The 115,343-nt window shown below is 64.9% G+C and carries 92 protein-coding genes and 2 pseudogenes (2 of these 94 cut by a window edge); 37 read left to right on the forward strand and 57 right to left on the reverse strand.

The genetic code is table 11. From position 1 onward, the window contains the following. The 24 genes from tssE to tssB form a co-directional block, all read right to left on the reverse strand. Positions 1-70, reverse strand: the start of a protein-coding gene (gene tssE / locus CTR55_RS03495) for a type VI secretion system baseplate subunit TssE (RefSeq protein WP_296284160.1). It extends 368 nt beyond the left edge of the window; the window shows 70 of its 438 coding nt (coding positions 1-70); the start codon lies at positions 68-70; its stop codon lies off the left edge, out of view. Continuing rightward, positions 67-618, reverse strand: a complete 552-nt coding sequence (gene tssJ / locus CTR55_RS03500; RefSeq protein WP_296284161.1) for a type VI secretion system lipoprotein TssJ — start codon at positions 616-618, stop codon at positions 67-69. Before tssJ ends, tssE begins: the two co-directional genes overlap by 4 nt. Then, a complete protein-coding gene (tssG, locus tag CTR55_RS03505; RefSeq protein ID WP_296284162.1) occupies positions 599-1,696 on the reverse strand; it encodes a type VI secretion system baseplate subunit TssG in 1,098 nt (365 codons plus the stop codon). Before tssG ends, tssJ begins: the two co-directional genes overlap by 20 nt. Then, the gene (gene tssF / locus CTR55_RS03510) at positions 1,660-3,423 is read right to left on the reverse strand and encodes a type VI secretion system baseplate subunit TssF (RefSeq protein WP_296284163.1); all 1,764 of its coding nucleotides are present in this window, start codon (positions 3,421-3,423) and stop codon (positions 1,660-1,662) included. The genes tssG and tssF overlap by 37 nt, the downstream gene beginning before the upstream one ends. A gap of 22 nt (positions 3,424-3,445) precedes the next feature. Continuing rightward, positions 3,446-5,026, reverse strand: coding sequence for a type VI secretion system protein TssA (gene tssA / locus CTR55_RS03515; RefSeq protein WP_296284164.1), 1,581 nt, complete (start codon positions 5,024-5,026; stop codon positions 3,446-3,448). A 25-nt stretch (positions 5,027-5,051) separates the two neighbouring features. Then, a complete protein-coding gene (locus CTR55_RS03520) occupies positions 5,052-8,429 on the reverse strand; it encodes an ImcF-related family protein (RefSeq protein ID WP_296284165.1) in 3,378 nt (1,125 codons plus the stop codon). Beyond that, positions 8,426-9,589, reverse strand: a complete 1,164-nt coding sequence (locus CTR55_RS03525; RefSeq protein ID WP_296284166.1) for a hypothetical protein — start codon at positions 9,587-9,589, stop codon at positions 8,426-8,428. The genes CTR55_RS03520 and CTR55_RS03525 overlap by 4 nt, the downstream gene beginning before the upstream one ends. Positions 9,590-9,592: 3 nt before the next feature. After that, positions 9,593-9,853, reverse strand: a complete 261-nt coding sequence (locus CTR55_RS03530; protein WP_296284167.1) for a PAAR domain-containing protein — start codon at positions 9,851-9,853, stop codon at positions 9,593-9,595. A 90-nt stretch (positions 9,854-9,943) separates the two neighbouring features. Next, positions 9,944-10,642, reverse strand: a complete 699-nt coding sequence (locus tag CTR55_RS03535; protein WP_296284168.1) for a hypothetical protein — start codon at positions 10,640-10,642, stop codon at positions 9,944-9,946. Between the two features lie 47 nt (positions 10,643-10,689). Further along, positions 10,690-11,058 carry a hypothetical protein gene (locus CTR55_RS03540; protein WP_296284169.1) on the reverse strand — a complete coding sequence of 123 codons (369 nt, stop codon included), beginning with the start codon at positions 11,056-11,058 and terminating at the stop codon, positions 10,690-10,692. Then, on the reverse strand, positions 11,045-11,473 hold the full coding sequence (locus tag CTR55_RS03545) for a hypothetical protein (protein WP_296284170.1): 429 nt from the start codon (positions 11,471-11,473) through the stop codon (positions 11,045-11,047). The genes CTR55_RS03540 and CTR55_RS03545 overlap by 14 nt, the downstream gene beginning before the upstream one ends. Before the next feature lie 105 nt (positions 11,474-11,578). Continuing rightward, on the reverse strand, positions 11,579-13,735 hold the full coding sequence (locus tag CTR55_RS03550; protein WP_296284171.1) for a lipase family protein: 2,157 nt from the start codon (positions 13,733-13,735) through the stop codon (positions 11,579-11,581). Between the two features lie 49 nt (positions 13,736-13,784). After that, entirely contained in the window at positions 13,785-14,237 is a 453-nt protein-coding gene (locus CTR55_RS03555; RefSeq protein WP_296284172.1) for a hypothetical protein, read from the reverse strand. 133 nt (positions 14,238-14,370) lie between these two features. Further along, on the reverse strand, positions 14,371-14,796 hold the full coding sequence (locus tag CTR55_RS03560) for a hypothetical protein (RefSeq protein ID WP_296284173.1): 426 nt from the start codon (positions 14,794-14,796) through the stop codon (positions 14,371-14,373). A gap of 76 nt (positions 14,797-14,872) precedes the next feature. After that, complete coding sequence (locus tag CTR55_RS03565) at positions 14,873-15,178, reverse strand: hypothetical protein (RefSeq protein WP_296284174.1); 306 nt, start codon at positions 15,176-15,178, stop codon at positions 14,873-14,875. 2 nt (positions 15,179-15,180) lie between these two features. Further along, positions 15,181-15,678 carry a hypothetical protein gene (locus CTR55_RS03570; protein WP_296284175.1) on the reverse strand — a complete coding sequence of 166 codons (498 nt, stop codon included), beginning with the start codon at positions 15,676-15,678 and terminating at the stop codon, positions 15,181-15,183. Positions 15,679-15,829: 151 nt separating this feature from the next. Then, positions 15,830-18,562: a type VI secretion system tip protein VgrG gene (gene vgrG / locus CTR55_RS03575; protein WP_296284176.1), complete on the reverse strand. Its 2,733-nt coding sequence runs from the start codon at positions 18,560-18,562 to the stop codon at positions 15,830-15,832. Between the two features lie 3 nt (positions 18,563-18,565). Next, positions 18,566-21,211, reverse strand: coding sequence for a type VI secretion system ATPase TssH (tssH, locus tag CTR55_RS03580; RefSeq protein WP_296284177.1), 2,646 nt, complete (start codon positions 21,209-21,211; stop codon positions 18,566-18,568). A 149-nt stretch (positions 21,212-21,360) separates the two neighbouring features. Further along, entirely contained in the window at positions 21,361-21,852 is a 492-nt protein-coding gene (locus CTR55_RS03585; RefSeq protein WP_296284178.1) for an Hcp family type VI secretion system effector, read from the reverse strand. Positions 21,853-21,865: 13 nt separating this feature from the next. Beyond that, positions 21,866-23,614 carry an OmpA family protein gene (locus tag CTR55_RS03590; RefSeq protein WP_296284179.1) on the reverse strand — a complete coding sequence of 583 codons (1,749 nt, stop codon included), beginning with the start codon at positions 23,612-23,614 and terminating at the stop codon, positions 21,866-21,868. Between the two features lie 8 nt (positions 23,615-23,622). Next, entirely contained in the window at positions 23,623-24,291 is a 669-nt protein-coding gene (tssL, locus tag CTR55_RS03595; RefSeq protein ID WP_296284180.1) for a type VI secretion system protein TssL, short form, read from the reverse strand. Next, positions 24,288-25,643 carry a type VI secretion system baseplate subunit TssK gene (gene tssK, locus CTR55_RS03600; RefSeq protein WP_296284181.1) on the reverse strand — a complete coding sequence of 452 codons (1,356 nt, stop codon included), beginning with the start codon at positions 25,641-25,643 and terminating at the stop codon, positions 24,288-24,290. Before tssK ends, tssL begins: the two co-directional genes overlap by 4 nt. Before the next feature lie 21 nt (positions 25,644-25,664). Then, a complete protein-coding gene (gene tssC, locus CTR55_RS03605; protein WP_296284182.1) occupies positions 25,665-27,197 on the reverse strand; it encodes a type VI secretion system contractile sheath large subunit in 1,533 nt (510 codons plus the stop codon). 11 nt (positions 27,198-27,208) lie between these two features. Then, positions 27,209-27,718, reverse strand: a complete 510-nt coding sequence (tssB, locus tag CTR55_RS03610; RefSeq protein ID WP_296284183.1) for a type VI secretion system contractile sheath small subunit — start codon at positions 27,716-27,718, stop codon at positions 27,209-27,211. A 453-nt stretch (positions 27,719-28,171) separates the two neighbouring features. On the opposite strand from tssB, the pseudogene CTR55_RS03615 reads away from it, so the two are divergent. The 3 genes and pseudogenes from CTR55_RS03615 to CTR55_RS03625 all read left to right on the forward strand — a co-directional run. Further along, positions 28,172-28,495 (forward strand): annotated as a pseudogene (locus CTR55_RS03615) (PepSY domain-containing protein); the annotation flags it as partial. Beyond that, on the forward strand, positions 28,474-28,665 hold the full coding sequence (locus tag CTR55_RS03620; protein WP_296284184.1) for a hypothetical protein: 192 nt from the start codon (positions 28,474-28,476) through the stop codon (positions 28,663-28,665). The pseudogene CTR55_RS03615 and the gene CTR55_RS03620, both read left to right, overlap by 22 nt. Position 28,666: 1 nt before the next feature. Then, complete coding sequence (locus CTR55_RS03625; RefSeq protein ID WP_296284185.1) at positions 28,667-29,863, forward strand: MFS transporter; 1,197 nt, start codon at positions 28,667-28,669, stop codon at positions 29,861-29,863. A 363-nt stretch (positions 29,864-30,226) separates the two neighbouring features. Here the strand turns inward: CTR55_RS03625 and CTR55_RS03630 are convergent, their stop codons facing one another. Beyond that, the gene (locus CTR55_RS03630) at positions 30,227-31,000 is read right to left on the reverse strand and encodes an ATP-binding cassette domain-containing protein (RefSeq protein ID WP_296284186.1); all 774 of its coding nucleotides are present in this window, start codon (positions 30,998-31,000) and stop codon (positions 30,227-30,229) included. Positions 31,001-31,141: 141 nt separating this feature from the next. Here CTR55_RS03630 and CTR55_RS03635 point away from each other — a divergent pair, with 141 nt between their 5' ends. Further along, positions 31,142-31,483, forward strand: a complete 342-nt coding sequence (locus tag CTR55_RS03635; protein ID WP_296284187.1) for a hypothetical protein — start codon at positions 31,142-31,144, stop codon at positions 31,481-31,483. 16 nt (positions 31,484-31,499) lie between these two features. Here the strand turns inward: CTR55_RS03635 and CTR55_RS03640 are convergent, their stop codons facing one another. The 3 genes from CTR55_RS03640 to CTR55_RS03650 form a co-directional block, all read right to left on the reverse strand. After that, a complete protein-coding gene (locus CTR55_RS03640; protein WP_296284188.1) occupies positions 31,500-31,931 on the reverse strand; it encodes a thioesterase family protein in 432 nt (143 codons plus the stop codon). Positions 31,932-32,013: 82 nt separating this feature from the next. Further along, on the reverse strand, positions 32,014-33,300 hold the full coding sequence (gene hisD / locus CTR55_RS03645; protein WP_296284189.1) for a histidinol dehydrogenase: 1,287 nt from the start codon (positions 33,298-33,300) through the stop codon (positions 32,014-32,016). Between the two features lie 103 nt (positions 33,301-33,403). Further along, the gene (locus CTR55_RS03650; RefSeq protein ID WP_296284190.1) at positions 33,404-34,963 is read right to left on the reverse strand and encodes an arylsulfatase; all 1,560 of its coding nucleotides are present in this window, start codon (positions 34,961-34,963) and stop codon (positions 33,404-33,406) included. A gap of 237 nt (positions 34,964-35,200) precedes the next feature. Here CTR55_RS03650 and CTR55_RS03655 point away from each other — a divergent pair, with 237 nt between their 5' ends. The 3 genes from CTR55_RS03655 to CTR55_RS03665 are packed head-to-tail and all read left to right on the forward strand — an operon-like array spanning position 35,201 to position 40,361. Further along, positions 35,201-36,985, forward strand: coding sequence for an acyl-CoA dehydrogenase (locus tag CTR55_RS03655; protein WP_296284191.1), 1,785 nt, complete (start codon positions 35,201-35,203; stop codon positions 36,983-36,985). A 34-nt stretch (positions 36,986-37,019) separates the two neighbouring features. Further along, the gene (locus CTR55_RS03660; protein WP_296284192.1) at positions 37,020-39,131 is read left to right on the forward strand and encodes a 3-hydroxyacyl-CoA dehydrogenase NAD-binding domain-containing protein; all 2,112 of its coding nucleotides are present in this window, start codon (positions 37,020-37,022) and stop codon (positions 39,129-39,131) included. Positions 39,132-39,176: 45 nt separating this feature from the next. Further along, a complete protein-coding gene (locus CTR55_RS03665; RefSeq protein WP_296284193.1) occupies positions 39,177-40,361 on the forward strand; it encodes an acetyl-CoA C-acyltransferase in 1,185 nt (394 codons plus the stop codon). Between the two features lie 39 nt (positions 40,362-40,400). Here CTR55_RS03665 and CTR55_RS03670 read toward each other — a convergent pair whose 3' ends face one another. Beyond that, complete coding sequence (locus tag CTR55_RS03670) at positions 40,401-43,043, reverse strand: LuxR C-terminal-related transcriptional regulator (RefSeq protein WP_296284194.1); 2,643 nt, start codon at positions 43,041-43,043, stop codon at positions 40,401-40,403. A 339-nt stretch (positions 43,044-43,382) separates the two neighbouring features. Between CTR55_RS03670 and CTR55_RS03675 the strand changes: the two genes are divergently transcribed. The 4 genes from CTR55_RS03675 to CTR55_RS03690 are packed head-to-tail and all read left to right on the forward strand — an operon-like array spanning position 43,383 to position 46,736. Next, a complete protein-coding gene (locus tag CTR55_RS03675) occupies positions 43,383-44,645 on the forward strand; it encodes an alpha/beta hydrolase (protein WP_296284195.1) in 1,263 nt (420 codons plus the stop codon). A gap of 15 nt (positions 44,646-44,660) precedes the next feature. Continuing rightward, complete coding sequence (locus CTR55_RS03680) at positions 44,661-45,074, forward strand: hypothetical protein (protein ID WP_296284196.1); 414 nt, start codon at positions 44,661-44,663, stop codon at positions 45,072-45,074. Position 45,075: 1 nt separating this feature from the next. Further along, the gene (locus CTR55_RS03685) at positions 45,076-46,143 is read left to right on the forward strand and encodes an alpha/beta fold hydrolase (RefSeq protein WP_296284197.1); all 1,068 of its coding nucleotides are present in this window, start codon (positions 45,076-45,078) and stop codon (positions 46,141-46,143) included. After that, entirely contained in the window at positions 46,140-46,736 is a 597-nt protein-coding gene (locus CTR55_RS03690; RefSeq protein ID WP_296284198.1) for a GNAT family N-acetyltransferase, read from the forward strand. The genes CTR55_RS03685 and CTR55_RS03690 overlap by 4 nt, the downstream gene beginning before the upstream one ends. Before the next feature lie 54 nt (positions 46,737-46,790). Here the strand turns inward: CTR55_RS03690 and CTR55_RS03695 are convergent, their stop codons facing one another. The 7 genes from CTR55_RS03695 to CTR55_RS03725 form a co-directional block, all read right to left on the reverse strand. Continuing rightward, entirely contained in the window at positions 46,791-48,401 is a 1,611-nt protein-coding gene (locus CTR55_RS03695; RefSeq protein WP_296284395.1) for a long-chain fatty acid--CoA ligase, read from the reverse strand. Positions 48,402-48,570: 169 nt separating this feature from the next. Next, a complete protein-coding gene (locus CTR55_RS03700) occupies positions 48,571-49,722 on the reverse strand; it encodes an acyl-CoA dehydrogenase family protein (protein WP_296284199.1) in 1,152 nt (383 codons plus the stop codon). 14 nt (positions 49,723-49,736) lie between these two features. Further along, positions 49,737-50,567: an SDR family NAD(P)-dependent oxidoreductase gene (locus CTR55_RS03705; protein WP_296284200.1), complete on the reverse strand. Its 831-nt coding sequence runs from the start codon at positions 50,565-50,567 to the stop codon at positions 49,737-49,739. A gap of 39 nt (positions 50,568-50,606) precedes the next feature. Continuing rightward, positions 50,607-51,026 (reverse strand): MaoC family dehydratase, encoded by a 420-nt coding sequence (locus CTR55_RS03710; protein ID WP_296284201.1) that lies wholly within the window; start codon positions 51,024-51,026, stop codon positions 50,607-50,609. A gap of 12 nt (positions 51,027-51,038) precedes the next feature. After that, positions 51,039-51,479 carry a MaoC family dehydratase N-terminal domain-containing protein gene (locus CTR55_RS03715; RefSeq protein WP_296284202.1) on the reverse strand — a complete coding sequence of 147 codons (441 nt, stop codon included), beginning with the start codon at positions 51,477-51,479 and terminating at the stop codon, positions 51,039-51,041. A 10-nt stretch (positions 51,480-51,489) separates the two neighbouring features. Continuing rightward, the gene (locus CTR55_RS03720) at positions 51,490-52,677 is read right to left on the reverse strand and encodes a lipid-transfer protein (protein WP_296284203.1); all 1,188 of its coding nucleotides are present in this window, start codon (positions 52,675-52,677) and stop codon (positions 51,490-51,492) included. 121 nt (positions 52,678-52,798) lie between these two features. Continuing rightward, a complete protein-coding gene (locus CTR55_RS03725) occupies positions 52,799-53,926 on the reverse strand; it encodes a CaiB/BaiF CoA-transferase family protein (RefSeq protein ID WP_296284204.1) in 1,128 nt (375 codons plus the stop codon). A 198-nt stretch (positions 53,927-54,124) separates the two neighbouring features. Here CTR55_RS03725 and CTR55_RS03730 point away from each other — a divergent pair, with 198 nt between their 5' ends. After that, entirely contained in the window at positions 54,125-56,833 is a 2,709-nt protein-coding gene (locus CTR55_RS03730; protein ID WP_296284205.1) for a LuxR C-terminal-related transcriptional regulator, read from the forward strand. On the opposite strand, the gene CTR55_RS03735 is transcribed toward CTR55_RS03730, so the two are convergent. Beyond that, a complete protein-coding gene (locus CTR55_RS03735; protein WP_296284206.1) occupies positions 56,830-59,244 on the reverse strand; it encodes a LuxR C-terminal-related transcriptional regulator in 2,415 nt (804 codons plus the stop codon). The two genes, CTR55_RS03730 and CTR55_RS03735, sit on opposite strands and share 4 nt — an antisense overlap. A gap of 270 nt (positions 59,245-59,514) precedes the next feature. Here CTR55_RS03735 and CTR55_RS03740 point away from each other — a divergent pair, with 270 nt between their 5' ends. From CTR55_RS03740 to CTR55_RS03760, 5 genes are all read left to right on the forward strand, one after another. After that, positions 59,515-61,365: a DUF1302 domain-containing protein gene (locus CTR55_RS03740; RefSeq protein ID WP_296284207.1), complete on the forward strand. Its 1,851-nt coding sequence runs from the start codon at positions 59,515-59,517 to the stop codon at positions 61,363-61,365. A gap of 25 nt (positions 61,366-61,390) precedes the next feature. Further along, positions 61,391-62,758 carry a DUF1329 domain-containing protein gene (locus tag CTR55_RS03745; RefSeq protein ID WP_296284208.1) on the forward strand — a complete coding sequence of 456 codons (1,368 nt, stop codon included), beginning with the start codon at positions 61,391-61,393 and terminating at the stop codon, positions 62,756-62,758. A gap of 241 nt (positions 62,759-62,999) precedes the next feature. Continuing rightward, positions 63,000-64,793, forward strand: coding sequence for an acyl-CoA dehydrogenase (locus CTR55_RS03750; RefSeq protein WP_296284209.1), 1,794 nt, complete (start codon positions 63,000-63,002; stop codon positions 64,791-64,793). 328 nt (positions 64,794-65,121) lie between these two features. Further along, on the forward strand, positions 65,122-65,568 hold the full coding sequence (locus CTR55_RS03755; RefSeq protein ID WP_296284210.1) for a hypothetical protein: 447 nt from the start codon (positions 65,122-65,124) through the stop codon (positions 65,566-65,568). Positions 65,569-65,733: 165 nt separating this feature from the next. After that, positions 65,734-65,913, forward strand: coding sequence for a hypothetical protein (locus CTR55_RS03760; RefSeq protein WP_296284211.1), 180 nt, complete (start codon positions 65,734-65,736; stop codon positions 65,911-65,913). 34 nt (positions 65,914-65,947) lie between these two features. Here the strand turns inward: CTR55_RS03760 and CTR55_RS03765 are convergent, their stop codons facing one another. The 6 genes from CTR55_RS03765 to CTR55_RS03790 all read right to left on the reverse strand — a co-directional run bounded on the left by CTR55_RS03765 (position 65,948) and on the right by CTR55_RS03790 (position 74,181). Continuing rightward, complete coding sequence (locus CTR55_RS03765; RefSeq protein WP_296284212.1) at positions 65,948-67,057, reverse strand: M14 family metallopeptidase; 1,110 nt, start codon at positions 67,055-67,057, stop codon at positions 65,948-65,950. A gap of 67 nt (positions 67,058-67,124) precedes the next feature. Beyond that, a complete protein-coding gene (locus CTR55_RS03770; protein WP_296284213.1) occupies positions 67,125-68,399 on the reverse strand; it encodes an MFS transporter in 1,275 nt (424 codons plus the stop codon). After that, positions 68,396-69,589, reverse strand: coding sequence for a M20 aminoacylase family protein (locus CTR55_RS03775; protein ID WP_296284214.1), 1,194 nt, complete (start codon positions 69,587-69,589; stop codon positions 68,396-68,398). Before CTR55_RS03775 ends, CTR55_RS03770 begins: the two co-directional genes overlap by 4 nt. A gap of 118 nt (positions 69,590-69,707) precedes the next feature. After that, entirely contained in the window at positions 69,708-70,613 is a 906-nt protein-coding gene (locus tag CTR55_RS03780) for a LysR substrate-binding domain-containing protein (protein ID WP_296284215.1), read from the reverse strand. A gap of 317 nt (positions 70,614-70,930) precedes the next feature. Beyond that, a complete protein-coding gene (locus CTR55_RS03785; protein WP_296284216.1) occupies positions 70,931-72,289 on the reverse strand; it encodes a DUF1329 domain-containing protein in 1,359 nt (452 codons plus the stop codon). Between the two features lie 38 nt (positions 72,290-72,327). Continuing rightward, positions 72,328-74,181: a DUF1302 domain-containing protein gene (locus CTR55_RS03790; protein ID WP_296284217.1), complete on the reverse strand. Its 1,854-nt coding sequence runs from the start codon at positions 74,179-74,181 to the stop codon at positions 72,328-72,330. A 297-nt stretch (positions 74,182-74,478) separates the two neighbouring features. Between CTR55_RS03790 and CTR55_RS03795 the strand changes: the two genes are divergently transcribed. Beyond that, complete coding sequence (locus tag CTR55_RS03795) at positions 74,479-75,801, forward strand: CapA family protein (RefSeq protein ID WP_296284218.1); 1,323 nt, start codon at positions 74,479-74,481, stop codon at positions 75,799-75,801. 328 nt (positions 75,802-76,129) lie between these two features. Continuing rightward, positions 76,130-76,462 carry a hypothetical protein gene (locus tag CTR55_RS03800; protein ID WP_192432696.1) on the forward strand — a complete coding sequence of 111 codons (333 nt, stop codon included), beginning with the start codon at positions 76,130-76,132 and terminating at the stop codon, positions 76,460-76,462. A 247-nt stretch (positions 76,463-76,709) separates the two neighbouring features. On the opposite strand, the gene CTR55_RS03805 is transcribed toward CTR55_RS03800, so the two are convergent. The 5 genes and pseudogenes from CTR55_RS03805 to CTR55_RS03825 all read right to left on the reverse strand — a co-directional run. Continuing rightward, entirely contained in the window at positions 76,710-77,543 is an 834-nt protein-coding gene (locus tag CTR55_RS03805) for a CoA ester lyase (protein WP_296284219.1), read from the reverse strand. Positions 77,544-77,557: 14 nt separating this feature from the next. Continuing rightward, a complete protein-coding gene (locus CTR55_RS03810) occupies positions 77,558-78,748 on the reverse strand; it encodes a CaiB/BaiF CoA-transferase family protein (RefSeq protein WP_296284220.1) in 1,191 nt (396 codons plus the stop codon). A gap of 107 nt (positions 78,749-78,855) precedes the next feature. Beyond that, positions 78,856-80,205, reverse strand: coding sequence for an MmgE/PrpD family protein (locus tag CTR55_RS03815; RefSeq protein WP_296284221.1), 1,350 nt, complete (start codon positions 80,203-80,205; stop codon positions 78,856-78,858). Between the two features lie 18 nt (positions 80,206-80,223). Next, positions 80,224-81,384: an acyl-CoA dehydrogenase family protein gene (locus tag CTR55_RS03820; protein ID WP_296284222.1), complete on the reverse strand. Its 1,161-nt coding sequence runs from the start codon at positions 81,382-81,384 to the stop codon at positions 80,224-80,226. A gap of 67 nt (positions 81,385-81,451) precedes the next feature. After that, positions 81,452-82,276, reverse strand: a pseudogene (locus tag CTR55_RS03825) (MaoC family dehydratase N-terminal domain-containing protein); the annotation flags it as partial. A gap of 166 nt (positions 82,277-82,442) precedes the next feature. On the opposite strand from CTR55_RS03825, the gene CTR55_RS03830 reads away from it, so the two are divergent. Continuing rightward, positions 82,443-83,357, forward strand: coding sequence for a LysR substrate-binding domain-containing protein (locus CTR55_RS03830; protein WP_296284223.1), 915 nt, complete (start codon positions 82,443-82,445; stop codon positions 83,355-83,357). Here CTR55_RS03830 and CTR55_RS03835 read toward each other — a convergent pair. From CTR55_RS03835 to CTR55_RS03845, 3 genes are all read right to left on the reverse strand, one after another. After that, the gene (locus CTR55_RS03835; RefSeq protein ID WP_296284224.1) at positions 83,337-85,754 is read right to left on the reverse strand and encodes a LuxR C-terminal-related transcriptional regulator; all 2,418 of its coding nucleotides are present in this window, start codon (positions 85,752-85,754) and stop codon (positions 83,337-83,339) included. The genes CTR55_RS03830 and CTR55_RS03835 overlap by 21 nt on opposite strands. Positions 85,755-85,909: 155 nt before the next feature. Beyond that, the gene (locus tag CTR55_RS03840; RefSeq protein WP_296284225.1) at positions 85,910-87,274 is read right to left on the reverse strand and encodes a DUF1329 domain-containing protein; all 1,365 of its coding nucleotides are present in this window, start codon (positions 87,272-87,274) and stop codon (positions 85,910-85,912) included. Positions 87,275-87,303: 29 nt separating this feature from the next. Continuing rightward, positions 87,304-89,160: a DUF1302 domain-containing protein gene (locus CTR55_RS03845; RefSeq protein WP_296284226.1), complete on the reverse strand. Its 1,857-nt coding sequence runs from the start codon at positions 89,158-89,160 to the stop codon at positions 87,304-87,306. Between the two features lie 322 nt (positions 89,161-89,482). Here CTR55_RS03845 and CTR55_RS03850 point away from each other — a divergent pair, with 322 nt between their 5' ends. The 7 genes from CTR55_RS03850 to CTR55_RS03880 all read left to right on the forward strand — a co-directional run bounded on the left by CTR55_RS03850 (position 89,483) and on the right by CTR55_RS03880 (position 97,255). Then, positions 89,483-91,072, forward strand: a complete 1,590-nt coding sequence (locus CTR55_RS03850) for an arylsulfatase (RefSeq protein ID WP_296284227.1) — start codon at positions 89,483-89,485, stop codon at positions 91,070-91,072. 87 nt (positions 91,073-91,159) lie between these two features. Next, positions 91,160-92,134: a MoxR family ATPase gene (locus CTR55_RS03855; RefSeq protein WP_296284228.1), complete on the forward strand. Its 975-nt coding sequence runs from the start codon at positions 91,160-91,162 to the stop codon at positions 92,132-92,134. Beyond that, positions 92,115-93,065: a DUF58 domain-containing protein gene (locus CTR55_RS03860; RefSeq protein WP_296284229.1), complete on the forward strand. Its 951-nt coding sequence runs from the start codon at positions 92,115-92,117 to the stop codon at positions 93,063-93,065. The genes CTR55_RS03855 and CTR55_RS03860 overlap by 20 nt, the downstream gene beginning before the upstream one ends. Further along, on the forward strand, positions 93,062-93,556 hold the full coding sequence (locus tag CTR55_RS03865; RefSeq protein WP_296284230.1) for a DUF4381 domain-containing protein: 495 nt from the start codon (positions 93,062-93,064) through the stop codon (positions 93,554-93,556). The genes CTR55_RS03860 and CTR55_RS03865 overlap by 4 nt, the downstream gene beginning before the upstream one ends. Beyond that, positions 93,543-94,517 carry a VWA domain-containing protein gene (locus CTR55_RS03870; protein WP_296284231.1) on the forward strand — a complete coding sequence of 325 codons (975 nt, stop codon included), beginning with the start codon at positions 93,543-93,545 and terminating at the stop codon, positions 94,515-94,517. Before CTR55_RS03865 ends, CTR55_RS03870 begins: the two co-directional genes overlap by 14 nt. Then, positions 94,518-96,017 carry a VWA domain-containing protein gene (locus tag CTR55_RS03875; protein WP_296284232.1) on the forward strand — a complete coding sequence of 500 codons (1,500 nt, stop codon included), beginning with the start codon at positions 94,518-94,520 and terminating at the stop codon, positions 96,015-96,017. Further along, positions 96,014-97,255 carry a hypothetical protein gene (locus tag CTR55_RS03880; RefSeq protein ID WP_296284233.1) on the forward strand — a complete coding sequence of 414 codons (1,242 nt, stop codon included), beginning with the start codon at positions 96,014-96,016 and terminating at the stop codon, positions 97,253-97,255. The genes CTR55_RS03875 and CTR55_RS03880 overlap by 4 nt, the downstream gene beginning before the upstream one ends. Here the strand turns inward: CTR55_RS03880 and CTR55_RS03885 are convergent. Further along, positions 97,252-98,151 carry a LysR substrate-binding domain-containing protein gene (locus CTR55_RS03885; protein WP_296284234.1) on the reverse strand — a complete coding sequence of 300 codons (900 nt, stop codon included), beginning with the start codon at positions 98,149-98,151 and terminating at the stop codon, positions 97,252-97,254. The genes CTR55_RS03880 and CTR55_RS03885 overlap by 4 nt on opposite strands. A gap of 110 nt (positions 98,152-98,261) precedes the next feature. Here CTR55_RS03885 and CTR55_RS03890 point away from each other — a divergent pair, with 110 nt between their 5' ends. The 8 genes from CTR55_RS03890 to CTR55_RS03925 all read left to right on the forward strand — a co-directional run bounded on the left by CTR55_RS03890 (position 98,262) and on the right by CTR55_RS03925 (position 105,784). Further along, positions 98,262-98,735 (forward strand): MaoC/PaaZ C-terminal domain-containing protein, encoded by a 474-nt coding sequence (locus CTR55_RS03890; RefSeq protein WP_296284235.1) that lies wholly within the window; start codon positions 98,262-98,264, stop codon positions 98,733-98,735. Then, on the forward strand, positions 98,735-99,880 hold the full coding sequence (locus CTR55_RS03895) for an acyl-CoA dehydrogenase family protein (RefSeq protein WP_296284236.1): 1,146 nt from the start codon (positions 98,735-98,737) through the stop codon (positions 99,878-99,880). Before CTR55_RS03890 ends, CTR55_RS03895 begins: the two co-directional genes overlap by 1 nt. Positions 99,881-99,888: 8 nt before the next feature. Next, complete coding sequence (locus tag CTR55_RS03900) at positions 99,889-100,887, forward strand: acyl-CoA dehydrogenase (RefSeq protein ID WP_296284237.1); 999 nt, start codon at positions 99,889-99,891, stop codon at positions 100,885-100,887. An 81-nt stretch (positions 100,888-100,968) separates the two neighbouring features. Beyond that, complete coding sequence (locus tag CTR55_RS03905) at positions 100,969-102,291, forward strand: MFS transporter (RefSeq protein ID WP_296284238.1); 1,323 nt, start codon at positions 100,969-100,971, stop codon at positions 102,289-102,291. A gap of 26 nt (positions 102,292-102,317) precedes the next feature. Further along, the gene (locus tag CTR55_RS03910) at positions 102,318-103,598 is read left to right on the forward strand and encodes a CaiB/BaiF CoA-transferase family protein (protein ID WP_296284239.1); all 1,281 of its coding nucleotides are present in this window, start codon (positions 102,318-102,320) and stop codon (positions 103,596-103,598) included. Between the two features lie 96 nt (positions 103,599-103,694). Then, on the forward strand, positions 103,695-103,904 hold the full coding sequence (locus CTR55_RS03915; protein WP_296284240.1) for a ParD-like family protein: 210 nt from the start codon (positions 103,695-103,697) through the stop codon (positions 103,902-103,904). Next, complete coding sequence (gene map, locus CTR55_RS03920) at positions 103,901-104,668, forward strand: type I methionyl aminopeptidase (RefSeq protein ID WP_296284241.1); 768 nt, start codon at positions 103,901-103,903, stop codon at positions 104,666-104,668. The genes CTR55_RS03915 and map overlap by 4 nt, the downstream gene beginning before the upstream one ends. 357 nt (positions 104,669-105,025) lie before the next feature. Next, on the forward strand, positions 105,026-105,784 hold the full coding sequence (locus tag CTR55_RS03925; RefSeq protein WP_296284242.1) for a helix-turn-helix transcriptional regulator: 759 nt from the start codon (positions 105,026-105,028) through the stop codon (positions 105,782-105,784). A 42-nt stretch (positions 105,785-105,826) separates the two neighbouring features. Here CTR55_RS03925 and CTR55_RS03930 read toward each other — a convergent pair whose 3' ends face one another. The 3 genes from CTR55_RS03930 to CTR55_RS03940 are packed head-to-tail and all read right to left on the reverse strand — an operon-like array spanning position 105,827 to position 110,945. Then, positions 105,827-106,231, reverse strand: coding sequence for a hypothetical protein (locus CTR55_RS03930; protein ID WP_296284243.1), 405 nt, complete (start codon positions 106,229-106,231; stop codon positions 105,827-105,829). Positions 106,232-106,262: 31 nt separating this feature from the next. Beyond that, entirely contained in the window at positions 106,263-107,819 is a 1,557-nt protein-coding gene (locus CTR55_RS03935) for an EAL domain-containing protein (RefSeq protein ID WP_296284244.1), read from the reverse strand. 48 nt (positions 107,820-107,867) lie between these two features. After that, positions 107,868-110,945: an autotransporter outer membrane beta-barrel domain-containing protein gene (locus tag CTR55_RS03940; RefSeq protein WP_296284245.1), complete on the reverse strand. Its 3,078-nt coding sequence runs from the start codon at positions 110,943-110,945 to the stop codon at positions 107,868-107,870. A 149-nt stretch (positions 110,946-111,094) separates the two neighbouring features. Here CTR55_RS03940 and CTR55_RS03945 point away from each other — a divergent pair, with 149 nt between their 5' ends. After that, positions 111,095-112,834 carry a response regulator gene (locus tag CTR55_RS03945; protein ID WP_296284246.1) on the forward strand — a complete coding sequence of 580 codons (1,740 nt, stop codon included), beginning with the start codon at positions 111,095-111,097 and terminating at the stop codon, positions 112,832-112,834. Between the two features lie 97 nt (positions 112,835-112,931). Here the strand turns inward: CTR55_RS03945 and CTR55_RS03950 are convergent, their stop codons facing one another. Continuing rightward, positions 112,932-113,825, reverse strand: a complete 894-nt coding sequence (locus CTR55_RS03950; RefSeq protein WP_296284247.1) for a LysR family transcriptional regulator — start codon at positions 113,823-113,825, stop codon at positions 112,932-112,934. A gap of 89 nt (positions 113,826-113,914) precedes the next feature. On the opposite strand from CTR55_RS03950, the gene CTR55_RS03955 reads away from it, so the two are divergent. After that, positions 113,915-114,691: an NAD(P)H-dependent oxidoreductase gene (locus tag CTR55_RS03955; protein ID WP_296284248.1), complete on the forward strand. Its 777-nt coding sequence runs from the start codon at positions 113,915-113,917 to the stop codon at positions 114,689-114,691. A gap of 234 nt (positions 114,692-114,925) precedes the next feature. On the opposite strand, the gene CTR55_RS03960 is transcribed toward CTR55_RS03955, so the two are convergent. Next, positions 114,926-115,343: the 3' portion of an aminotransferase class IV family protein gene (locus CTR55_RS03960; RefSeq protein WP_296284249.1), read on the reverse strand. Its footprint extends 398 nt past the window's final position; 418 of the gene's 816 nt are visible here — the last part of the coding sequence; the start codon falls outside the window, past its right edge; the stop codon is at positions 114,926-114,928.

The raw sequence follows: 115,343 nt of genomic DNA on the forward strand, positions 1-115,343 counted from the left end.
TGTGCAGGTCAAGCTCGCCGCTGAAGTTCTGCAACAGCAGTTCATAGAGCGACGGGTTCTGTTCGCTCACCACCAGGAGTCCTTCTTCGGCAGTGGCTCCAGGCTGAGCGCGTTATCACCCAACTCGATCACTCGCGCCTTGTCCGGGTCCAGCTCGTCACGGCCCAGCACCAGGCGCCAGCTCCCGCTCTGCAGGTCGGGGGAGCGGAACAGCGCCACCACGGCAACGAACTGTGCGTCGGCGAGCATCGGCACGCTCAGCTGCGCACCCTCTTCCGGCTTCACCACCAGCCGGCGTTCATCCAGCAGATCAGCCGACAGCAGCTGGTCGCCTTCCCCCAGTAGCTGTTGGTAGCTGGCCTTGTCCAGCGCCTTGCGATCACGCAGCTGATAGACACGCACCAGAGTCGACACCGACAGCCCGTTCATGTCCCGTTTGTCCGTGTTCAGTGCGGGGCGTCCGGTGAAGTCCAGGTGCAGCACCTTGACCTGCTTGTAGAAGATCGCGTGGCCGACCGACTTGCCAGCATCCATGGTCCGCTGCGTCAGCCCGCAGCCACCCAGCAAGCTGGCCGCCAACAGCACCGCCAGCAGCGATCTAGAAACGGTAAGCGACATCTTGTGTCTCCCTGCTCATCGAGTTTTCGCTCAGTCCTTGATAGCGCCCCAGATTGACCGTGACGCAGGTTCGCCCCGCCGCTTGCCGCATCCGCTCGTCCAGGCCGGGTACCGCCGTCATGCCCAGCAGGACGGTGGGATTGCCGAGGCTGGGCACTGGTAGGCAGGCCAGCGGCAGCGACAGTTGCAGGCGGGCGGTACAGCGCCAGCCCAGATAAACCCGCAGTAGCACCAGCAGGTCGCTATGCAATTGACCACCCGGCAGCCAGCCGCGCGCCTCGTCCAGGTCCTCGGTAGACAGCACCAGCAGCAACTGGCTGTTGGCGTCCGCGCCACTGGCGCCCAGCGGCGTACCCTGGCCCAGGCACACCGGCTCGCTGCGCGACAGGCTGGCTGGACGGGCCAGCGGCACCTTGCGTGGCCAGTGCGGCGTCACCTGCGCCTGCGTAGCGGGAGCGAGCAGCTTCACCAGCGCGACGACGCCTTCGGCATTGCGCGTCGGCAGGCGCATCACGCCCAGCAAGGCGAGGAAGCGCGAGACCGGCGTGGCGATATGCTCGGCGGTGCCGGGAATCCCCAGGCCGATCAGCCCCAGCAGGCACTGTGAAGTGGCGTCCGCCCCGCCCGCCTCGAACGAAGCGGGATAGGAGTACTTGCGCCAGATACGGTAGAACTGGGTGAAGACGCGGTGGTTGAAGATATCGAGGAAGGCCTCCAGCGCCTCATGCCCCTCGCGGCGCTGGGCGATGTCGTCCAGGTAGGCGGTCGGCATCGGCGAGTCGACGCCGTAGAGCCCGAGCAGGCGCGTACGCACCGTGGCCGGCCGCTGCGGATGTTCTTCATCCACCTCGAAGGCTTTCAGCTCGCTGGCAGGGAAGCCCATGCCCGGATGCGGGCGGAAGCGTACGGGGTCGTCCGCCGGGTTCGTCGTGCTGCCCAGCGGCGGGTTGCCCGGCAGCGCCGCCTCGAGCAACTGGCAGAAGCGATACAGGCTGGCCTGGGGCAGCCGGTCGCCCAGCGCCTCCAGCAGCCCGCTGGCCTTCAGCCGGGAATACGCTGACTGTGGTTCTCTTTCCATCGCAGACTTTTGCCCGAAGGTTGCAGGACCAGCGTGAGCTGGTTGAACAGGTGAATATCGGCGTACAGCGCGAAGAAGCGGTTGAGCATTTCACCGAACAGGTGGATGTCGCCTTCGCCTGAGAAGCCGTTGGCATCCAGCGTGACCTCGATATCCACGCCACGCAGCAAGAAGCCCTTCTCGAAGCGCTGGATCAGGTGGTGGCGTACTTCGACGATGGCTTCCAGGCGGCGGCGGTTCAGCTCGCTGTGGGTCCAGTCGTACAGCGCCAGGGTGCCGCGCAGGACCTCGGCGTTATCGAGCATCGGCAGGAAGTTCGAACCCAGGTGGCTGAGTACCCGCCAGTGGAAGCGGTCGCGGTTGGGCGGGTAGCACGGCAGGGTTGGTGCGCAGAGGTTGCGGACTTTCAGGCCGACCAGTGGCGACTTCACCAATGAGTCCAGCAGCGTGCTTTGCAGCGCTTTGCGCGGCAGTTGACCGTTCGTGCCGGTGAGCCGCAGGGACAGGCTCTCGCCCTGGCTGAGGCGATCGGCATCGAAGCCTTCACCGCCCAAAATCAGCCAGGTATCGTGCATGCCGTTCACACCACGCTTCATTCGCGTGTGGAAATAACGCTCGGGCGCCTCGTCGCGCAGCATCCCGCCCTTGTGGCGGAAGCTGGTGAAGGGTACGTAGTCGCGCCTCGTGGAGTGTTTGGAGGACGAGACGTTGTCCACCGAGTAGATCTCGGTGTGGCCATCCTGCAAACGCATCGGTCGCAACAGATAATCGGTTTGCAGCGGCAACAGCGTCAGTGGGTCGGCTTCCAGTGGAAACAGGTTGATCACCGGCACGGCGTGTAGACGTACATGCTCAGCCGATACCGCGAACTCATGCTGCCACTGCTCGCTCAACACCACGTCCAGCTCGAATCCCGAAAGCTCCAGCGGGATCGGCATTTGCTCCAGACCACAGAGTGTGACGAACATGAATTTTTCGCGGAAGGTGAAGTATTCCAGCAGTAACTGGTAGCCGCTGAAGGCACCATCGCCCTTGGGCCACAGCCGATCGTCATCGCCAAAGCCTTTTGCCGAGAAATGGCCATCCAGCTTCAGCCGGTCGGTCTGCCCCGGCACCCGCACATAAAGCGACTGTGCATTGAGCGTCAATGCGCGGTGCAGCGCACTAGTCAGTGGACCATCGCCATTGAGATACAGCGGCACACGGCTGAGGTCGATCAACTTCCAGTCCGCCAGGGGGCTGCAGGCGAAGCGCAGGCGCAAGACGGAGCGTCCATCCGGATCGCTGGTCACGCGTGCCGACTCGATGGTCATCGGGTTAAGCGTCACGTCCTGAGTGGTGGTATAGCAGCAACGTGTGCGCTTAGGGCCTACGGGCTGCGACAGGATCTCGAAGCCCTTGGGGATGGTTTCGCAACGCTTCATTTCGCGAATGTCCGGTGCCAGTTCGACCACCGACAGCGACGGGATGGTGCGCAAGTAATGCGGCCAGAGCAGGCTCACCAGCCCTTCGGTCAGTTCCGGCAGGTCATCGTCGAGTTTTTCGCGCAGGCGCCCCATGAGGAAGGCAAAGCCCTCGAATAGGCGCTCCACGTATGGGTCGCGCGCGCCGGCCTTATCCAGGTTGAGTTGTGCCGCGCGGTCGGGGAAAGCTTCGGCAAACTCCTTGCCCGCCTCGCGCAGGTAGCGCATTTCGGCGTCGAAATAGCGCAGGGTCAGATTGTCCATGTTCCAGTCCTGGGAAGAAGGTTCAGCCGCAGAGCACGGCGGCGCGAACGGGGTCGATGGCGACCAGGGCGGCCAGCAGGATTTCCATGCGGCGGGCCAGGGCAGGCTTGTCGGCATCGCTGCGCTGGGCTTTCTGCCGCAGCAGCTTGAGCAGGCGCGCCTTGACCTCGAAGCACAACTCGGGCTCCCAGTCGCTCAGTGCCTGCGCCTGGCTATCCAGCTCGGTCAACAAGTGCACCGCCAGCTCGGCCTTGCCATGCTGCTCGGCCACACGGGCCATCAGCAGGCGCAGCAGCCAGCGCTGACGGCCGCTGCGCAAGTCCGGGCGGGACGCCAGCCAGGCCAGCGCCGCCTCCACGCCATCGCTGTCGGCCTGGGCCAGGGCTTCGCTTTCCAGCGCTAGTACATCGTCACTGGTCGAACCGGCAGCCACGGCGGTGCTCATCCACTGCGCGGCCTGCCCGGTGCTGACGTGCTGAGCGATCCAGTTGCGCGTGGTCTCGTCGGCGAACGGCGTGCCGTCGCTCCAGTGCAACTGCTCCAGCCCCGGCAGGCGCTCCAGCAACAAGCGCAGGTCGCCCCTGACCAGCTCGGCCCAGCCGTCGAAGGGCGTACCCAGCCGGCTCAGCGCCTGACACAGGTGCCACTGCAGATCCAGCCAGAAGTGATTCACCCCCTCGGCGAACATGCGCTCGGCCTGATCGAGCAGCTCGGTCCAGCCCTGCTGCAGGTTGAGGCGCTTGAGCTGCGCCCGGTACTCCGTGCGCGGCGGCGCCAGGCGGGTATTGCCACTGGCGTCCTGGGGCGGCAGCTGGTGCACGGTGTCCCAGCGCAGGCTGGTCAGCAGGCGATGCGCCGCCAGCCAGCCCTGGGGCTGATCGCGCAGATAACTCGCCAGCGCCTTGCCGCTGTCGAGCAGATCGCGGCCGGACTGGACCTTCCCCGGCATTGGCGCAGCGGACGCCATCAGCGGCTCGTGCTGCGCCGCACTGTTCTGCGGCACCAGCGCATTCACCCCGCCGGACAGTGCCAGGCGGCTGCTCAGGGCGGCATACAGCCCGCCCAGCCCCGGTCGCTCGGCCTCCGGCCAGGACGCGAAGATTTCTTCCAGCCAGGCCAGCGCCGCGACCGTGCGCTGGGTTTCCACCTTCACCACCTCGGGGTATAGTGACAGGCTGTCCAGCACCTTGGCGCTGGCTAGCCATTCCAAGGCCATGCGCCGACTGTTCGGGCGTGCCGGCAAAACCTGGCCGCCGAAACGGTCAAGCATCGCCGCCAGTAGCTCCAGGCCGTCGGCGAACCCCGCCTCGCCGTCGCCCTGGGTGCGCGCCCAGAGGTAGTAGCTGACGATTCGCACGTCCTTGCAGCGCTGCTTCAGCAACTGCTCCGCCAGGCGCGCCACCCGCTCCACGTCCGCCCCGGAAAGCTTGTTGACTTCCTCGCGCATGCGCTGGAAGTCGTCGTCATAGCCGGGGTCCTCGCCCACTGCCTCATCACCCTCGATGGGCAGCAGCCACGGCCCCCACTGCGCCGCCTGCGCCTTCGCCAGCGCCACGGCGTCCTGCCCTTCCAGGCAGGTCGATATCAATCCTTGCAAGCTCATCGATGCGTCCTGAATTCCCTTGCTGTCATTCGCCGTCGTACCCGAGCGGGTCGACCGCAGCGTACGGCTGGGCCTGCCCTGCCCCGACATTGAAAATGTTCTCCGGCAGCATGAAGCCGCGCAGTTGCAGCACCGCGAGCGGGCCTCGACCCAGCTCCGTCTGCAATTGCCAGGTCAGTGGCAGGTCATCCGGCGCCTTGAGGACCAGCTCGAACCGGGTATTGCTGTCGTCCAGTGAACTCACCTGCGCCTGTTCCAGCAGGCGGATCAGCCCCCACACGCCGGAGTAGTCGCCAAACAACCGCGCCCCACCCTTGAGGCTGGTCCAGCTCAGCGAGGCACCCGGATGGTCGGTGCCTCCCGGCCAGGTGAACTGCTGCCAGCTCTCCATCTGGTTGAAGTACTCCAGCGTCACGCCATCCAGGATGAACGTGGTCTCCACCAGATTGCGCACCGGCTTGGCCTGCAGCTGGAAGGTCATGCCCAGGCCACCGTCGGTGTAGAGCATGTCCGCCAGGTCGCTGAGCTGGTTGACCGCCTTGAGGAACTGCGGGTTGAAGTGCAAACCCTGGCTGTGCGCGCTGTCCGGCACCCAGCGGTTGCCTTCCTTGCGCAGCACGCCGCCCAGTTGCGACTTGAGGAACTGGTCGATGCGACCACTGCCGGAGCGAATCATCTGCCCCAGCATCGGCAGCGAAGCATCGCTACCACTGACCTCGAACGGATACCGCCCACTGAACGCCCGGTTCCAGTTCTCCACCACCGCGCGCTGCCACTGGCGATTCAGCCCCGCTGCCGATGGCTGCAACACCCCTTCCCAGGCCTGGTTGAGCGGCTGCACGAAGAGGTTCTGGCCGAAGCCGCTCCACTCCCCACCCAGGCTCGCGGCGATCAGGCCGCCGTAGTCGAGAGTATCGGTGAGGTCCACGCTGGTGCCCTGGAACACCGTCTGCGCCAGGGCCTGGGTCATCGCCTGGGGATCGCTGGCATTGGTCACATGCTGCAACTTCAGGCGCACACGGGTGACCCGCGTGAGGAACGCCTGCAGGCTCAGACCGTCATCGGCGTTACCGGCAGCGCCCTTGTCCTTGCCCAGCAGCGCAAGCAGCGGGCCGAAGGTGCTGTCCAGCGGACCTTGGGGGTCGTTGGTCTTCTGGTCGATTACCGGCTTTTTGTCCTTCTCCAGCAATTGCTGCGCTGAGCGCATCAGCGAATCGGCCAGCGCCTCGCCCTTGACCTCGGTCTTGCCCTGATAGGCCAGGGTGTTCATCAGCGCGATCAGCGGAGACTGGCGCACGTCGCTGAGCAAGGTCAGCTGGCTGATGGAGTCAGAGAGGCTGCTTGCCTGGCGCCAGCGAATGCTGTTGAGAAAACCCAGCCAGGCGCCGCTGAACTCCTGGAAGTAGCGCTCGGTCAACTGCGCCTTGAGCACCTCGGGTTTCAAGTCGCTGTCGAGGGTGCTCTGCTGATCGCTCAACACCCAGTCGATTGCTTCACGGCGAGCCTCGGCAACTTCGTCGATGGCCTTGCCCACCTGGCCCTCCCAGGCCTGGCGGGTGTAGACACCCGGCACGCTGTTGGGCGTGTCGAACAGCGTCGATGCATCGGTTTCGCCGACCATGTCCAGCAAGGTCATCGCCGCGAAGTTATTGCTCGCCCGGTCGATCACCTGCTGGTACAGGTTCGACATGCCGTTACGCTGGCCCAATTGCCCCAGTAGCACTTGCCGAGCCTGGGCCACGAGGCTGGGCTGAGCCTGGGTGCGCCACTCGGGATGCGCCGCCAGGTGCTGCGCGTAGAAAGACCACAGGTTGGGCGCCAGGTCTTGCCAGAGTCCCGGTGTGACACCAGGGCGATCACCCTCCTCACGGCTCAGCACCTTGGTCAGGAACTCCGGGTCGGCCTTCTCCGGACGCGCCATCATCAGATAGGCCTTGAGCTGGGCATGGGCCTCTTCGGCACGCGACGCCCGCTCGGGGCTGTCTGCCGGCAAGGCGGCGAGGTCAATCAGTTGCTGCTCCAACTGTTTGGTAGCCACATCACGCATCAGCCGATTGTTCGCCTGCGCATAGCGCGGCCACAGCACGGCCAACAGAGCATCGTTCTGGCTCAAACCAAAGCGCAGGTACCACGGCTCGCCATGCTCGCGGCGGTAATCCAGCCGCGACATTTCACGGGTCAGCTCATGCAATGCCTTGAGCTGCGCATCCGCATCGCCGGGTGTGTTGATGGTCTCCAAGGCCGACTCCACGGTAGCGATCTGGCTGCGGTTGCTGGTGAAGGACAGCAGGAATGCCAGGGCGCAGAGACCGGCAAGAGCCAGCACACCGATATAGGCCCCGCGCGCCCAGGACCAGGCCAGGCGCCGGCCACGGGTTTGTCTGTCCGCCAGTACGGCACTCCAGCTTGCCTCCGGCCACCACGCATTCGGTGTGCCCGCGGCAATGCCGGTAAGTTTGGGGCTGAACAACAAGCCACGCAGCGGCAAGGATCGATTGAGCTGCGCCAGGAATGGACTCAGTGCCTGACGCCATTGGGTGATGCCGTTGTGTTCCAGGTCACGGGAAAGGCGCAGCAGGAAGTCGTAATGGGGCTTTTCGTCGAGTTGGCCTATCCCCCTTTCGCGCAGCGGCACCACCAATTGACGTAGCGACGCCTCGATCTGTTCGGCAGTGGCCTTGGCCGGCAACAGGCAACCCACCGATTGTCCCTCACGACCGGTTTGATTCCATTGGCTGGAACAGACCTGCCACAGGTACAACGGCGCCTGCCAACGCAACGCCTGGCCCAGGTCGCGCAACTGGCGCACACCGGTACTCAGGGTGGCCGCGTCATGGCCTTGCTCCGCGCTCAGTGCCCAGACGATGCCGTCTAGCGGGCGTGATCGGCGCAGTGTCTTCAGCAAGACCGCCACATCGGTTTGCCACTGACCACTCAACGAGCCACCGCGTAGCAACACGGTGTCCTGTCCCTCCAGCCACTGCTGCTTGGACAGCCCCGGCGCCACCGCCTCGATCTGCTCAGGCTCACCAACGACCAGCAGTAGGCGGACTTTGCGTTTCCAGAAGAACCCGTACTGAGCCTGCAACTGCTGGGGGATCTCGTCCCTCGGTGAGGCACGCTTGCTGGAAGGCGGCAACGTTCCGTCAGACACGGGCAAAACCCCCGTTGCCACCCCCTGTTGCTGATGCTGCTGACGCTTGATATGGGCCAACAGCTTGGGGGCGAAACGGACGATCAGCACGATGACGCTCAGCAGCAGGAAGGCCAACACCTTGTCGCGATTCTCGACCAGCCCCACTCGATCACCATAACGCCAGATCGCCCAGCCCACTGCTGCCAGGGCCACCCCAATCAACATTCCGCCACCGGCGCGGCGCCACAGGTTGCTGTAAGTCCTCATGCCAACTCTCCCGTGGCGACAGTACTGATCCAACGCTGCGAGGGCTCCTGACTGAGCAATACCAAGGGCTGCTGGAAGTGGCGACTCATCTCAAGCCCCAGCGCAGCGAGCAGCCAGGCACTGAACGGCCCAGGTACACCACAGAGCGATTCTTGTACCCACTGCTGCCCCGCTTGGAACTTCGCCTGCTGAGCCTCTCCCATGGAGAGAATGCTCCCGAGGCACGGCTGCCATTGCGCGCTGTCGGCCAGGATGCCGGTGGCGTTTCGTGCCGTCAGTTGCGTTTGCAAAAACAACGGAAATTCGGTCTTCAGTTGCTCAACATTCAGGTGCATAGGCCGCAGTAAACGTCCCTGTATGGGCAGCGCCCATTCCTGCGCCAGCGCATCGGGGCACAGCAGCAAAGCAGCCAAGCCATCGGAATAGGAGCTTGCACCGTTGACCTGCAACACCAGGATCAGGTCAATCGCAGCACCGGGTGTCTTCAGGCCATCCTCCAGCCATTGCAGCGACAGCTCACTGATGAAGCTCGCTGCCACTTGCGAGCGTGATGGCATAGCCTTGAGCCAGGCTTTGCGCCACGATGCCTGGAAATTTTCAAGCTCTTCAGCCTCCACGTCATGCAGCACGGTCACCCGCAAATCACGATCGGCGGGCAGCGCCATCAGAGCAGGCCCTACCCCCGCGAACAGCTTCTGCAACGCTACCTGCACACGCTCATTGCCTTTCGCGGGCAGGTCGGCAATTCGGCAGGCCTCGCCGGGACGACGCGGCTCACCGGCGGCCCCTTGAGCGATAACGGCTGCCGACACCTGCTCCGGCAGCACCACGCAACTCGCCTGCACCGCAAAGTGCCGCTTTGCCCAATGGCTCCAGGCGACTTCTGCTTCCTGTGCCTGCTCCTCCAGGAACTGGAAATGGCTGAGTGCTCCACCATAGGTGTAACTACGAACCGCGAATGCCAGCAGCCACAACAGTAACGGCGCAGCAGCCAGCAGCCAGACATTAACGCCAGCGATTTCAGGTAGACGCCCCGATACCGCCAGCACGAACAACCCGATGCCAATGACCACCGCCAGCAGAGCAGCCCCCAACCAGCGGATCATCGAGAGTGGTTCGGGAGCCACGGCGACTTCAGGCGCACGACGATTCCAAGCCATCGCTTAGAACACCGAACAGTCGGGAGCGCTGGAAATCACCTGGCAGCCACAGGCACTGCGGCAGCCATCCACCACCAACGCGCGGCCGTTCTCGGACCAGTCTGTGCAACCTTCGACGATGGCGTTGACGCCATGGGCAGGGCAACTGACCTGATCACCCACCAGCGCCACGAGCTTGCCATGTACCTGATGGGTGGAAGTGGCACTAATGACCTGGCCACCATGGCTAGTTTTGTCACCCAGCAAAACGAATCCTCGGGACATGGACATCCAATCCTTATTTATTGCCAATCAGTGGAGAACGCCAGCGCGCTTCTCGCGCCCAGCTCAGCAAGGAACGCTCTGGCCGCCGACTCATGGAGCGGAGGTCCCGCCCAAGCGAATGGCCTCCAGCTTCTTCACATTGGGGTGCCAGGTTTCCGCCGGCGTATGGCTGCCATCGGGGTAGAGAATGCTGGACTGCCCCTGGGCATCCTGGCTCATGCGCGCAACGAACTTGCGCTCCACCTGAGGCTCGAACACCAGGTGCTCGGCCGCCGGTCCTCGGGCATAGTCCGAACCGCTGGCGACGAACCGGATCACCGCACTCCCCGATCCCGCCCCGCTCACATAGGGGTAGTAATGGGCGTTCAGCAGCAGCTCCTTGCGGGTACGTACGGCCTCGGGCAACTCGTCGATGCGTTCGCCCTGGCGATCGACGTTGAACAGTGCCGTCACGTCCTCGCGCACACTGCCGGCCAGGTCGAGCTTGCCCGCCCGCCAGTACCTGACGCCGACCTCCACATAGGCCAACCGCCAATGGCAGACGCTACCGCCGTCCAAATCCAGCCGGGCCTGGTAGAGGTCGCTGTCGCCCTGGCGCTGCGGTTTCACCTTGAGAACCTGGGAGCCGTAGGTATTGAACGGACCCTGCTGCGGGGGGAAACAGCGATCGGATAGATACTTGGCTTCGATGGCCTTGACCGAGCCGCCTTCGGGCACTTTGATCGCCACCGACACCTGAGCGCCGCCCGGCGGCGGTGCCAGGTCGTAGCGCGAGCTGCAAGCCGTCAAGGCTAACGCCAAGCCCAAGCCAGCGATGAACGGAAAGAACCGCGCGCTCATGGCTGACGACCCTGCCGGATGGCTTGCAGCTTCTTGAAACTAGGCCTGCTCTTGCCGTCAGCCACTACACTGCCATCGGGGTAGGTAAACTGAATATAACTACCTGGCTTTTGCTCCTGTGGCCAAACTGACCGTACAAGGTATTTGGTGTGCAAGTCAGGTTCAAACACCACCTTCTGCGCGCTCTTAGCTTTATACGATAGGAAAATATCCCCCTCACCTGCGAGCCTCACCTGTGTTTCATAGGTGCCTCTGAACTGTCTATCCACCCACGGGTAGTAGTCTTTGCTTATCGTCAAGTCGCCCTCGACCTTTTTCGGCGGATACATCGTCCGCTGTTGGGGCAGGTTGTCATCGAAGATCACGATTACCCCGCCCCCCCCCTGACTTAACGTCTGGCCCAAAACGCGACGGGTTGGCGTAATGCACGCCAAAGGTCACGTTACTCAGTTGCCACTCGCAGGCGCCACCGCCCTCCACCGCCAGGTCGGCGGTATACAGGTCGCTGGCGCCCTGGCGTTGCGGCAGTACCTCGATGGTGTGGCGGCCATCTTCCTGGTAAGTCGTCCAGTCCGCCCCGGAGCGGGTTGCCGGGCATTTCTCCGAGCGGTACATCACCCGCATCGGGTTCGCCGCCAGGTCTTGTGGCACCTTGATGCTGAAATGCACCTGGGCGCCGCCCGGCGGTGGCGCCAACTCATGCGCGCGGTTCTGTGCGCAGCCGCCGAGGCTCAGCAGCATCAGCAGGCAGGCCAGGGAAAGAGGTAATGCTCGGGCCATCTTCGGCCTCCTTGTCGGTGATCGATGAAGCATTAGGGCGTGCGGACATCCACTGGGTGGGTAGTTCCGCCAGGGGACAGCGACAGACTGCCCAGACTCATGGAATCAGCTGGTCTCTTGCGGTTCGGCGTCCTTGTGGGATGCGCCACTTACTGACCCGTACTGCCGCTGGGGGATGATCTCCACCAACTCGGCGAACTCACGTTCGCGGCCAAAGCGCTGCAACGCCTCGGCGCCGCCTTCCAATTGCTGCGTAACCGGCAGCGCCACCATCGGCAGCAACTTTTCCAGGTTGAGAAACGCTTGAGTGCGCACCCGCTCCGCCCCAGGGATGCGCTTGTCGGTCAGGGTTTCGTTGAACCTGGCCCGCAAAGCGATGCGCTCGGGTGTGTGTTGCGGCGAACACAGCTCCAGCAAACTGTTGTGCAGGAAGGGCAGGTATTTCCCGATCATCGAGTGATCCATCGGGTTGGTCCCTTTGGTGCTGCGGTCGGGATTGGTGTGCTTGGGGAAATATTCCGCCAGGCTGTCCACGGTCAGCGACTTCATCAGTTCCTTCTGCGCCGCCTCAGCCTTGCTGCTGTCGCCCTCCGCCAGGCTGGGCACCACGAAGATGAAGTTGCTCGGCGACAACGGCTTGAGCACCTGGGTGTGGCGGGGTGCGCCCAGGCCATCCTTGCTGCCACGGGCTGCGGAACCGCTGTAACGTTCCGCGGCATGCAGGTCAGCCCGGTAGTTCATGGCCAGCTTGCCGTGGTGCCAATAGGGGTCGCCAAACCGAAAAATCTTGCTGGCCAGCAGCTCGGGAACGGACCAGATGTAACCCAGGTCATCGCCCAGAGGGCCGAGCGCGTCGTAGAGGATATTGTCCAGCTCCGCCTCGGGCGGCACGCTGGTGATGGTGTCGGCGTTATTGACATGGCGGAAATGAATAACCTGTTGCAGATCCTCCACTGCCTTCTTGGTAAAGGTACGTGGCATACCGTAGGTGGAGAGCACGGGGTTGCGCTGCCGTAGTTCCGCCGAATGAATGAGCGCCAAGGCGCCACCCAGGCTATGGCCGCAGATGAACAGACGCTTACCTACAATGAGGCCGTCAAGATCGATGAAGCGTTCAGGGAACAGCTTCTTCGCTACCTCAAATGCCTTGAGGAATCCCTTGTGCACATTGCCCTCCGCCGCCAACCGGATGCCCTGGTTCTCGGCCTCGGATTTCGTTTCGCTGCCGTCCGCGGGCTGCGGCCGGTACTGGAAGTCGGTCAGCCAATCCGAAGGCTCCTGCGTGCCGCGCCAGGCCACTACCACTTCCTTGGTATTGCTGAAATAGAACAACTGGGTGTTCTCGATGACCATTCGCGGAATATCCGCGCTCGCCCGATCCAAATCATCGGCAGTGGTATCGAGCATCACGGCGGTGGTATAGCGCTCGTCGAAGGGCACATCCACGACCACCGCGGGTAGCCGGTAACCCTTGGCATCGATCATCACCGGCGTGCGCGACAGGTCCAGGCATTGGCGGAAAAAGAACTCCTCCACCGAGCCGCGCAGAGTGGTGGCGTCGATCACAGCATTCGGGAATTTCTTTTTAGTTTCCTGGACGATATTGCTGTAGGACAGATTGGCCATCAGCCCAAGGTTGTAGGCGGTGACCAGGCTGTAATCCGCTTGGTGGTGTAACACCAGTTTCCAGGCGCGGAATGGGCAGATTTCCAGCACATGGCGCCGGTTCAGCGACTGGTCGTCCACCGTGAAGCCGCTGAACTTCGGATCGGGAAAATGGAAGGCGGGCAGTTCTTCCCCCTCCCACTCCAGTTCTCCAGGGAAACGGTCGCACAACTGGCCTATACGCAGATAGTGATAGGCATGACCGTCAGCCCTGGCCTGCTTCTCGATATCTGAAAAGCCCACCGGTGGTGGCTCATACAGATAGGGCGGCAAGGGTGGCACGAGCTGTTCAGCACGTAGCGCGCGCAAGCGGCGGGTTTGTAGTTCCTTGGCCAAGGGGTCGGCCCCCAGCCGCAAGGTCAGTGCTATCGGGTGCAAACCCTCAATTCGAATTCGACCATTGGCATCGCTATTTCCTGTAATCGCAGGCGCACACTTTTCACGAGTGGCGGCATTTTCTGCAAAGTAAGGGATATTCGGTAGCGGGTTGCCCTGCTCGTCGAGCAGAACAAATTCTATCCAACGCTCCTGCTGCGGCCCCACGCACACATCCTTGCCAGGCCCTAATGTGTCTGTGCGATGCAATCTGTCATTCATGTTAGCCTCCATTCCACATAAAATCGCGAATTATAAATAACGAGCCAGCTCACTTAATGAATTTTCCGTAAATAAGCAGCCCGCCAATCAAGGAGAAACTAATAATGGTCAGGCCAGCTGCACAACGCATACGCATTAAGATTGTCCGCGGAAGCAATTCAAGCTCTGCAGGCAATAAATCCCCTCTGGCGATATGTATGCGCGGCCAAAGGACAGTTCCTGTGGCAATCATAAGTACCGTACAGCGCCCTGCAATCGAACCGCCGCCCCAAATTTCATAATAAGAGGAAATAACCCGGCTCTCCCTAAATACCTCACCTATCTTTCGCGCGTCACAAACTGCCATATAGAGAAGCAGCAGGACGAGAGTCACCACTAGAAAAATAAAAGAAAGAATTACCATAACTGCGCCCATCCCACCCCTCACGCCCCAAAACCTTAGCTTTAAATCCTCACCCTCTGAACCAAGAGGTAACTCTGAACACCCTTTCAGTTTTTTCATTAAAATAATATAAGGCCGACTAAAAATATCAGCTTTTTAAAACAAGCCTTCGCAACCACGAAAATTGCAGATCACTTCGCAGATTCAGGCTTCTTCAAAGCTTCTTCGGGGTAGGTTGGCTCAATTTCATAATTCAAATAAAAATACAGGCGACCTTCCAATTCATCATCTTTTTCCTATAGAGATTAACCCCTTCCGACCCAAGGCACTGCTCCAAGGAGTACTCTCCGCTCGCCGAGAGCGCTTTCAAATAATTACCCTCAACTGCGAAGACCTTGCGTACATTAATCAGCACAACACCCAAAAAACCTTCAAGCTTCTTGGAATCAATTTTCTCAGGATTCACCTTATACAAAAGACCGTGAGGCCCATCATCCTTAAATATCTTTTCGCTTTCCCCTAACAGCTTCAAGCTAGATCCTTTCAGCCGACCACAACACCTCGCCACCTCTGAGTTTTCGTACTGGTAATAAATCATATCTTCGCGGGAAATCATCTTATCCGTATGGACATATACGCGATTTACCGCACCAACGACCTCCCTCTCGACAAACCCCATCCCACATCATCGGCACGACACACAATAGAAACAAAAAACAAAGACATAAACAAAGTCAATCGCACTGCCAACTTCCTCACGGCTTGCGAGCTTCAATCTCTTCCTCATACCCCTTCAACTCACTTATTATTCTTGATTCCTTTGAATACCTATCTCGCAGCCTCGAGAGCTCTTTATCAGTACCGGAGCAGTATTTATTTATAGAATCCACCGCATTTTTATTATTCCCATCTCCGATCTCCCCTCGAAGATGGTCGCAGATATCCCGCCTCTCTACAAACTGCTTAACATCCTCTGGAAGTTCAGAGTCATTCTCGCATACCCAGACAGCCCCAACCCCAAAAGCCAATGCGACAAGAAAACCACAAATTAATACATTCATCTTCAGTGCCCATTATCCGACCAATGCGGTTTGTCAGCTGCCCCTCCTACATACTTCATTACCCCATAGGTTGCTCCAACAACCGCCAACCTCTGGCTCATGCCATCTCTGGGAAGAGTTTCAATCGTTTCCTGCTGCCCGTTGGCACGAGAAACAACTAGAACCCCAGACCATCTAAGAGACATATCGATGGCCGTCCCCACTATATGTTTAGAATTTAATGCTGGCGCTATATTTAAATCTTGAATCCCATAGCCGTACACCATCGCACGCGCTGCATTTACTGATGCCGAAGCATTATATTGACCATTACCCGAAGGGTGATCCCATCTAATCTCCACTGTGCCTCCCGGATACTCTGGAACAGTCCTCGGATCATATCCATTCTTGAATATCCTCCATGACCAGTGCATCAAAAAAGCTCGCTCTTTTGGCCTTCGAGTTGCCGCAATATCCACATCCACCCCAGCAACCGCTAAAGCATCAATAAATCCAGCCACATTTTCTCTAAATGGCGAAGCAAGGTCGCTAACTTGGGTCCCAGTTGGGAATCGTTCGACCCATTGAGCGCCGCTTAACTATTTTTCAATGTTAACAACAATTGGGGCAGTATCTGTTACTGGAGTCAACTGATAATACTGCACGTCCGAGCTAGCATTGGCAGGTATCTGTGCAGTTTCCAGGGAAGTCTGTTGATTCATGATACGGAGCCTCGATGGTTGCAAATACGGGGGATGCAGATGAGAGCTTTTCTGTTAAGCCTTGGCCATCAGACACGCCCGTAAATACTTCACCAGTTTCAAGAGTTACCTTATAAGGCACATTTGCCTTGATTTGCCCAGTCTTATAATCTTTCAGCAAGAATTGAATATCGTACAAAGCTTCATCGGGAAATTCGACACTCAGATTGTCCGGCGTTAACGTATGGATGGGCATGGTCTTGCCCTCTCTATTAGTAACGCCACTGAATATCTCCCCCGCCGCTGTCGTTACTCGATAACGCCTGAAGGCCATGGGCGATTGAGAATTATCTTTCAGCACATAATGCGCACTGTATCCGCCAGGCAGAGGTGTAACGGGAATATCCAGACTGGTACTACCTAGTTTTTGAACATTCGCTGCCTTCAGATAAATATTACCTGGGGCGCCAAGCTCGATATTTCCGCCCTTGATGCGGATATATGCCCCACCGCAGTGCAACACCAACTCCTGCGGGGCGGTGATCTCCACGCGCCCATCGGTGCTTTCGATCCTGACGTCGCGTTGCGCTAGCGCATGCAGGTTATCGCTCTGGGCATGCAGTTCGACCTTGCCGGCACCTGCCTTTAGTTGCATGCCGGCGCTGTGCGCAAACAGGCTGATAGTCTTTTGAGCACTGGCGGTGATATCGCGGCCTGCGCTGATATCGACGTTGTGTCCCGCCATGAGGCCGATGCTCTCGGCACTTGAAGCCAAGCGCACGGCTTGGGGGCTGACCGCGGCAATCCCCGCCGGGGCGTGCAGCAAAACACCAGGCTTGGCGAGGTCGATCAATGCCTGGTTGAGTTGCTTTTGGCTGGCGGTATCTCCGGGCTTGGCTTGAGCGCTGGTCGCGGCATTGGCCAGGCTCTCTGCCAGTGAAAGCGCCGTTTTCAGTTGCTCTATAGCGGCTGACATATCGAGTACATCACGGCCCGCCAAGTGTTGCTTATCAGCGCTGATGAATACGCCTTTGCCAGCGCGCAGTGCTCCCCAGTCGTCAGTACGCAGCTCGAAGCCTTCGCCGCGCTTCTGCCGTTGAGCATCCACCAGATGGCCAAGGTTGAGCTGGCTCTTGCCTGAATACTCCGTGCTGACCTTGATGTGCTCTAGCCCGCGGGTATCGTCCAGGCGAATTTTGTTGTTGGAGGGCGTCCTCAGTACGTTCCTCTTGTGGTTATGGATGGTGACGTGGTCGGGTTCGAGGTTTGTATGCAGTGAATGCGCGATGAAGGGGCGGTCAGGGTCCCCCTGCTCAAAAATTACGGCGACCTCGGTGCCAGCCAGCAGAGGCATATGAAGCCCATACGTGTCTCCGGCATAGGGGCGCGCTAGGCGCAGCCACATACTCTCGCGCCCGGCGGGCCAGGTATCCCTATCGAACAGGAAGTTAACGCGGTAGCGCCCTTCGCCATCGATATGGCTGTAGGGGTCGTTCTGCTGCGGGCTGGTAATGCGCGCGGGCACGGTGCCAGCGATGCGCGGCTTGGCCGGTACTGGCGGGCGGAAGGCAATGTTGCCGTCGGGGATGGCTTCGAAGCGGACCTCGAAGCTGCGGTCGCGGGCAGCGGTGCAATGGGTGCGAACGATCAGCGCGCCTTCGGTGAAGGCTGCCGGAGCACCGCCTGTAACCTTGAGCACCAGGCCGGGAGCCAAGGCGGCGTCGCTGCTGGCGCCGCTGAGGCGGAGCTGGTCATTCAGGTAACGCTCGTGGGCCAGCTGCGCATAGAAGACGCCGCTTTCGGCATGGCCTTCTTCATCGCCGCGCGCCAGGGGATCACCGAGGGTCTGGTAGTGCTCGTCGGAGTAGTGGTAGGCCTCGCCGTAGGTGGTGGTGGCGCCACGGGTGAGGTCGGCCTGAGCGTCGAGGTTGGCGCCGGCATCGCGCGAGTAGTAGGCGCGGGTGCTGACCAACTGCTGAACGACCTGGTGGCTGGCTTGCAGGTCCCAGACGGCATCCTGGCCGGTGGCTTCCAATCCACTCAAGGGCCGCAGGGGCAGTGTGAGGTCACGCTGGTAGTGCATGGGCGAGTCATGGAACTCGACCACATCAATTTTTAAGCGCGAGTCCATGCTGAAGGAAAACCAGATACCCCGTTCCGCACAGAGCCTTTTGATGTAGGCAAGGTCCGATTCGCCGCACTGAAGCAGCTGTTCATGCTGCTTGTAGGTTCTGCCGAGGTCTATCAGGAAATCCTGCCCACGCCATCCATGTCGCCTCAGGATGATTTCCACCACCTCGGGCACGCTCTGGTTCTGGTAGATGCGGTACTGGCAGGTTTTATCCAGTAGGGCCAGGCGTGGCTCCAGCGTCAGCTCGTAGCGTGCTTCGTCCCTGGAAGCCGAGAGACGTCGGAATTTTGTGACCACCCCATGCAAGGTACGCAGGGGTGCGACCGGTGGCGGCGTGTAGCCACGAATGGTCACCGAGGGCGGCGCGGCGCACAGGCTGAAGCTGGCATCCTTGCCGAGCATGGTGTCGGCGGCGATGTCGAGATTCGGGCTGGTCACCTCGATGGCGTAGCAAAATGTCTCGCTGAGTGCCTCGGTGCCGGAGAAAACGAGCACGTCCAGCAGGGCGTTCTGGCCATCCACCGTGATGGTGTGCCGGCTGTGGTCGAAGAAGGTGCGTATCTCGTTGAGCATGGGTCAGACCTCCGTGCTTTCGAGAGCCGAAGGCTCTTCGCTGAATTCCAGGGCAATGCCGTCGTCAGCGCTGTAGCCCAGGGTGACGGCCGTGGCTTTGCGCTGGCTGGCTTGGCGTTGCAGCAGTTGCTGGCTGAGGACGGGCAGGATCTGTTGATTGAGCAGACTGTCGATGTTGCGGGCGCCACTGTCGGGCAGCAGGCAGGCAGCGACCAGGGCCTCTTCCAGGGCTTCGTCGACACGGCATTCCAGGCCGTAGTGACGCTGCAGACGACGGGCAACCTGAGCGAGCTTGATGGCGACGATGCGCTTGAGGGCTTGAGCATCCAGCGGGCGGTAGATGAGCGTCTGGAAGCGAGCCAGCAAGGCGGGCTGGAAGTGGTCGCGCAGCGCCGGGCGCAGCAGTTCCTGAAGGGCGCTGTCCGGTGCGTCGGGCTGCTCGTCGATCAGCGACTGTAGCCAGTCGCTGCCGAGGTTGGAGGTCATCAGGATGACGGTGTTGCGGAAGTCGATCTCGCGCCCTTCGCCGTCACGCATGAAGCCACGGTCGAAGACCTGGTAGAACAGGTTGAGGACGTCGCGGTGGGCCTTCTCCACTTCGTCGAGCAGCACCACGCTGTAAGGGCGCTGGCGCACCGCTTCGGTGAGTACGCCGCCCTGGCCATAGCCGACGTAGCCCGGCGGCGAGCCTTTGAGCTGGCTGACGGTGTGGGCTTCCTGGTATTCGGAGAGGTTGAGGGTGATCAGCGATTTTTCGCCAGCGAATAGGCAGTCCGCTAGAGCCAGCGCAGTTTCGGTTTTGCCCACGCCGCTGGTGCCGACCAGCAGGAAGACGCCCAGCGGTGCGTTCTCGCTGGTGAGGCCGGTCTTGGCGGCGCGCAGGCGCTGGGCCAGGGCAGCCAGCGGGGTATCTTGGCCGATGACCCGCTCGCCAAGGCGGCGTTCGAGGTCTAGCAGCCCGGCCTGTTCGTCCTTGAGCAGACTGCCCAGGGGGACGCCGGTCCAGTCGGCGATGACTTCGGCGACACTGCGAGCTTCGACATCCAGAGTGAGTAGCGGCTCGCCCTGCTGGGCGTCGACCAGTTGAGCCTTGAGCGAGTCGATGGCGGTCTGATCCGGCACTTCAGCCTGGCGCGCCTGCAGCAATTGTCGGGTCAATTCGCTTTCGCGGTGGTATTGCCGCTCGAGGCGCTCCCTGCGCTGTTGCAGTTCGGCTTCGCTTGCCGCAATGGCCTCCAGGCGTTCACCTGCCGAGGTGCCAGCAAGCTGTGCATCCTGCTGCAACGCTTGCCGCTCCAGCTCCAGGGCGGCGAGTTCGGCTTTCACCAGCACCAGCACCTGCGGCTCGCAATCCAGCCCCATGCGCACTCGCGCACTGGCGGTGTCGAGCAGGTCGACGGCCTTGTCCGGCAGCTGCCGCCCGGTAAGGTAGCGGCGCGATAGGGTGACGGCAGCCTGCACCGCTGCATCCTGGATGTGTACACCGTGATAACTGGCGTAGCGGGACTGAAGGCCGCGCAGCATCAAGCAGGCGCCGGCGTCATCGGGCTCGTCGACCTTGACCATCTGGAAGCGTCGTTCCAGGGCGGCGTCGCGCTCGAAATACTGTTTGTATTCGGACCAGGTGGTGGCCGCAATGGTGCGTAGCTCGCCGCGCGCCAAAGCAGGCTTGAGCAGGTTGGCGGCGTCGGCACCGCCGGCCTGGTTACCGGCACCGATCAGGGTATGGGCTTCATCGATGAACAGCAGGATCGGCGTAGGCGATTGCTGCACGGCGTCGATGACGTTCTTCAGGCGCTGTTCGAACTCGCCCTTCACTCCGGCACCAGCCTGCAACAGGCCGAGGTCGAGGGTGCGCACGCTAACCGGTTTGAGACTGTCCGGGACGTTACCTTCGGCGATGCGCAGCGCAAGGCCTTCGACCAGCGCGGTCTTGCCCACACCGGGCTCGCCGACCAGGATCGGGTTGTTCTTGCGCCGACGACCGAGGATATCGATTACCTGGCGAATTTCATCGTCACGCCCATACACCGGGTCGATGCGCCTGTCGCGGGCCTTGGCGGTGATGTCCTGGGTGAATTTTTCGAGGACGGCGAGCAGTGCATCCTGCGGGGTTGCGCTTGCGACCGGGCCGGTTTGCGGCACTTCGGCCAACGCAGCTTGCTGCTGTAGTTGCGGTTGCTCCTGGGACTGCTCGTCAAGCCAGGGTTGCAGGCGCTCGAGTTGTACCTGGCTGAGGCTCAGCAGCGGCCAGGCTGCCTCGCAGTCGAGCAGCGCGGGGTTCTCCAGCAGTGCAGCGAGCAGGTGCAGGGAGCGCAGATTCGTGGTGTCGTCACGCAGGGAGGCACGCAACCAGGCGCCCTTGATCAATTGCTGCAAGTTGTCGGCCAGCTGGGGCTTGCTCTGCACCTGGCGCGGCAAGCTATCGAGATGGTCCAGCAAGCCCTGCCAGATGCTGTCCAGGTCCCATTCGTAGCGCCGTGCGATCAGGGTCAGGTCGCCCTCGCCCTGTTCGAGCAATTTGAGCAGCCAGTGTTCGATGGTGATGCGTGGATGGGCGCGCGTCTGGCAGAGCGATGCAGCGGCACTGAGGGCCTGGGCGCAATAGGGATTGAGGCGGCGAAGCAGGTGGGCAGATTGCTGTCCCATGGGGCGTTCCTTGCTCGTGTGCGTCGCCTGGCCTGGAAAGCGGCGGCGATTCGTTACCGGTGAGGACCGGGAAAAACCCGATCGCCAGAAGGTCTGGCGATCGGATCGATCACGGCAAGCGAGTTATCCCGCCTGCCAACCGCAGGACATCAAGCGGTCTGGCGTTCGTTCCAGGCATCGGCATGGATGATGTTGCCGTCCTTGTAGGTCCAGGTGATCTTTTCGTAACGCAGTTCGATCTCTTCCAGGTGGTTGTGCTTCTCTTTGCCCGGGTCTTTGACGTCGTGCATCTTGGGCGCCACTTTCACGACCTTGACGTTCTCCAGCAGGGTGTTGAAGTACTCGACTTCCTGCCCGGCGTCGTCGATGCGGTACCACTTGAACTCGGCGCTCTTGAAGGTCTGACCGGAGCTCACCGCCTTGTAGAGGTAAGGGCTGGCGGCATCGATTTCCTTGGTGAACTTGAACGGCGTATGGATGCGGGTGCCGGTCAGCTTGCCGGTGTTGTTGTCGGTAGGGATGTACAGGCTGTGGTCCTGGGCTACGACCTCGACACTGCCTTCACGGCTCTGAACGTTGACGGACCCTTTGATGTCCGCACCGCCGTCGTCTTTCAGCCACAGGTAAACGGGAATTGCCATGGGGAAGTTCCTTCTATTGGGAGGAGAGCGTCGCCTGATAGTGAGGCGACTGGGGTTGTCCTTCCGGAGCCTGTGCGGGCGGCGCACAGGCTCCCGCTTCAGGCACCAGACGGATATCGACCCGGCGATTGGCCGCACGGCCTTCCGGGGTGTCGTTGCTGGCAACGGGCTGCGCGGCGCCGCGGCCCTGAACGGCAAAACAGCTATCGGGCAAGTCGCCCATTTTCTGCATCCAGTCGCGTACGGCGCCGGCCCGGTCACGCGAAAGGACCAGGTTGCGGGCGCTGTCACCGGTTGAGTCGGTATGCCCGGCGATGACGATCAGCCAGCCGGGCTGGGCCTTGATGCCGACCAGTGCGTTGACCAGGACCTTGGTCGAGCCTGGCCGAAGTTCGGCACTGCCACTGGTGAACAGGGAGAGGCTGTCGAGCCGGACCGGATTGGGAATCTTCGTTGGCAGCGACGCCGGAGCAGGTACCCGGTGGCCGGCAAGCGCGGCGAGGATTGGCCGTCGGAGTCGTTCGGCGGTGTACAGGCCTAGCCCCAGAGACGTCGGTTCGCCTTGGCGGTAGTAGCGATCCAGCTTTGTTGCGTCATTGCGCAGGATCGTTACTGCCTGTTCTTTCAGGTAATGCTCCGGTTTTTCGAGCGACGTCGGAGCCGGTATCGCCTGATAGCGCACCAGGTCATCGCTCAACTGGCGAAGCAGCAGGACGTTCTGCCAGGCTGCGCTGCACAGAGCGAGTACGGCGGCGAGGACGAACAGCCAGAGTGCGCGCAACGCCGTTCGCCGAGCCGGTGTAAACCCTGGTTGACGAGGCAACAGCCCGAGGAGCGGGTCCGGGAACGGCAGACACATCGTGGTATGCGCCCCCGAGAATGAGCGCGCGTGCAGTGCAGTGCGTTCATGCAGCCAGCTTGACCAGAGATTGCCAAGGCCTGCCGTCAGCGCATCCGGCACCAATGCCATGGCGCAGGCAATTGGGCGGCATGGCGGGTCTCTGGGTTCGCGCGACGATAGGTGCGGCAGCACCGTGCTAGCCAGCCAGTTCGCCAGGCTCTCGACCTGGATACAGTTGTGTAGTCGTGCTGCCCGCGAAGCAGTATCGGCGGGGCGCATTTGCCACTGGGCAACAGACACGCTGCCCAAGTTGTCGTGCACCGCCAGACCGTCGCTGTCCCCCTCCCAGGAGAACCAGAAAGCTTCGCTTGGCGCGCCTTGCAGATAGGCTCCCAGCAGCACCGGAAGCGCTACGCCCTTGCGGCGCACGAGCGAAACCTGGTGGCGGAAGGTCTGGGTGTGTCCGCCCAGCAGCGCCTGGTCCGCCTGCTCGGCAGGGTTGATGATGTAGAGCGCACTGAGCTGCCCTCCCCAGTGCGGGCGTTTCTCCAGTACATAGTCGATGATCGGCTGCAACTGCTCGAGGCTGGGAACTCGCAGGTAGCAACCCCGCTCCGTCACGCGCAGAACCAGTTGGTCGTTAGCCACATTGCCGAACAGCGCGTACAGCCCATCACCGCAGACCGCTATGATCGGAAGCTGAAACCCGGAAGCCGGCAACGCACTGCCCGCTGCCAGTCCGATACCTTGATAGCGTCCCGCCGCCGAACGCCCCGCCAACAGCCAGGCCACGGCAATCACCAGTACTACGGCTATCGCCGATAGCCCGCGCTGGGTCGCGGATAGCGGCAACATCAGGATCAATACCAGGCCCAGGGTTCCCGCCCAAAGCCACAGGCTGCGCGTCCAATTGAGCTGCATGGACATTCCTATACCTGACCGGGCAAAAGCGTGGCGAGGGTATCGCTGAGCATCCGCTGCAGCACCAGCCACAGTCCCACCAACAGGACGGCAGCTACCGCAACATGCAGCCAGGTAGCACCCAGCCAGTGGCGCAATCTGCCGCCGCTCGCGCGGACCAGCAGCGGTGCTTTTCCAGTGGCAGCGAACGGTTCTACCTGCGCGTTCAGGGCGCTCAGGAGGTTTTCACGCTCAGGGGTATCCAACTGATAGCGACCGAGGAAGCCCAGCATCAGCACACGCTGATAACAGGTCAGCACCCGCAAGTCGGGTGCCGGTTCAGCCAGAGCCTCGCGCATGTCTTCGTACAACTGGTCGCCCGCCTGGAGGCGGCTGAAGAAATGCGCCTGCAACGGCTTCGCCGACCACAGATCACGGGACGTCGGTGTGGCATGGCGCATAACCGTCTCGTCCAGCAGGGCGCATTGCGCATAGCAGATCTGATTGATAGTGCGCTGGCTCGCGCCGGCATCGATCAGGCTGTTGCGGCAGTGCTCGACCTGCGCGGCGCAGTGTTTCCACAATGCGTCACCGTCCTGCGTCACGGCACCTTGCTGCAACTCCACGACCAGCAGGTAGCTGTCCTGCAGCAGGGCATCGATATCCACGGAGAGGGATTTCCCAGGCATCTTTGTCATGAGCGCAGCACCGCGAACAGGTCAAGCTGGACCTCCCCGAGCGTGCCGGGGACGTAAAGGGCACAGAAGCCGGACGAGAGCATCACGCGCGCCTTTGGATGGGCCAGGTCGAAGGCAAAGTACTGGTTGCCGAGGCGCATCGGAATGGCTGCCGGCACATGGCTCAGAGGCACCAGCGGAATGCCATCGAGCGCCACGTTGACCAGGTGATCGACATCATCCGGAGCTCCCACCTTGCACAGCCGGGGGAACTGGCTCTGGACTTGCGCGGCAGGCAGGCTGGAGCGCACCGACAGATAGAAATTGACGCCATCGGCATCGCGCAGGCGACCATCGTTCAATGCCACTTGCCAACGGTGCGCACTGGGCTTCTCGAGATCCAGCACGATCACACGGGATGGCAGGCTGGCTTCCAGTAGCGACGAGATCAGCCCGAACAGCGGAGGGAACACCAACTCCAGTTGCTCATGCCGATAGCCGGGAATGGCCGCGATGTCATGCTCCAGCGAAAACGTCAGGAGGCTGCCCGCCAACTTGGCCAGCTCCCGATAGACCAGCTCCGGATGCCGCCCGGGATGCGCCAGGAGGTCAGCCAGTATGGCGTGGTAGCTGTTCAGAGCATTGAGCAGCCAGAACAGCGAGACGTCGGCCACGGCGAAGTCGGCCATGCGCTGGTTGCTCTCGCGGCGCATACCCATGAGGCGGCTGCGCTTCGCGGCCAATTGGGTCATCAGGTTGTCCAGTTGCTCGATCAATTGAGGCTGTGCGGCGAAACTGAGCAGCGGCGGGACGAAGCGGCTATCGAGTGCCCACACGCCCTGCCCATCGCGCATGACCCGCGCCACCGGACAGGTCAGGTACTCGGCGTTTTCATCGCTGTCCAGGCGCAAGGACAGGGCGTGCTCCAGCACCGCCATGGACTGGGCTTCGTCGCCGTAGAGATCCTGAATCTCCTTCCATTCCTGGCGATAGCGAACCGGCTGTGACGCCTTGCCTTCGCTCATCAGGCAGTTGCCGCCGTTGGCCTGCTCCAGCGGTAACGCCAGCAGCACGGTAGCGACGGAAACCTCGTCTTCGGCGAGCCGACCAAGGTCCATTGCGGGCGGCAATCTGTCGGTCCTGTCGCTGTCGATCAGCGTTCCGTCCGCCAGCCGCACCTGCAGCCGGACAGCCTTGAGCTTGCCCAGCCGCAGTGCGTCATGGTCGAACAGTGCAGCCTGTACCCCCCAGGGGTGGATCCACGACATGTGCGCCACACACTCGTTGGTCCAGGCCTCCCAGCGTGCCTGTTGCTGGAATTGCTGCGGGGACAGCAATGCCCCCGCAGCCCATAAGGGGCGGTCGATCTTCATGAATGACTTCCGTGGCGATGCTTAGGCTTTCGCCTTGGGCATCTGCGAGACCAGAGACAGGTTGACGTCCATGCCTTCCACCTGGAAATGCGGGATGGCATACAGCTTCACGCGGAAGAAGCCCGGGTTGTCCTCGATGTCCTCCACTGTCACCCTGGCGTCACGCAGCGGGTGCGAAGCCTGCAGGTCGTCGCTGGGGTCGGTCATCTCGGTCACCAGGCCACGGATCCAGTTGTTCAGCTCCAGTTCGAGCAGACGACGGTCCTTGGTGGTGCCGATGTTTTCGCGCTGGATCAGTTTCAGGTAGTGGGCGATGCGCGACAGCAGGAAGATGTACGGCAGGCGCGCGTTGATCCGGCTGTTGGCGGTGGCGTCTGCGGTCTCGTAGAGCGCCGGCTTCTGCGCCGAGTTGGCGGAGAAGAAGCAGGCGTAGTCGCGGTTCTTGTAGTACGAGAGCGGGATGAAACCGAGGTTGGCGAACTCGAACTCACGGGTTTCCGGAATCATCACTTCCGACGGGATCTTCACCTGGTTCCCGGTGCCCAGGTCATACAGGTGAATTGGCAGGTCGGTGACCGCCCCGCCCGCCTGCGGACCACGGATCTGCACGCACCAGCCGTTGTTGATGAAGCTCTTCACCATGTTGCTGGCGAACGCGAAGGACGCGTTGGTCCAGAGGTACTTGTCGTGGTCTGGCCCCTTGACGCTCTCGACGTAGTTGAAGCTGCGCACCGGCACGGTATCCGGGCCATACGGCAGGCGCCCGAGTACGCGCGGCATGGTCAGGCCGATGTAGCGGGCATCATCGGAGTCACGGAAGGACTTCCACTTCAGGTATTCGGCGCGATCGAAGTAGTTGCCGATGTCCTTGATTGCCGCCACTTCTTCCATCGTTTCCTTGCCAAAGAAGGCTGGCCCGACGGCACCAATGAATGGCATGTGGGCGGCAGCAGCCACCTTGGAGATGTTGCGCAGCAGGGCGATATCCCGCGGACCACGGTCGAACTCGTAGTTGGAGATAGCAGCCGCGATGGGCTCGCCACCGGGTGTGTCGTATTCCTGGGTATAGGCATGGACGTACAGGCCGCTCTGGGCGATCTCGGGGGCGTCCTCGAAATCCTGTACCAAATGATCCTTGCTGATATCCAGCAACTCGATGCGCACGTTGCGGCGGAAGTCGGTCTGGTCGATCAGTGACTTGACGCCACGCCAGGTGGACTCGACGCGCTGGAAATCCGGGTGGTGCATGATCGCATCCAACTGGCGGCTGATCTGTCCATCCAGTTGTGCAATGTGCTCGTCCAGCAGGGCCTTGTCGAGGCGTTCGACCCTCTGCGACGAGCGCTTGAGCAGGTCGAGGAAGACACTGACAGCGGCAGTGACGCGCTCATCGGCGGAAACATCGGAGAGCGCATCGGTATTCTGGTAGATATCGATGTCGGTCAGCGACGTCACCGGGCTGAGGTTGATCTTGTCGAACAGCGTGGCATAGACACCCTGACCATCACGGGTCAGTACGGTGTTGCCGGCGGCGGTACTGGTTTCTACGGACATGTCATCTCTCCTCAATGTTTTGCGTCGTCGTGCGGAGCCAGTGCGGCCAGTTCGGCGCGCAGCTCGCTGCTCAGGGCGTCATCCTTGAGGATGCGCTCCAGCTCACGGCGGAAAGTGACGTTGTCCAGGAGGTTCGACTTGAGGTCGCGCAGCAAGTTGCGCATTGCCAGCAGTGCGCGCAGCTCAGGCAACTGGCGGGCAACCTGTTCGGGCTCGAAGTCCTTTATGTGGCGGAAAGTGAGTTCGACGCTGGCATCGGATCCATCGTTGGCCAATGTATTGGGAACCGCCAGTTTCAGGCTGGGATGAAACTCCTCCAACACACTATTGAAGTTATTCTTGTTGATATTGACCTTGCTGCGCTCCGACAGTGGCCGGTGCTCCCGGCCGTCACTGTAATCACCCAGCATCAGCAATTTCAGCGGCAATTCAACTTTCTTTTGTGCGCCACCAGTATGCAGGTCAAGCTTTATGTTGACGCGAGCCTTTGGAACTTCATTCTGGAAACTATCGGACGCCATAATCACCCTGCCTTACAATCCCTTTGTTAATGCAAGCACGCACCGCGATCAGCATTAGAAATGCTGACCGATATACGCGACGAATCGGAAACTGGAGTCACCTCAAACGTCTGAACTATTAATCAGATGCCCTGGCAATCCCATAAGACCTGCCTGAAATATTCAGACTTTCAAAAACCCATAACCACACTCTTTCCGTCGAAAACCGTTCAAGACTGCCATGAACTTTTCTTAATTCAATCCTACCTACGAGGGTTAAATACATTTAGGAAATCGCCTACACCTCGGGATATGGAATCGCTTCGAACAAGTAGAGTTTCAAACTCCTGGGAGACAATTTGCCGCAAGAAAAATCAGCACTGCTCAGTTTTCAACCGAAGAGACTGAGCCAATATCTCGCCCGGATCAGTTCGAGCAGAATCCACCACCCAGTCACTACCTTGCCGACGACAACGGCTCAGCAACAAGCACCACTCTGCCGTGTTCATGCACGGCAACACGCCGCTGACCGAACGCCTCCTCAAGCCTGCACTGGTGGACACCGAAACCGACATGCGCGAGATGCCGCTGTACGTGACGACCCTGCCGCAGCGCTTCAGCGACTACGGCGGCACGCTGCTGAAGATCATCCGGGCGCTGCTGAACATCGTCATCCTCGCCAGCGGCCTGTACCTGTGGCTCGGCCAACGTCGCACGTCCATCGAGAAGCGCCTGGCGGAACGGGATTCCGGCGGTCTGGCGACAGAGGTCAAGGCATGGGACGCGGACTCTGGATGATCTTCCGCTGGCCCGTCGCCCTGGCCTTGCTGAGCACCTTCGGGCTGCTCTCGGTCCTATTGGGCAATGGAGTTTTCGACATGCTGTCGTGGATTTCCCTTGGTGTTCCGCTGCTGCTGATCGTCTTTGTAGGGATGAGAATGCCCCGTCGTCCCAAGGAGCCCCGCTGAAATGACCGCCATGCCGCCCCAGGCGCCTACCCTCAACCTTCGCCCGCTGATGTTCGAGACCTTTGTCTGCACGGTGGCGGTGATGTCCTTCGTCGCGCTGATCGGCCCGGTCGCGCGCACCCTGGGCCTGGCTCCCTGGCAGGCGGGAATGACGGTGACTGTCGGCGGCATCGCCTGGATGCTCATGGCGCGTGTCTGGGGTATCGCCAGTGACCGCCTTGGCCGCCGCCGCGTGCTGCTCAGCGGCCTGGCCGGCTTCGCGGTGACCTATGCGCTACTCTGCGCCTTCATGGCAGTGGCACTGAATACCTCGATGCCGCCGTTGCCGGCCTTCATCGGCATCGTCGCGCTGCGCGGGCTGGCGGGAGGTTTCTATGCCGCCGTTCCGGCCTGCTCGGCGGCACTGGTAGCCGACCAGGTGAGCGCGGACAAGCGCGCCTCGGCCATGGCCGGGTTGGGGGCGGCCAGCGCCGTAGGCATGGTGATTGGCCCAAGCTTCGCTGGCCTGCTGGCCATGCTCGGCCTAGCGCTGCCGCTGCTGCTCACTTGCCTGCTGCCGCTACTGGCCTTCGCCGTCTTGTGGAGATGGCTGCCTAATAGCCAACGCGTCAGCGAGCGCAAGGGCTCGGTCCTGGCGATCACCGACAAGCGCCTGCGCCGCTCGCTGACCCTGGGCTTCATCGCCATGGTTTGCGTGACCGTGGCGCAAATGACCGTCGGTTTTTTCGCCCTCGATCGCCTGCAACTACCGCCCGCCGATGCCGCCCGCGTCGCCGGCATCGCGCTCACGTCGGTAGGCGTGGCGCTGATCTGCGCGCAGATGCTGGTGCGCAAGCTGGAGTGGGCGCCGCTGCGCCTGATTGGCGTGGGCGGCAGCGTCTCCGCGCTGGGCTTCGCTACGGTGTGCTTCGCCGTGGCGCCTTGGATGCTCTACGCCTCCTGCTTCGTCGCTGCCGCCGGCATGGGCTGGGTCTTCCCGGCCGTCTCGGCGCTCAACGCCAACGCCGTGGAAGCCGATGAGCAAGGCGCTGCCGCTGGCAGCCTGGTGGCCGTGCACGGCCTGGGCATGATCAGCGGCCCGCTGCTGGGCACCCTGCTGCACCAGGTGGACAGCCGCGCGCCCTATGTACTGGTCGCCGCGCTGCTGCTGTTCGGCGTCGCCTGGACCGTGCTACCGCGCAAGGGCGCCGCTGCATGACTCTTGCCGACATCCTGCTGCTGGCCCTGCTCTCCATCGCATTGCTTGGTTGGTGGCTGCGGCGTCGGCCCTTGACGTTCGTCGCCAATCCTGCGCGGTCTGCCACCCTCTGTTTGGCGAGCAGACAGCCATCGCGGACAGAGTCAGCTCCTACATGGGAGGCACCGGCGCAAATCCAGCCCTCTCCCTGAAGGGAGAGAGCGCTGCCCGTGCCAGATGACGCCTGGGTCTCAACCTGCACCAAACGGTCCCCTCTCCCGCTTGCGGGAGAGGGCTAGGGAGAGGGGCTTCTGATCTTGCAGGAACAGACTCCTTCCGCGATTTTCCCACCCCAGGCCCCACTCCTGGCGATGGTTGCTGGGCTCAGGCATGCCAGCAGCGATACCAGCCGTCCTGCTCGGTGACCTTCAGCGGCGCCTGGTACAACGCCGACAGGTGCTCGCTGGTGAGAATCTCGGCCTTAGGCCCATCGGCCACCACCCTGCCGTCAGCGATCAACACCACGCGTTCGATCTCCGGGATGATCTCGTCGAGGTGGTGGGTAGTGATAATCATCGCGTGCTCCGGGCCGCAGAAGCGCCGCAGCAAGGTGAGCATCTGCAGGCTGGCGCCCATGTCCAGGCCGTTGGCCGGCTCGTCGAGGATCAGCGCGCGCGGTTCGTGGATCAGCGCCCGGGCCAGCAGCAGGCGACGCTTCTGGCCGGTGGACAGGCGCTGAAACATGCGTTCGGCATAGCCGTCCATCTCCACTGTGGCGAGCAGCTCGTGGGCTTTCTCGACCTGCTCCGACGTCGGCTGCAGGTGGCCGTGGCTGCCAATAGCGCCGAAGAAGCCGGAGATCACCACGTCCAGCGCCTGGGTGAAGGGTGTGTAGTCTTCCTGCAGGTCCTGGGAGACGAAGCCGATGCGGCTGCGCAAATCCCACAGGGTGACGTTCTGCAGGCCGAACAGGTCCAGCGAACTATCGGGGCGGTCGACCGGATAGAGTTCACGGCTGATCAGTTTGAGCAGCGTGCTCTTGCCGGCGCCATTGGGGCCGAGGATGGCGACCTTCTCGCCTTCGCCGATGTACAGGGAGAAGCCATCCAGTACGCGGGTCTGCTGCTGGTAGGCTGTGACATTGTTGAAATCGATCATGGAAGGGTCAGCTGACAGCGAAAAATGAGAACCTCTTCTACCATGCTCAGCCCATCAGGGCAGCCACTTCGCACTTAAGCAGACGCTAACCTGACTTTGCCAGCGTGCCGGAAGTCCCACCTGACCAGGGGTGTAAAGCCAATGAACAGACCGACTTCCCCCACGCTGGACGATGATATCTGCGTCCACATCTTCTCCGTCTCCGCCACCATGGTCGGGGTCTGCCTGACGGTGATCGGCATCATCCGGGTGGTGGTCACCCTACGTCATCAGAACCTGATCTTCGACGACCTGGTGGCGGTGAACCTGCTGTTCTACCTCGTCGCGGCCTTCTGCTCCTACTGGAGCCTGCGCACCCACCGCCTGAGGCGGGGGCGGCGGATGCTGCATGTGGCCGACACGACGTTCCTCATCGCGCTCGTCTTCACCGCGATCAATGCCGCGGGCATCACCTGGATGATCTCCGTCTACCCCGGCCAATGATCCAACATGAGACGGCTCAGGGAATCAACTGGTGCAACGCCCGACGCAGGCCTTCCGGCAGGTTCACTGGCCGGCGTGTTTCGTGATCGACATAGACATGGACGAAATGCCCCTGCGCCGCAGCCTCGCGCTCGCCCTCACGGAACAGGCCGATTTCATAGCGCACGCTTGACGAGCCCAGTTTGGTCACCCGCAACCCGGCATCCACCACATCGGGGAAGGCAATGGGTTGAAAGTAGTTGCACTGGGTCTCCACCACCAGGCCGATGACCTCGCCGCCTGCAAAATCCAGCACGCCTTTGCGCATCAGGTACTCGTTCACCACGGTGTCGAAGTAGCTGTAGTAATTGACGTTGTTGACGTGACCATAGACGTCGTTGTCCATCCACCGAGTCGGGATGGCGAGGTAGTGGCGGTAGCTTTCACGAAGGGTGGCGACGGGTTTCATGGGAGTCACTCTGAGCAGACGATGGGGATGGGTCTCGGCGGAACGTTCCGGATGCCTGCACCGCAGGCATCCGGGCTCACACTCAGGCCGTCGCCTTGCCGTATCGACGGACGCGGATATCGGCCTGTTCCTTGTGCCCGGCAAAGCCTTCCAGGGCGCACAGGCGCGAGCAGTACTCGCCTACCAGAGCCGAGGCCTCGTCGGTAAGTACGCGCTGATAGGTGCAGGTCTTGATGAACTTGCCGACCCACAGCCCACCGGTGTAGCGCGCGGCCTTGCTGGTAGGCAGGGTGTGGTTGGTGCCAATGACCTTGTCGCCGTAGGAGACGTTGGTGCGCGGGCCGAGGAACAGCGCGCCATAGTTGGTCATGTGCTTGAGGAAGTAGTCCGGGTCGCGGGTCATCACCTGGACGTGCTCGGAGGCGATGCGGTCAGCTTCGCGGATCATTTCATCCACAGAGTCGCAGAGGATGATCTCGCCGTATTCTTCCCAGGCCACGCGGGCAATCGGCGCGGTTTCCAGCACGGCCAGCTGGCGTTCGATCTCCGCCGGCACGGCACGGGCCAGCGCCTCGCAGTTGGTCAGCAGGATCGCCGGCGAGTTGGGGCCGTGCTCGGCCTGCCCGAGCAGGTCGGCGACCGCCAGTTCGGCGTCGCAGGTGTCGTCGGCAATGATCAGGGTTTCGGTCGGCCCGGCCAGCAGGTCGATGCCCACGCGGCCGAACAACTGGCGCTTGGCCTCAGCGACGAAGGCGTTACCCGGCCCGACGATCATGTCCACTGGGGCGATGCTCTCGGTGCCCAGGGCCATTGCGGCGATGGCCTGCACGCCGCCCACGCAGTAGATCTCGTCGGCGCCGGCCAGGTGCATGGCGGCGACGATGGCCGGCGACGGCTTGCCATTGAACGGCGGCGCGGCGGCGATGACGCGCTTGACCCCAGCGACCTTGGCGGTCAGCACGCTCATGTGCGCCGAGGCCACCAGCGGGTACTTGCCGCCAGGAATGTAGCAGCCGACGCTGTTGACCGGGATGTTCCTGTGGCCCAGTACCACGCCCGGCAGGGTTTCCACCTCGACGTCGCGAAGCGCATCGCGCTGTACCTGGGCGAAGCGGCGGACCTGGGCCTGAGCGAAACGGATGTCCTCGAGCGTTTCCGCCGATAGCGACGCCACACAGGCATCGATTTCTGCCTGGCTCAGGCGAAAGCTCTGCGGCGCCCACTTGTCGAAGCGCTCGGAGTACTCCCGAACAGCCAGGTCACCACGCTCGGTGATGTCGGCGAGGATCGAGGAAACGGTGTCGCGCACCTGCGCATTGATTTCCGACTTCACTTGCTGCGGTTTGGAGTGCTTCAGATGTTTGACCATATCGATTACCTGCTGGGGCGGATGACGGTTATTGCGCAGACGAGCACCACCACCGCGCGGCCCTTGGGCTACGCGTGGAGGTGTGATCAGACGCGGAAGGAAATCAGTTGGCGGTGGCGGGTGGCGTCAGCTTTTGCAGCTGCATCAGGGCGCGCTTGACCTGCAGGCTCTGGTAGTTGATGTTCGCCGGGTTCAGGCTGGCGCCCTCCTGGAAGGGGTACTGCGGGATGGTCGCCATGAACTTCTGGATCTGTGCCTGCACCGGGACGAACAGCCACATCTGGTCCGCCGCCCAGCGCACGGACAACGGTGATTCTTCGCGGGCGGTTTCGAAAGGATCAGCCTTCAGGTTGGTGATGATGGGCCAGTTGGTGACCTTGCGGGTACCGCTGCCAATCGAGCCATCGACACTTGCGAAGGCTACCTTCCAGTCCTTCCAGCGCAGGGCGTTCAGCTCGCCGTTCTGGGAGAAGTAGAAGTACTCTTCACGGGGGCTTTCCTTCACCTCGCCCTTGAAGAACGGCAGGAAGTTGTAGCCGTCCAGGTGCACGCGAAACTGCTTGCCATTGAGCTCGCGGCCCTTGGCCAGTTCGGCCACCAGATCCGGGTCGCCTGCAGCGGCGGCCAGGGTCGGCATCCAGTCGTTGTGCGCAATCAGATTGTTGAAGTGGCTGCCCGGCTTGATCACGCCCGGCCATTTGACCAACAGCGGTACGCGATGCCCGCCTTCGTTGGAAGTACCTTTTTCCCCGTGGAAGGGTGACGAGCCGCCGTCCGGCCAGCTGACCTTCTGCGCGCCGTTGTCGGTGGTGTAGACGATGATGGTGTTGTCGGCGATACCAAGGTCGTCGAGCTTCTTCAGCAACTCGCCCACCTGCCCGTCATGCTCGACCATGCCGTCGGGATAGAGGCCGATGCCGGTCTTGCCCTGGGAGTCCTTCTTCAGGTGCGTCCAGATATGCATGCGGGTGGTGTTGAACCAGACGAAGAAGGGCTTGTCGTCCTTGTGCGCCTTCTCGATGAAGTTCTCCGTCGCCTGGAGGAACTCCTGGTCGACGGTCTCCATGCGCTTGCTGCTCAGCGCGCCGGTATCCTCGACCTTGCCATCGGCATAGGAATGGATGACCCCGCGCGGGCCGTACTTCTTCCGGAATTCCGGGTCCTTCGGGTAGTAGTAGGTCTCGGGTTCTTCCTCGGCGTTCATGTGGTAGAGGTTGCCGAAGAACTCGTCGAAGCCGTGCTTGGTCGGCAGGTGCTGGTCGCGGTCACCCAGGTGGTTCTTGCCGAACTGACCGGTGGCGTAGCCCTGCTGCTTCATGGCGTCGCCGATGGTCGGTGCCCAATCCGGGATACCGTGATCCGAGCCAGGCATGCCGATGGTCAGCAGACCGGTGCGGAATGGGTGTTCGCCAAGAATGAAGGCCGAGCGCCCGGCAGTACAGGACTGCTCACCATAGGCATGGGTGAACAGCGCCCCTTCACGGGCGATTCGATCGATGTTGGGGGTCTCGTAACCCATCATGCCCTGGTTGTAGGCACTGATATTGAAGTAGCCGATGTCGTCGCCGAAGATCACCAGGATGTTCGGCTTGTCAGCTGCCCCCGCCAGCAGCGGCGCCATCAGGAACACCAGACCGCCCAGCCATCGTCTTGCAAGGTTCATCAACGCACTCCTCGGTGTTGTTATTCGCAGCCGCAACCTAACGCAATGCAAGCTCATGTCTGCAAACCTAGCCAATTCCCGGCAGCCTGCCTTCCACTCCTGAGGAGTGGGTCCCCCCAAACCGGCAGGGAGCCCATCCCACTATTCCGGGGTGGGTGCCAGCACCGCCGCTTTCCGATTCACTGCGTCCAGGCCAGCCTGCCGGCTGGCTTCCGTCAGCATGCCGACGAGGACGATATGGCCGTACCCCTGCTGAGCGAGCGAGACATCGACTTCCTGCTCTACGAACTGCTCGATACCCAAGCCCTGACACAGCGCCCGCGCTACGCCGAGCATGACCGCGAGGTCTTCGCCGGCGCCCTGGCCACCGCCCGCGCTATCGCCACCGACTGCTTCGCGCCGCATTACCAGAAGGCCGATGCCCACGAGCCGACGTTCGACGGAGAGCGCGTTCACCTGCTAGAAGAGACCCGGCAAGCCTGGGACGCCTTTGCCCAGGCCGGCTTCCTCGCCGCCCACCACGATGCCGAGGACGGCGGCCTGCAATTACCGGAGGTGGTGCTCCGGGCCTGCATGGCCTATTTCAATGCGGCGAACGTGGCCACCACCGCCTATTCCTTCCTCACCATTGGCGCGGCCAATCTGATCAAGAGTTTTGCCAGCGACGAGCTGCGCGAACGCTTCCTCCCCGCCATGCTCGACGGCCGCTGCAGCGGCACCATGGCCCTCACCGAACCCGGCCAGGGCTCGGCGCTCGGCGACTTGCGCAGCAGCGCGCGCGTGGCGGCGGACGGTAGCTTCCGCCTGTTCGGCCAGAAGATGTTCATCTCCGGCGGTGATCACGACCTGACCGAGAACATCGTGCACATGGTGCTGGCGCGCATCGAAGGCGCGCCGGCCGGCGTCAAGGGTATTTCGCTGTTCCTGGTGCCCAAGTGGCTGGGAGAACAGCGCAACGACGTGGCCCTGGCCGGCCTGCTGCACAAGATGGGGCACCGCAATACCACCTCCACCGTGCTCAGTTTCGGCGAGCGCGATGGCGCGATCGGCTACCTGGTGGGCGAAGCCAACCAGGGCCTGAACTACATGTTCCAAATGATGAACGAGGCGCGTATCGGCGTGGCTCTGGCGGCGGCCAGCCTCGGCTACCAGAGTTTCAACCATGCCCTGGCCTATGCCCGCGAACGACCACAGGGTCGCCTGCCGGGCAACAAGGACCCGCTGCAACCGCAAGTGCGCATCATTGAGCATGCGGACGTACGGCGCATGCTGCTGCAGCAGAAGGTTTACGCCGAGGGCAGCCTGGCGCTGTGCCTGTATGCCAGCAGCCTGGCCGAAGATGCCCATACCGCGCCCTCCTCCCCGCAACGCCACGCCGCCGCGGAGCTGCTCGACCTGCTCACGCCCATGGTCAAATCCTGGCCATCGCGCTACGCCACCCAGGCCTCGGACCTGGGCATCCAGGTGCTCGGCGGCGCCGGCTACACCCGCGAATATCCCCTGGAGCAGTTGTACCGCGACAACCGTCTGAACCCGATCCACGAAGGCACCGAGGGTATCCAGGCGATCGATCTGCTCGGCCGCAAGCTGGGCCCACGCGGCGGCGACGGCTACCGCCTGTTCATCGAGCGGGTGCGTGCCGACCTCCTGCGCGCCGCAGCCAATGGCCGCTGCATCAGCCTGGCCAAGCAGCTGGACGTCGCCCTGAGCACGCTCGAAGAAGTCACCCATTCGCTGCAACTGCAAGTAGCCAAGGACGCCGGCGCCGGCTTGAGCAACGCCAGCGCCTACCTCGACCTGTTCGGTCGTGTGCTGGTGGGCTGGCTGTGGCTGCGCATGGCGATGATCGCCGGGCAGGCACTGGAGGATGGAACCCACGGCAGCGATGCCGACTTCTACCAGGGTAAGCTGCAGGCCGCGCGCTATTTCATGGACTGGGAGCTGGCCGGCCTCGCCGGCACCGCGCGACTGCTGCTCGACGGCAACCGCGTCAGCCTGGACATGCACGACGCCTGGTACTGACCGGCGCCTTCTCACACCACCCCGTGGAGACACCATGCAACCTCTCGTTCGCTACCAGGTCGACGCTGGCCTTGCCCTGCTGAGCCTTTCCCGATCGCCAGTCAATGCCCTCGGCCAACCCTTGCGCGCCGCACTGCTGCAAGCGCTGGACCGCGCTGCCGCCGACGAAGCCGTACACGCCATCATCCTGCGGGGTGAGGGCGGGCTGTTCAGTGCGGGCGCCGACATCAGCGAGTTCGGCAGCGAGGCCTCCTTCGCCTTCCCGTCCCTGCCCGACGTTCTGCTACGCCTGACCCAGATTTACAAGGCGGTTATCGCCGCGATCACCGGGCCTGCACTGGGTGGCGGCCTGGAACTGGCGCTGGCCTGCGGCTATCGTATCGCCTGCCGTGATGCTCGTCTGGGCCTGCCGGAAATCAACCTCGGACTGCTCCCCGGTGCCGGTGGCACGCAGCGCCTACCACGGCTGATCGGGGTGGAGCCGGCGCTGGACATGATGATCTCCGGCCAGCCCATCTGCAGCGCGCGCGCCCTGCAACTGGGGCTGCTGGACCGTGTCGTCAGCGAACCGGAAGCCTTGCTGGAAAGCTGCCGGGAGTTCGCCGCGAAACTGCTCGCTGATCGAGCACCGGCGCAACCCGAAACCCGCTTCGCCAAACCCGCCGCCGACCTGTCGGCCGACTTCTTCCAGGCTTACCTGTCGAAGCACGAGGCTCGCTGGAAGGACCGCTTGGCGCCGCGCCTGGTGCTCGCCGCGGTGGAAGCGGCCTGCGTGCTGCCACTGAGCGAAGGGCTGCGGCGTGAGGAAGCCTTGTTCAAGCAGGCCGAAGCCTCCGCGCAATCTGCCGCACTGCGCCATGTGTTCTTCGCCGAACGCAAAGCCGGGCAAATTCCCGGTATCGATGCCGCCCTCCCCCTGCGCCCGGTACAGCAGGTGGCGGTAATCGGTGCCGGCACCATGGGCGGCGGCATCGCCATGAACTTCGCCAACGCTGGCATCCCCGTGCTGCTGCTGGAGCAGAAGGCCGAAGCACTGGAGCGCGGCCTGGCGAACATCCGCAAGAACTACGAGATCAGCGTGCAGCGCGGCAAGCTCGACGCGGCGCAGCTGGAACAGCGCATGCAACTGCTGCAGGGCACGCTGGAGTATACCGACATCGCCGACGCCGACCTGGTGATCGAAGCGGTATTCGAGAAGATGGACATCAAGCAGCAGGTGTTCCGCACCCTTGATGAAGTCTGCAAGCCAGGGGCGATCCTCGCCAGCAACACCTCCAGCCTCGATGTCGACCAGATCGCCAACGTCACCCGCCGGCCGCAGGATGTAGTGGGGCTGCACTTCTTCAGCCCGGCCAACGTCATGCGCCTGCTCGAAGTGGTGCGCGGCAGCGCCACCGCACCAGACGTACTGGCCACCGTGCTCAAGCTGGCCCGGAGGATCGGCAAGGTCGCGGTGGTCTCGCGGATCTGCTTCGGTTTCATCGGCAACCGCATGCTCGAACCCTACAACCGCGAAGCTCATCGACTGGTACTGGAAGGCGCGACACCGGCCCAGGTCGATGGTGTGCTGACCGGCCTCGGCCTGAACATGGGCGTGCTATCGATGACCGACCTCGCCGGCGTCGATGTCAACTTCCTGGTGCGCGACGCCAACCGCGCCGCGTTCGCCCATGACCCCAGCTACTACAAGGTGGGCGATGCGCTCTACGCCCTGGGCCGCTTCGGCCAGAAGACCGGGCGCGGCTTCTATCTCTACGAAGGCCGCCAGCGCAACGACGACCCCGAGGTGATCGCCATTGCCCAGCAACTGGCGGGTGAGCTGCAGGTCCCGCGCCGAGCCATCAGCGAGCAGGAAATCCACGACCGCTGCCTGTTCATGCTGATCAATGAAGGCATCCAGTTGCTTGACGAAGGCATCGCCCTGCGCGCCGGCGACATCGATCTGGTGTGGATCAACGGCTACGGCTTCCCGGCCTGGCTCGGCGGGCCCATGCACTATGCCGAGCAACTGGGCCTCTCCCGCGTGCTGGAGGGCATCCGCCACTATCGCCAGGCCCTCGGCGAGTACGGCGAGGTGTGGTTCCAGCCCGCCCCGCTGCTGGAACGACTGGTCGCCGCTGGCAAGACCCAGATCGAAAAAATCTGACCCTTGTGGCCGCCCACGGGCGGCCGCAATCCACGAGGAACTTCAATGAACGACGCCGTCATTCTCTCCACCGCACGTACGCCGATCGGCAAGGCGTTTCGCGGTGCATTCAACGACACCACCTCGCCCAGCATGGCCGCCTTCGCCATTCGCGCCGCCGTGCAGCGCGCCGGCATCGAAGCAGCAGAGATCGAGGACCTGGTGATGGGTACCGGCATGCCCGCCGGTACCGCCGGCTGGAACCTCGGCCGCATGAGCGTGCTGGCCTCGGGCCTACCGGTGTCGGTCAGCGGCCAGACGATGGACCGCCAGTGCGCTTCGGGGCTGATGGCCATCGCCACTGCCGCCAAGCAGATCATGGTCGATGGCATGCAAGTCACCCTCGGCGCCGGGCAGGAGCACATCAGCCTGGTGCAGAACCGTCACATGGACTGGGTGGGCGAATACCACGACGCCCAGGTGCTGGCCAACGTACCCAATGCCTATATGCCGATGCTGCAGACCGCCGAGCTGGTCGCCCAGCGCTACGGCATCAGCCGCGACGCTCAGGACGCCTATGCCCTGCAATCGCAGCAGCGCACCGCGCGCGCGCAACAGGCCGGGTTGTTCAGCACGGAGATCGTGCCCGTGACGGTGCGCAAGAGCGTCACCGACAAGAATACCGGCCTGGTCAGCCACGAGCAGGTCAGCCTGAGCCTGGACGAAGGCAACCGCCCGCAGACCGTACTGGAGGATCTGGCCCGGCTGAAACCGGTGATCGAAGGCGGCTGCATCACCGCCGGCAACGCCAGCCAGCTCTCCGATGGCGCCAGCGCCTGCGTGCTGATGGATGCGCGCCTGGCCGAGCAGCGTAACCTGCAGCCGCTGGGCCTCTACCGCGGCATCGCGGTTGCCGGCCTGGCCCCCGAGGAGATGGGCATCGGCCCGGTGCTGGCTATCCCGAAACTGCTCAAGCGCCACGGCCTGAAGATCGACGACATCGGCCTCTGGGAGATCAACGAAGCCTTCGCCTGCCAGGTGCTGTATTGCCGCGACAAGCTGGGCATCGACAACGACAAGCTGAACGTCAACGGCGGCGCCATCGCCATCGGCCATCCCTACGGCATGAGTGGCGCGCGAATGGTTGGCCACGCACTACTGGAAGGTAGGCGTCGAGGCGTACGCTACGTCGTGGTCAGCATGTGCGTCGGCGGCGGCATGGGCGCCGCCGGGCTGTTCGAGGTGATCTGATGAATATCCCCGCAGCGACCGGGATGTCGCTGCGGGGAGTCAGGCGCGATCCTGCCTGCGCGCCGCCAAAATGGCGTCATAACGACTCGACACCTCGAGCTTGGAGAATATGTTGCGCAGGTTCCACTTCACCGTCTGCAGGCTGAGATTGAGGGTCAGTGCGATGCGCTTGTTCGACATCGACTGCTCCAGCAGCCCGAGAATTTCCCGCTCACGCTTGGTCAGCAGTGAATCCACCCGGCTGACCACCGGACTTTCCACAGCTACCGGCGCCCGCACCTCCGTTGCCTGTCCCGAAACAATGGCAAGATAACCGTCCAGCTCGGCATCCCCGGCCATGCCCAGTTTCGCCAGCAAACCGCGCAACGGCTCGCCTTCATCGATGAAGGTCCTCTGCAACCCCAGCCGATACCCCATCGCCAGAGCCGAGCGCAGGCACTCACGCGATTCCTCTTCGCGTAGCGACTGGGCCAGCGCCATGGCCCGCAGCAACTCGGTCTGCACTCGCCACAGACCACGGTTGTAATCGGCGGCGAGGCGGTCAGCCTCGTCCAGCACACGCAGGGTCATTTCCGGTTGACGGCGAGCCATGGCTACACGCGCCGTGGACCACACGGCGAGCACGGCAATCTCTGCCTGGTGAGGCCCTGGCTCGCGGTGATCGCGGCGCAGGTCATCGAGGTTGACCTGCAAGGACTCGGCGAAGCGCCAGTCGCCACTCGCTAGAGCAATGCGAATCTGCTCCGCCAGCATGTGCGCCACACCGCGGTCGTAGCCCAGGGTGCGGAAGTGCTCTTCCTGCTGCTTGAAGTACTCCAGCGCTTGCCGCGGCGCCTCCTGCAGCCATTGCAGACGGCCATGGCAACGGGCCAGATTGATCATGTATTGCGGAGCGGAGAGCCGCAGTACGTCCATGCGGTTAGCCAGTGCCTCGCGGGCGTCGTCGAGCCGCCCCAGCTCGTAGAACACTGGCGCAACCTGGGCCGCCAGGCTGCAGGCGCTCACCGAGCGGCGCCCGTGCACCATTTCCGCCTCCAGCAGCAGACGGGCACCGATACGCTCGGCCTCCAACATGTTGCCTTCGTACAGCGACACCATGATCGACGAGGTCATGGCGATGAAGGCCATCTCGTCCTGGCTTTGCCGTACGGCCCGCGCCAGTACCGAATGGCCGAAGCGCCGCGCCTCGGAATAGCGCCCTGCGGAAACCAGGCCGTTGACGTAGACGCTGTAGCGCAACTGCTCGAGAAAGGCGTTATCCAGCGCGGTGCTGGCCAGCGGCGTCAGCAACCGCAGACTTTCACCGGGATCGTCGCGCTGCAGGGCCAGCGCTGCCTTGGCCAGGTCCAGCTGGACCGACCAACGTTGACCATGCTCGGTTCGTCCCAGGGCGGTCATCCAGATATCGGCCTTCTCAATGCGCAAAGTCAGCACGCAGGCCCAGATGCCGAGCAGGAGCAGGTCCGGGTGGTTAAGCAGGAAATCCTGTGGCACCCGTTCCAGCCAGTGCATGAACTGGTTGAGCTGGGTGATGTTGTTGAGCGGTGGTGGCACGCGGCCCAGTAGTTCCACCACATAGTCGAAATCGCAGGTCAGTAGCGCATGGCTCATGGCCTCGCCCACCAGGCCGGCGGCTTCGAACCACTCGGCAGCGCGCCGGTGCAGGACACGCTGGTCAACGGCGGTACGGTCCAGGCGCTGACTGAGGAACTCGACGAACATCGGGTGCAGGCGGAACCAGTGGTGCTCGCCGGGCACGTCCACCGGCAGCAGGAACAGGTTGCGCGCCTCGATGCCGCGCAACATCGCCTCGGCGTCGGCGGCACCGGTGACGAACTCGGCGACCTCGACGTTGATGCGGCGCAGGATGGAAAGCTTCTGCAGGAACTCCAGCAACTCCGCCGGCAGGTCCGCCAGCACGTCTTCCACCAGGTACGCGCCCAGATCCGCCCCGCCAGGGGTGGACGGCAGGCGCCGGCGAGGATTGGCCTTCAGGGAAATCGACAGCAGTTGCAGACCGATCGGCCAGCCGTTGGTCTGTTCGTGCAGCGCGTGAGCGGTATCGACGCTGATCGCCGGATCAAGGTTGGCCCGCAGGAAGGAATGGGACTCACGAAAATCGAAGGTCAGCTCCGCGCAGTCGAGCTCGCACAGATCACCCCGAGCCCGCCATCGACCCAGCTGCAGATCCGGAGCGAGTCGAGTGGAGAGAGCCAGGTGCAGGTTGTGTGGAGCGCTGTCCACCAGCGCCTGGATCAGCCGCGTGATCCGTGGGTCGGTGGCCAGATGGAAGTCGTCGATGATCAGGTACAGCTCGTCGCCAACGCGCGCCAGCTGGTTGATCAGCAGGGCCGGGATCAGCTGCGTGCCTTCCTCCAGCACGCTGACCGGCGAGATTTCACTGTCGTCGAGCACGCCAACCTGGTGCAGCGAGCCCACCAGGTTGGCGTAGAAGGCCTCCAGGCTGTTGTCGTCCACCGACAGCGTCAACCAGGCCACCGCCGCGCCCTCTTTCAGCAGAGCCTGGCGCCACTGCGCGAGCAGGGTCGTCTTGCCGAACCCGGCGCCGCCGGTAACCAGGAAAAGGCGGCTGTGATTGGCCTCCTGCAAATGCTCGAGCAGGTGCTCACGCAGGACGCTGTGGCTACTGATACGCGGTGGCGCGAACTTGGTGCTGAGCATGGTGGGTAGGGTCGCCGTGATCTGCTGGAGGGAAGTCCGGGGGCCTGTGGCCGTGTTCCTGCATCGTGAGCAAAGGCGCGTGAGCTGTCCAGAGACAGCGAGCACATCGCAAACCACCGCTGCCTGACATTGCTACCCGTCGATTCAATCATCCTGGCCGATGGCCCACCCCACTCCTGTCGAGTGGGGTGGGCCATCGGCCAGGGTCCCTCGCTCCGATAGCCCGCCCGTCCCAAAGGGAGTGGGCCTCGCTGCTATCCCGATCCACAGGAGGGGGGCGCGCCAGCCAGGCGGCTGCCTAGCATGACGACTGTTTTCGACACCACAAGGAGTCCTGTCGTGCCCCACCGTACCCCCCTGCCCCGCCCCACTGGCGAGGGCCTGCCGATCACCTGGCGCGCGGACCAGCCGGACCGCGACGCGAGCGCTTTCCTGCGCATGTTCAACCTGGCCACCCGCGTCAAGCCCTTCGACGCCTATTCCCTGGACGACATCCGCGAACTCTGGCGCCTCACCGCCCTGGCGCTGAGCCACCGCCCGGCGCTCCCCAGCGTTCACCAGCATCATTTCGAAGGCCCCGGCGGCCAACTCAACGTGCGCGTCTACAAACCGAGCGATGACGATACCGTCCGCCCGGCTTTCCTCTGGATATACGGCGGCGGTTTCCTCGTCGGCGGCCTGGACACGGCGGACTCGATCTGCCGCAACATTGCTCTGCAAGCCGACTGCATCACGGTCGCCCTGAGCTACCGGCTCGCCCCGGAGCACGGCCTGGACGCCAGCCGCGAGGACTGCATGGCCGGTCTGGACTGGGTCCTCGAACATGCGCAAGAGCTGGGCATCGATGCCAGCCGGCTGGCCATTGGCGGCGAATCGGCGGGCGGCAACCTCGCCGCGGTGATGGCCCAGGAAGCCCGACGCCGGGAACTCGAACTGGCGTTGCAAGTGCTGGTCTATCCGGCCACCGAGCTGGAAGAGTCCTTCCCATCCCTGCGCGAGAACACCGACGGCTACATGATCACCGCCGACATGCTTGGCCACATGCAACGCATCGTCGCCGGTGTCGTCAGCGATCTGGACCTGAGTTCGCCCTGGCTGTCGCCCCGCCGAGAGAAGGACCTGCGCGGTCTGGCGCCAACCGTGATGGTCAGCGCCGGCTTCGACCCCATCCGAGATGACGGTCTGGAGTACACCGCGCGCCTGCGCCAGGCGCAGGTGCCGGTGCAACTGCTGCACTATCCCGGGCAGTTCCATGGCTTCCTCAATTTCGACGCCATCAACAGCGGTGCCGCCGACGCCCTGCAGCGCATCGCTTCGGCGCTGGCCCAGGCATTCGCTGGCGAACACCCCAACATCACCCTGGAAATAGCCGACCCGGTATCGGATCGCAACCTGCTCGGTGAAGGCCGCGCCACCGCCCTGAACCTGTGGAATGCCACGGATGGCTGGCGCGACACGCTGCTGACGCGCATCAACCCACGCCTCGCGCGCGCCACCCGTTGGGCCCTTCGCCCGTACACAGTCACCTCTAGCTCCCTGCGCCGCTATCTGCAGGACAAAACCTCGCATGAGGCCGTGCAAACCTATCCCATCGATGCCTGAACAGGAGCCTCCAGCATGACGACTTCACGCTTACCCGACCCGTTGCAGCTCTGCCGCGAGGCGTTGAACAAGCTCGAGAGCGGCATCAACGGCTTCGCTTCGCGCAAGATGGACTCTCCCGAGTTCGGTCGCCGAATGTCCTCCTGCACCCGCGTCTCCAGCGGGGCCCGCTACCTGGCCGAGCGTTCCGTCGCTCGCCTGCTGGAGCGCCTGGACCTACCCAGCCGCCAGGAGGTGCGTGAACTGGCCGATGCGGTTCGACGGATCGAGGACAAGCTCGACCAACTGCTCCCCGATATGGGCCCCAAGGCACTGACGCCCCGCCCTCCGCGCAGTCGTCGGCCACTGGAGATGGAGCCGGGCGTGGCCTTGTCGAACGCCCGGCAGCGCGCCAAGCGCCCCGCCACCCATAACAAGAGGAAGCCATGACATGCCCTTCCAGGAGAGTTTCAAGGAGCGTTTTAAAACCGAAGCCCGCCGGATGCTGCAACGTCGGCGTAACGCACTGGACTATCTGAGTTCGCCCGGCCCGGCCATGGGCGAAACGCCCAAGCGTCTGCTGCATCGCCGTGGCACCCTCAGCCTGTACCACTATCACTCGACGGCGGACGAGGTGTATCGCGTACCGATACTGCTGGTCATGGCCACCACCAACCGTGCCTACCTGTTCGACCTCGCCAAAGGGCAGAGCCTCATCGAGTTTCTCCTGCACCGTGGTTACGACGTCTACGTCATCGACTGGAACCCGCCCACCCACGCCGAGAAGCACCTGAAGATCGAGAACTACGTACTCGACTTCCTCCCCGACTGCGTGCGCCGCGTTCAGCAGGATGCCGGCGTGGAAGAGGTCACGCTGGTCGGCTACTGCATGGCCGGCATTCTCGCGTGCATCTATGCCGCGTTGCACCCGAACGCGCCGCTGAAGAACCTGGTGTGCTTCACCACCCCCATCGACTGGAGTCAGCTCGGTTGGGCCAAGGCCTTGGCGGACCCGAACAGCCTGGATATCGATGAACTGGTCGAACGCCTGCCGATCATCCCGGCAAAGATGATCGAAAACTCCTTCGACCTGCTCCGCCCGGCAGGCCGCGTGGCCGGTTGGCTGCGCCTGTGGGACAACCTCTGGGACGAGCAGTACGTCAGGGGCTACCGCATGATGACCGGCTGGGGTGCCGACTCCCTGCCCCTGGCGGGCGACTACTACCGGCAGCTCACCAAGGAGCTGGTGTGGAAGAACGGGTTGGTCGAAGGCACCTTGCGCATCGGCGGACGGTTGGTGCGACTCGAGAAGATCAAGGTCCCGCTGCTGCACATCCTGGCCGAGCACGACACCCTGGTGCCACCGGCCAGCGGCGAGCCCCTGCTGAAAATGGTCGGCTCCACCGACAAGGAAGAAATGATCATTCCCGGCGGGCACGTCAGCCTGGTCGCCGGCCCTTCGGCCATCAAGCGCATGTGGCCATCACTGGATCTCTGGTTGGGGAAACGCTCCATATGAAAAAGCCTGCTTCGCGCCACTATCCTCGCCGCCTCGAACTCAATGGCACCTCTGTCGACTTCCGCCTGATGACGACGGACGACGCTGCCGCACTCACCGGCTTCATTGGCCAGCTTCCGGTCCACGACCTGCTGTTCGTACGCCGCGACATCAGCCACCCGAAAGTCATCGCGGCGTGGCTGAGCTCCCTGGGCGAGCAGGTCACCAGCTTGGCCGCCTATGCCGGCGACCAACTGGTGGGCTGCAGTGCCGTGGTAGTCGACAGTTGGTCCTGGTCGGCCCATGTCGGCGACCTGCGCATCCTCGTGGCGCCCGAGTGGCGCGGTGTCGGCCTGGGCGGGGTGCTGATCCGCGAAAGCGTCAACCTCGCGGTCAGCCAGGGCCTGGAAAAACTGACCGTGCAGATGACGGTCGACCAAAGCGCGGCGATAACCGCCTTCGAGGCGCTGGGCTTCCAGCCCGAGTCGGTGCTGCGCAACCACGTCAGGGACCATGAAGGGCACACCTATGACCTCGCCCTGCTGAGCCTGGATGTCAATGAACTGAACGCTCTCGCCAGCGGCAAGGGCATGGTCACGGCGATGAACGACTGACGAAAAATGGGGCAGCTAAAGCTGCCCCATTTCCTGCCTTGCTTCACCCTCGCTCTAAGCGATATTGCGCGAATGTTTCTCCCAGAAGGGTTTGCGCAGCTCGTTCTTCAGCACCTTGCCAACGCCTGACAGTGGCAGACCATTGCGGAACTCAACGCTACGCGGACACTTGTAGCCGGCGATCCTCTGCCGGCAGTGCTCGATGATATGGTCCACCGACACGTCCTCGCCGGGCTTGAGCACCACCACCGCATGCACGCTTTCGCCCCACTTGTCCGAAGGGATGCCGATGGCCGCGCACTGGGCAACCGCCGGATGGCTGGCGATGGCCGTCTCGACCTCCGCCGAGTAGACGTTCTCGCCGCCGCTGACGATCATGTCCTTGAGACGGTCGACGATGTAGACAAAGCCCTCGTCATCCATGTAACCGCCGTCACCGGTATGCATCCAGCCGTTGCGCAGCGCCTCGGCGGTCGCTTCCGGCTTCTTCCAGTAGCCCAGCATCACCTGCGGGCCACGGACGATGATTTCGCCGACCGTGCCCTTCGGCACTTCGTTGCCTTCACCATCGATGATGCGCACTTCCGCACAGGCCACCGGCCGACCGGCCGAGTACATCCTGCCGCTCGCCTGGTGCTCGGCGCTGTGATACTCGGCGTCGAGCATGGTGCCGCCGGTAGTCAGTTCGGTCATGCCGTAACCCTGGAAGAACCCCGCTGACGGGAAGGCCGGGCAGGCGCGATCGAGCAGCGCAGGCGAAATCGGTGAGGCGCCGTAGATGACGTGGCGAATCTGCTCCAGTGGGAGCTGCGCCAGTTCAGGGTTGGCGTCGCGGGCATCGAGCATCATCTGGATCATGGTCGGCGCCAGCATCACATCGGTGATGCCCTCGGCCAGGACCATGCGCACCGCCGCTTCGCCGCTGAAGGCCGGCAGCGGAACGTGAATGCCGCCGGACACCATCAGCCCGTACAGGGCGGAAAAGTCGGCCAGATGGAACATCGGCATGGCATGCAGGAGCACGGTGTCGTTGCGATAGAAGCCCTTCGCCATGGCAGCATAGCTGGCATAGGCGAGGTTGTTGTGGCTGATCATCACGCCCTTGGGGAAGCCGGTGGTGCCGCCGGTGTAGAAGATCCCGAGCAGCGCATCGCCACCACGACGCACGTCTTCCACGGCCACCGCGCTGGCCAGCAGCGCCTCATAGGACAGCATGCCGGGCGGCGTCTCACCATCGCCGGCATAGATCACCGTACGGACCGTTCCAGCCTGCGCGGCGACCGTCTGGCCAACTTCGACGAAGGCATCGTCGACGATCAGCAGGGTGCATTCGGAGTCATCCAGCGAGTAGAGAATTTCCGTGGGGCTCCAGCGCGTATTGACCGGATTCAGCACGCCACCGCCCCAGGGCACGCCGAACACGTATTCGATATAGCGTTGCGAGTTTCGCGAGAGCATCGCGACGCAGTCGCCGCTGGCCATTCCCAGCTTGCGCAGCGCGCCAGCCAGGCGAGCGATGCGATCATGCAGTTCGAGGAAGGTGACGCTGCGCCCCTGATAACGGATGGCGGTCGCCTGAGGACGCTGTTGCAGGTGGCGATGCAATCCCTGGGTGATGTACATGTCGTTCTCCTGTCTTGTTCTTGTTAGGAGTGCACCTGGCAGCAGGATGGCAGCCTTGCCCTGCCCTTGCCCACCAGGGGCGTGCACTCCGTCGGATACACGGATTTCAGGCCGGAGGCCACTGCTTCATTTTTCTCCGCTTTGGAAATGCATCGAACGGTGACGCCGTGCAGACGCCACCATTCGTTTATCGCTAGCGCTTCAGGCTGGTCTACAGTGAGCGGCCGACCAGCTCACGCTGGATTTCGTTGGCGCCTCCGTAGATGCGTGCCACTCGCGAGTCCGAGAACATCCGTGCGATGGGGTACTCGTTCATGTAGCCGAAGCCACCGAAGAACTGCAGGCAACGGTCCACCACTTCGCACTGGCGGTCGGTCAGCCAGAACTTGCCCATCGAGGCCAGGGTGGTATCCAGGGTGCCATCCACCCAGCGCTGCACGATCAGGTCGCAGAAGGTCCGCGAGGCCATGACGATCGCCTTGATCTCCGCCAGCTGGAAGCGGGTGTTCTGGAACTCCAGGATCGACTTGCCGAAAGCCTTGCGCTCACGGGTGTAGTCCACGGTGAGGGTGAAGGCCCGCTCCATGGCTGCCGCCGCGGCGATGGCGATTTCCGCGCGCTCGTAGGGCAGTTGCTGCATCAACTGGTAGAAGCCCTGCCCTTCCACGCCGCCCAACAGGCAGCTCGCCGGCACTTCACACTCGTCGAAGAACATCTCCGAAGTGTCCTGGCCCGGCAGACCGACCTTGTCCAGACACTGGCCACGGATGAAGCCCGGCGTTTGGGTATCGACGATGAACAGCGAGATGCCCTTGGAGCCCTTGGCCTCGGTGTCGGTCTTGGCGATCACTACGACCATGTCGCTGTTCTGGCCGTTGCTGATGAAGGTCTTCGAGCCGCTGATGACGTACTTGTCACCCTTCTTCACGGCACGGGTGCGCACGCCCTGAAGGTCCGAACCGGTCCCCGGCTCGGTCATCGCAATGGAAGTGATGATCGCCCCGGAAGCGATGCCCGGCAGCCACTGGCGCTTCTGCTCCTCGGTACCGCTGGCGAGGATGTAATGGCCGACGATGTGGTTGATGCCCAGGGCGATGCTCACGGCGCCGGCATAATTCAGCTCCTCCATGACCACCGCATAGTAAGCCGGCGAGCCATCGACGCCGCCGTACTCGGAAGGCATGTCCGGCAGGATCATGCCCATCTCGCCACAGGCCAGCCAGGATTCGCGGTCCGACCGGTGCTGCGCGCGCCACTTGTCCTCGTGGGGCAGCAGTTGTTCGCGGATGAAACGGCGGATGCTGTCGCGGAAAGCCTCCAGGTCGGCATCCATCCAGGGAGAGCGGTAATTTTCCAGGCGCATGTCGTTTTCCTCCGTCAGACGGTGCCGAGACCGCCGCCACAGACCAGTACCTGGCCCGAGACGTAGTTGGATTCAGGCAGGCAGAACAGGTACACCGCACCCGCCGCTTCGTCCGGCGTGCCGGGGCGGCCCAGCGGGCACATCTGCTTGCCGGCTTCGATGGCCGCGGCCTGGATACCAACCTTGATCTCGCGACCTTCGATGGTGACCGTCTTGCTGTTGTCGCCGGCCAGCGCCTGGGTCATGCGCGTTTCGATATGGCCGAAGGCGACCGCGTTGACGTTGACGTTGTAGCGCCCCCACTCCCGGGACAGGGTCTTGGTCATGCCCAGGATGCCGGCCTTGGCCGTGGAGTAGTTGGCCTGGCCCGCGCTGCCGGCAGCGGCCACCGAGGAAATATTGACGACCTTGCGGTAGACGGCCTTGCCTTCGGCAATTTCCTGCTTGGCCATGGCGCTGATGTGCGGCTGTGCAGCGCGCAGGATGCGGAACGGCGCGGTCAGATGGCAGTCGATGATCGCGTACCACTGCTCATCGCTCATCTTCTGGATGACGTTGTCCCAGGTGTAGCCGGCGTTGTTGATGATGATGTCGATGCCGCCGAAGCTCTCGAGAGCCGTCTTGACGAAGCGATCGGCGAAATCCACCGCCGTCACGCTACCGACACAGGCCACGGCTTCACCACCGGCGTTGCGGATTTCCGCAACCACTTCCTCGGCGGGGCCTGCGTCCAGGTCATTGATCACCACCCGAGCGCCTTCGGAGGCCAGTTTCAGGGCCACGCTGCGGCCGATGCCGCGACCGGAGCCGGTCACCAGCGCCACTTTTCCTTCAAGCTTGTGCATGTTGTTGTGTTCCTGCTGTGCAATGGGTTGGGTGGAAAATCAAGCCAGCGCCACGACGGCTTCGCCGATGACCTTGGCCTCGCCGTACTGGTTGGCACACTGGATTTCAAGGCGTACGCGCTTCTCGCCGTCCTGTTCGAACTTGTCCGCTACCCGGCCGGTGAGGTGCGGGATGTGGCCCAGTTGGGTGATGCCGACGAAGCGCACCGCCAGCCGGCGTAGGCGCGATTGCGGCACCCAATGGGTGAGCAGGCGCCCCAGATAGGCAACGGACAGCATGCCGTGGGCGAACACGTCGGGCTGACGGGCCTTGCGGGCGAAGTCGATATCGATGTGGATCTGGTTGTGGTCGCCCGAAGCGCCGGCGTAGAGCGCCAGCATGGTGCGATTGATCGGGCGCAGCTTGAGCAGCGGCAGCTGGTCGCCCACCTGAACGTCGCTGTAGAGGGGAATGTTCATCGATGGGCTACCTCAGCGCTGCACGAGCGAGGAACGGATGTCGGCGACGTGCTCGCCATCCTGGTTGGTGACGCGGGTTTCCTGAACCACGAACTGCAGCGCCCCGCCTTTCTTCTCGTAGACATCGACGATGCGTGTATCGAAGGTCAGGACATCGCCGGCAAAAGCCATGCGGTGGTAATCGAACTCCTGCTCGGCGTGGAGGATGCGGCCGAGGTCGAAGCCCATGACATCCTCGACGATGGCCTGGGCATTGCGGCCTTCACTTTCCAGGCACATGAGGAAACTCGGCGGTACCGGAATGGCCGGGTAACCGGCAGAGCGCGCGGCTTCGTCGTCGAAGTAGATCGGATCGGTTTCGCCGATTGCCTTGGCGAAGAAGCGCAGGCGGCCTTTTTCCACCTCGCTGGTGGTCACTCCGGTGGAGCGACCGATCAGGGATTTGTCTGCCATGTGCGCCTCCTCAGCCGCGCCCGTAGAGCGTCACGACACCGGCGCCACCCAGGCCGAGGTTGTGCTGCAGCGCATGCTGCAGGCCCTGCACCTGGCGCTTGTCGGCGGTACCGCGCAGTTGATGAGTCAGCTCGTAGCACTGCGCAAGGCCAGTGGCGCCCAGCGGATGCCCCTTGGACAGCAGACCGCCCGAGGGATTGACCACGACCTGGCCACCGTAGGTATTGTTGCCGTCCATGACGAACTTCTCGCCTTCGCCAACCTTGCAGAAGCCCAGGCCCTCGTAGGTCAGCAGCTCGTTGTGGGCGAAGCAGTCGTGCAGTTCGCAGACACGGATATCTTCCGGCCCAATGCCGGCCTTCTCGTAAACCTCGTAGGCGGCATCGTGGGTCATGCCGACGCCGACGATGTTGATCATCGAGGGCGGATCGAAGGCATCGGGCTTATCGGTGGCCATGGCCTGGGCCAGGATGGTCACGTCGGTACGCAGCCCGTGCTTGCGTGCAAAGCGTTCGGAGACGAGGATCGCTGCGGCGCCGCCGCAAGTCGGCGGGCAAGCCATCAGGCGCGTCATGACACCTTCCCAGACCACCTGGTCGGCCATCACGTCCTCGGTGGTGACCACCTTGCGGAACACCGACATCGGGTTGTTGGCGGCATGCCGGCTGGCCTTGGCGCGAATCGCCGCGAAGGTCTCCATGCGCGTGCCGTGCTTTTCCATGTGCTCCTTGCCGGCGCCGCCGAAGAACATCAGCGCGCCCGGCATGCCAACGCCCTCGGGAATCACCTCGGCGGCGGCCTCGAAGCCCTTGCCGGTGGTGATCGGGCGATCGGTCCAGTGATTTTTCAGTGCGCCGGGCTGCATCTGTTCGAAACCAAACGCCAGGGCGCAGTCGACCATGCCGCTCTCCACGGCCTGGCGGGCCAGGTAGAGCGCGGTGGAACCGCTGGAGCAGTTGTTGTTGACGTTGATGACCGGGATACCGCTCATGCCGACTTCATACAGGGCCGACTGGCCGCTGGTGGAGTCGCCGTAGACGTACCCGGCGTAGGCCTGTTGAATCAGATCGAAACTCAGGCCGGCATCCTTCAGCGCGAGACGCACGGCTTCGGCTCCCATCTCGATATAGGTGCCGCTGGCGCCGGGCTTGGCAAAGGGAATCATGCCCACACCGGCTACATAGGTTTTCTGCGACATCGTGCTCTCCAGTGATCTATGTGTGAAGGGCACGCCTCGACCAGCGCACCTTGCAGCCATGGTCTGGCATGGCGGTCGGGCTGTATCCCGCCCAGGATGGGTGGGCAACCCACCCCTTCCCTCAGGCGATGGTGCCCGCCGCGCGCAGCGTGGCGACCGCCGCGTCATCCAGCCCCAGTTCATGAAGTACCTCCAGCGTCTGCTCACCATTGCCGCTGCGAGCGCCTGCGGCGGACGGTGTGCGGCTGAAGCGCGGCGCGGGCCCCGGATAGCTCCCTTGATCGTCATGCATGAAGGTGCCGCGAGCGCGCAGATGCGGGTGGTTCGGCGCCTCGGCAAAATCCAGCACCGGGGCGAAGCACACATCGGTACCTTCCAGCAGCTGACACCACTGGTCGCGGGTGCGTGTACGGAAGATCGCTTCCAGCTTGCAGCGCTGGCTCGGCCAGCGCGCGCGGTCCCATTGCAGATCGAACTCCGGATCACTGATCTCGCACAGCTCCAGCAACTGCCGATAGAACTGCGGCTCGATGGAAGCGATGGAGATCAGCCGGCCGTCGGCGCAGCTGTAGCAACCGTAGAAAGGCGCACCGCCATCGAAGAGATTGCTGCCGCGCTCGCGCCATTCGCCCTGACGGCGGAACTCGTAATACATGGTCGACATCAGCGCCACACCATCGGTGATCGCCGCATCCACTACCTGCCCCTTGCCCGAGCGTTGCGCCTCGAAAAGCGCTGCCAGCACGCCGGCCACCAGGAACAGCGCGCCGCCGCCCATGTCGCCCACCAGGTGCAACGGCGGCGTCGGCTCGCGGTCGGCGTGGCCCATGGCATGCAGAGCGCCGGTCAGCGCGATGTAGTTGAGATCATGCCCGGCCACCGGCGCCAGGCTGCCACTCTGGCCCCAACCGGTCATGCGCCCGTAGACCAGTCGCGGGTTGCGCTGCAGGCAAACCTCCGGCCCCAGCCCGAGGCGTTCCATGACCCCCGGACGAAATCCCTCGATCAGCACGTCGGCACCGTCGATCAGTGCCAGCAGCACTTCGGTAGCACCCGGCTTGCGCGGGTCAATGGCGATGCTGCGGCGTCCCCTGCCGACGACACTGTCATCGCCATTGAGGAAGCCGGAGGTCAGGCGGTCCACACGAATGACCTGCGCCCCCATGTCCGCCAGCATCATCGTGGCGAACGGCGCCGGGCCGATCGCATTCATTTCCACTACCCTGACACCGTTCAAAGGCCCAGCCATGCCCTGTCCTCTCTTGTTGCTCTACCATCGCCACAGTTGAACAACGGCCAGCGCCGCTGCGATAAGGAACACTAAATCGCGCCGGAGCCGGGGCAATCGCTCGAATGGCTGAGGCAGAACAATTCGCTCCGTGGCAAGGTTCGCGTGGCATGGCACTATGCGCACAGCCCTCGTTTCGGATTGTCGGAGCCCTACCTCATGGCCGAGCAGCAGCCCCTTCTGACGCTACTGGCACGAAAGCCCGCGGACACCGCCAAGGACGGCGGAGCCTACGCTCCGTCCAGCGGCACCGAGCTGCTGCTCGGCAGGCTCCAGGCACCCTTGCTGGCCAGAGCGCAATTGCTGCGTGAGCGCCTGCTTACGCGCATCGAGTCGCGGCGCGACGCTCGCCTGGTGCTGATCCGCGCCCCGGCCGGCTTCGGCAAGTCCACACTGATGGCCCAGCTGTTCGCCTCCCGCAGTGACTGCGCCTGGCTGAGCCTCGACGCCAGCGACAACGATCCACGGCAACTGGCGCAAGTGCTGTCGCTGAGCCTGCGCGGGTTGCTGGGCGACAGCGTTCCGGCTGTCGCGCTGGAGACTCCGTCCCTGCTTGAACTGGGGCAGTTGCTGGCACGCCTGGCCGCCACCGGCAGAGCGCACACGCTGTTCCTCGACGAATTCGAGGCCCTGCAATCACCCGATGCGCTGGAACTGCTGCGCGAACTCTGGGAGGCCTTCCCTCCCGGCAACCAGTTGGTTATCGCCAGCCGCAGCACGCCGAACCTGCGACTGGGCAACCTGCGGGCACGCGGCGAATTGCTCGAACTGAATGCCGAGGCGATGCGCTTCGAGCTCGATGAAACCCGCCACTATCTCCACGGAAGACTGGGTTCGAGTCTTTCAGAGCATGCGGTCCAGACCCTGCAGACGCGCACCGAGGGCTGGGTAACAGCCCTGCACCTGGCGGCGCTGTCCCTGCAGGACCGTCGTGATCCCGGTGCCTTCATCGCTACCTTCAGCGGCTCGCAGCACGAACTGGCCGAGTACCTGACCGAAGACATCCTCAGCCAACTGCCGCCGGAGCTGGGCGAATTCCTGCTGCGCACCAGCCTGCTGGAACGTTTCTGCGCCCCACTCTGCGATGCGCTCTGCGGGAGCCAGGACAGCGCGGGGCAACTGGAGATGGTGCAACGCCAAGGCCTGTTCCTGATTGCCCTGGACGGTCGCGGCGAGTGGTTCCGCTACCACCGCCTGTTCGCCGGTTTCCTGCGCGACGTGCTGTCACGCCGCCAGCCTGAACTGCTCGGCACGCTGCATCGCGCGGCCGCCGAGTGGCACCTGCGCTACGGGTCGCCACTGGCGGCCGTTGAACACCTGTTGCAGGTCGACGAGGCCAGCGCCGCCATGGACCAGCTGGAAGCCCACCTCGACACCCTGCTCGACAGCGGACGCTTCCGCGCCCTGCTGCGCTGCCTGGACCAACTGGCGCCGGCACTGATCGACCAGCGTCCACGGCTAGCCATGGTGCATGCCTGGATGCTCCTTCTCGCGCGTCGCTACCAGCAGGCATTGCAGGTGATAGAGCGCAATCCGCAGACTGCTGAAAGCGAGATTGTTCGCTGCCTGTTGCTGGCGTTCAGCGATCAGTTCGAAGCTGCCAGCCAGGCCGCGCAACCCCTGTTCGAGGGCCTTCCGGAAGTCGAACTGCAGCAACGCGGAGTGCTCGGCAGTTGCCTGGCGTACAGCCTGGTCGCCTGCGGCCAGGTGGAGGCGGCTCGCGCGGTACTGGCACAACTGACGCAGACCGCAGGTCGGATGACACTGGTCGTGGTTCAGTCCGTGTCCGACGTCATCGAGAGCGTGATCGACCTGATGCAAGGGCACCTCGTGGCGGCTCGTGCTCGCGCAGAGGCGGCCGCGCAGCACCATCAGCAAAACGGCGATGAGCAATGGCTGGCCGGGCGCATCTCGGTGGACACCATGCGCGCACTGACCCTCTACGAGGCGGGAGAGCTCGAGCAAGCCCGGCATATCCTGATCCACACGGCGCCATCAGCGACACTCAGCGCCGGGCCGGATGTCCTGATCACCAGCCACATTACCCTTGCGCGCATCGCCCACGCCAAAGGCGATCGCACAGCCTGGGTGCACCATCTCGCCGGCCTGGAGCAACTGGGACGCCAGGGCGGCCCGAGCCGCCTGCTCTATGCCACCTGGCTTGAGCGCGCGCGCGTCGCCACCCTTGACGGTCATCTGGAACAAGCCGCCCAGGCCTTGCGTTCTGCGGAGTTCAACAACGGCTGGGAGCGGCCGGGCATCATGCTCTACAGCTGTGACACCGACACCCTGTTCATCGCCCGGCAACGCTGGCGAATCTCTCGTGGCGACCTCAGCACGGCCATCGCTGAGCTACGCGAGGCCATCGGCGAGGCGCAGCGGCAACAGCGAAATCGGCGCGTGCTGAAATTTCGCTTGCTGCTGGCCATGGCGCTGGATGGCCTGGGCCGGCAGGAGGAAGCCTTCGACGCCCTGCTGCCAGCGCTGCAATGGGCCAGCCACGAAGGGTTCGTGCAGACCTTCCGGGAAGAAGGCGAACGCCTCGCACAGCTATTGCAGCAATGGATTGTCAAGCTGGGGCCTGCCTGCAGTAGCCTGGATATTTCGGCCGACTATCTCCACCAACTACTGCAGGAGGCTGGCAACCAGGGTGGCGGCGAGAGCTCCGATACGCCACCTCTGAGCCCCCGAGAACTGGATGTGCTACGCCTGCTGGCCGGGGGTGGGCGCAACCAGTTCATCGCCGATCACCTGTGTCTGTCGCTGCACACGGTGAAGACCCACCTGCGCAACATCAGCGGCAAGCTCGGCGCCGAAGGCCGCACCGAGGTCATCGCCATCGCCCGCGCCCGCCGGCTGATCGACTAGGCCAGCAAACCCAGCTCCCGTGCCCGCCGGACGGCCTGGGTGCGACGCTTCACACCCAGCTTGTGGTTGATGTGAATAGTGTGGGCCTTCACCGTATTCAGCGAGATGAACAGGCGCCCGCTGATTTCCAGGTTGGTCAGCCCCTCGGCCATCAACCGCAGCACCCCCATCTCCCGTGGCGTGAGCACCCGCGCCAGGGTCACATCCGGCAGTTCTTCAAGGCAGCCACAAGCCGTTTCAACGGCGCCGCTGCGCAAGGCCACCGCAAGCACGGATCTCGGCCGAGGCCGGGTGAGCCCGGCAAAGCCCAACCGCTCGCAGCTTTCCCGCCAGCTACGCGAAGCCTCCAGTGCGGCCGCCCGATGCCCCAGCCCCTCCAGTGTGAGTGCCAACACCTGCTCTGCGCGGTAGCGCAAGGACGGCGCATTCAAGGGTGGAAGGACACCGGAGACGGCCAGGTCGGCCACCACACGGCGCACCGGCCCCAGTATTTCCACCCAGCGCTGCTGGCGCGCCAGCAGCCTCAATGTCTGTACGCCGAGCACCGGCTCGTAGCAAAGCGAATCCGCCCGCAGGCACTCCAGATGCCGACGCACCTCGCGCAGGTGCACCTCGGCCTGGGGCGCGTCGCCGTGATACATGGCCACCTCGGACAAGCCCAGTCCGGCATGCAGTATGAACGGGTCGCTGCACCGCCTCGCATAAGCGAAGCCGCGCCGGTAGAGTGCCTCGCCGCGATCCGCGTCTGCGTTGAGAGTGGCCAGTTCCGCCTGCAACAGCAGCAGCCTGCCGATCAGCAAGGGATACTCGGCGCCCTGCCCACTCAACAGGGTGAAATCGTGGTGCAGCAACTCCTCGGCCAATGACCACTCGCCAGTCAGGATCAGTAGCCGGATACGGTCCGTGTCGACCAGTATCTCGCTGGCCAGACAGCCCTGCCGACGGGCCAGCCCGACGACCTTGTCGAGTAGCGCCTCGGCCTGCGCCACCTGCCCTTCCGACATGGCGATACGCGCCAGCGTCGAATAGCACAGATGGATGGAATGCCAATCCCGCGCGTCGAGATGCTCCAGCGCGGAGCGGCAATGCAGCCGTGCGCGTTCGGCTTGCCCCTGCAATCCGAACAAGGTGCCCTGCAACGCCTCCCAGTTGGCGAGCATGCGCCGCTGATGCGGCGCACAGGGTTGTGGCAACTGTCGACCCAGGCGGTCGATACAGGCCTGCGCCTCGTCCAGCCGCCAACCGATGAGCAACGCCTGGGCGTTGAGATAGATCAGGAATGGCGTGCTTTCCAGCAGGTTCGGTGAAAGCCGTTCGCGCCAGCTCAGCCAGCTGTGCAGGTGCTGACCGGCGAACAGCCAGGCCAGCGGAACACGCTCCATATAACTGGCAGCAGTCTCCACCTGCCCTTCCTGCAAAGCCAACTCCACTGCATCGCCGACGAAGCCGGCCTCACGCAGCAATCGACAGGCCTGAAGGCGCAGACGGCTCACCTCGCGCGCCGGCAACTCGTCGAGCAGCGCTCGTGCCACCACGGGGTGCAGGTGCCACCAACGCGCTTCGGCATCCAGCGGCGACATCACTCCCAACGTGAGCAACTGCGAGGCAAAGTCCCTGCTCGCATCCAGCTCCGGCCAGAGCTCAACGCACAGCGGCGCCGACAGCCTGGGCAAGTGCGCGATGCCGCAAAGCATGGAGCGCTGCACGTCGCTCATGCGCAGCAGCAGCTCATCACGGATGTACTCGCGCTGCCGCAGCGCCACCGGCCGGATCGGATCATCCAGCCCTGGCAGCCCCAGCCGCACCATCGCGCACCAACCCAACGAGGCCTCCCAGAGCTCCTCGGCAAAATCGTCAGGATGAGCACTGGCAAGCAGCGGCAGCAAACGGCTGAACTCCTCACGTGTGAGCGCCAAGCTGTCGGGCCCCAGCTCGACAGCACCGCCTTCCAGCGCCAGCCGTGCCAGCGGCCAGTTCGGACGTTGCCGGGTGCTGACCCACAAGCGCAGCGGAACCTCCGCCTCCAGCAACAGGCGCATCAGCCAGTCATCCAGTTCGACAGCGTTCGCCGGGTAATCATCAAGGATCAGGCAGAGGGAGGCGGAAGCCTGTCGCAGGCAGTCCAGCAGAACCTCCGGCGCCATGCGTCGGGCGAGCCCGAGCTGTTGCGCCAGCTGATCGGTGAAGTCCGCCAGCGACAACACTCGACCATGCAGGGACACCCAGCCGTAACGGGTTTCCGCCGGCATCTGCGCCAGGCTCTCACGCAGCAGCGCGGTCTTGCCGAAGCCACCTGGTGCATTGAGCAGGCACAGGCGGCGAGCAGCCAGTACCTGGCTGCTCAGGCGTTCGCGGGGCAGGTGAATGACCGGGCAGGAAACCGTAGGGAGTAGGAGGCTGGAAAGCGTCATGGCTCGGACACCGGATTGACTGTCAGTTGATCCTTGCCAGCCCGGCGACCTTTCACCATCAACCATTCGAGGTATTCGATCCAAACGGTGACAACACTGGTTACCATTCTTCCCCACGAGCGCTTCGCTCACCCCGCCCCCGGTATTTTCCAGCGTTGTCGCCGCATCAGGTAATGCGTGAAATTACCTGAACAGGCAATTCAGGGCCGTTGTTCGACTTCATAGCATTGTCACTCCACTGACTCATCGAGCGCTTCACTGGAGTACCGCATGACCACAAGAACAACAAAGAACAGCGCATTCCAGCCGCGCCTTCTGGCCATCACCGTCGCAATGACCTGCGGCTCGCAGGCCGGGGCCGTCGACTTCAACATCGGGGAGATCGAAGGCAAGTTCGACTCATCGCTGACCTTCGGCAGCAGCTGGTCCACCACCGCGCCGGACAAGCAGTTCATCTCGAACAGCAACTCGATGGGCGTGCATGGCGGCAAGTCGTCCTCGCGCACCACCGATGACAACCGTTTGAACTTCAAGAGCGGCGAGAACATCTCGACCATCGTCAAGGGCCTGCACGACCTCGAACTCAAGTACGGCGACAGCGGCGCCTTCCTGCGCGGCAAGTACTGGTACGACTTCGAACTCAAGGACGGCCACCAGCACTTCTACGATATCGACGACTCCGGTCGCGACCAGGCGGCCAAGAGTTCCGGCGCGATGTTCCTCGACGCGTTCGTCTACCACAACTACAACCTCGGCAACCTGCCCGGCAACGTGCGCCTGGGCAACCAGGTGGTGAACTGGGGCGAAAGCACCTTCATCCAGAACGGCATCAGCTCGATCAACCCGCTCGATGTCGCCGCCCTGCGCCGACCAGGCTCGGAAGTGAAGGAAGGCCTGGTACCGGTGCCGATGTTCTATGTCTCCCAAGGGCTCACCGAGAACATCACCGCCGAAGCCTTCTACCAGTTCAAATGGGAGAAGACGGTCACTGACAACTGCGGCACCTTCTTCGGCACCGATGGCGTGGCCAAGGGCTGCGATGATCGCCTGGTCACCGCTGGCTATGACCTCGCGCCGGGGGATGCCGCCAACAAAGGCGGCGCTGCTGCATTGGCGGCCATGCAGGACGATGCCTACATCCCGCGCGCCAAGGACAACGACCCACGCAACAGTGGCCAGTACGGCATGGCTCTGCGCTGGTTCGTACCGGAGCTGAACGAGACCGAGTTCGGCGCCTACGCGATGAAGTACCACAGCCGCAGCCCGTTCCTCAGCACCGTGCGCACCACCAATACCAACGCAGCCAACCCCATAGCGTCGATTCGCGACGCCAAGTACTTCATCGACTACCCCGAAGACATCCGTCTCTACGGCCTGAGCTTCGCCACCAACCTGGCCGGCGTGTCCTGGGGCGGCGAGATGAGCTACCGGCCGAGCATGCCGCTGCAGCTCAATACCGCCGACCTGGTCAGCGCCACCCTGACGCCCGTGGGAAGGACTTCGCCGTCGCCGTTGTTCACTACCGGGTTCTCCAGCGGCACACCCGCCGGCGACACGATCAATGGTTACGACCGCAAGCCGGTGCTGCAGGTGCAAACCACTGTGACCAAGCTGTTCAACCAGGTGATGGGCGCCGACCGTCTGACTGTGGTGGGTGAAGTGGGCTACAACCGCATCAATGGCCTGGGTGACACCGACGGTACCGACCTGCGTTTCGGCCGCAGCCCCGCCTTCGGCTCGGGCATCCTGCCCGGCGCAGCGGGCGCGGCGACCTGCCGTGGCACCAACGTCGGCCTGCCGAACGCCAGCAACCCCGCACAGCAGTGCAACAGCCACGGTTTCTACACCACCGATTCCTGGGGCTATCGCATCCGCAGCCAACTGGATTACCCCAACGTGATCGCTGGCATCAACCTCGCGCCCAACCTCGCCTGGTCACACGACGTGGAAGGCACCGGGCCGAACTTCGAGGAAGGTGCCAAGGCCGTCAGCCTCGGCCTGAACGCCGACTACCAGAACACCTACACCGCCGCCATGAACTACACGACCTACTTCGACGGCAAATACAACACGATGACCGACCGCGACTTCGTCTCGCTGAGCCTGGGCGTGAACTTCTGACCGATCACCACGGAGACGCATGACCATGAAAAAACACTTAACTCTGGGCGGCGGTGCACTGGCACTGTCCCTGCTGGCCGGCGGCGCGCTGGCCGCCATTTCCCCGCAGGAAGCCGAACAGCTCGGCGGCGCCAAGCTGACCCCGACCGGCGCGGAAAAGGCCGGTAATGCTGACGGCAGCATCCCCGCCTGGACGGGTGGCCTCAAGCCCGGCGCCGCGCCGGTGGACAACGGTTTCCTCGGCGACCCCTTTGCCAGCGACAAAGCGCTGTTCACCATCACCGCGGCGAACGCCGAGCAGTACAAGGACAAGCTGACGCCCGGCCAACTTGCCCTGTTCAAGCGCTACCCCGACAGCTACAAGATCCCGGTCTACCCCAGCCACCGCAGCGCCTCGGCACCGCAGGCGGTCTACGACGCCATCAAGAAAGGCGCCACCCAGGTCGAACTGGCCAACGACGGCAATGCGCTGGCGCACTTCGAAACCCGCTACACGCCCTTCCCCATCCCCAAGAGCGGCGTGGAAGTCGTCTGGAACCACGAGGGGCGCTACCGTGGCACCAGCCTGGAACGCTACAGCGCCCAGGTCGTACCGCAGGTGAATGGCGATTTCACCGCCGTCGGCTTCAAGGAGAGCACCGGCTTCCCGCAGTTCATGAGCGACGTCGACCCGGTCAAGAGCGCCAACGTCCTCTACTACTACAAGCAGGAAATCATCGCCCCGGCGCGCCTGACCGGTACCGTGAACCTGGCCTACGAGACCCTTGACCAGATCAAGGAGCCACGTCAGGCCTGGACCTACAACGCCGGCCAGCGCCGCGTGCGCCGCGCCCCGGAAGTAGCCTATGACGGCCCCGGCAGCGCCGCCGACGGCATGCGCACCGCTGACAACTCCGACCTCTACAACGGCTCGCCGGACCGCTACACCTGGAAGCTGATCGGCAAGCGGGAAATCTACATCCCCTACAACAGCTACCAGCTGATGTCGCCCAAGCTCAAGCTGACCGACATCGTCCGCCCCGGCCACATCAACCCCGAACACACCCGCTACGAGCTGCACCGCGTGTGGGAAGTGGAAGGCACACTCAAGCCCGGCGCCCGCCATGTCTATGCCAAGCGCCACATGTACTTCGACGAGGATACCTGGATGCTCGCCGAGGTCGACCACTACGACAGCCGCGGCCAACTCTGGCGCGTCGCCGAAGGGCACCAGGCCAACGACTACCAGCAGGGCGTGGCGCTGTATGCCGCCCAAACCCTCTATGACCTGATCGCCGGCCGCTACCTGGCGATGAACCTGACCAACGAGGCCAAGCGCGGTACCCAGTACGACATGAAGTACTCCTCCACGGACTTCACCCCCGCAGCGCTGCGCAACTCCGGCATTCGCTGACCGCCAACGGGCGCTCCCTCATAGGAGCGCCCGTTGTCTTGCCCCGCCTACCTCTCCCTTCCCCGGTTCGGTTCCGTACCGAACGTCAAAACTTCCAGCGTCCTGTACAGGTCCACTGCTAGAGCCTGTTCGAGTGACACCCACTCGAAGAGAGGGGCGCAGCAGCGCATCCTTCCCACTTTAAATGGGCCTTCGCACAATCAGGGCCAGGCCGCGCCGTTGGCTGCACAGGAGTTCCAACATGAGTGAATACATTGCCCCGCTGCGCGATATGCAGTTCGTCCTGCGCGAGCTGCAACTGCTCGACACGTTGAACCGTCTGCCCGGCCAGGAGGAAATGAACGGCGAGTTGGTGGACGCCATCCTCACCGAAGCCGCGCGCTTCGCCCAGGGTGTGCTGGCGCCGCTGAACGTGATCGGTGATCGCCAGGGTGCCCGCTGGAAGGACGGTGACGTGCACACCGCCGAAGGCTGGCGCGAGGCTTATGGGCAATTCGCCGACAACGGCTGGAACGCCCTCTCCTGCCCGCCCGACTTCGGTGGCCAAGGCGCACCGCGGCTGGTATCAGCGCTGGCGGAGGAAATGTGGAATGCCGCCAACGTCGCCTTCGGCCTGTGCCCGATGCTGACCCGCGGCGCCATCGAAGCCATCGAGCTACGCGGTTCGGATGAACTGAAGCAGACCTGGCTGCCGAAACTGGTGAGCGGCGAATGGACCGGCACCATGAACCTGACCGAGCCCCAGGCCGGCTCCGACCTCGCCGCCGTGCGCACGCGCGCCGAGCCACAGGCGGACGGCAGCTACCGGGTATTCGGGCAGAAGATCTTCATCACTTACGGCGAGCACGACCTCACCGACAACATCGTGCACCTGGTACTGGCTCGCGTGCCCGGTGCGCCGGAGGGCGTGAAGGGTATCTCGCTGTTCGTCGTGCCCAAGGTGCTGCTCAACACCGATGGCAGCCTGGGTGAGCGCAATGACGTGCGCTGCGTGTCCCTCGAGCACAAGCTCGGCATCCACGGCAGCCCCACTGCCGTACTGGCCTTCGGCGACGATGGCGGCGCCACCGGCTGGTTGGTGGGCGAAGAGAATCGCGGGTTGGAGTACATGTTCATCATGATGAACGCAGCGCGCTTTTCCGTTGGCATCGAGGGCATCGGCCTGGCCGAACGCGCCTACCAGCGCGCCGTGGCCTATGCCCGGCAGCGCATCCAGGGCAGCGAGATCGGTGTACCGGGACGGGATAAGGCGGCGATCATCCGCCACCCCGATGTTCGTCGCCTGCTCATGTCCATGCGCTCACGGGTGGAAGCCATGCGCGCGCTGGCCTGTGAAGTGGCACTGGCCACCGATCTGGCCCACGGCCACCCGGATGAAGCCGTGCGCCGCGAGCGGCAGACCTTCGTCGATCTGATGATCCCGGTGATCAAGGGCTGGTGCACTGAAAACGCAGTGGACATCGCCTCCCTCGGCGTACAGGTCCACGGAGGCATGGGCTTCATCGAGGAAACCGGCGCCGCCCAGCACCTGCGCGATGCGCGGATCACACCGATCTATGAAGGCACCACCGGCATCCAGGCCCTCGACCTGATCGGCCGCAAGATCGCCCGCGACCAGGGCGCGGCCGCCTTCGCCCTGATCGCCCGCCTGCGTGAAGCACAGCTGGCGTTACCCGACGAGGACGCGCAACTGGCCGGCATCCGCCATCGCCTCTTCTCCGCGATCAACGCCCTGGATGATGCCGTGCATTTCGTGGTCGCCCATTACAACGATCATGTACGCCAGGTAGCACTGGGTTCGGTACCACTGCTGGAGCTGTTCGGCATCGTCACCGGCGGCTGGCAGCTGGCCCGCTCCGCCCAGGTCGCCCGCGCCCGCCTTGCCGACGGCAGCGGCGACGCCGCTTTCTACCGGGCCAAGCTGCGCACCGCACAGTTCTACGCCGGACACTTCCTCACCCGCGCACCCGGCCTGGCCCAGACCATCATCGACGGCAGCGATGCTGCGCTGGCAATGGAGGACCTCGCCTTCTGACACGGTGTGGCCGCCCGTCCGAAGTCTCGGCGGGCCGCCACGATCCGTAACGCCAAATTTACACCCACCTCCGCTCGCGCCACCTGAGGCAGCAGCAGGCAGCACACCCGGCTCGTGCACGCTTGGCTATTGCAGAGCGTCACGCTTATGCAGGAATGCTCGTTGACAGTCCTGCGCCGCTTCAGTGAGATGGTCTTTCGTTCAGGCAAATGGCATTGCTGGCCGACTGTGTGCGTTGTAGTCCTGCAATGCCGCGATGACGAAACTTTGGCGACCCCGACTCGCTTACGAAAGTTTTCTCGTTTCATCGACACAGGAGATGCCGGCGATGTTGAACCAGGCAGCCCGGAACACCCAGGACGTCGCATTCGACGAGCAGTTCCTCCTCGCCTTCGAAATCCAGGTCCTGCAGAAAGCCCTGCCGGCCTTCGAAGAGGCCTCGCGCTTCGCCCGCGACCGAGGCCTGCGCTGTAGCGTGGAACTGATCACCAACGCTGACGGCCACCCCGAACTCAGCCTTTGTGCCACCCAGCGCGATGACCTGCCGGACAGTTGCTATCGACTGATCGCCGACCCGGCCACCCAGGGCATCGCTCATGAGGAATTCACGGCCGTGAACCGTCGTACACGCCGTCAGGGTGCGCGCCTGGCATCTTTGACCTCGCGGGCACTGGAGCTGCAACTGGAGGCCTTCTTCATGCACGCCTTCGGTATGCGCCTGGACTACAACGTGCTACGCCTGGACTACTCTTACGAGCATGCTTCTGGGCAGTAAGCCCTTTCCGACACCACCGGTCGTCGGTTCGGCCGGTGGCACACCGAGCGTTCCGTCGGACACTTCCTGCAAAGGATGATTTATGGCAACGATGAACGCGCCGAAGTCGCTATTATTCGCGCCCTGTGCGCCACCTCGTGCGTGTTTCCTCGTTGTCGCTTCGCCATGAATGAATTCCTCGTACATTTTCAGGACGGTCACTGCCTGGGCAAGACCGTGCTGCGCTCGTTTTCCCGTCAGATGACCCTCTCCGAGGCGCGTGTGCGTCTGCAGGCCTGCTACCCGCTGCGCGTTCCGCACCTGCTGAACATCCTGCACCTAGCGCCGATGCTGCCGGGCCGCTGATCCGGCCCAACGGGTCGCGGCGCACCACGCTCTGCTATCTGGACGCTCGCACCGGCGCCGCCTGAGCTTCGCCCAGCCCAACCAACGCCTGCCGTGCTGCTTCAGCGGCCTGTACCAGCACCTGGCGCTTCCAACCGTCCTCATCCACGTAGAAGGCATCGCGCAGCTGTCGGCGGATATGCCGGGCCTTTTCCGCCGAGACGCCAGGATTGTTGGCCAACCACTGGTCCGCGCGCAGCGCCTTGAGCACCTTGAGCCCCGGCAACGTGCCGTATTCCAGGGTAATGGCGGTCAGCTCCGCTTGAGGGCACTCGCTGGCGGCGGCAAGGACCATCAGCCCCTTGAGCGGTACCGACACGGATTCACCCTTGTGCGACGAAGTCACCTCGTCGCCCCACCAGCGGCGTGTGCGCGCCAGGGTCTGCGCGTCATCCGCGCCGACGTAGATGCGCTCGCCGTGCCCTTTGGGTCCGAGGCCGGTGTGCAGATCGATCCAGCCGATTCGCGAGCAGTCCTGCCCATGCTGGCGCAGCACCTGGCGCACCGCCCGGTTACTCCAGGTCGGCTGCTCACCGATGTAGAACAGGCCCTTGGGATGGCTGTCCTGGCCGCTGGCAATCGCCGCCTGCAGCTGTTTGCGGCCATGGCGCAGGGCGTAGCGCAACAGGCGCAGATGGCTGGCAAAGGACGGCCAGCGGCGCGGAATCAGGATCGGGTCGAGCGCCGCATAAGCCTGGTTACGCTGGCGCGGCTGGGAAAAGTCGACAAAGTTGCGGTTGAGGTCGACGTTCTCGTGGGTCCAGCGCCGCCACCAGGAGAAGCCGTGCGGATTGGCCGCGTGCAGGTAAAGCACCGCGCAGTCGGCTTTGGCGCAAGTTTCCAGCCAGTCGGGGTCGTTCAGCAGCGCGACCTGCACCGCCGAGCCGCAGAAACCTTCCACCCCATGGCAGCCACTGCTGATGATCAGCAGGTTCTGCGCATCGGCAGGGCCACTGCGCGCCACGTCCAGCGCCAGGGGTTCGCCATCGCGGCCCGGCAGCGGGTGACGGTGGGATTCGACGACCATGCCGGCCGACAGGCAGGCCGCGAGGAATTTGCCACGCGCTTCGGCGTAGCTCTGGGAAAAACAGGCAGACGGATTCATCACCGCTCCGGATGATTGGATTCAAGTCAGGGAGTCAGGGCCCGCCCTGCGGGCCCGTCGAAGAAGATCAGGCGTGGCCGACAGCGCCCGGCAGCGGCGCATCGCTGTGCTCACCGTGTAGCGCCTGGCGGGTGCGCTCGGGGGCGATGATCCGGCAGCCAAGGATGGCGCAGACCACTGTCAGCACTCCGAACAACCCCAGCGCGGTCTCGAAGCCATGGGCGATGTCGCCACCGCGCAACTCGACCAGTTGGCCGACGATCCAGGGCGCGAGCATGCCGGCGCTGGTCATGCCGCCGATATGGATCGCCAGCATCGAACCGCGCTGCGCGCTCGGCGCGATGTAGGCGACCAGGGTGTTGCAGAAGGTCGGCAGGACGTTCACCAGGATCGCGCCCAGGGCGTAGAGCACCAGGATCGCCAGGCGATCGCCGTGCAGCAGGATCAGCGCACAGAAGGCGACGCCAGCGACCGCCGCGCAGAGCATCGGCGGCAGCACCATGGCGCGCTGTACCGAGGCGCCGCGCTTCATCGCCCGCTGGGACAGCGTCGAGAGCAGCAGGTTGGCGAGGATCACCCCGACCGTCACCACCATGACCGTGTAGCCCGACTGCATGGGCGTCATGCCCTGGCCCTTCTGCAGGTACACCGGCACCCAGCTGTACACCAGCGCGGTAGGCAGGTAGCTGAGGAAGCCCATGAGGGTGATCCAGATGAAACTGCGGTTGAGCAGCAGGCGACTGTACGGCAGGCGCAGCGACGAACCCGGCCCCTCCTCCTCGGTCTGCTGTCCTTCACGACCGAAGATCAGCCAGACGACCAGCCAGACCAGCCCGAGCAGCGCCAGCAGGAAGTACGCGGTGCGCCAGCCGAAATGCTGGATCGCCAGCGGCAGGCTCAGTGCGCCGAGTACCGCGCCGAGCATGATCGACACCTGGATCAGTGCCGAGGGCAGCACCCGCTCCTTCGGGCCGAACCACTTGAAGCAGGCGTGCTGGGTGACCGCCGTGCCCGGCCCGGTGCCGGCGCCCAGCAACAGGCGCCCGGCCACCAATGCCGCGAAGCCGCTGGACAGCGCCACCAGCAGTTGCGAGGCCATCCACACCACCGACATGCCGGCGAGAATCCAGCGGGTCGGGAAGCGGTTGGCGAGGAAGCCCACCAGGACGCCGGAGATCGAATAGAGGAAGAAGAATGCGCTACCGATGAAGCCGAACTCGGTCGGCGAAAGCTTCAGCTCGTCGATGATCTGCGCGCCGGCGAAGGCGAAGATGGTCTTGTCCAGCACACTGATGACCATCACCAGCATCAGCAGCACGAGGACTACGGTGCGCTGTTTCATGCCTGTTCCCCTTTCGACAGCGAAGTCTCCACCAGCCGCACCCAGAGCGCCGCGCCGAAGGGAATGGCGCCGTCGTTGAAGTCGTAGCCGGGGTTGTGGACCATGCAGCCGCTGGGACCGCTGTTGCCATTGCCCAGGGCGATGTAGCAGCCGGGGCGGCGCTCCAGCATCCAGGCGAAATCCTCGCTACCGAGGAAGCCCGAAGGGATCTCGGACAGCAGGCGCTGCGGGCCGACCAACTCGGTCAACACCTGGCGTGCGAGGCGGGTTTCTTCCGGCGTATTGACCAGCACCGGCACCAGCTCCTCGTATTCGTATTGCAATTGCATGCCGTGCACGGCAGCGACGCCACGGGTGATTTCGCCGATGCGTTGCTTGAGCAGCTCGCGCACCTCGGGCTTGGTGGCGCGCACGCTCAGGCGCAGGTCGGCGTGGTCGGGAATGACGTTGGCTGCCTCCCCCGCCTTGAGCATGCCCACAGTCACAACGGCCACCTCAGTGGACGGCACGTTGCGCGCGACGATGCTTTGCAGCGCCAGCACCAGTTCGGCGGCGGCGACTATCGGGTCCCTGGTCAGGTGCGGCATGGCGCCATGGCCGCCGACGCCGATCAGGCGGATCGACACGCGGTCCGACGATGCGGTCAGCGCGCCCTCGCGGGTCAGGAAGCAGCCCACCGGCAGGCCCGGCGCATTGTGCAACGCGTACACCGCATCGCACGGGAAGCGCTCGAACAGGCCGTCGTCCATCATCGCCACGGCGCCGCCCAGGGTTTCCTCGGCGGGCTGGAAGATCAGGTTGAGGGTGCCGTCGAAGCGGCGCTGCTCGGCCAGGTCGCGGGCGGCGCAAAGCAGGATCGCGGTGTGGCCGTCGTGCCCGCAAGCGTGCATGCGGCCCGCGTGCTGGCTGGCGTAGGGCACGCCGCTGGCTTCGTCGATGGGCAGCGCGTCCATGTCGGCGCGGATGCCGATGCTGCGCGCGCTCTCGCCCTGGCGCAGCACGCCAACCACGCCGGTGCCGCCGACGCCTTCATGGACTTCATAGCCCCACTCGCGCAGGTAGCCGGCGACGATGGCGCTGGTGCGCGCTTCCTCGAAGCCCAGTTCGGGGTGCTGGTGAAGGTCCCGGCGAATCCGCGCGAAGTCGTCCTGGGATTGATGCAGTCTATCTAGTGTGGGGTGCTGACTCATGCCGCATCCTGCTCATTGTTCTGATGTGGCCGGCAGGATGCCCCACGCGCGCGCCGCTGAATAATGACCTTCGCGCATGCTTATCAAGGCTGGTTATCGACGCACGATCCTGGCCGAATCACTCGGCCTTGCGCAGGTGTGGGCCCTTGAAGGCGTAGACCAGCTCGTCCACCAGGGTCTGCGCCTCGCGGGTCATCAGCTCCGGCGGCCGGCAAACCAGGGAGATGTCGGTGCCCGGCACGGTCTCGGCGATGTCCAGCGCCTCCAGAGTGCCGGCAATGATCGGCAGGTCGAACACCCGCCGCGACCAGAAGCTCACCGCGTCGGTATTGGCCGCCAGCTCCGCGTAGAGCACCACCGAGGCGCACTCGATGACGCGCTCGGGGTGGCGTACCTGGTACTGCTCGAACATCTGCCCGGCGAGGGAGACGTCCAGCGAATCGGGCACCAGCCATTCCTCATCGAGCAGCTCGTGCAGCGAGCGTGCGTGGCGCAGCGGATGGCCCTTGCGCACCGCCAGCGTGGTGGGCTGGGCGTAGAGTTCCTGCCAATGGAAGCCATCGACATTGCGCGAAGACGGTTGCGAGGTCAGCACCAGGTCCAGTTGGCCTTCGCGCAGGCCTTCGAGCAGCTTGGCCGGGCGCAGTTCGTTGATCTGCAATTGCACCTTGGGGTAGCGCTTGCGGTAACGCAGCAGGCTCGCAGCAAACTGCTGGCTCGGCGTAACCGGTGACACACCGATGGCCACGCGGCCGTCCATGGCGCCCTTGAGCGTCTCGATCTCATCCCGCGCGCGGCGCACTTCCTCCACCACCAGGCGTGCGCGGCGCACCAGGCGCTCGCCGTATTCGGTGGCGGTGATGCCACGGTTGGAGCGCACCAGCAACGGCACGCCCAGCTCGGCCTCCAGCTCCTTGATGCTCTTGGACAGGGCGGGCTGGGAGATGTGCAGCAGGCGCGAAGCTTCCTGGATGCTGCCGCTCTCGCAGATGGCGACGATGGCGCGGAGTTGATGCAACTTCATGGAGTGGTCGTCGGCTCGGCTTCGGTAACAGGTCGGACCATAAAGCAAAATCGAGGCCGGCGTGGGTAACGGTTGGTAAACGGGAGCGGACTGGTGGGTCGCGGGGGGGGGGGGNNGGGGGGGGGGGGGGGGGGGCCCGTAGGAGCGAGCTTGCTCGCGAACGGATTCCCCGGCGGCTCCGGTGCTGGGCGGTTTCGCGAGCAAGCTCGCTCCTACGAAGAGCCGAGAACCGTGCAGCGATCTCCGGACGAAAAAAAGCGGCCCGAAGGCCGCTGAAAAACACAAGGAGCGCCGGTGAGCGCCAGTCAAACCTGCCGTCAGCGGATGCCGGTGGCGCGCAAGGCGTTGGGGGTGAAGTCGTTGCTGCTGGCCTTCACCGCAAAGTCGTAGCTGCTCTTCTCCTCGTTGCGCAGGCCGGACACCGTGTAGCGGCCGGACAGCACGTCGTAGTGGGTCTCCGCCGTCAGCCAGGTGAACTGCTGGTCGTAGAACGGCCGCGCATGGCCTTCGGACACTCGCCAGAGGCTGCCACGGCCGTCATAGGCGTCAGCCTCGGCGATCTGCCAGCTGTCCTCGTCGATGTACAGGTCACGCTTGCTGTAGATGTGCCGCTGGCCCGGCTTCAGGGTCGCCACCACGTGCCACACGCGGTGCAGTTCGTAGCGGGTGTGGTCCGGGTTGAGGTGGCCGGGCTTGACGATGTCGTCGTATTTCAGCGTCGGCGAGTCGAGCGCGAAGCTGTTGTAGGGGATGTAAATCTCCTTCTTGCCCACCAGCTTCCAGTCGTAGCGATCCGGCGCGCCGTTGAACATGTCGAAGTCGTCGTAGGTACGCATGCCTTCCGCACCGGGGCTGTCGTAGCCCACCTGCGGAGCGCGGCGCACGCGGCGCTGGCCGGCGTTGTACATCCAGGCCATGCGCGGTTCCTTGACCTGGTCGATGGTCTCCAGCACCAGCATCACGCTGCCCGCGCGACGCGGCGGCGAGAGGATCTCCTGGCGGAAGTAGTAGAGGATGTTGTCCATCTTCGCCGCGTCGTAGTCTTTGAGCCCGAACGGGAAGGCGAACTGCTCCTTCATGTAGCTGATGGTGTAGGCGCCATTGGCCTGCGGGTTCATCTGCGCGGTGGTGCGCAGCATCGCGTTGCCACGGTAGCGGGTGACATGGTTCCAGATCACTTCCAGGCCGTTCTGCGGGATCGGGAACGGGATGGTCATGCTGAAGTGGGTCAGCCCGTTGCCGCCTTCGGCCAGCGAGGTGGCGGTGGCATTCTTCTTCGTCGCGTCGATCACCGCCTGCGGGTAGCTGGCGCTGCGGTGGCTGGGGTAGACCGGGATGCGGTAGGTCTCGGGGAAACGCTGGAACATCGCCAGCTGCCCCGGTGTGAGCTTGTCCTGGTACTGGCTGGCGTTCTGCGCAGTGATGGTGAACAGCGGCTTGTCCGCGGCGAACGGGTCGGCGAGGAAGCCACCGGCGTCGGCCTTGCCGGCGTTCGGCGCCAGGCCGCCGGTCCAGGCCGGGATGCTGCCATCGGCGTTGCCCGCCTTCTCGGCGCCAATCGGCGTGAGTTCATTACCCAGGCGCGCGGCCTGGTCGGCGCCGACCGCCGCCATGACCTGCCCGGCGAGCAGGCTCAGCGTCAGGCAGCCGGCCTGCAACCATTGCTTGTTGTTCATGCTTTTACCTCTGGCTCTATGACGGGAGCGGGTGGGCATCAGAAGCTGACGCCCATGCTGACGGCGAGGAAGTCGCGGTCGGTGTTGACGTTGTAATCACCGCCGAAGTAGTCGGTGTAACTGACGCTGGCGGTGTAGCGGCTCAGGTACTCGGCATCGACGCCGACGCTGACCGACTTGTCGCCCTCGTTGAAGGTCGGGCCGTAGCCTTGCACGTCGTGGGCGAACGCCAGGTTCGGGCGCAGCGAGACGCCGCCGATCAGGTCGTTGTATTCCAGGCCTGCGCGCACGCGGTAACCCCAGGAGTTCTGGGTATAGAAGCCCTTGTCGTCGCATTGGCCGGGGTTGGCGGTGTTCACCACCTTCTGGCAGATCGCGTTGCCCGACAGCCCCAGCAGGGCCGAGGTGCCAGCGCTGGCCAACTCGCCGTTGCCGTACACGCTGCTGCGGCCGAAGCGCAGGTCGGAGCCGTCGGTGGAGCCGAGGTCGGCGATATGGCCGAAGCCGATTTCGCCGACCAGCGTCAGGCGTTCCGCGGCGATCACCGGGATCTGATCGAACGTGTTGGTGAAGGTCATCTGCGCCTGGGTATAGGGCAGGCGCTTGTAACCCTGGATCAGCGAGCCGTAGCTCGAATCCGCCCAGCCGCTGGAGAAGATCGGCAAGCCACCGTTGACCAGCGGGCTGGTCGCCGCCGAACCCAGGGTCGCGGCACCGGAAACGTCGCTGGAGTTGATGCCCAGCGGCATGTTCGGCCGGTAGCTGATCTCGCCCTGCACCGCGGTGCTGCCCCAGGTGGTGTTGAAGCCCAGGCCGTAGAGGCGGATGTCTTCGGGGTAATCCAGGTACCAGCGCGCGGTACTGACGCCGCCCTGCCCGATCAGGCCGCCCACCGGGTCGGCCAGCGCGCCCTTGCCCACCACCCAGTTACTGGTCGGCACGCGGCTGTGGTAGTTCATCGCGTAGGCGGAGAACTCCGTGTCGTTATACATCCAGCGCAACGCCACACCGAACTGGCCGCCATCGCGGGCGTCGTTATCCTTGCCACGCGGCACGTAGCCGTAGCCGCCACGGATGCCGGTGCCGTCGATGTCACGGTCGAAGTCGCTGCCGTTCACCGCCATGTTGATGTCGCAGCCCTTGGCCGCCACGTCGCTGCCGAAGAAGGTGCCGCAGTTGTCCGGCACGGTCTTCTCCCACTCCAGTTGGTAGAAGGCCTCCATGGACAGGGTGTCGGTGAGCCCCTGGTTGAAATACAGCATGCTCACCGGGATCAGCGCTTCCTTCACCTCGGAGCCTGGGCGGCGCAGCGCGGCGACGTCAGCCGGGTTGATCGAGTTGATGCCGTTCTGGATGAAGGTGCTCTCGCCCCAGCTCACCACCTGGCGGCCCACCCGCACGGTGCCCGGCAGGTCGTGCAGTTCGTAGTTGTGGTAGAGGAAGGCATCGAGCAGCTCGGCCCCGGAGGACTGCGCGGCCGTGTCGCGGCCGCTGTCGTCGATGTCGTAGAGCGGGCGGTGCTCGTCCTTCAGTTCGAAGTCGTACCAGTACTTGCCACGCAGGAACAGGCCGCTGTCGCCGTACTTCAGCTCCAGGTCGTGCAGGCCCTTGAATATCTTCGAGAAGGTTTCGCCGCGCTTGAAGTTCAGCCGGCCGTCATCGGAAGTCTGGCTGGACGCTGTGCCGCCGTTGCGGGTGCCGATGAATTGCTTGTCCGGGCTGTCCATCGCCCAGCTCGCGCCGATGGACAGCGTCGAGTCGAAGCGACCCTCGATTTCCCCCACATTGAAGCTCACTGCCTGAGCCGAAGATGCCCCGCCAAGGGCCATGCTGGTAGCCAGCGCCAGCGCGTGCGGCTTGAAGCCTGCGGCGCCGGTTATTGTTTTTTTCATGCTGCTCTCCGCCTGGATCGTGCTGGTCACGGCAAGCCGTGCCACCCCTGCTCCGCGGCACGCTGGCCGGGAGGCGAGCGCATGGTAAGAGCGCTGTCACAACGCTGACTTCTGAAAAAAAGTGATGCCCATAGCCAGAATGAAAACGCCGGCACCTCGCGGCACGCGCGGCGTTGCGGGTGCCGCTCTACGGGTGATAACCGACGGCTATCGCGATACCCAGGATTCAGCCGACCGCACCCGCGCATTGCCCTAAAGTCCGCCGCCATCAGCGACTCCCCGACGATGAGGTGGACCATGAAGATTGCGTTGACCGGCGACAGCATCCTGCAGCGCCGCCTGAACAGCCGCGAAGACGAAACCCTGCGCCCGCTGTTCGACCTGCTGCGCGGCGCCGACGTCAGCTTCACCAACCTGGAAGTGCTGCCCAACGACTTCCAGGGCGACGCCGTGCTGGAAAGCGGTGGCTCGCACTTCGGCGCGCCGTCGTGGGTCCTCGATGAGCTGGTGGACGGTGGCATCGACCTGTTCTCCACCGCCAACAACCACAGCCTGGACTACGGCATCGCCGGCCTGCAGGCCGCCCACGCGCAGCTGGAAAAGCGCGAGCTACTGTTCGCCGGCACCGGCCGCAACCTGGAAGAAGCCCGCCGCCCGGTGTACTGCACCAAGCCTGCCGGCACCGTCTCGCTGCTGGCCTGCACCTCCACGTTCGGCAAGGGTCAGGAAGCCAGCGAGCAGACCCGCGACATGCCCGGCCGCCCCGGCCTCAACCCGCTGCGCTACGACAGCGTGCACCAGCTCGACGGCGCGCAGATGGAAGCCATGCGCGGCATCATCGCCAGCCTCGGCCTGGACCGCCTGTACCAGGGCGCGGTGGACCTGGGCTTCGCCCACCCGATCCCCGATCCGTCGCTGGCGGTGTTCGGCCCCTTCACTCCGCTGCTGTTCCGCCAGGGCGACAGCTCGCGCCTGCGCACCCTGCCGCGCAAGAAGGACATGGACGACATCCTGCGCTGGGTCGAGGAAGCGCGGACGCTGTCCGACGTGGTGGTGCTGAGCATCCACGCCCACGAACTGGGCCACGACGCGAAGGGCGAGTGGGACCTGGAAGTGGCTGCCGAATTCATCCAGCCGGTGGCGCGGCGCATGATCGATGCCGGCGTCGACATCGTGGTCGGCCACGGCCCGCACCTGCTGCGCGGCATGGAGATCTACAACGGCAAGCCGATCTTCTACAGCCTGGGCAACTTCATCGGCCAGAACGAGCTGGTGGAACGCCTGCCGGCGGACAGCTACGAGCAGTTCCGCGTGGACCGCAACCAGACGCCGTCGAAGGTGTTCCTGCAACGCACCCAGAACGACACCCGCAGCTTCCCCTCCGATGCGCGTTTCTGGGAAAGCCTGGTACCGGTCTGCCAGTTCGACGGCCGCCGCCTCACCGGCATCGAGCTGCACCCGGTGAGCCTGGGCCTGGGCGAAGCGGTACACCGCCGTGGCCGCCCTCGCCTGGCCGAAGGTGAGCACGCCCAGGCGATCCTGCAGCGCTTCGCCGCACTGTCGGAGCCCTACGGTACTCGGCTGTCGATGGACGGCTCGATTGCGCGCGTACAACTTTGATCGGACCACCTGCGTGCCGAGTGGGGCGAGCCCCCAGCGCAGCCGCTGATTGGCGCGTCTGATCCTGCCGGGCCGAGGGGCACGCCCTGGCTGCCCCTGCCCGGGCCTGCGGTACGTCATCAAGCAGGTTGCCATTATCGGCGAGGACATAGACAACGCACTGGTGCTCGGCCTGCCACTGAAAGTGACCTTCTGAGACAAATTGATACAGTAACCCTATGATTAATAGGACTTTCCCTATACAAATAGGGCGCCAGCACTCCTAAACTGGCCTGTCACCCTGCGGGGCCACCTGCAGGACGTTGACACCGGTTATATGGAGCTACACATGCCCGGTTGGTATGAAATCAAGGAACTCAGCAGCGGCAACCGTCGCGTTCTTCTCAAGAACACCGCCCACGGTACCCTGCTGGAAACTCTGGCCTACCCGACACAGGAGGCAGCCGAGCAGGCCATCAACAGCCTCCGCAGCTCCTGTGCGGCCGTCGAGCGCTACAAGCGCCAGATGTCCCCCGGCGGCAAGAATTTCTTCGTGATCCGCGACAACACCGGTGCAGAACTGCTGACCAGCAAGCTGTACGACTCCGAGGCCACACGTGAGCAGGCGATTGCAACGATCGCCCAGGCGGGCCTCAGCACCGAGCTGCGCAAGCACGCTTGAGTGACGAGTGAATGAAAGAGCCCCGCGCAAGGCGGGGCTCTTTTGTGGGCGTTCGCTGGAGCGCCGGCGTTCCCGGTGGCGGGCCACGCCCGCGATCGTGCGCATGGGGCGCTCCTGCAGGATGGCTCCGACTCTTGCCTGAACGGCGCTTGATCTTGCAGCAGCGAACCTGCTCGCAAACGTATTGCACCGGGCAGCCCATCGTGAATCGGGGGTTGCGAGCAAGCTCGCGCCTACGCAAAAGCGTTCAGTTGCCGGCGCTGGCCAGCAACCGCCGAGCGCGCCCCAACACCGGGGCGTCGACCATCTGCCCGTCGACCTGGAAGGCCGCCGCGCCACTCTCGGCCGCAGCCACCACACGGCGCGCCCAGTCCACTTCGTCGGCACTGGGGGCCAGCGCCGCGTGGGCCACGCTTACCTGCTTGGGATGAATGCACAGCGCGCCGAGCAAGCCGAGGTCGCGGCCATGGCGAATGGTCGCGGCGAAGCCTTCGGCGTCGTCGAAGGCCGGGAACACGGTATCCAGCGGCGGTTGCAGGTCGTTCACCCGCGAATGCAGCAGCAGGCTCAGGCGCACCTGGTCATAGACCACCGCCGCGGCCGAGGTGCCGCTGCTCATGCCGATGTCCAGCGCCAGGTCGAGGCCGCCGAAAGTCAGGCGTTCCACGCCCTCGCAGGCGGCGATTTCGCCCAGCGCGAGCAGGCCACGGGCGCTCTCGATCAGCGGCCACACCGGTTTGCCGCAGGAGGCGGCGATACGCACCTGCATGGCGCGCTCGGCCTTGGGCAGCAGGATGCCGATGACGCCCGGCAGGCGCCGGCACAGGTCGAGATCGGCCGCCTGTTCGGGATCGCCAGCGGCGTTCACCCGTACCCGCACGCGGGCTTCCGGGTTGGCATCGAGGAAGGCTTGCAGATTGTCGCGGGCCTGGGCCTTGAGTGACGCCTCGACGGCGTCCTCGAAGTCGACGATCACCGCATCGGCACCGCTGGCCAAAGCCTTGGCGAAGCGCTCCGGGCGGCTGCCGGGGACGAACAGCGCGGTTCGTACGATGGAATCCACCGGGATTTCCTGAGTCATGGAGCTCTCCTGAGTCATACCGCGCCCTGCTCGTGCAGGCGCTGGATATCACCGGCGGTATACCCCAGTTCCTGCAGCAGGTCATCCGTTTGTTCACCCAGCGCCGGCACGCCATCCATGCGTGGCGCATAGGCGTTGCTGTTCACTGGTGGCAGCAGCGCGGGCAGGCGGCCGGCCGGGCTGTCGATCTCACGCCAGCGGTCGCGCGCGGCCAGCTGCGGGTGCTGCCAGAGGCTGCGCATATCGTTGACATGGGCGTTGGCGATCTGCGCCTGCTCCAGGCGCTCGACCACCTGCTCGGCGGCCAGGCCGGAGAACGCCTCGACGATCAGCGCGCGCAGGGCATCGCGGTTGGCCACGCGCAGGCTGGTGGCGGTGAAGCGGGCATCGGCCGCCAGCTCAGGGCGCTGCAACACGACCTCGCAGAACAGCTTCCATTCGCGCTCGTTCTGCACGCCAAGCATGACGCTGCCGCCATCGCCGGTGGGGAACGGCCCATAGGGATAGATGGTGGCATGGGCGGCGCCAGCGCGCGGCGGCTGCGACTGGCCTTCGAAGGCGTAGTACATCGGGAAGCCCATCCACTCGGCCATGCTTTCGAGCATCGACACCTCGACGCGGCTGCCCTCCCCTGTACGGCCGCGCAGCAGCAGCGCCGAGAGGATGCCGCTGTAGGCGTACATGCCGGCGGAGATGTCGGCGATGGAGCAGCCGGCCTTGGCCATCTCGTCGGCGCCCGGCCCGCCGGTCACCGAGAGAAAGCCGCTCTCGCTCTGGATCAGCAGGTCGTAGGCCTTCTTCTGCTCGTAGGGGCCGCCTTCGCCGTAGCCGGAGATATCGCAGACGATCAGCCGTGGGAAGCGTTCGTGCAGCGCGTCGAACGACAGGCCCAGACGCGCGGCGGCGCCCGGTGCGAGGTTCTGCACCAGCACGTCGGCGGTTTCCAGCAGTTGCTCCAGCACGGCCTGCGCCGGTTCCTGTTTGAGGTCCAGGGCCAGGCTTTCCTTGGAACGGTTGGTCCAGACGAAGTGCGAGGCCAGGCCACGCACACGCTCGTCGTAGCCACGGGCGAAGTCGCCGACGCCGGGGCGTTCGATCTTGATCACGCGGGCGCCGAGATCGGCCAGCTGGCGGGTGCAGAACGGCGCGGCGATGGCGTGTTCCAGGCTGACGACGGTGATGCCGTCGAGGGGACGCGAACTCATGGGCAACTCCAGACGCCGGCCGGCTGGCCGACGCGCATTCTTCAGGAAAATCGGGCGGTGGGACCGGGCAGCTGCGCCGCCCGGAGCACGCTCAGTGCAAATCGACGTCAGTGAAAGGCGCCGAGGTCCGGCAGCTCATGCAGGCGCCAGCTGGCCTGCACCAGACGGTCCGCTTCGGCCGCGCTGCGCTGACCGGCGAAGGCCAGCAGGCGGCGGAACTTGTCCTCCAGCTCGGCGCGGCTCAGGCCGTTGCCCGGATCGCCCTTGGGCTCGTCGATGGCGCCGTGCAGCTGGCGGCCATCGGTGGTGAGCACGTCGACGCGGCCGAGCCAGCGCCGCGGGTAGGCGCCGTCCACTTCTGCATCGAGCTGCATGCTGACCTTTTCGCGGAAGGCCGCGACCTCGGCATCGCCCAGGGAGAATTCCTCGAACTCCACCAGCCCGGCCTTGCCGTGCACGGCGATCAGGCCCAGCACGGTGCCCATGGAGAACTTCGCCTGGTGCACGGTCTGCGGCACGACTACGCGGCCGAGCACGTCGATCGCACCCTGGTGCACGCGGGTGGTGACCTTGGCGATGTCGCCATGGCTGAGCCCTTCGCGCTGCATCAGGCCCAGCAGCGCATCGGCGGCAGGATGGGTGTGGCGGCAGGAAGCGTGGAACTTGTAGGAGGTCTCGCAGAGCGCCCAGCGGGTGCCCAGGCCGTCCACCAGACGGCTCGGGTCGGCGTCGCTGGACATGCCGGCGGCCATGCCCTGCTCGCCTTCGAGGATGTTCTGCGCGCCGGTCAGGCCATCGGCCGTCAGGTAGGCGGCGAGCAGGCCGTCAGCGGCGGCTTTCGCAGTGTGCAGCTGCTTGGAGTCGGCGGCGTCGCGGAGGAACTCCCAGAGCCCGGCGGCCTGGGTGCCAGCGCTGCCCAGGCAGTTGACGAACTGCCGGCTGTCCAGGCCCAGCAATTTGCCCACGGCCACTGCGGCGGCCAGGGTGCCGACCGTGGCGGTGGTGTGGAAGATGCGGTAGTGCGAGCGGCCGAGGAACTCGCCGATGCGGATGCCGGCTTCGTAGCCGGCGACGCTGGCGAGGATCAGTTCGCGGCCGGACTTGCCCAGTTCCTGCGCGGCTGCCAGGGCCGCCGGGAACACCACGGTGGCCGGGTGCAGCACGGAGCTGTTGTGCAGGTCGTCCTGCTCCACCAGGTGCGAGCTGGCAGCGTTGACCAGCGCGGCGAAGTACGCGGAAGTCGAGGTGCCGTCTACCAGCACGCGGCTCTTGCCGCTGGCCGGGCCCATGCGCTGGGCGTAGCGCTGGAACAGCGGGATCGGGTGGCGGTTCTGGCTGGCCAGCGCCGAGCCGAGCCAGTCGAGGAACAGCTCCTCGGTGTACTCGACCACGGAGGTGGGCAGGTCTTCGTAACGCAGGCCGGCAAGGAATTCCGCAAGGGCGTGGGTATTGTTCATTGTTTTTCTCGTCCCGGCTTAGAAGGAGCGCGGCAGTTCGAGCAGGTGCTCGGCCACGTACGACAGGATCAGGTTGGTGGAAATCGGCGCCACCTGGTACAGACGGGTCTCGCGGAACTTGCGCTCGACGTCGTATTCGTTGGCGAAGCCGAAGCCGCCGTGGGTCTGCAGGCAAGCGTTGGCGGCTTCCCAGCTGGCCTTGGCCGCGAGGTACTTGGCCATGTTGGCGGCGGCACCGGCGTTCTTGCCGCTGTCGTATTCCTCGCAGGCGCGCCAGCGCATCAGGTCGGCGGCCTCGATCTCGATATGGGCCTCGGCGATAGGGAACTGTACGCCCTGGTTCTGCCCGATCGGGCGGCCGAACACCACGCGGTCGCGGGCGTACTGGGCGGACTTCTCGGTGAACCAGCGGCCGTCGCCGATGCACTCGGCGGCGATCAGCGTGCGCTCGGCGTTGAGGCCGTCGAGGATGTACTTGAAGCCCTTGCCCTCTTCGCCGATCAGGTTGCCGGCGGGGATTTCCAGGTTGTCGAAGAACAGCTCGTTGGTCTCGTGGTTGACCATGTTGGCAATGGGCTGCACGGTCAGGCCGTTGCCGGTGGCTTCGCGCAGGTCGACGAGGAAGATCGACATGCCCTCGGACTTCTTCTTCACCTCGGCCAGCGGCGTGGTGCGCGCCAGCAGGATCATCAGGTCGGAATGCTGGATGCGCGAGATCCAGACCTTCTGGCCGTTGATCACGTACTTGTCGCCCTTACGCACGGCGGTGGTCTTGATCTTGGTGGTGTCGGTGCCCGTGGTCGGCTCGGTGACGCCCATCGACTGCAGGCGCAGATCGCCGCTGGCGAGCTTGGGCAGGTAGTAGGCCTTCTGCTCGGCGCTGCCGTTCCGCAGCAGGGTGAACATGTTGTACATCTGCCCGTGGATGGTCCCGGAGTTGCCGCCGCAGCGGTTCACTTCCTCGAGGATCACCGAGGCCTCGGCCAGGCCCAGGCCCGAGCCGCCGTATTCTTCCGGGATCATCGCGGAAAGCCAGCCAGCTTCGGTCATGGCGCGGACGAAGTCCTCGGGGAAGCCTTTCTCTTCGTCAATCTTGCGCCAGTATTCGGCGGGGAACTCCGCGCACAGGGCGCGCACGCCTTCACGGATAGCCTGGAGCTCTTCGGGGGAGGAAGTCATCGAATCACCTTTCTTGTTTCTTGTTGGAGGCACCGTCAAAGGACGGCGCAGTCAGTAGACGGTGCAAGTCGAATTCCACTTCGCCGCGCTGGGCGATACCCGCGCCATTGCCGGCCCAGACTTCGGCCGTGCCGGGGCCGCTCAGGCGGCCGCCGACTTCGAACGGCTCGGGGCTGATCAACGGGCGCAGGCCGCGATAGGCGTAGCGGCGCAGGCGTGCCTGGGGGTTGGCGCGACAGAAGGCACGCAGGTTCAGGGTGCCGATCAGCGGGCCGTGTACCACCAGGCCGGGGTAGCCCTCGGTCTCGGTGACGTAGGGCCAGTCGTAATGGATGCGGTGGCCGTTGAAGGTCAGCGCGGAGTAGCGGAACAGCAGGATCGGCGATGGCACCACGGCCTCGCTCCAGTCGCCGGCTGGCAGCGCTTCACCGCTGGAGAGTTTGGGCGGGCTGGGTTCGCGGTAGACGATGTCCTGTTCTTCGCTGAACGCCAGGCGGCCGTCCTGCTGGAAGTCATGACGCAGGGTGACGAACAGCAGCGAGCCGGTGCGGCCGCGCTTTTCCTCGACCTTGAGGATGGTGGTGGTGCGCTTCGCCACGCCGCCGACGCGCAGCGGCTCGTGGAATTCCAGGCGGCCACCGGCCCACATGCGGTTGCGCCCATCGGCCGGCGGCAGGAAGCCGCCACGCGCCGGGTGGCCATCCTCGCCCAGGCCCGGCTCGGTCACTTCATCCTGGAAGAACATCCAGTGCCACAGCGGCGGCAGCGCCTCGCCGGCAGCCGGGGCGTCTTCCTCCAGGGTCACGGCCAGGCGGCGCACCAGCAGGGTGCTCAGTTCTTCCTCGCGCTCCTGGGAGCGGCCGATCCAGTCGGCGTAGGGCGAATCGCTCATGTCTGATCTCTTGTCGGGATGGCGGAGTGGACGAGACGGAGCATGCAACAGGGCTTGCGTTCGTCGAATCCACTTTTTCATAATCCAGCGTTAAGCAATGCTTAACGCCATTTCCACACTGACAGCCTAGCGGGGCTCTGCTCATCGCTTCGCGGAGATACGCCACATGCACTTCGACCTGGCCGACCTGCGGCTTTTCGCGCACATTGCCGAAGCCCCCAGCCTGACCCAGGGCGCGCGCCGCGCCCATCTCTCGGCAGCGGCCGCCAGCGCACGGATCAAGGCGCTGGAAGGCCAGCTCGACTGCCGCCTGCTCTACCGCGACAACCGTGGCGTCGAGCTGACCCCCGCCGGCCAGCGCCTGTTGCAGCACGCGCGGCTGATCCTGCGCCAGGTGGATCACCTGAAAAGCGACTTCAGCGGCCAGGCCGGCGACCAGGTCGGGCACATCCGCATCTTCGCCAACACCACGGCGGTCACCGAATTCCTCCCCGAGCTGCTGGCAAACTTCCTCGCCGAGCGCCCCGGCGTCAGCGTCGACCTGCAGGAGCGGCTGAACCGCGACATCGTCCGCGCGATCATCGACGGCTCGGCGGACCTGGGCATCGTCGCCGGCCCGGTGCGCGCCGAAGGTCTGCAGATCATCCACTTCAGCACCGACCGACTGGTGCTCGCCGTGACGCCGGATCACCCCCTGTGCGCCCTGCCCCGGCTGACCCTGGCCGACACACTGGATTACCCGCACATCGCCCTGCATGAAGGCAGCACCTTGCAGAGCTTCCTGCGCGAACGGGTTGAGCGCATGGGCGGCGACCTCAACCTGCGTATCCAGGTGGCCAGCTTCGAGGCCATCTGCCGGATGGTCGAGGCCGGCGTCGGCATCGGCGTGATCCCGGAGACGGCCGCCATCCGCCACAGCCGCACCATGAGCCTGCGCATACTGCCGCTGGACGAGCCCTGGGTGGTGCGCGAACGCAGCGTGCTGCTGCGCGACCGCGAGGCTCTGCCCGCCTGCGCCCGTGCGCTGGTGGACCTGCTGCGCGGGCTGCAGGACACCGGTTCATCCGAGCAGCCCCAGTGACTTGGCGCGGACGATGGCCTGGGTGCGGCGGCGCACGCCGAGCTTGACGTTGATCTTCTTGGCGTGGGTTTTCACGGTGTTGAGCGAGATGAACAGGCTGTTGCCGATTTCCTGGTTCGACAGTCCCTCGGCCAGCAGGCGCAGCACGGCTACTTCCCGCACAGTGAGGCCGTGGGCGCCGTCCTCGGCTTCGCCGCTGGACGTCGGCAGCAGACTGGGCAAGCGCTCCGGTGCGATGTCGACCCGCAGACTTTGCAGGGCATGCTCGGCCTCGCTCGCCAGCGCCTGATAACCCAAGGCCTGGCATTCTTCGCGCAACCCCGACAGACGCGCCCGTGCGGCATCGCTCCGGCCACAACCGGCCTCGGCCAGCGCCAGCAGGTAACGCACGCGCTGCGGCAGGGATGGCGTATGCAATGGCGCAACCCGTTCCGGGCGCTGCTCCAGTTCGGCGTCCAGCAACGTCGTCTCGTGGTGCAGACGCAGCCATTGCCCCTGGCGTGCCAGCAGTCGCAACTTGAAGCTTTCCAGTGGCAGCCGATAGCAGTCGGGCTGCACCTTCCAGCAGTGCATGCGGCGTTCGGCCTCCTCGCTGAAACGCTGGGCGCAAGCCGCATCACCGCTGCGCGAGGCGGCTTCGCCGAGGCCCAGCAGGCCATGGAGGATATAAGGGTCGGCGCAGGAGCGCGCCAGGCCCAGGCCACTTTCCAGTGCCGCCGTGGCAGCCATGGCATCGCCCTGCAGGAGCAGCAGCTCGCCATTGAGGAAGGCCAGGCGCCCGCGCAGCAATTCGTGCCCTTCTCCACTGGCCGGCAGACGCTCACAGCAGGCCTCCAGCAGGCTGCGGGCCTGCTCGCGCTCGCCCGCCAACAGGCACAGGCGCACGCGGTCGCAATCGATCAGCACTTCGCTGGCCAGGCAGCCCTGGCGGCGCGCCAGCTCCAGCGCGGCCTGGAGGATACGTCGCGCCTGCGGCAGCGCACCGGTGGCCATGTCCAGGCGCGCCAGGGTAGTCAGGCACAGCAGGGTCGAACGCCAGTCGCGCGGTTCCAGGTCGCAGAGAGCCGCGTCGCAGTATTCGCGGGCCTGTTCGAGGCGGCCGTGCATGCCGTCCAGCGCGCCGCGCAGGGCCAGCCAGTTGGCCAGCAGGCGTCGGTTGCGCGGCGCCTGGGGTTGCGGCAGGAAGTTGCCCAGGCGTTCGATGCACTGGCGCGCTTCGTCCAGACGCCAGCTGAACAGCAGCGCGCGGGCACTCAGGCTGATCAGCCGCGGGGTGCTCTCCAGCAAGGTCGCCGGCAGCCGCTCGCGCCATTCCAGCAGCAGGCCGAGGTGGCGGCCGCTGAACAGCCAGTCCATGTCCAGGCGGTCCATGTAGCCGGCGGCGACCTCCGGCTGACCGGCTTCCAGGGCCATCTCGATGGCTTCGTCCAGCCAGCCGGCCTGGCCCAGCACGCCACAGGCGCGCAGGCGCAGACGAGTGAGCGCCGGGCCTTGCAGATGGCACTGCAAGGCCTTGGCCACCAGCGGCGGCAGGCGGAAGCAGCTGGCTTCGGCATCCAGGGCGAGGAAGAAACCCTGGCCCTGTTGCAGGCGGTCGAAGATCGCGCCGCCCTGCTCTTCCCAGAGGCTGGCGCAGATTTCCCGGTTGAAGCGCGGCAGGTAAGCCAGGCCGCAGAGCACGGCGCCGGTCTCGGCATCCAGACGGCCGAGCAGCTCCTGCGACAGGTAAGTGCGCAGCCAGGAAGCCACTTCCCCCGGCGCATGCACGCCGTCGCGCGCACTCAGTACCAGCCGCGCTCCGGCGCACCAGCCCTGGGTCGCAGCCCACAGGCGTTCGCGGCATTCAGTGTCATAGCCCTGGGCGAGCGCCAGCACATCGCACTCTTCGCGGCTGAATGCCAGGCGCGCGGCGCCCAGCTCGCAGAGGCGTTCGTCCAGCAGCAGGCGCGAGAGGTTCCAGGCCGGCCGCTGGCGGCAGCTGACCATCAGGTACAGCGGCGCCTCGGCCAGGCCGAGCAGGCGCTGCAGCCAGGCGTCCAGTTCCGGGGCAGCGGCTTGTGGGTAGTCATCCAGCACCAGCCACAAGGGCTGACGGCGCAGTTGCAGGGCCAGCAGCACGCTGGCCGGATCGGCGTCGAGCAGGCCCAGCTGGCGGGCGATCTGGGTGCAGCAGGCGCTCAGTGCCAGGGGCTGCCCGGCGAAGTCCAGCCAGATGCGTGCACAGCTCGACGGCAAGCGCTCCAGCACGGCGCGGGCCAGTGCGCTCTTGCCATAACCGGCCGGGGCACACAGCAGGCTCAGGCGCCGGGGCGACTCCAGCAGGGTTTGCAGCAGCGGTTCGCGGGGCAGTTGCAGGGCGACCGGCGTGGAGGCGGCAATGGCGGGGAAACTGGACATGGCGACACCCGTTATCGTTGTAGTTCGTGCTGCGTCGGGTGCCAGAAGATCATTGCGGGGCGAGGCGGGACAATCGGTCGTTCGGACTAGCCGCAGGACTAGCCCTGACCCGGCGCCGCGAGAGTCGCGGCGCCGGGCGTTTCAGGCAGAACGGATCAGCGGATACCGGCGTTGCGCAGGGCCGCGGGGGTGAAGTCGCTCATGCTCGGCTGCGCGCTGTAGTCGATGCCACGCCGCGACTCGTTGATCATCGCCATGGCCAGGTAGCGCCCGGCGATCAGGTCGTTCAGGGCGTTCACCGCGTACAGCGCCGTGCCTTGCTGGTATTCGTTCACCGCGAAGCCTTCGCCTACGCGCCACAGCTGACCACGGCCGTCGTAGGCCTCGGACTCGACGGCCTGCCAGGTGTCCTCGTCAAAGTAGAAGTGACGCGTGGCGTAGATGTGCCGCTGGTTCGGCTTCAGGGTGGCGACCACTTCCCACACCCGGTGCAGTTCATAGCGGGTCAGGTCGGGGTTGACGTGGCCGGCCTGGAGTATGTCGGCGTACTTGAGCTTGGGCGACCACAGCCGGTAGTTGTTGTAGGGGATGTACATCTCCTTCTTGCCCACCAGCTTCCAGTCGTAGCGGTCCGGCGCGCCGTTGTACATGTCCGAATCATCGGAGGTGCGCATGCCGTCGGCGGCGGTGCCGGGGCCGTCATAGGCCACCTGCGGGGCACGACGGACGCGACGCTGGCCGGCGTTGTAGACCCAGGCCAGGCGGGGTTCCTTGACCTGGTCGATGGTCTCGTGAACGAGCAGCACGTTGCCGGCCAGGCGCGACGGCGCGGTGACACGTTGCTTGTAGAAGAACAGGACGTTCTCGGTCTGCTTCGGATCGGCGTCCTTGAGCAGCTGCGGGTAGCCCAGGTCTTCCTCGAACTCCACTGCGGTGAACGAGCCATTGGTTTGCGGCGTGGCCTGGGCGCTCAGGCGGCGCTGGTTGGGGCCGCGATAACGGGTGAGGTGGTTCCAGACGACTTCCACGCCGTTCTTCGGAATCGGGAAGGCATAGTTGCGCCCCTGGAAGTTGGCCAGGCCATTGCCGCCGTCCACTTCCTCGGTATGCAGCGCGCTGGTCTTGGCGGCGTCATAGATCGCCTGCGGGCTGGCCGCGGTGCGGCGGGTGACGTACACCGGAATGCGGTAGCTGTCCGGATAGCGCTTGAACATGGCCAACTGGCCGTTGCTCAGCTTGTCCTTGTACTTTTCCGCCGTGGCGGCGGTGATCACGAACAGGGGCTTGTCGTCCGGGAACGGATCACCGAGGAAGCCATTCTCCACCTTGGCCGCGCCCGGCTTCAGGCCGCCATCCCAGGCCGGGATGCTGCCGTCGGCATTGCCGGCCTTCTCGCCACCCAGCGGCGTCAGGCTGGCCCCCAGCTTGGCGGCCTCGTCAGGCGACACCGCGGCGTGTACCGAACCTGCCAGAAGACTCAGGCCGAGGATGGTGCCCTTCATCAAACTCATCATGTGCATGCTGTTCTCCAGTTCTTGCGGGCGAAGGCTCAGAAGTTCATGCCGACGCTGACCGACATGTAGTCGCGGTCGGTCAGGCTGTTGTAATCGCCGCCGAAGTAGTTGGTGTAACTCAGGCTCGCCGTGTAGGTGTTCCGGTAGTCGGCATCCAGCCCCAGGCTGATGGCCTTGGCGCCTTCCTCGAAGCTCGGCCCGGTGCCGTTGATGTCCTGCGACCAGGCCATGTTCGGCTTGAAGTTGATGCCGGCGATGACGTTCGGGTAATCGAGCACGCCGCGCACGCGATAGCCCCACGAACTGCTGGTGTAGAAGCCCTTGTTGTTGCATTCCTGCTGCGGGTTGCTGGCCGTCGCGGTGCCGGCGGCAGTGCCGACGCATACCGACTGGTCAGCCAACTCGCCGGCGCCGAAGGTCGGGCTGCGGCCAAAGCGCAGGTCGCCTACCGAGTTGCCGATGCCGCTGATGTGGTCGTAGCCCACCTCCCCCACCAGGGTCAGGCGTTCGGCGCCCAGCACCTGGTCGAAGAACTGCGTGGCGGTGACCTGCACCTGGGTGAACGGCAGACGCTTGTAACCTTCGATCGCCGCGCCCGGTGCGTTGACCGCCTGGCCGTCGAGGAACACCGGCGACACCGCGGTGGTCACGCCATTGACCCGGCCCACCTGGTTGACCGCCGCCAGGTTCAGGTCGGCGGTGTTGATCTGCATCGGCATGTTCGGCCGGTAGCTCACCTCGCCGTTGAGCGCCACGCCGCCCAGGTTGGTCTGGAAGCTCAGGCCGTACAGGCGGATGTCTTCGGGGTAATCGACGAAGTAGCTGGCGCCGCGTACACGGCTGGCGGTGGTCAGCGCATTGGAGGCACCGGCGTAGGTGGTGCGGGTGAAGCTCAGGAACGGGTTGCGGCTGTGATAGTTCATCACGTACGCGCCCAGTTCGGTGTCGTTGAAGTCCGGCAGGAACCAGCGCATGGCCAGGCCGAACTGCCCGGAGTCGCCCGGCTCGTGGTCGTCGGTGCGCGGGATGTAGGCGTTGGCGCGGTTACCGGCGACATCGAGAATGGTGCCGGCGTTGGCACGCGGGTCGTTGGGCGCGAAGTCGGGGCCGGCGATCACCAGGCGGTCGTCGCAACCCTTGGCCACGGCGTCCACGGAGAAGAAGGTGCCACAGTTCTCGGTGATGGTCTTGTCCCACTTGACCTGGTAGAAGGCCTCGGCGGTGACGTTCTCGGAGAGGCCCTGGGAGAAGTACAGCAGCTGGATCGGCACCAGGGCTTCCTTCACCTCGGCGCCGGGGCGGCGCAGGGCCGAGACGTCCACCGGGTTGATGGAGTTGATCGAGTTGGGGATGAAGGTGCTCTCGCCCCAGCTCACCACCTGCTTGCCGAAGCGCACGTTGCCTGGCAGGTCGCCCAGCTGGTAGTTGTGGTAGACGAAGGCGTCGAGGAGTTCGCCGCCCGAGGCCTGGGCCGACTGGTCGCGGCCATGGTCGTCGATGTTGTAGTAGCGCAGGTCCTCGTCCTTGAGCTTGAAGTCGTACCAGTACTTGCCGCGCAGGAAGGCGCCGGAGTCGCCGTACTTCAGCTCCAGGTCATGGGTGCCCTTGAAGATCTTCGAGAACACGTCGCCCTTGCTGAAGTTCAGCCGGCCGTCGTCGGCGGTACGCGAGGCGGCCTTGCCCTTGGCGCCGACCACGTTGTAGTTGGAGATGAACTTCGGGTCGGGATTACTCAGCGCCCAGCTCATGCCCAGGGAAAGCGATGAGTCGAATTGGCCTTCGATCTCCCCGATATTGAAGTTGACGGCGTATGCGCAGGGTGCGCTCGCCAGGGCGATGGCCAAGGCCAGCGCCTGCGGTCGAAAGTGTCCGCGCATTGTTATTGTTGGCATGCGGTACTCCAGGTGGTCCAGGTGTTGGAGTGCGCATGCTGGCAGTGCTCGCAGACGGCAAAAACCGCCCGATCAGGTGATTTTCGCCCTCACCCTTGCAGGTGATTCACGCCTTTTTCGGCCGCCTGAACCGCCGCATTCGCGGCAACGGCGACGCTGTCTTCAGCCCCCACCGATACCGGCGGTAACGCCGCCCCCCTTCATTCACGGGCCGAATCACCCCGACAGGTGATAGGCAGCGCGCCGCTCCCTGGCTATCAATGCAGCGCCACCGCCGCCGCTGGCGGCAGACCACAAGAACAAGACCACGGAGTACCGTGCAATGACTCGCAAACACAGCTGGCTGCCGCGCCTCGCCCTGGCCGCCGGCCTGCTGGCCGGAGCCGGCGCCCAGGCGGCCGACAAACCGAACATCCTGGTGATCTTCGGCGACGACATCGGCCAGACCAACATCAGTGCCTATTCCCAGGGCGTGGTCGGCTACCGCACGCCGAACATCGACCGCATCGCCAAGGAGGGCATGCTGTTCACCGACTACTACGCGGAGAACAGCTGTACCGCCGGCCGCTCCACCTTCATCACCGGCCAGGCCTCGCTGCGCACCGGGCTGACCAAGGTCGGCGTGCCCGGCTCGACGGTCGGCCTGCAGGACCGCGACGTCACCCTGGCCCAGGTGCTCAAGGGCCAGGGCTACGCCACCGGCCAGTTCGGCAAGAACCACCTGGGCGACCGCGACGAATACCTGCCGACCAACCACGGCTTCGACGAATTCTTCGGCAATCTCTACCACCTCAACGCCGAGGAAGAACCCGAGCGCCCCTACTGGCCCAAGGATGCGAACAACCCCTATGTCCAGCACGCCTCACCGCGCGGGGTGATCCACTCCTACGCCGACGGCAAGATCGAGGACACCGGCGCGCTGACCAAGAAGCGCATGGAGACCATCGACGACGAGACCACCCAGGCGGCGATCAACTTCATCGAAAAGCAGGCCAAGGCTGACAAGCCGTTCTTCGTCTGGATGAACACCACGCGCATGCACCTCTATACCCATGTGCGCGATTCGATGAAGGGCCAGAGCGGCATGCCCGGCAACGAATACGCCGACGGCATGCTGGAGCACGACGGCGACGTCGGCAAACTGCTCAAGACCCTGGATGACCTGAAGCTCACAGACAACACCATCGTCGTCTATACCACCGACAACGGGCCGAACCGCTTCACCTGGCCGGACGCCGCCACCTCGCCGTTCCGCAACGAGAAGAACTCCAACTGGGAGGGCGCCTTCCGCGTGCCGGCGATGATCCGCTGGCCGGGGCACATCGACGCGGGGCAGGTTTCCAACGGCTTGTTCTCCGGGCTGGACTGGTTCCCCACCCTGCTCTCCGCCGTCGGCGTGCCCGACGCCAAGGACAAGCTGCTCAAGGGCTGGGCGCCAGTTGCCGGCGGCACCCACTTCAAGGTGCATCTGGACGGCTTCGACCAGCTCGCCTACCTGACCGGCAAGAGCCCCAAGAGCGCGCGCAACGAGTTCTACTACTTCAACGACGACGGCCAACTGGTGGCCATGCGCTTCGGCGACTGGAAAGCGGTGTTCTGCGAGCAGCGCAAGCCGGGCGGCTTCGAGGTGTGGAGCGAACCCTTCGTCTGCCTGCGGATTCCCAAACTGTTCAACCTGCGCATGGACCCGTACGAGACCGCTGACATCGTCTCCGACCAGTACAGCGACTGGATGGTGAAGAACGCCTACCTGCTGGGCATCGCCACCATGAAATCCGCGCAGTTCCTGCAGACCTTCGTCGACTGGCCGCCAAGCCAGCGCCCGGCCAGCTTCACCATCGACCAGGTGCAGCAGGCCGTGTACCAGAAGATCGCAGAGAAGGCCAAGCAGCAGGCGGCAGCCAAGCCCTGAGCCACCACCACACCCCTCCATTTCGAGGGGTGTGGTGCTTCCGTTCGCGCTGTACAACCCCAGGTAATACCGTACGGAGCCTCCCTCTTGGACATTCGCACCCAGCTCCTGGCCCTGGAGCGCAACCTCTGCCGCGTCGTACTGGGCCAGGAAACGGTGATCCGGCAACTGCTCATCGCCCTCCTGGCCGACGGCCACCTGCTGCTGGAAAGCCTCCCCGGCCTGGCCAAGACCCGCACCGTCAAGGCCCTGTCGCAGCACCTGCACGGCAAGATGAGCCGCATCCAGTTCACCCCGGACCTGCTGCCCTCGGACATCACCGGCGCGGAAACCCTCCACGCCCACGCCGGGCACACCGAGATCCGCTTCCAGCCGGGCCCGCTGTTCGGCAACCTGATCCTCGCCGACGAGATCAACCGCGCGCCGGCCAAGGTCCAGGCCGCCCTGCTCGAAGCCATGGAGGAACGCCAGATCACCTGCGCCGGCCACAGCTACCCGCTGCCGGAGCTGTACCTGGTGCTGGCCACACAGAACCCCATCGAACAGGAAGGCACCTACCCGCTGCCCGAAGCGCAGCTGGACCGCTTCCTGATGAAGCTGAAGCTGGACTACCCAGCACCCGAGCACGAAGAAACCATGCTGCGCCTGCTGCGTGCCGAACGCTGTGGCGGCGCGCGCGCCCGGGAAGCCGTGGAACCGCTGGACGCGGAAATCCTCCTGGCTGCTCGGGAACAGGTCGCCGCCCTCGAAGTGGCGCCGAGCATCGACCGCTACCTGGTCGACCTGATGCAGGCCAGCCGCTACCCCGCCGACTACGATGCGCAACTGGCGCGCTGGATCGAAGTCGGCATCAGCCCGCGCGGCGCGATCAGCCTGGACCGCGCCGGGCGTGCCCACGCCTGGCTGGAAGGTCGCGATCACGTCTTGCCCGACGACATCCACGCCGTGCTGCTGCCGGTCCTGCGCCATCGCCTGCTGCTCAGTTACGAGGCGATGGCCGAAGGTATCGACACCGACGCCGTGCTCCACCGGCTGCGTGACCATGTCGCCATTCCCGCCTGAGCGCCGGGCCGACGGCCTGGCCTACGCCGACCTTGGCCGCCTGCTGGCCCTGGAAGTTCCGGCGCGGCGCCTCGGTGCGCGCATCACCCGGCTGGCCGCCGCCAGCCTGATCGGCCAGCACACCTCGGCCCTGCGCGGGCGCGGGCTGGACTTCCAGGAACTGCGCCACTACCGCCCCGGCGACGACCTGCGGCGCCTCGACAGCCGCGCCACGCTGCGCCACGGCACACCGCTGGTGCGCAGCTTCAGCGAGGAGCGCGAGCGCCCGGCGCTGATCTGGGTCGACCAGCGCATGGACATGTTCTTCGGCTCGCGGCGCTACCTGAAATCCACCCTGGCCGCAGAACTCGGCGCACTGCTGGCATGGAGCACGTTACACGCTGGCGACCGGGTCGGCGGGCTGGTGTTCGGTGACCAGGATGAAGAGCGCCTGCGCCCCACTCGCAACCCGGCAGGCATACGCGCCTTCTGCGCGGCGCTGGTCCGGCACAACCATGCGTTGGCCGCTGACGGCGAGCCCGCGAACGGAGCGCGACTGAACCAGTTGCTGGAAGCACTGCTGGGCGTCCCGGAGCGCGGCGGCCAGCTTTACCTGGTCAGCGACTTCTCCGGCTGCGATGAACGCACCCGCGACCTGCTGCAACAGCTACGCCAGCGCCACCGAATTCTCGCGCTGCAGGTACTGGACCCGCTCGCCCTGCAACTGCACGGCGATACCCCGTTGAACCTGAGCGACGGCAATGCCTGGCTCGACCTTGACCTGCGCCGCAAGGCCGTGCGCCACCCCGTGCAGGCCTACCTGCGCGGCCGCCTGGACGCCGTGGCGGAACACCTGCGCCTGGCCCAGGTCCCGTTGCTGCGCCTGAGCACCGAGCAAGCGCCGCTCGATCAACTGCGCCGCGAATTGCTGCGCCCCGGCGTATCGGCATGAGCAGCACCGCGCCGAGCCTCAGGCAACTGCAGGAACTGCCGCTGCCGCCGCTGCCGCCTTACTGGCCACCCGCCTGGGGCTGGTGGGTACTGCTAGCCCTTCTGCTCACCGCAACCGCGCTGCTCGGCCTGCGTCGCTACCGCCGCTGGCGCGGCCAGCAGTACCGGCGCGAAGCCCTGGCGCAGCTCGATCTTCTGGCACGGCAAGCCCCGGAACAGCGGCGCGAGCTAGCCGCCCTGCTCAAGCGCTGCGTGCTCTCCGTCCCCACGCTGCACAACCGACGGGCAGAGATCGCCACATTGAAGGGCCCGGCCTGGCAGGAGTTTCTCCAGCGCCACTGCCCGACGCCTCTTGCCCCCGACTTCGCCACGCGCCTGACACAACTCGCCTACGCCCCCGCTGCGCAGTTGCAACGCTGGCCACAGGCGAACTGGGATGCCCTGTTCGCCCAGGCGCGCCTCTGGCTGGAAGCTCACCATGTGGCAGCTTGATTACCCCTGGTTGCTCGCCCTCTGGCCGCTCGGCCCACTCGCCGTGTGGCTGCTGCCCGTCCAGCGCGCGCCCCGCATGGCCCTGCGCGTCCCCTTCTTTGCCGAATTACGCCGCGTGCAGCGCTCGCCTTCCGGCAAGGCCCCCGAACGCTGGCAGGGGTGGCTCAACCAGCTCAACTGGTGCCTGTTGCTGCTGGCCCTCGCCCGCCCGGCGCTGTACGAGCCGCCACGCATGCTGGTCGAACCGGTACGCGATCTGGTGCTGGCCATCGACCTCTCGCAATCCATGGCCACCCAGGATTACCGCGACGCCCAGGGCCACCAGCTGGACCGCCTCAGCGCAGTGAAGCAGGTGCTGCATCAGTTCATCGCCCGGCGCAGCGGCGACCGCCTCGCGCTGGTGGTCTTCGGCAGCGGCGCTTACGTCCAGGCACCACTCACCCTCGATCACACAACGCTGCTGCACCTGCTGGACGACAGCGCCATCGGCATGGCCGGAGCGAACACTGCCATCGGCGATGCGATCGGACTGAGCCTGCGTCTGCTGGACGGCCAGACGGCGCACGAGCAGCAGATCGTCCTGCTCACCGACGGCAGCGACACCGCCAGTACCGTCCCCCCGGAGCGCGCGGTCGAACTGGCGGCGCAGCGTGGCGTGGTGCTGCAGACCATCGCCATCGGCGACAACAACAGACAAGGCGCGGAAAAGGTCGACAGCGAGCGCTTGCAGGCCCTGGCCGCGGCAACCGGCGGGCGCTTCTTCCGCGCCGAAGACCGCGAGGCGCTGGCCGGCGTCTACGCCGAACTGGACCGCAGCGCCCCCCATCCGCAGCCACGGGTTGGCCCGCGCCCGCGTCATGAAGGCTTCTACTGGCCGCTGGGCCTGGCCCTGTTACTGACCTGCTGCGGCCATCTGCTGGCCGCCAGCGCCTTGCGCCTGCCCAACTGGCGGAGAACCTGAATGGACGGCGTGCAGTTCCATCGCCCGCTCTGGCTGCTGCTGATCGTCGGGGCGCTCCTGCTGCACCGGCTCTGGCGCCGTCGCCAGGACCTCGGCCGGCGGCTGGCTGAACGTATCGCCCCGCATTTGCTGCAGCACCTGTTGCTCGATCAGCGAGGCAGTGGCCGTTTCAACCCCGCGCACCTGTTGACGCTGTTCCTCTGTCTTGGCGCGGTTGCCGCCGCCGGCCCCATCTGGCGCGGGCACTCCGCGGACCTGGCCGATGACCACGGCCTGCTGATCCTCGCCGTCGAACTCTCGCCCAGCATGGATTCGCCGGACCGGCGCCCCACCCGCCTGGCAGCCGTGAAACGCAAGCTGCGCGATCTGCTCAAGGACCGCCAGGGCGCACCCACCGCCCTGATCGCCTACGCCGGCACCGCGCATCTGGTGCTGCCGCCCACCAACGACGCCGGCCTGCTGGAAAGCTACCTGCAAGCGCTGTCCACCGCCCTGATCGAAACGCCCGGCAGCGACCTGCGCGGCGTCCAGCGCCTGGCCACGAGCCTCGCCGAGGAAACGGCCGCGCCCGCCAGCCTGGTGCTGTTCGCCGACGACGCCGACCCGCGCCAGTTCGACAGCCTCAAGCGCCATACCAGCGACGCCCTGCAATGGCTGCTGGTGGATTGCAGCGCGACGTCCACGGGCCGGTCCGCGTTGCTGGACAAACTGGCCGACACCCTGGATGCAGGCCTGCGTGAACTGAGCCTGGACGACAGCGACGTCCGCTGGATCGACCGGCAAGCGCTGCGCCATTTCCAGGCTCGCCAGCAAGCCTCGGAAGGTTCACGGGAAGCCGGTTACTGGCTGTGCTGGGCACTGCTGCCGGTGGTGCTGCTCAGCCTGCGCCGGGGCTGCCGGGTCCATTGGCTGGGAGCGGTGCTGCTGGCCCTGGGCGCGACGCTGCCAAGCCCGCCCGCCATGGCCTCGACCTGGCTGGACGCCTTCGCCAGCCCGGACCAGCAAGGCCGCTGGGCCGTCGAGCAAGGGCGTCCGGCACTGGCCGCCAAACGTTTCGAAGACCCGTACTGGAAGGCCCTGGCGACCTACCAGGCGGCGGACTACGCGGGCGCCCTCGCCCAGTTTTCCCGCCTCGGCACGGCCGAGGCGCTGTTCTACGCAGGCAACTGCCACGCCCGGCAGTACCAGCTCGGCGATGCCATCACCGCCTACCGCCGTGCCCTGGCATTGAAAGCGGACTTCCCCCAGGCCCGCGCCAACCTCGCTCTGGTGGAAGCGCTGGAGAAGGACCGCGAGGACGCCGAACGCAATGCGCCGAAGCAGCAAGCCGACGACGAAGTCATCGACGACTCGGCGAAAAAGGGACAAAGCGTTACCCAGCCTGCCGGCGAAAGGCCGGCCGACGAACATTGGCTGGACAGCCTGCAGACCTCGCCCGCTGCCTTCCTGCGCAACAAGTTCCGCGTGCAGGACAGCCACGCCAGGGAGACGACCCCGTGACGCGCGTGCTCCTGACGCTGATGCTGCTGGCGGCGTTCGTCTCTGCTGCCCGCGCCGCCGAACCGCAATTGCGCGTCGAAGCACAACTCCTTCCCGACTCGACGGTGAGCCTGGGCGCGACGCTGACGCTGCAACTGGACGTGCTGACGGACACCTGGTTCACCGCCGCGCCAGTGCTCGCCGACCTGCCGCTGCCAGGCACCCGCGTCGCCGCGCCGACCGGCTCCCCCGTGCACCTGACTCTGGAGCGTGACGGGCAAACCTTCTTCGGCCTGCGCTACCTGTACCGGATCACGCCCCGCCAGGTGCAGCGTTTCGAAATCCCCTCGCTGACGGTCAGCGCACAGGTCGGCCAGGCAACGGAAACCCTGCACACCCGCAGCGCGCCTCTCGCCTTCAGCGTGTTACCCGCTCCAGACGACGGCGCCAGCCTGGTGGCCGACTCGCTGCAACTTCGCCAGATTCTGCAGCCGCCGGCTGCTGCCTACCGAGTCGGCGACAGCCTGGAACGCCGAGTCGAACTGCAAACCCGTGGCACCCCGATGGAACTGCTGCCGCCCACGCGCTTCAGTGCTTTGGAGGGCACCCGCCAATACCCGCAACCGGTCCGACTGGAAGCACTGAGCGACGGGCGCGGCCATGGCGAAGGAGCCTTGCGCGTGGACAGCATCGTCTATCAGTTCGAACGGCCGGGCCGCTTCGACCTGCCGCCACTGGAACTGCGCTGGCGGGAAGCCGGCAGCGGCGCTTTGCATGTGGAGCACCTGCCCGGCCTGACACTGGAAGTAGCCGCCCTTCCGACCTCGGCCACGCGCCTGGCATGGCGGGAGCGGTTGGGTCTGTGGCTCGAGCGCCATGCCCTGGGCGGGCTGCTGCTGATCGCCGGCCTGGCTCTGGGCTGGCAATGGCTCGCCGGGCTCGCGGCAGCGGCACTGCAATGGCTGCGCAGTCGCTTCATGCTCCTGCGTCGGCGCTACCGGGAGTCAGAGCATCAAGCCTGGAGCCAGCTACTTCGGCAATTGCACCAGCAACCGCCGCGCCTGGACGGCCTCTACCGCTGGCTGCAGCGACAGCAGCTGCGCTCAACCGAACTGCAACGTTCCCTGCGCCTGCTGTACGGCAATGCACCCGATACCACGCGGGGCATCCGCGAGCTGCGCCGGTTGCTGCCGAAACTGCGCCGGCAACGCGGTGAGCCGCGCTCCCGTCGCCCCGCATTGCGCAAGCTCAACCCCTAGCCTTCCGCCGCCAACAACTCCACCGCTACATCGCGGAACTGCCGCACCACGCGGCTTTCGTTGTCCGGGTTGTAGACCAGGGCGAGAGCCACCGTGCGCTCCTGGTGCGGGGTTTCCAGTTCGAGGAAGCACACCGGCGCCGACGAGTTGCGCGCGTGTAACGCCGGCACCAGCGCCACGCCCAGCCCACACGCCACCAGGCTGATCGCCGCCTGCACCTGGGTGGTGGAATGCACCAGTTGCGGCACGAAGCCCGCTGCCTGGCACAGCTGCAACAACACGTAGTGCAGGCCCTCGGTGTGCGGGTAATCGATCAGTGGCTGGTCGGCCACCTCCGCCAGGTGCACGCGGCGGCGGCCGCTCAGTGCCAATGGGCTGTCCTGCGGGACGACCAGCATCATCGGCTCCCACACCAGCGGGATCAGTTTGAGCGCGGTCGGCTGCGGCAGCGGGAAGCGCACCAGGCCAACGTCGGCGTGGCCGTTCTCCACCAGCTCCAGCACCCCACTGGAGGGCAGTTCGCGCAGCTCCAGGGCGACGCCCGGATAGCGCCGGCGAAACTCCGGAATCAACCGGGGAATCAGCGACAGCGTTGCCGAGCCCACCGAGCCCAGCGTCAGTTGCCCGCGCTCACCCGCTCCCGCCTCCAGTGCATAGCGCCGCGCTTGTTGCAGGTGCAGTAGCGCCTTGCGCAATTCCGGCAGCACCGCCTCGCCCGCTTCGGTGAGGGTCACCTGGCGGGTAGTGCGCTCGAACAGCGGCAGGCCGATGTCCACTTCCAGCTTGCGGATCGACACCGACAGCGGCGGCTGGGACATGTGCAGGCGCTCGGCGGCCTCGCGGAAGTTCAGGGTCTCGGCCAGGGCGAGGAACTGGTGAATCTGGCGCAGCTCCATACTGATACTCCGTATGTATCAATCGTTATCCAAATAATATTGGATGAGTACGAGCGCTGACCATAGCCTGACCCCACTCGACGACAACAATCCCAACAGGAGAGTGCTGCATGGCGCACAACGAAATCGCCCTCGGGCAAGGCTATTACTGGCAGCAGATCGAAGCCGGCCAGCGTTTCCGTACCTTCCGCCGGACCGTCACCGAGGCCGACCTGATCGGCTTCATCGGCGTCACCGGGCAGACCGAAGTGATCTTCATCGACAGCACCTTCAACGGCGCCATCCAGGGCCGCCCGGTGCCGGCCGCGCTGAGCTACAGCCTGATCGAGGGCATCCTCATGCAGACCATGCTGCAAGGCACCGGCCTGGCCCTGCTGGAACTGCACAAGAGCGTGCGCGGCCCGGTGGTCGTAGGCGACACCCTGGAAGCCGTGGTGGAGATCGAGGAAGTCCGCCCGACCTCCAAGCACAACCGCGCCGTGGTCACCTCCCGCGTCTTCGTGCTCAACCAGCGTGAGGAAACGGTGATGGAGTACCAGGTCAAGCGTCTGCTCGCCGGCCGCCCCGAACGGGGAGAAGGCTGATGCTCGAAGCCCTCGATTTCCGCGCGCTGCCGGCGCGGCACGAGGCCTTGCGCGAGGAACTGCGCAGCTTCCTCGCCGAGCGCCTGCGGGACTATCCCACCGATCTGCGGGCGCGCAGCTGGCAAGGCTTCGACGCCGACTTCAGCCGCGCACTGGCCGAACGCGGCTGGGTCGGCCTGACCCTGCCGCGCGAGTATGGCGGCGCCGGCCTCGACCCACTGGCGCGCTTCGTGGTGGTGGAGGAGCTGCTCTGCGCCGGCGCCCCGGTGGCTGCCCACTGGATCGCCGACCGCCAGAGCGGCCCGTTGCTGCTGCGCTTCGGCAGCGAGGAGCAAAAGCGCCAGCACCTGCCGGCGATCTGCCGGGGCGAGCAGTTCTTCTGCATCGGCATGAGCGAGCCGAACTCCGGCTCGGACCTGGCCAGCGTGCGCACCCGCGCCGAAGCCAATGCCGGCGGCTGGCTGCTCAACGGGCAGAAAATCTGGACCACCTACGCCCAGCACAGCCACTACATGATCGCCCTGGTACGCACCTCCGGCAGCGCCCAGGACCGTCATCGCGGGCTGTCGCAGGTACTGGTCGACCTCTCGCTGCCGGGCGTGGACATTCGCCCGATCCGCGACCTCACCGGCGCCGAGCACTTCTGCGAAGTGTTCTTCGACAACGTGCAATTGCCGGCCGAAGCACTGGTGGGCGAGGAAGGCGAAGGCTGGAAGCAGGTCACCGCCGAGCTGGCCTTCGAGCGCAGCGGGCCGGAACGCATCTATTCCAGCATCGCCCTGCTCGATGCCTGGCTGGACTGGCTGCGTACCCGGCCTCAAGCGGGCCAGGAGCGTTTGCTGGGGCAACTGCTGAGTGAACTGATGGTGCTGCGCGCGCTGTCGGTCAGCCTCGTCGCACAACTGGCCGAAGGCCGCAGTCCGGTGGTGGAAGCGGCGCTGGTGAAGGATCTGGGCACCAGCTTCGAGCAGTCCATCCCCACCCTGCTCGGCGACCTGCTGGGTGCGCTGGAAGGCGCCGCCGTCCCGCACCTGCTGCAACGCACCCTGGCCTATCTGGAACGCATGGCCCCGGTGTTCTCCCTGCGCGGCGGCACCCGCGAAATCCTCCGCGGCGTAATCGCCCGCGGCCTCGGCTTGCGATAGGAACTTCCATGAGCCTCGACAACCTCATTCTCGACGCCTTCGGCCAGTGGCTGGAAGGCGAAGTCAGCGCCGAGCGCGTGCGCCTCATCGACCTGGGCGAACCCGCCGATGCGCTGTGGCGCTCGCTGGCCGAGCACGGCTTCGCCGACCTGCTGCTACCCGAGGAACTTGGCGGCGCGGCAGCCAGCGCGGAAACCGCCTGCCACCTGCTGTTCGCCGCCGGTGGCGCGGCCCTGCCGCTGCCGCTCGCCAGCACCTGGTGGGCACGCCTGGCACTGGCCGACGCCGGCCTCGCGCTGCCCGACGGCCCCATTGCCCTGGCCCGTGGCGAGCGCGATGGCAGCGGCCTGCGTTGCCCTTCGGTGCCGTTTGCCGCGCAGTCACGCTGGGTACTGGCAGCGCTGGTGGAAGGCGCTTGGCTGTTGCCGATGGCAAGCGCGCAACGCCGCGCGGATGGTATCCACGCCAGCGCCACCGAGGAACTGTATTGGCCCAGCCTGCCCGACGATGCCCAGCGTCTGCCGACGGAGCGCAACTGGCGCGCCCTGGGTGCCGCCTTCAGCGCGGCGCTGATTGCCGGTGCCGCCGAGCGGGTGCTGCAACTCACCCTGGAATACGCCACTACCCGCCAGCAGTTCGGCAAGCCGGTCGGCGGCTTCCAGGCCATCCAGCAGCAGATCAGTGTACTCGCCGAGGAAGTCTTCGCCGCGCGCATGGCGGCGCAGCTGGCATTACGCGGCCCTGCCTGGCCGCAGGCGATCCCGGCGGCGGTGGCGAAAGCCCGTTGCAGCAGCGCGGCGGTGCGCATCTGCAACATCGCCCATGCGGTGTTCGGCGCCATCGGCGTCACCGAGGAATGCGACCTGCAGCTCTACACCCGGCGCCTCTATGCCTGGCGCGCGGACTTCGGCAGCGAAGCGTACTGGCAGCCGCTGATCGGCCGCGCGGCCCTGCGGGAGAACGGCGACAGCCTGGCCTTCCTGCGCCGTCACCTGCCCGCCGCCTGAAGCGTGCCGCCCGCGGGCGGCACCTCGCAACGTGCCTCTCATAACCGTGCTTCTCATAACAATCACAACGGGAGAACACCGATGGCCCACACTCTCAGCCAATCGCACAGCGCCGCCTCATCGGGCGCGGCCGCCAGCGCCCGGCCCATCGCCTGGCGCACCATCATCGCCGGCAGCGTCGGCAACACCGTGGAGTGGTACGACTGGACGGTCTACACCGCCTTCGCCCTCTACTTCAGCCACCAGTTCTTCCCCTCGGACAACGAGACCACCGCCCTGCTCGCCTCCTTCGCGGTGTTCGCCATCGGTTTTGCCATGCGCCCGCTGGGCGGCTGGCTGATCGGCATCTTCAATGACCGCGCCGGGCGCAAGGCAGCGCTCAACCTGACCATCCTGATGATGGCGCTGCCTTCGCTGCTGATCAGCCTGATGCCCACCTACGCCAGCATCGGCGTCGCCGCGCCCTTGCTGATGGTGTTGGCGCGCATGGTCCAGGGGCTGTCAGTGGGCGGCGAGTATGGCGCCGCCGCGACCTTCCTCGCCGAGTCCGCGCCGGCCAGCCAGCGCGGCCTGTACTCGGGCTTCTTTTTCGCCAGTATCGCCCTCGGCCTGCTGTTCGCCTCGGGCCTGGCCTGGGTGCTGAGCCAGTGGCTGAGCCGTGAGCAACTGATCGACTTCGGCTGGCGCATTCCGTTCTTCATCGGCGGCCTGGGCAGCCTCGCCGGCTTCTGGATTCGCCACGGCGTGGAAGAAACCGCCGCCTTCCGCAAGGGCCAGGAACAACGTCGCGGCCAGCGTCTCGAGCAACCGCTGCGCACCCTCTGGCGCGAGCACCCGGAAGCGGTGAAACGCCTGGTGGGCATCAGCCTGCTCGGCGCCTTCGCCTTCTACCTGTTCGTCAGCTACCTGCCGGTACACGCCATCCGCACCCTGGGCGTCGAGCCGGGCACCGCCTATGCCGCCAGCAGCCTGGCGCTGGTGGTGTTCATGCTTTCCCAGCCGCTGTTCGGCTGGCTGTCCGACCGCATCGGCCGGCGCCCGCAGCTGATCGTCTTCGCCCTGGGCTACGCCGCGCTGCTGTACCCGGTGGTGCGCTCGATGAACGCCTCGTTCACCTCGATCCTCGCCGTCGAACTGTTCGGCCTGCTGCTCTACGGGCTGTATTCGGCCATCGCCCCGGCAATCAAGTCGGAACTGTTCAGCACCGACATCCGCGCCCTGGGCATCGGCCTGCCGTACAACCTGGTGGTAGCGATATTCGGCGGTACCACACCGTACCTGATGACCTGGCTGCAGAGCCGTGGCCAGGAACAGTGGTTCCTGGTCTACGTCTCGGTCATGGCCCTGATCACCCTGGTGGCCTTCGTGCGCATGCCCGAAACCCGTGGCAAAGACCTGCACTGAAGCCCCAAAAGGGATTGGAGAGAAGCATGAGCAATAGCCAAACCACCCCGCAGGGCGCGCTTTCCGGTCTGCGCGTCCTGGACCTCTCGCGGGTCCTTGCCGGGCCCTGGGCCACGCAGATCCTCGGCGACCTGGGCGCCGAGGTGATCAAGGTGGAACGCCCCACCCACCGCGACGACACCCGCACCTGGGGCCCGCCCTTCCTCGAAGACAGCAGCCCGACCTGGGATGCCGCCTACTACTTCTGCGCCAACCGCAACAAGCGCGCCATCGCCGTGGACTTCGGCCACCCCGACGGCGCCGAACTGCTGCGCCGCCTGGCCACCTCGGCGGATGTGCTGGTGGAGAACTACAAGGTCGGCACCCTGGCCCGCTATGGCCTCGACTATGCCGCGCTCAAGGCGCTCAACCCGAAGCTGATCTACTGCTCGGTCACCGGCTTCGGCCAGACCGGCCCCTACGCCGGGCGCGGCGGCTACGACTTCCTGGTGCAGGGCATGAGCGGGCTGATGAGCATCACCGGGCGCCGCGACGACGAGCCCGGCGCCGGGCCGCTGAAGGTCGGCCTGCCAGTCAGCGACCTGTTCTGCGGGCTCTACGCGACCATCTCGATCCTCGCCGCGCTGAACCATCGCCACACCAGCGGCGAAGGCCAGCACATCGACTGCGCGCTGCTCGACAGCCAGCTGTCGCTGATGGCCAACCAGGCGATGAACCACCTGGTCAGCGGGCAGGTGCCGCAACGCCTGGGCAACGCCCATCCCAACGTGGTGCCCTACCGCGACTTCGCCTGCAGCGACGACTACATCCTCGTCGCCTGTGGCTCCGACGGGCAGTTCCAGGCGCTGTGCCGCCTGCTCGGCCGTGACGACCTCGGCGGCGACCCGCGCTTCACCCGCAACCCCGGCCGCAGCGAACACCGCCGCGAACTGGAAGTGGAACTGGCGAAAAGCATCGGAGGCTGGCGCGCCGCCGATCTGCTGGCGGCCATGGAAAAGGCAGGCGTGCCCGGCGGGCCGATCAACAACCTGCAGCAGGCCCTGGCCGATCCGCAGGTACAGGCCCGTGGCCTGTTGCAGACCCTGACCCGGCAGGACGGCACCCAAGTCACCCTGCTCGGCTACCCGGCGCGCTTCTCTGCCTCGCCGCCAACCTACCGCCTGGCCCCGCCGATGTTCGCCCAGGACACCGCGCAGGTGCTGGCCGAGCAACTGGGGCTGGCCACCGAGCAACTGGCGGAACTGGCCGGCAAGGGCGCGATCGCCCTGGCCCAGCCGCTGGCCGAGCCCATCCCGAAGGCCGGCTGAAGCGCCGGCTTTGCATCCTCTCGCCTCGATCAATATGATGCATATATGTTTTGTTATGCTTCATAGCGAATTACGTCAGAGAGAGGCGAGAAAATCATGGGCATCATCAACCTGGACGACGACCTGCACGACCAGCTGCGCCGCGCCAGCTCCGTGGCCTGCCGGTCGATCAACGCCCAGGCGGCGTTCTGGATCAAGATCGGCATGCTCTGCGAGCTGGAACCCACCCTGAGCTACAACCAGATCGTCACCCGCGAACTGCAGGAAGCCGGGGTCAGCTACCCCGCCGCGGGAGGCGCCAAGTGACCAAGACCCCGGCGGAACTGGCACTGATGGCCGAATCGGGTCGGCTACTGGCAAGGGTCTTCGGCTTCGTCGACAGCCTGCCGCTGCAAGGCATGACCACCCTGGAAGTGAATGACCGAGTCGAGCGCTACATCGTCGATGAGCTGCAGGCGCGGCCGGCCAGCAAGGGCCAGTACGGCTTCGCCTACGTGCTCAACTCCTCGCCTAACCAGGTGGTCTGCCATGGCGTGCCATCGGCGGCGGACCGGCTGCAGGACGGCGATATCGTCAACTTCGACATCACCCTGGAGAAGAACGGCTTCATCGCCGATTCGAGCAAGACCTACCTGATCGGCAACGTCTCGCCCGCCGCCCGGCGGCTGGTGGAAATCACCTACGAGGCCCTGTGGAAAGGCATCCGCGCGGTGAAGCCCGGCGCGCGCCTGGGCGACATCGGCCACGCCATCGAGCGGCACGCCCGCCAACACGGCTACACCGTGGTCGAGGACTACTGCGGCCACGGCATCGGTCGCGAGATGCACGAGCCGCCGCAAGTGCTGCACTTCGGCCGCCCACGGACCGGGCAGGTGCTCAGGGAAGGCATGACCTTCACCATCGAACCGATGCTCAACCAGGGGCATTCCGGGGTGAAAACCCTGGCGGATGAATGGACCGTGGTCACCCTCGACGGCAAGCTCTCCGCCCAGTTCGAGCACACGGTGGCGGTCACCGCCAAGGGATTCGAAGTCCTGACGCTGCGCCCCGAGGAACGCGCGCTCCTTTAGCGAAAAATGCGCCTATGCGGACCGTAGGACGGATAACCCGGAACGGGTTATCCGCCGCTTGCCTCAAGGCGCATAACGCTGGCGCGTTATGCGCCCTACGATCCGAGCACCAACCCATCTGCCAAAGCACGCCATGCCTGCGGCAGCCCGAGCGTGGGGGTATCGCGGATGAATCCACTCAGGAATCATTATTGCAGCAATATTGCCTTATACGACGCTCGATTGCTGATCTATAGAAATACCTGCAACTAAACGCCATTAATCCCCCAATACCTTAATCTAAACTGTTCTCCCGCTTCAATCTGGAGAGCCCGTGATGCCCTTCCCCCACCCTCGCTGCTCCGGAAGAAACCCACCATGACCTGTGCCCTCTCCCTCGAAGCGCTGGCCTACGACCACCAGCATGGCGAAGAAATCCCGCCGCACTGCCACCCTCAGGCGCAACTGATCCATTCGCTCTCCGGCGTGATGCTGGTGGGCGCAGCGCAGAGGAACTGGGTGGTGCCGGCCGGTCACGCACTCTGGGTGCCGCCGGGCACCGAGCACCAGATCCGCATGTTCGGCAACGTGCGCATGCGTACCTTGTTCATGCCCGCATCCACCTGGCCCCGGGGCGGCCAGCAGTGCCAGTTGATCGCGGTAACGCCCTTGCTGCGGGAACTGCTGGTTGCCGCCAGCGCGGTGCAGGCCGGTGACGGCAACGAGCACCGCCGCCGCTGCCTGCATGAACTGCTGCTGGTGGAGATGGACGCGGCGCAGACGGTCGGCATCCACCTCGCCATGCCGCGCGACCCGCGCCTGCTGCGGCTGTGCAACGCGGTGATCGGCGCACCGGCGGACGAGACCGGCATGGAGGACTGGGCGCAGCAACTGAACATGAGCAGCCGCACCCTTGCCCGGCTGTTCCAGCGCGAACTGGGGATGAACTTCGGCGACTGGCGCACCCGCGTGCGCATGGTCCTCAGCCTGCAACGGCTGATCGCCGGCGCCTCGGTACTGGAAGTGGCGCTGGAGCACGGCTACCAGAGCCCGAGCGCCTTTTCGCAGACCTTCAAGCGGACCCACGGGCAACTACCCAGCCACTACCAGGCCGTGCGCTCGGTAGCGGCGTACTGAGTAGCAGGCCCCAGCGCCGCCCACTTGGCAGCGCTTACGGCATCACTCGATGGCGAAGTGGATGCTGTAGTTGACCTTCTCGCCGCGCCGCGCGGTGGCGCGTGTCTGGTACACCTGCACGCTGTAGGTCCCCGAGGCCGGCAGCGCGCCGCTCCAGTCCTGGCCGACCGAGCCGCCGCCCAGGGCGGTCGATTCACCTGGCTTGTCGCCCGGTGCGAAGAGGTTGAAGTTGGCGTTGCTGCTGCCGGTGACGCCAACCTTCATGTGTTGCCCGGCCTTGGCCGACAGCGTGTAGAGGACGCTGTCATAGCCCTTGAAGCTGCCTTTGGTGACCGAGCTGCTGGCGCCCTTGGTGAAGTGCACCGGCACTGTGGTGACGGTATCGGCAGCCAGCGCAAATGCAGGCGTGGCACCCAGCAGGCAGCAGAGCAGGAGGGAAGTTTTCATGGTGTTCATCCTATGGTCAGGGTTGGGAAAATCATGAAGCGGCCTGCCAGTGATGGCTGGCCACGAAAGCGAGGAATTCATCCAGCGGCATCGCCTTGCCGAACAGCCAGCCCTGGCCGAACTGCACGCCGCGCTGGCGCAGGTACTGCAGTTGCTCGTCGGTCTCGATACCTTCGGCCACCAGCAACAGGTTCAACTGGCGCGCCATGGCGATAGTGTGGTCGGTGACCGGACAAGGTGCACCGGCCGACAGCGCCTGGACAAAGGAGCGGTCGATCTTCAGCAGGTCCAGCGGCAGGCGCCGCAGGTACTGCAGGCTGGAGTAACCGGTACCGAAGTCGTCCAGGGCAATCGGGTGGCCTGCCTGGCGGCTTTGCGTGAGTGTCCGGTGCGCCGCGTCGATGTTCAACAGACAGCTTTCGGTCACTTCCAGCCAGATGCACTCGGCGGCGATACCCGCCTGTTGCCGGGCTTCCGTCAGCAGCGGGAGGAAGGACCCGCTGACCACGTCGAAGGCCGCCAGGTTGATCGATACATGCTGCAGCCGCCCCGACGCGAGGCTGGTGCCCAGCTCACGGCAGACGGTGGAGATGACCTGCGCGGTGATCGATTCGACCAGCCCTGTGGATTCCGCCAGCGGTAGAAAGCTGTCGGGCATGGCCACCGAACCGTCGGCGCGCCGCCAGCGCACCAGGGCTTCGGCGCCGATGCAGCGGCCATCGCGCAGGTCGAGGATGGGCTGATAGAAGGCGGTGAACGCTTCGTTCGCCACGGCCCGTTTCAGTACAGCCAAGGGCGACAGGTGCGCGCCCACGCGCCGGGAAACCGCCCAGCACCACAGGCCGGACAACATCAGGCCCAATGGTGCGAGCATCAGCACATTGCGCCAAAGGTCGCGGAGCATTTCCTGGCGGCTGACGGCGGCGACGGTCTGCCAGTTGCCGTGGGCTACCCGGGTGTACACGTAGCCGCCCCGCAGCCCGGAATGCGGCTCGCTGTGGATACGCGTGAGCACCTGGGCGAAAGCGGCGGCGGGTGCGCCCAGCCAATGGCCCGTCGGCGTGCCCAGCGCCAGGCTGACGCCGGGCGCGAGGGTGGTCTCGAGGAAGTGTTCCGGGTCGATCAGCAGATTGAACGCGGCGTCCTGCAAGGCCAGCATGGGCTTGGCCGGCGCCACGAAGGGCGGCACGTTGACCGACACGCCGAGGCCTTCGCGGGTGCGAAACTCCGCCGGCCAACGACGCGCACCGCTACCGACCTCCCCCCAGGAGCTGCAGACGAAGACTTCTTCCTCGGCATAGCCCACCGCCTTCACCGCCAGCGTGTCGATGGCCACCAGGCGCATCTGCTCGATGCCATCCAGGGAGCACGGCGGCAGCGGCGAACTGTTCAGTGCCCTGAGCGCTACGGCGGCTTGGGCGAAGGTGCTGTCCGCCCGCTCTGAGGCGAGTCTTGCCAGGGTTTCCAGGCGTTCAGCGGTGTGCTGCATGACCAGGTGCCAGGCCAGGTAGCCGGTGCCGGTGAGGACCAGAGCGACACCCAGCAGGCTGGCGATGACGCCGGTCCTGACGATGCGAGCGCGACTCATGATGGGTCTCCAGAGGGCGCACGGCGTGCGCCCGAGCGGGATGGTCCGCTACCAGAGGTAGCGGTAGCCGAGGGTCAGCGCCAGCGGCTGCTCGATCTCGTGGCCATTGGCGTAGTGGGCTTCGACCATCAGCTTCTGGTGGGTGCTCACCAGCAGCGAGCCGCCCGCGCCCAGTTCGGCGCGTGAGCCCGGTAGCTGGTTGTCCAGCGCATGGCCGTTGACCTTGACCGTGCTGTCGCCGGCCAGTTCATCGATCACCGAGGCGCTGAAGTAGCCCTGCACCTGCATGCCCGAATCGAGCTGCCAGTTGCGTCCGGCGCGGCCACCGGCGCGGGCCTGGACGGAGTCCACGGCATCACCGTCGACTTCCAGGCCGTCGCTGCTGGTGTACTGCGGCCCTTGCAGATGCGCGCCGGCTAGCTGCACCTGGGGTTCGACGAACCAGCCCTGGCCCAGTTGGATCGTGCGGCCCAGTTCGACGCTGGCGCCGTAGGCGTCGGAGTCATAGTGGCCGCGTACCTGGCTGCCCAGGTTGGTGGGCACCTTCACCTCGCCACGCAGATGGTCAACCTTCAGCACCGAGTCGAGATACCAGCCGTCTTCGCGCACATAGGTGGCGTAGAGGGCAACAGTGCGGCTGTCGAGGTCACCGGAGCTGTGTTCACCGAAGTCCTGGTCGGAATGGCCGATGCCGAGCATGCCGCCGACATAGAGAGTTCCCCCGCTCTGCTCGATGGCGCGATCGGCGCCGACCTCGGCACCGCTCATGTTCTGCTCGAAGGCGCGGCTGTCGCCGCTGTCCACGTTCAACTTGCCGCCCGCGGTGCGGGTCCACAGGCCGCCCTGGTCGTGGCCCTGGCGCAGCTCGCCGAGCCGCCGGGTCAGGGTGCCCAGCTCGCTCTGCCAGAGGTTGGCGGCCGCCGTCTGCATGCCCAGCGCCGCGTTGGCGCCCTTGGACAGGCGCTGCGCCTGGCCGAGCGAGCGGGTTGCCGGCACCAGAGAGGTCATCGGGATGGCCTGGCTGGTGGGCTGGGACGGAACCGTTACCGGCGGCTGGGACTGAGTGAGCGCCGTCATCGGGACAGCGGTGGTCTGGGGAAGCGGCACCGGCTGCGGCGGGATCGACGGATTCTGCGCCGTCATCGGAATACTGGCGCCTTGGGGCGCTGGAATCCTTTGCGGCGGAATCGATGGATTCAGCGCCGTCATCGGGATGCTGCTGCCGTTGGGCAGCGGCACCTTCTGCGGCGGGAGCGAAGGATTCAGTGCGGTCATCGGGATGCTGCTGCCATTGGGCAGCGGCACCTTCTGCGGCGGGAGAGAAGGATTCAGCGCGGTCATCGGAATACTGCTGCCATTGGGCAGCGGCACCTTCTGCGGCTGCATCGAGGGCGTCAGGGCAGTCATCGGCGCGACTTGCCCCGACTGCACCAGGTACCAGTCATTGCCCTGCCGCTGCAGGCTGTAGCGGAAAGCACCGGCGTCCACATGGCCGCCGAGCAGGCTGAACTGCCCGGCGCCACCCGCGGTACCCACCAGCTTCAACGGATCGCCCTGGGCATCCCGGCCACTGTCGGCCACCAAAATCTCGTGGCTGCCCTGCGCCTGCCCCTGTACCGACAGCAGGTCGCCCTGGGAGCTGGCAAGGTCGGTCTTCATGCGGAAGCGGCCGTTGCCGCTGAGGTCGCCATTGACCGTCAGCACCTGGTAGCCCGAGCCACCGAAGGCCACCGTGGTGTCTTGCAGTTTCAGGTTGCCGACCGAGGAGTTGCCGTCGAACAGCCAGGTGCTGGAGCGCAAGTCGAGGTCCAGTCGGCCACGGGTCGGCTCCTGCAATTGTGCGTTGCCACGCAGCGAACTGCCGTCCGCCGTCAGGTCGAATTGGCCGTTGCCGGCGACGCTGGCGAGTGTCGCCGTATCGACGGTGGTGCCGCTCAGGGTGGCCTGCAACGTACTGTCCGGTTGGATGACGAAGGCCTGGCCATTCACCGAGGTCAGCTGGCTGCCTTGCGCGCTGACCTGGCCATGGCTGCCATTCAAGGTCTCGATCAGGGCATCGTGCCCGGTCAGCCGGGTATCGGTCAGCGTCAGTTGACCAGCGCCCTGCCCGGCCATGAAGCGCGCGGTGCTGCCATCGACGTTCGCCACTGAGCCCTGCAGTACGCTGATGCGGCTGTCGCCATCGATCTCCAGGGCCGCAGCCTCGGAGCCCACGCTCAACAGCTGGGTGCGTTCCAGCTCGATGCTGCTGGACTGGCGCACCCAGGCGCCCGACGCCCGGCGGCCTTCGGTGAAGATCGAGCCATCGCTCATGCGGATGGCCGAGCCGGAGGCGGAAACCAGCGCGGCGGCATTCTCGCCCAGGGTGTGCACGCTGCTGCCCTGGCTCAGTTGGGCGCGGCTGGCGTTGCGCAGCGTCACGCCCTCGCCAGCAATCGCGTCGGTGAGGACTTGCGTATTCACCAGCGACAGCGGGCCGCTGCCGGAGAGGCTCACGCCGGCGCTTTCCGCCTGGTGCGTATGGATCTGCGAATCCGTGACGGTGCCAGCCAGGGCGTTGCCCTCAACGACGATGCCGCTGCTGGTCATGGCGAAGGTCTCGATGGTTGAACGCTGCACCTGCAGGGTGGATTGCTGGCCCAGGTGGATCCCTGGACTGAGGAGGCCGCGCGTGACGACGCTGGAGTCGTTCAGTAGCAGCGTGCCGTTGTCGACCTGGATGGCCGGGCTGCGGGAGCCCAGCGTGGTCAGACTGCTGCCGGAGGTCAGGCTCACACTGCCCTGGTCATGCACGCTCAGCGCCGGGGCATCGCTGCCCTGGGTTTGCGCCTCGAGCGAGCCCGCGTCCACGGTGGCGCTGTCGAATACTTCCAGCGCGCCGCCACTGCCGGTATTGCCCGCGAACACGTCCTGCAGCGAGAAATCCGTGCCCTGCACGCTAATGGCCGGACCGTTGCTGCTGACCTCGACGCGCGACTGCGCCAGCGCGTGCGGCAACGCACTGGCGGCGCTGAAGGATTGCGGGGAATTGAAGTCGGCCGCCATCGCCGGCGCGGCGATGAGCACGGCGATGATCAGTGCCAGAGGGCTGTAGGAAAGGTTGGGCCTACGCGTGAGGGGTTCCATGGTGAGTCACCTAGAGGGGAAGTGATTGACGCCATTGTTTGCGTGCCCGCTCAAAGTGAGGATGCGAAAACCAGTCACGTTTTGTAGGAAAATGATTACACGACGGGTATCGCCATACCCTAGAGTGAACGCCAACCCAGGGGGGAAACATGGCGCGAATACTGATCGCCGACGAACATCCGATGACCCGCTACGCCGTGCGCATGCTGCTGCAGGCCGAGCGGCATGTGGTGGTCGGCGAGGCGAACACCGGCATCGAAGCCCTGAGCCTGACCACCAGCCTGTCGCCGGACCTGCTGATCATCGACATCGACCTGTCGCAACTCACCGGCCTGGATGTCATCGCGCGGCTGCGCGCCCGTGGTCTGACGCTGCCGATCCTGGGCTACAACACGCAGGATTCGGAGCACTACGTCGGCCGCTTCCTGCAGGTGGGCGCCTCCGGCTTCGTCAGCAAGCACCAGGACATCGACCGGCTCAAGGAAGCCCTGGCCGTGGTCCTGCGCGGGCACAGCTACTTCCCCGCCGAGATGCTCGGCAGCGTGCACCGCGGCAGCCTCAACGAGAACGACGCCGAGCGCGTGGCCTCGCTGTCCAACCGCGAACTGAGCGTGCTCAGCCTGCTCGCCAGCGGCTACAGCAACCAGGAAATCGCCCGCGAGCTGACCATCAGCGACAAGTCCGTCAGCACCTACCGCGCGCGCATGCGCAGCAAGCTCAACCTGTCCAGCATGCTCGAACTGATCGACTTCGCCCGGCGCAACCGCCTCGCGGCCCCGGCCAGCCAGCACCACTCCCGCGAAGCCGAAGCGGGCGAGGCGCCGATGTGGCGCTCCATGGTGGAGAGTCTGCCGGCGGCCTTCTACGTTCGCGATACCGAAGCGCGCCTGGTGTACGCCAACCCGGCGCACCTGGAGCTGTACCAGGCGCAGCCCGACGACGTGCTGGGCACCCGCACCACCGATGTGGACTGGTACCCGCCCACGGATGCGAAGAACATGCTGCGTTTCCTGCAGCGCGCCATCGCCGACGAGCAATCCTTCAACAAGGACATCGAACTCACCGTGCACGGCGAGCGCCGCGTGTTGCACCACTGGGGTACGCCCTATCGCGACGGCGACGGCAACCTGCTCGGGATGATCTGCTGCAGCACCGACATCACCGAGCGCTACGACCAACTCAACGAACTGCGCAGCCGTGCCGAGGCCAGCGAACTGGCGCACCAGCAACTGACCAACCTGTTCACCAGTGCCACCACGCACCTCAACGAGCGCATCCAGGCACTCGCCGACACCCTTGAGCAACCCGGGTCCGGGGACCTTGAGCAGGCCCGGACGATTCTCGAAGAGCTCCGGGTGCATGGCGCTTCGCTCAAACGTGCGCTCATTGCGCAGGACGAGGTGCCGTTGCTGCCTGCGCGGCTGGACGAGCTGGCGGCCGAAGTCCTTGGCGTCCTGCAGCGGCAGGCCGAGCTGAAGCGCCTGCCGTTGAAGCTGGAGACCGACGCCCGCTCGCGGCAAACCGTGCTGGTCGACGCCAAGTCCCTGCGCGAAGCCCTGCGCCACCTGGGCCTGTACGTCATCGACCTGACCGACAGTGGCAGCGTGCGGCTCAAAATCACCGCCAGCCCGAAGCAGGAGCAGCTGGGCGTACGGCTGACGCTGGAAGGCATCCCCAGCGCCAAGCGGCGCGAGCTGCGCGCCTACTCCCTCTCCGAACTGACCATGGACTACCCGGCACGCAACCCGGCGCGCAACAGCCTGAGCCTGAACATCGCCCAGCACCTGATCAACAGCATCGGCGGCGAGCTGCAGGTCTCCCACCTGGCCGAACAGGGCTGCTGCGCCACGGTGCACCTGTTGCTGTCACGCCAGAGCGACCGGCACTAGCTGCGAGCGCGCCGTCGCCCCGTGTAAGGCAGGTGCGGGCACCTAGGCCATGCCCGCGATCGTGCCCACGGCGCGCTTCTACCATCAGACGCCGTCGTCAAACCACTTCGGCGATCTGCTCGCGCAACCACCGATGCGCCGGGTCGCGGTGCGAGCGCTCGTCCCAGAGCATCGACATCTCGTAGCCCGGCACCTCCACCGGTGCCTCCACCACGCGCAGCGCCGGGTTATCCCGCACCAACCGCGCCGGCACCATGGCCACCAGGTCGCTGCTGGCCAGTGCCGAGATGACGAAGAGGAAATGCGGCACCGACAGCGCCACGCGCCGGCTCAGCCCCACCGCTGCCAACACCTCGTCGGTCACGCCGCTGAAGCCGCCGCCGTCGGGCGAGACCATCACATGCTCCAGCCGGCAGAACTGCGCCAGGGTCGGCTTGCGTTTGAGCTTCGGGTGCCCGGCGCGGCCGGCCAGCACATAGCGTTCGGTGAACAGCGTACGGCGGCGCATGCCCGGCGGGCTGCCTTCGGTGGTGTGGAAGGCCAGGTCGATATCGCCCTGCTCCGCCTGCCGGGCGACACGCGGCGGCGACAGTTCCAGCAGGGCCAGACGTGTGCCCGGTGCGCTGCCGCGAATGGCACTCAACGCCGGCAGCAGGATGGTGGATTCGCCGTAGTCGGTCGCGGCAATGTGCCAGGTGTTGTCCGCCTGGGCCGGGTCGAAAGGTGCTGACGGCGCCACCGCCTGCTCCAGCGCCTCCAGGGCGATGCGCAATGGCTCGCGCAGGGATTCGGCCCGCGCCGTCGGGCGCATGCCGCGCGGGCCGGGCAACAGCAGCGGGTCGTCGAAGATATCGCGCAGCTTCGCCAGGTGCACGCTAACCGATGGCTGCGAGAAGTTCAGCCGCTCCGCCGCACGGGTCACGTTGTGCTCGGAAAGCAGCACGTCCAGGGTCACCAGCAGGTTGAGGTCGAGCCTGCGCAGATTATTCATTCATATACCTGGGATACCGGATATTCATTTCTACTATACCTGCGGCAATCGCATCCTGCGCACACCCCCTCTCAACGGATGCAGCCGCCATGAACGTACTGATCGTCTACGCCCACCCCGAACCCCGCTCGCTCAACGGATCGCTGAAGGATTTCGCCGTGCGCCGCCTGCAAGCCGCCGGCCATGAGGTGCAGGTCTCGGACCTCTACGCGATGAACTGGAAAGCCACGCTGGACGCCTCCGACAGCCTCGACCGCGACCCCGAGGCGCGCTTCGACCCGTCACTGGATTCCAAGCGCGCCTATGCCGCCGGCCGGCAGAGCACTGACATCGCCGCCGAGCAGGAAAAACTGCGCTGGGCGGACACGGTGATCCTGCAATTCCCGCTGTGGTGGTTCACCATGCCGGCGATTCTCAAGGGCTGGTTCGAACGGGTCTATGCGTACGGCTTCGCCTATGGCGTCGGCGAGCACTCCGATGCCCGCTGGGGCGACCGCTACGGCGAAGGCAACCTGGCCGGCAAGCGCGCCATGCTGGTAGTCACCACCGGCGGCTGGGAATCGCACTACAGTGCGCGCGGCATCAACGGGCCGATCGACGACCTGCTGTTCCCGATCCACCATGGCGTGCTGCACTACCCCGGTTTCGACGTGCTGCCGCCCTACCTGGTGTATCGCACCAGCCGTGTGGACGCGCAGCGCTACGCGCAGATCGAGCGGGAACTGGGCGAGCGCCTGGACAGCCTGCAGACCACCCCACCCATCCCCTTCCGCCAGCAGAACGGCGGCGACTACGACATCCCCGCGCTGACCCTGCGCGAGAAGATCAATCCTCAGGCCAGTGGGTTTGCCGCGCATCTGGAGTGATTCACTGTTCGCGAGCAAGCTCGCTCCTACAGGGGAAAAGCGCGGGGGCTTTTTGTAGGAGCGAGCTTGCTCGCGAACCGCCCAACCTCAAACGCTCCTCAAGGCTGAACTCGCGGCTCGGCCTCGAAGGCGCTGCGCAGTACGTAGGGCGCATAACGCGACAGCGTTATCCGCCGAGTGGCCGGCCGGCGGATAACCTGTTCCAGGTTATCCGCCCTACCTTTCTGCGCACCTTCAGGGTTTCACCCGAGGCTCCGCTTCGAAGGCGCTGCGCAGCAACTCGACGAACTCCGGCGCCGGGGGGATCTCCACGTCGCCGATGCGGCTCACCGGCACCGCCGGCGTCCAGGAGTTCATCACCACGGCGCCGCTCAGGCGCGGCAGGTCCTGCTGATCGATGCTCAGCGACGACTGGCGTGCACCGAGTTTCTCCAGTTGGCGCTGGAGGATGCCCATGGTGGTGCCGGTCAGCATCTTCCCACGCGGCCAGATCACCGTTTCACCGTCCCAGAACGCCAGGTTCCAGATGGTCGCTTCGCTGAAGCGGCCACGGTGGTCGGTGAACACTGCATCGTCGAAGCCAGCAGCCACCGCTTCGCGCAGGTACCAGGTCTTGGCGATCTCGCCGACGTGCTTGATCTCCGGCAGCACC

It is taken from the genome of Pseudomonas sp., assembly GCF_002796985.1.
Classification (GTDB): domain Bacteria; phylum Pseudomonadota; class Gammaproteobacteria; order Pseudomonadales; family Pseudomonadaceae; genus Pseudomonas.

What these genes read in the sequence shown, in the direction of transcription:
- tssJ (WP_296284161.1), bottom strand. Translation starts at nt 618, where the DNA reads ATGTCGCTTACCGTTTCTAGATCGCTGCTGGCGGTGCTGTTGGCGGCC.
- tssG (WP_296284162.1), bottom strand. Translation starts at nt 1,696, where the DNA reads ATGGAAAGAGAACCACAGTCAGCGTATTCCCGGCTGAAGGCCAGCGGG.
- tssF (WP_296284163.1), bottom strand. Translation starts at nt 3,423, where the DNA reads ATGGACAATCTGACCCTGCGCTATTTCGACGCCGAAATGCGCTACCTG.
- tssA (WP_296284164.1), bottom strand. Translation starts at nt 5,026, where the DNA reads ATGAGCTTGCAAGGATTGATATCGACCTGCCTGGAAGGGCAGGACGCC.
- CTR55_RS03520 (WP_296284165.1), bottom strand. Translation starts at nt 8,429, where the DNA reads ATGAGGACTTACAGCAACCTGTGGCGCCGCGCCGGTGGCGGAATGTTG.
- CTR55_RS03525 (WP_296284166.1), bottom strand. Translation starts at nt 9,589, where the DNA reads ATGGCTTGGAATCGTCGTGCGCCTGAAGTCGCCGTGGCTCCCGAACCA.
- CTR55_RS03530 (WP_296284167.1), bottom strand. Translation starts at nt 9,853, where the DNA reads ATGTCCCGAGGATTCGTTTTGCTGGGTGACAAAACTAGCCATGGTGGC.
- CTR55_RS03545 (WP_296284170.1), bottom strand. Translation starts at nt 11,473, where the DNA reads ATGGCCCGAGCATTACCTCTTTCCCTGGCCTGCCTGCTGATGCTGCTG.
- CTR55_RS03550 (WP_296284171.1), bottom strand. Translation starts at nt 13,735, where the DNA reads ATGAATGACAGATTGCATCGCACAGACACATTAGGGCCTGGCAAGGAT.
- CTR55_RS03555 (WP_296284172.1), bottom strand. Translation starts at nt 14,237, where the DNA reads ATGAAAAAACTGAAAGGGTGTTCAGAGTTACCTCTTGGTTCAGAGGGT.
- CTR55_RS03560 (WP_296284173.1), bottom strand. Translation starts at nt 14,796, where the DNA reads ATGGGGTTTGTCGAGAGGGAGGTCGTTGGTGCGGTAAATCGCGTATAT.
- CTR55_RS03565 (WP_296284174.1), bottom strand. Translation starts at nt 15,178, where the DNA reads ATGAATGTATTAATTTGTGGTTTTCTTGTCGCATTGGCTTTTGGGGTT.
- vgrG (WP_296284176.1), bottom strand. Translation starts at nt 18,562, where the DNA reads ATGCTCAACGAGATACGCACCTTCTTCGACCACAGCCGGCACACCATC.
- tssH (WP_296284177.1), bottom strand. Translation starts at nt 21,211, where the DNA reads ATGGGACAGCAATCTGCCCACCTGCTTCGCCGCCTCAATCCCTATTGC.
- CTR55_RS03585 (WP_296284178.1), bottom strand. Translation starts at nt 21,852, where the DNA reads ATGGCAATTCCCGTTTACCTGTGGCTGAAAGACGACGGCGGTGCGGAC.
- CTR55_RS03590 (WP_296284179.1), bottom strand. Translation starts at nt 23,614, where the DNA reads ATGCAGCTCAATTGGACGCGCAGCCTGTGGCTTTGGGCGGGAACCCTG.
- tssL (WP_296284180.1), bottom strand. Translation starts at nt 24,291, where the DNA reads ATGACAAAGATGCCTGGGAAATCCCTCTCCGTGGATATCGATGCCCTG.
- tssK (WP_296284181.1), bottom strand. Translation starts at nt 25,643, where the DNA reads ATGAAGATCGACCGCCCCTTATGGGCTGCGGGGGCATTGCTGTCCCCG.
- tssC (WP_296284182.1), bottom strand. Translation starts at nt 27,197, where the DNA reads ATGTCCGTAGAAACCAGTACCGCCGCCGGCAACACCGTACTGACCCGT.
- tssB (WP_296284183.1), bottom strand. Translation starts at nt 27,718, where the DNA reads ATGGCGTCCGATAGTTTCCAGAATGAAGTTCCAAAGGCTCGCGTCAAC.
- CTR55_RS03620 (WP_296284184.1), top strand. Translation starts at nt 28,474, where the DNA reads ATGGGACGCGGACTCTGGATGATCTTCCGCTGGCCCGTCGCCCTGGCC.
- CTR55_RS03625 (WP_296284185.1), top strand. Translation starts at nt 28,667, where the DNA reads ATGACCGCCATGCCGCCCCAGGCGCCTACCCTCAACCTTCGCCCGCTG.
- CTR55_RS03630 (WP_296284186.1), bottom strand. Translation starts at nt 31,000, where the DNA reads ATGATCGATTTCAACAATGTCACAGCCTACCAGCAGCAGACCCGCGTA.
- CTR55_RS03635 (WP_296284187.1), top strand. Translation starts at nt 31,142, where the DNA reads ATGAACAGACCGACTTCCCCCACGCTGGACGATGATATCTGCGTCCAC.
- CTR55_RS03640 (WP_296284188.1), bottom strand. Translation starts at nt 31,931, where the DNA reads ATGAAACCCGTCGCCACCCTTCGTGAAAGCTACCGCCACTACCTCGCC.
- hisD (WP_296284189.1), bottom strand. Translation starts at nt 33,300, where the DNA reads ATGGTCAAACATCTGAAGCACTCCAAACCGCAGCAAGTGAAGTCGGAA.
- CTR55_RS03650 (WP_296284190.1), bottom strand. Translation starts at nt 34,963, where the DNA reads ATGAACCTTGCAAGACGATGGCTGGGCGGTCTGGTGTTCCTGATGGCG.
- CTR55_RS03655 (WP_296284191.1), top strand. Translation starts at nt 35,201, where the DNA reads ATGGCCGTACCCCTGCTGAGCGAGCGAGACATCGACTTCCTGCTCTAC.
- CTR55_RS03660 (WP_296284192.1), top strand. Translation starts at nt 37,020, where the DNA reads ATGCAACCTCTCGTTCGCTACCAGGTCGACGCTGGCCTTGCCCTGCTG.
- CTR55_RS03665 (WP_296284193.1), top strand. Translation starts at nt 39,177, where the DNA reads ATGAACGACGCCGTCATTCTCTCCACCGCACGTACGCCGATCGGCAAG.
- CTR55_RS03670 (WP_296284194.1), bottom strand. Translation starts at nt 43,043, where the DNA reads ATGCTCAGCACCAAGTTCGCGCCACCGCGTATCAGTAGCCACAGCGTC.
- CTR55_RS03680 (WP_296284196.1), top strand. Translation starts at nt 44,661, where the DNA reads ATGACGACTTCACGCTTACCCGACCCGTTGCAGCTCTGCCGCGAGGCG.
- CTR55_RS03685 (WP_296284197.1), top strand. Translation starts at nt 45,076, where the DNA reads ATGCCCTTCCAGGAGAGTTTCAAGGAGCGTTTTAAAACCGAAGCCCGC.
- CTR55_RS03690 (WP_296284198.1), top strand. Translation starts at nt 46,140, where the DNA reads ATGAAAAAGCCTGCTTCGCGCCACTATCCTCGCCGCCTCGAACTCAAT.
- CTR55_RS03700 (WP_296284199.1), bottom strand. Translation starts at nt 49,722, where the DNA reads ATGCGCCTGGAAAATTACCGCTCTCCCTGGATGGATGCCGACCTGGAG.
- CTR55_RS03705 (WP_296284200.1), bottom strand. Translation starts at nt 50,567, where the DNA reads ATGCACAAGCTTGAAGGAAAAGTGGCGCTGGTGACCGGCTCCGGTCGC.
- CTR55_RS03710 (WP_296284201.1), bottom strand. Translation starts at nt 51,026, where the DNA reads ATGAACATTCCCCTCTACAGCGACGTTCAGGTGGGCGACCAGCTGCCG.
- CTR55_RS03715 (WP_296284202.1), bottom strand. Translation starts at nt 51,479, where the DNA reads ATGGCAGACAAATCCCTGATCGGTCGCTCCACCGGAGTGACCACCAGC.
- CTR55_RS03720 (WP_296284203.1), bottom strand. Translation starts at nt 52,677, where the DNA reads ATGTCGCAGAAAACCTATGTAGCCGGTGTGGGCATGATTCCCTTTGCC.
- CTR55_RS03725 (WP_296284204.1), bottom strand. Translation starts at nt 53,926, where the DNA reads ATGGCTGGGCCTTTGAACGGTGTCAGGGTAGTGGAAATGAATGCGATC.
- CTR55_RS03730 (WP_296284205.1), top strand. Translation starts at nt 54,125, where the DNA reads ATGGCCGAGCAGCAGCCCCTTCTGACGCTACTGGCACGAAAGCCCGCG.
- CTR55_RS03735 (WP_296284206.1), bottom strand. Translation starts at nt 59,244, where the DNA reads ATGACGCTTTCCAGCCTCCTACTCCCTACGGTTTCCTGCCCGGTCATT.
- CTR55_RS03740 (WP_296284207.1), top strand. Translation starts at nt 59,515, where the DNA reads ATGACCACAAGAACAACAAAGAACAGCGCATTCCAGCCGCGCCTTCTG.
- CTR55_RS03745 (WP_296284208.1), top strand. Translation starts at nt 61,391, where the DNA reads ATGAAAAAACACTTAACTCTGGGCGGCGGTGCACTGGCACTGTCCCTG.
- CTR55_RS03750 (WP_296284209.1), top strand. Translation starts at nt 63,000, where the DNA reads ATGAGTGAATACATTGCCCCGCTGCGCGATATGCAGTTCGTCCTGCGC.
- CTR55_RS03755 (WP_296284210.1), top strand. Translation starts at nt 65,122, where the DNA reads ATGTTGAACCAGGCAGCCCGGAACACCCAGGACGTCGCATTCGACGAG.
- CTR55_RS03760 (WP_296284211.1), top strand. Translation starts at nt 65,734, where the DNA reads ATGAATGAATTCCTCGTACATTTTCAGGACGGTCACTGCCTGGGCAAG.
- CTR55_RS03765 (WP_296284212.1), bottom strand. Translation starts at nt 67,057, where the DNA reads ATGAATCCGTCTGCCTGTTTTTCCCAGAGCTACGCCGAAGCGCGTGGC.
- CTR55_RS03770 (WP_296284213.1), bottom strand. Translation starts at nt 68,399, where the DNA reads ATGAAACAGCGCACCGTAGTCCTCGTGCTGCTGATGCTGGTGATGGTC.
- CTR55_RS03775 (WP_296284214.1), bottom strand. Translation starts at nt 69,589, where the DNA reads ATGAGTCAGCACCCCACACTAGATAGACTGCATCAATCCCAGGACGAC.
- CTR55_RS03780 (WP_296284215.1), bottom strand. Translation starts at nt 70,613, where the DNA reads ATGAAGTTGCATCAACTCCGCGCCATCGTCGCCATCTGCGAGAGCGGC.
- CTR55_RS03785 (WP_296284216.1), bottom strand. Translation starts at nt 72,289, where the DNA reads ATGAACAACAAGCAATGGTTGCAGGCCGGCTGCCTGACGCTGAGCCTG.
- CTR55_RS03790 (WP_296284217.1), bottom strand. Translation starts at nt 74,181, where the DNA reads ATGAAAAAAACAATAACCGGCGCCGCAGGCTTCAAGCCGCACGCGCTG.
- CTR55_RS03795 (WP_296284218.1), top strand. Translation starts at nt 74,479, where the DNA reads ATGAAGATTGCGTTGACCGGCGACAGCATCCTGCAGCGCCGCCTGAAC.
- CTR55_RS03800 (WP_192432696.1), top strand. Translation starts at nt 76,130, where the DNA reads ATGCCCGGTTGGTATGAAATCAAGGAACTCAGCAGCGGCAACCGTCGC.
- CTR55_RS03805 (WP_296284219.1), bottom strand. Translation starts at nt 77,543, where the DNA reads ATGACTCAGGAAATCCCGGTGGATTCCATCGTACGAACCGCGCTGTTC.
- CTR55_RS03810 (WP_296284220.1), bottom strand. Translation starts at nt 78,748, where the DNA reads ATGAGTTCGCGTCCCCTCGACGGCATCACCGTCGTCAGCCTGGAACAC.
- CTR55_RS03815 (WP_296284221.1), bottom strand. Translation starts at nt 80,205, where the DNA reads ATGAACAATACCCACGCCCTTGCGGAATTCCTTGCCGGCCTGCGTTAC.
- CTR55_RS03820 (WP_296284222.1), bottom strand. Translation starts at nt 81,384, where the DNA reads ATGACTTCCTCCCCCGAAGAGCTCCAGGCTATCCGTGAAGGCGTGCGC.
- CTR55_RS03830 (WP_296284223.1), top strand. Translation starts at nt 82,443, where the DNA reads ATGCACTTCGACCTGGCCGACCTGCGGCTTTTCGCGCACATTGCCGAA.
- CTR55_RS03835 (WP_296284224.1), bottom strand. Translation starts at nt 85,754, where the DNA reads ATGTCCAGTTTCCCCGCCATTGCCGCCTCCACGCCGGTCGCCCTGCAA.
- CTR55_RS03840 (WP_296284225.1), bottom strand. Translation starts at nt 87,274, where the DNA reads ATGCACATGATGAGTTTGATGAAGGGCACCATCCTCGGCCTGAGTCTT.
- CTR55_RS03845 (WP_296284226.1), bottom strand. Translation starts at nt 89,160, where the DNA reads ATGCCAACAATAACAATGCGCGGACACTTTCGACCGCAGGCGCTGGCC.
- CTR55_RS03850 (WP_296284227.1), top strand. Translation starts at nt 89,483, where the DNA reads ATGACTCGCAAACACAGCTGGCTGCCGCGCCTCGCCCTGGCCGCCGGC.
- CTR55_RS03860 (WP_296284229.1), top strand. Translation starts at nt 92,115, where the DNA reads ATGTCGCCATTCCCGCCTGAGCGCCGGGCCGACGGCCTGGCCTACGCC.
- CTR55_RS03865 (WP_296284230.1), top strand. Translation starts at nt 93,062, where the DNA reads ATGAGCAGCACCGCGCCGAGCCTCAGGCAACTGCAGGAACTGCCGCTG.
- CTR55_RS03870 (WP_296284231.1), top strand. Translation starts at nt 93,543, where the DNA reads ATGTGGCAGCTTGATTACCCCTGGTTGCTCGCCCTCTGGCCGCTCGGC.
- CTR55_RS03875 (WP_296284232.1), top strand. Translation starts at nt 94,518, where the DNA reads ATGGACGGCGTGCAGTTCCATCGCCCGCTCTGGCTGCTGCTGATCGTC.
- CTR55_RS03885 (WP_296284234.1), bottom strand. Translation starts at nt 98,151, where the DNA reads ATGGAGCTGCGCCAGATTCACCAGTTCCTCGCCCTGGCCGAGACCCTG.
- CTR55_RS03890 (WP_296284235.1), top strand. Translation starts at nt 98,262, where the DNA reads ATGGCGCACAACGAAATCGCCCTCGGGCAAGGCTATTACTGGCAGCAG.
- CTR55_RS03895 (WP_296284236.1), top strand. Translation starts at nt 98,735, where the DNA reads ATGCTCGAAGCCCTCGATTTCCGCGCGCTGCCGGCGCGGCACGAGGCC.
- CTR55_RS03900 (WP_296284237.1), top strand. Translation starts at nt 99,889, where the DNA reads ATGAGCCTCGACAACCTCATTCTCGACGCCTTCGGCCAGTGGCTGGAA.
- CTR55_RS03905 (WP_296284238.1), top strand. Translation starts at nt 100,969, where the DNA reads ATGGCCCACACTCTCAGCCAATCGCACAGCGCCGCCTCATCGGGCGCG.
- CTR55_RS03910 (WP_296284239.1), top strand. Translation starts at nt 102,318, where the DNA reads ATGAGCAATAGCCAAACCACCCCGCAGGGCGCGCTTTCCGGTCTGCGC.
- CTR55_RS03915 (WP_296284240.1), top strand. Translation starts at nt 103,695, where the DNA reads ATGGGCATCATCAACCTGGACGACGACCTGCACGACCAGCTGCGCCGC.
- CTR55_RS03925 (WP_296284242.1), top strand. Translation starts at nt 105,026, where the DNA reads ATGACCTGTGCCCTCTCCCTCGAAGCGCTGGCCTACGACCACCAGCAT.
- CTR55_RS03930 (WP_296284243.1), bottom strand. Translation starts at nt 106,231, where the DNA reads ATGAAAACTTCCCTCCTGCTCTGCTGCCTGCTGGGTGCCACGCCTGCA.
- CTR55_RS03935 (WP_296284244.1), bottom strand. Translation starts at nt 107,819, where the DNA reads ATGAGTCGCGCTCGCATCGTCAGGACCGGCGTCATCGCCAGCCTGCTG.
- CTR55_RS03940 (WP_296284245.1), bottom strand. Translation starts at nt 110,945, where the DNA reads ATGGAACCCCTCACGCGTAGGCCCAACCTTTCCTACAGCCCTCTGGCA.
- CTR55_RS03945 (WP_296284246.1), top strand. Translation starts at nt 111,095, where the DNA reads ATGGCGCGAATACTGATCGCCGACGAACATCCGATGACCCGCTACGCC.
- CTR55_RS03950 (WP_296284247.1), bottom strand. Translation starts at nt 113,825, where the DNA reads ATGAATAATCTGCGCAGGCTCGACCTCAACCTGCTGGTGACCCTGGAC.
- CTR55_RS03955 (WP_296284248.1), top strand. Translation starts at nt 113,915, where the DNA reads ATGAACGTACTGATCGTCTACGCCCACCCCGAACCCCGCTCGCTCAAC.